This is a genomic window from Variovorax sp. P2_H12 (assembly GCF_056403395.1).
Genome location: NZ_JBFUFO010000022.1, coordinates 55,530 through 140,000 on the forward strand (window position 1 = coordinate 55,530; position 84,471 = coordinate 140,000).

79 protein-coding genes, 1 tRNA gene and 1 pseudogene (2 of these 81 running past the window's edge) are annotated in these 84,471 nt (G+C 68.0%); 42 read left to right on the forward strand and 39 right to left on the reverse strand.

Annotation, left to right across the window (positions count from 1 at the left end; translation table 11 throughout):
* Together AC1DYK_RS16990 and AC1DYK_RS16995 are read right to left on the reverse strand one after the other, a co-directional pair.
* Positions 1 to 691, reverse strand: partial view of an SPFH domain-containing protein gene (locus AC1DYK_RS16990; protein WP_478167395.1) — the 5' portion only. It extends 221 nt beyond the left edge of the window; only the first 691 of its 912 coding nucleotides appear in the window; it begins with the start codon at positions 689 to 691; its stop codon lies beyond the left edge, outside the window.
* 42 nt (positions 692 to 733) lie between these two features.
* Entirely contained in the window at positions 734 to 1,150 is a 417-nt protein-coding gene (locus AC1DYK_RS16995; protein WP_478167396.1) for an NfeD family protein, read from the reverse strand.
* Between the two features lie 306 nt (positions 1,151 to 1,456).
* On the opposite strand from AC1DYK_RS16995, the gene AC1DYK_RS17000 reads away from it, so the two are divergent.
* Entirely contained in the window at positions 1,457 to 1,837 is a 381-nt protein-coding gene (locus tag AC1DYK_RS17000; protein WP_478167529.1) for an HU family DNA-binding protein, read from the forward strand.
* Between the two features lie 143 nt (positions 1,838 to 1,980).
* Here the strand turns inward: AC1DYK_RS17000 and AC1DYK_RS17005 are convergent, their stop codons facing one another.
* From AC1DYK_RS17005 to AC1DYK_RS17045, 9 genes are all read right to left on the reverse strand, one after another.
* Positions 1,981 to 4,230, reverse strand: coding sequence for a heavy metal translocating P-type ATPase (locus AC1DYK_RS17005; protein WP_478167397.1), 2,250 nt, complete (start codon positions 4,228 to 4,230; stop codon positions 1,981 to 1,983).
* Between the two features lie 77 nt (positions 4,231 to 4,307).
* Complete coding sequence (locus AC1DYK_RS17010) at positions 4,308 to 4,610, reverse strand: hypothetical protein (RefSeq protein ID WP_478167398.1); 303 nt, start codon at positions 4,608 to 4,610, stop codon at positions 4,308 to 4,310.
* 136 nt (positions 4,611 to 4,746) lie between these two features.
* Positions 4,747 to 5,397 carry an urease accessory protein UreG gene (gene ureG / locus AC1DYK_RS17015; protein WP_478090278.1) on the reverse strand — a complete coding sequence of 217 codons (651 nt, stop codon included), beginning with the start codon at positions 5,395 to 5,397 and terminating at the stop codon, positions 4,747 to 4,749.
* Between the two features lie 37 nt (positions 5,398 to 5,434).
* Positions 5,435 to 6,124 carry an urease accessory protein UreF gene (locus tag AC1DYK_RS17020; protein ID WP_478167399.1) on the reverse strand — a complete coding sequence of 230 codons (690 nt, stop codon included), beginning with the start codon at positions 6,122 to 6,124 and terminating at the stop codon, positions 5,435 to 5,437.
* Positions 6,121 to 6,729, reverse strand: coding sequence for an urease accessory protein UreE (gene ureE / locus AC1DYK_RS17025; protein WP_478167400.1), 609 nt, complete (start codon positions 6,727 to 6,729; stop codon positions 6,121 to 6,123). Before ureE ends, AC1DYK_RS17020 begins: the two co-directional genes overlap by 4 nt.
* Positions 6,730 to 6,784: 55 nt before the next feature.
* Complete coding sequence (ureC, locus tag AC1DYK_RS17030; RefSeq protein ID WP_478167401.1) at positions 6,785 to 8,503, reverse strand: urease subunit alpha; 1,719 nt, start codon at positions 8,501 to 8,503, stop codon at positions 6,785 to 6,787.
* Between the two features lie 86 nt (positions 8,504 to 8,589).
* The gene (locus tag AC1DYK_RS17035) at positions 8,590 to 8,895 is read right to left on the reverse strand and encodes an urease subunit beta (protein WP_442285804.1); all 306 of its coding nucleotides are present in this window, start codon (positions 8,893 to 8,895) and stop codon (positions 8,590 to 8,592) included.
* Positions 8,896 to 8,905: 10 nt separating this feature from the next.
* A complete protein-coding gene (locus AC1DYK_RS17040) occupies positions 8,906 to 9,508 on the reverse strand; it encodes a HupE/UreJ family protein (protein ID WP_478167402.1) in 603 nt (200 codons plus the stop codon).
* Between the two features lie 116 nt (positions 9,509 to 9,624).
* The gene (locus AC1DYK_RS17045; RefSeq protein ID WP_478167403.1) at positions 9,625 to 9,927 is read right to left on the reverse strand and encodes an urease subunit gamma; all 303 of its coding nucleotides are present in this window, start codon (positions 9,925 to 9,927) and stop codon (positions 9,625 to 9,627) included.
* Between AC1DYK_RS17045 and AC1DYK_RS17050 the strand changes: the two genes are divergently transcribed.
* Genes AC1DYK_RS17050 through AC1DYK_RS17060 form a run of 3 tightly spaced genes read left to right on the forward strand, consistent with a single transcriptional unit; the run spans position 9,926 to position 15,293 of the window.
* The gene (locus tag AC1DYK_RS17050; protein WP_478167530.1) at positions 9,926 to 13,585 is read left to right on the forward strand and encodes a hybrid sensor histidine kinase/response regulator; all 3,660 of its coding nucleotides are present in this window, start codon (positions 9,926 to 9,928) and stop codon (positions 13,583 to 13,585) included. The genes AC1DYK_RS17045 and AC1DYK_RS17050 overlap by 2 nt on opposite strands.
* The gene (locus tag AC1DYK_RS17055; RefSeq protein WP_478167404.1) at positions 13,582 to 14,598 is read left to right on the forward strand and encodes a response regulator; all 1,017 of its coding nucleotides are present in this window, start codon (positions 13,582 to 13,584) and stop codon (positions 14,596 to 14,598) included. Before AC1DYK_RS17050 ends, AC1DYK_RS17055 begins: the two co-directional genes overlap by 4 nt.
* A gap of 29 nt (positions 14,599 to 14,627) precedes the next feature.
* Positions 14,628 to 15,293: a hypothetical protein gene (locus tag AC1DYK_RS17060; protein ID WP_478167405.1), complete on the forward strand. Its 666-nt coding sequence runs from the start codon at positions 14,628 to 14,630 to the stop codon at positions 15,291 to 15,293.
* A gap of 4 nt (positions 15,294 to 15,297) precedes the next feature.
* On the opposite strand, the gene AC1DYK_RS17065 is transcribed toward AC1DYK_RS17060, so the two are convergent.
* The 3 genes from AC1DYK_RS17065 to AC1DYK_RS17075 form a co-directional block, all read right to left on the reverse strand.
* The gene (locus AC1DYK_RS17065) at positions 15,298 to 15,648 is read right to left on the reverse strand and encodes an alpha/beta hydrolase (protein ID WP_478167406.1); all 351 of its coding nucleotides are present in this window, start codon (positions 15,646 to 15,648) and stop codon (positions 15,298 to 15,300) included.
* A 110-nt stretch (positions 15,649 to 15,758) separates the two neighbouring features.
* Positions 15,759 to 17,468 (reverse strand): single-stranded-DNA-specific exonuclease RecJ, encoded by a 1,710-nt coding sequence (recJ, locus tag AC1DYK_RS17070; RefSeq protein WP_478167407.1) that lies wholly within the window; start codon positions 17,466 to 17,468, stop codon positions 15,759 to 15,761.
* A 2-nt stretch (positions 17,469 to 17,470) separates the two neighbouring features.
* Complete coding sequence (locus AC1DYK_RS17075) at positions 17,471 to 18,436, reverse strand: hypothetical protein (RefSeq protein ID WP_478167408.1); 966 nt, start codon at positions 18,434 to 18,436, stop codon at positions 17,471 to 17,473.
* A gap of 106 nt (positions 18,437 to 18,542) precedes the next feature.
* Here AC1DYK_RS17075 and AC1DYK_RS17080 point away from each other — a divergent pair, with 106 nt between their 5' ends.
* The gene (locus tag AC1DYK_RS17080) at positions 18,543 to 19,799 is read left to right on the forward strand and encodes a lipoprotein-releasing ABC transporter permease subunit (protein ID WP_478167409.1); all 1,257 of its coding nucleotides are present in this window, start codon (positions 18,543 to 18,545) and stop codon (positions 19,797 to 19,799) included.
* Positions 19,792 to 20,481: a lipoprotein-releasing ABC transporter ATP-binding protein LolD gene (gene lolD, locus AC1DYK_RS17085; protein WP_478167410.1), complete on the forward strand. Its 690-nt coding sequence runs from the start codon at positions 19,792 to 19,794 to the stop codon at positions 20,479 to 20,481. Before AC1DYK_RS17080 ends, lolD begins: the two co-directional genes overlap by 8 nt.
* A 204-nt stretch (positions 20,482 to 20,685) precedes the next feature.
* Here lolD and AC1DYK_RS17090 read toward each other — a convergent pair whose 3' ends face one another.
* The 6 genes from AC1DYK_RS17090 to AC1DYK_RS17115 all read right to left on the reverse strand — a co-directional run bounded on the left by AC1DYK_RS17090 (position 20,686) and on the right by AC1DYK_RS17115 (position 26,399).
* The gene (locus AC1DYK_RS17090) at positions 20,686 to 21,321 is read right to left on the reverse strand and encodes a dioxygenase family protein (RefSeq protein WP_478090495.1); all 636 of its coding nucleotides are present in this window, start codon (positions 21,319 to 21,321) and stop codon (positions 20,686 to 20,688) included.
* 72 nt (positions 21,322 to 21,393) lie between these two features.
* Positions 21,394 to 22,152: an SDR family NAD(P)-dependent oxidoreductase gene (locus tag AC1DYK_RS17095; RefSeq protein ID WP_478167411.1), complete on the reverse strand. Its 759-nt coding sequence runs from the start codon at positions 22,150 to 22,152 to the stop codon at positions 21,394 to 21,396.
* 241 nt (positions 22,153 to 22,393) lie between these two features.
* A complete protein-coding gene (locus tag AC1DYK_RS17100; protein WP_478167412.1) occupies positions 22,394 to 23,434 on the reverse strand; it encodes a VWA domain-containing protein in 1,041 nt (346 codons plus the stop codon).
* Positions 23,431 to 24,417, reverse strand: coding sequence for a DUF58 domain-containing protein (locus tag AC1DYK_RS17105; protein WP_478167413.1), 987 nt, complete (start codon positions 24,415 to 24,417; stop codon positions 23,431 to 23,433). The genes AC1DYK_RS17100 and AC1DYK_RS17105 overlap by 4 nt, the downstream gene beginning before the upstream one ends.
* Positions 24,398 to 25,408: an AAA family ATPase gene (locus AC1DYK_RS17110; RefSeq protein ID WP_478167414.1), complete on the reverse strand. Its 1,011-nt coding sequence runs from the start codon at positions 25,406 to 25,408 to the stop codon at positions 24,398 to 24,400. The genes AC1DYK_RS17105 and AC1DYK_RS17110 overlap by 20 nt, the downstream gene beginning before the upstream one ends.
* 22 nt (positions 25,409 to 25,430) lie before the next feature.
* Positions 25,431 to 26,399, reverse strand: a complete 969-nt coding sequence (locus AC1DYK_RS17115) for a S1C family serine protease (protein ID WP_478167415.1) — start codon at positions 26,397 to 26,399, stop codon at positions 25,431 to 25,433.
* Between the two features lie 91 nt (positions 26,400 to 26,490).
* On the opposite strand from AC1DYK_RS17115, the gene AC1DYK_RS17120 reads away from it, so the two are divergent.
* Both AC1DYK_RS17120 and AC1DYK_RS17125 read left to right on the forward strand, forming a co-directional pair.
* Positions 26,491 to 27,351, forward strand: coding sequence for a TatD family hydrolase (locus AC1DYK_RS17120; RefSeq protein WP_478167416.1), 861 nt, complete (start codon positions 26,491 to 26,493; stop codon positions 27,349 to 27,351).
* Between the two features lie 123 nt (positions 27,352 to 27,474).
* Positions 27,475 to 27,822 carry a hypothetical protein gene (locus tag AC1DYK_RS17125; RefSeq protein WP_478167417.1) on the forward strand — a complete coding sequence of 116 codons (348 nt, stop codon included), beginning with the start codon at positions 27,475 to 27,477 and terminating at the stop codon, positions 27,820 to 27,822.
* A gap of 51 nt (positions 27,823 to 27,873) precedes the next feature.
* On the opposite strand, the gene AC1DYK_RS17130 is transcribed toward AC1DYK_RS17125, so the two are convergent.
* Entirely contained in the window at positions 27,874 to 28,704 is an 831-nt protein-coding gene (locus AC1DYK_RS17130; RefSeq protein ID WP_478167418.1) for a mechanosensitive ion channel family protein, read from the reverse strand.
* A 50-nt stretch (positions 28,705 to 28,754) separates the two neighbouring features.
* On the opposite strand from AC1DYK_RS17130, the gene AC1DYK_RS17135 reads away from it, so the two are divergent.
* The 5 genes from AC1DYK_RS17135 to AC1DYK_RS17155 all read left to right on the forward strand — a co-directional run bounded on the left by AC1DYK_RS17135 (position 28,755) and on the right by AC1DYK_RS17155 (position 33,938).
* The gene (locus tag AC1DYK_RS17135) at positions 28,755 to 29,288 is read left to right on the forward strand and encodes a DNA-deoxyinosine glycosylase (RefSeq protein ID WP_478167419.1); all 534 of its coding nucleotides are present in this window, start codon (positions 28,755 to 28,757) and stop codon (positions 29,286 to 29,288) included.
* Positions 29,285 to 30,028: a class I SAM-dependent methyltransferase gene (locus AC1DYK_RS17140; RefSeq protein ID WP_478167420.1), complete on the forward strand. Its 744-nt coding sequence runs from the start codon at positions 29,285 to 29,287 to the stop codon at positions 30,026 to 30,028. Before AC1DYK_RS17135 ends, AC1DYK_RS17140 begins: the two co-directional genes overlap by 4 nt.
* Before the next feature lie 7 nt (positions 30,029 to 30,035).
* Complete coding sequence (gene tfpB, locus AC1DYK_RS17145) at positions 30,036 to 31,823, forward strand: type IV pilus assembly ATPase TfpB (RefSeq protein ID WP_478167421.1); 1,788 nt, start codon at positions 30,036 to 30,038, stop codon at positions 31,821 to 31,823.
* Between the two features lie 104 nt (positions 31,824 to 31,927).
* Complete coding sequence (locus AC1DYK_RS17150) at positions 31,928 to 32,416, forward strand: tripartite tricarboxylate transporter TctB family protein (protein ID WP_478167422.1); 489 nt, start codon at positions 31,928 to 31,930, stop codon at positions 32,414 to 32,416.
* A 10-nt stretch (positions 32,417 to 32,426) separates the two neighbouring features.
* On the forward strand, positions 32,427 to 33,938 hold the full coding sequence (locus AC1DYK_RS17155) for a tripartite tricarboxylate transporter permease (RefSeq protein ID WP_478167423.1): 1,512 nt from the start codon (positions 32,427 to 32,429) through the stop codon (positions 33,936 to 33,938).
* Between the two features lie 51 nt (positions 33,939 to 33,989).
* Here the strand turns inward: AC1DYK_RS17155 and AC1DYK_RS17160 are convergent, their stop codons facing one another.
* Complete coding sequence (locus AC1DYK_RS17160; protein ID WP_478167424.1) at positions 33,990 to 34,916, reverse strand: LysR family transcriptional regulator; 927 nt, start codon at positions 34,914 to 34,916, stop codon at positions 33,990 to 33,992.
* Positions 34,917 to 35,014: 98 nt separating this feature from the next.
* On the opposite strand from AC1DYK_RS17160, the gene AC1DYK_RS17165 reads away from it, so the two are divergent.
* From AC1DYK_RS17165 to AC1DYK_RS17185, 5 genes are read left to right on the forward strand one after another with little or no spacing between them, the layout of a single operon-like run.
* A complete protein-coding gene (locus AC1DYK_RS17165; protein ID WP_478167425.1) occupies positions 35,015 to 35,986 on the forward strand; it encodes a Bug family tripartite tricarboxylate transporter substrate binding protein in 972 nt (323 codons plus the stop codon).
* Between the two features lies 1 nt (position 35,987).
* On the forward strand, positions 35,988 to 37,601 hold the full coding sequence (locus AC1DYK_RS17170) for a gamma-glutamyltransferase family protein (RefSeq protein WP_478091666.1): 1,614 nt from the start codon (positions 35,988 to 35,990) through the stop codon (positions 37,599 to 37,601).
* Between the two features lie 8 nt (positions 37,602 to 37,609).
* Positions 37,610 to 38,527: a DMT family transporter gene (locus AC1DYK_RS17175; RefSeq protein WP_478167426.1), complete on the forward strand. Its 918-nt coding sequence runs from the start codon at positions 37,610 to 37,612 to the stop codon at positions 38,525 to 38,527.
* A 16-nt stretch (positions 38,528 to 38,543) separates the two neighbouring features.
* A complete protein-coding gene (locus AC1DYK_RS17180) occupies positions 38,544 to 39,341 on the forward strand; it encodes an SDR family oxidoreductase (RefSeq protein WP_478167427.1) in 798 nt (265 codons plus the stop codon).
* A 23-nt stretch (positions 39,342 to 39,364) separates the two neighbouring features.
* The gene (locus AC1DYK_RS17185) at positions 39,365 to 40,348 is read left to right on the forward strand and encodes a quinone oxidoreductase family protein (protein WP_478167428.1); all 984 of its coding nucleotides are present in this window, start codon (positions 39,365 to 39,367) and stop codon (positions 40,346 to 40,348) included.
* Between the two features lie 271 nt (positions 40,349 to 40,619).
* Here AC1DYK_RS17185 and AC1DYK_RS17190 read toward each other — a convergent pair whose 3' ends face one another.
* From AC1DYK_RS17190 to AC1DYK_RS17205, 4 genes are all read right to left on the reverse strand, one after another.
* Complete coding sequence (locus AC1DYK_RS17190; RefSeq protein WP_478167429.1) at positions 40,620 to 42,275, reverse strand: Na/Pi cotransporter family protein; 1,656 nt, start codon at positions 42,273 to 42,275, stop codon at positions 40,620 to 40,622.
* A gap of 61 nt (positions 42,276 to 42,336) precedes the next feature.
* Positions 42,337 to 42,834 (reverse strand): signal peptidase II, encoded by a 498-nt coding sequence (gene lspA / locus AC1DYK_RS17195; protein ID WP_478167430.1) that lies wholly within the window; start codon positions 42,832 to 42,834, stop codon positions 42,337 to 42,339.
* Positions 42,834 to 45,677, reverse strand: coding sequence for an isoleucine--tRNA ligase (ileS, locus tag AC1DYK_RS17200; RefSeq protein ID WP_478167431.1), 2,844 nt, complete (start codon positions 45,675 to 45,677; stop codon positions 42,834 to 42,836). The genes lspA and ileS overlap by 1 nt, the downstream gene beginning before the upstream one ends.
* A gap of 108 nt (positions 45,678 to 45,785) precedes the next feature.
* On the reverse strand, positions 45,786 to 46,823 hold the full coding sequence (locus AC1DYK_RS17205; RefSeq protein ID WP_478167432.1) for a bifunctional riboflavin kinase/FAD synthetase: 1,038 nt from the start codon (positions 46,821 to 46,823) through the stop codon (positions 45,786 to 45,788).
* Between the two features lie 163 nt (positions 46,824 to 46,986).
* Here AC1DYK_RS17205 and AC1DYK_RS17210 point away from each other — a divergent pair, with 163 nt between their 5' ends.
* A complete protein-coding gene (locus tag AC1DYK_RS17210; RefSeq protein WP_478167433.1) occupies positions 46,987 to 47,544 on the forward strand; it encodes an HNH endonuclease in 558 nt (185 codons plus the stop codon).
* A 152-nt stretch (positions 47,545 to 47,696) separates the two neighbouring features.
* Here the strand turns inward: AC1DYK_RS17210 and AC1DYK_RS17215 are convergent, their stop codons facing one another.
* Both AC1DYK_RS17215 and AC1DYK_RS17220 read right to left on the reverse strand, forming a co-directional pair.
* Positions 47,697 to 48,812, reverse strand: a complete 1,116-nt coding sequence (locus tag AC1DYK_RS17215; protein WP_478167434.1) for an acyl-CoA dehydrogenase family protein — start codon at positions 48,810 to 48,812, stop codon at positions 47,697 to 47,699.
* Positions 48,813 to 48,907: 95 nt separating this feature from the next.
* Positions 48,908 to 50,089 carry an acyl-CoA dehydrogenase family protein gene (locus AC1DYK_RS17220; protein ID WP_478158553.1) on the reverse strand — a complete coding sequence of 394 codons (1,182 nt, stop codon included), beginning with the start codon at positions 50,087 to 50,089 and terminating at the stop codon, positions 48,908 to 48,910.
* Positions 50,090 to 50,232: 143 nt separating this feature from the next.
* Here AC1DYK_RS17220 and purN point away from each other — a divergent pair, with 143 nt between their 5' ends.
* Positions 50,233 to 50,817, forward strand: coding sequence for a phosphoribosylglycinamide formyltransferase (gene purN / locus AC1DYK_RS17225; protein ID WP_478167435.1), 585 nt, complete (start codon positions 50,233 to 50,235; stop codon positions 50,815 to 50,817).
* Between the two features lie 16 nt (positions 50,818 to 50,833).
* Here purN and AC1DYK_RS17230 read toward each other — a convergent pair whose 3' ends face one another.
* Positions 50,834 to 51,079 carry a DUF1653 domain-containing protein gene (locus AC1DYK_RS17230; RefSeq protein WP_478167436.1) on the reverse strand — a complete coding sequence of 82 codons (246 nt, stop codon included), beginning with the start codon at positions 51,077 to 51,079 and terminating at the stop codon, positions 50,834 to 50,836.
* A gap of 34 nt (positions 51,080 to 51,113) precedes the next feature.
* Here AC1DYK_RS17230 and AC1DYK_RS17235 point away from each other — a divergent pair, with 34 nt between their 5' ends.
* From AC1DYK_RS17235 to AC1DYK_RS17245, 3 genes are all read left to right on the forward strand, one after another.
* On the forward strand, positions 51,114 to 52,973 hold the full coding sequence (locus AC1DYK_RS17235) for a M48 family metallopeptidase (RefSeq protein WP_478167437.1): 1,860 nt from the start codon (positions 51,114 to 51,116) through the stop codon (positions 52,971 to 52,973).
* Between the two features lie 33 nt (positions 52,974 to 53,006).
* Positions 53,007 to 54,278 carry an RsmB/NOP family class I SAM-dependent RNA methyltransferase gene (locus AC1DYK_RS17240; RefSeq protein ID WP_478167438.1) on the forward strand — a complete coding sequence of 424 codons (1,272 nt, stop codon included), beginning with the start codon at positions 53,007 to 53,009 and terminating at the stop codon, positions 54,276 to 54,278.
* A gap of 131 nt (positions 54,279 to 54,409) precedes the next feature.
* Positions 54,410 to 55,624 (forward strand): DesA family fatty acid desaturase, encoded by a 1,215-nt coding sequence (locus tag AC1DYK_RS17245; protein WP_478167439.1) that lies wholly within the window; start codon positions 54,410 to 54,412, stop codon positions 55,622 to 55,624.
* Between the two features lie 190 nt (positions 55,625 to 55,814).
* On the opposite strand, the gene rpmG is transcribed toward AC1DYK_RS17245, so the two are convergent.
* The 3 genes from rpmG to trxB all read right to left on the reverse strand — a co-directional run bounded on the left by rpmG (position 55,815) and on the right by trxB (position 57,471).
* A complete protein-coding gene (gene rpmG, locus AC1DYK_RS17250; protein ID WP_007830291.1) occupies positions 55,815 to 55,988 on the reverse strand; it encodes a 50S ribosomal protein L33 in 174 nt (57 codons plus the stop codon).
* Between the two features lie 11 nt (positions 55,989 to 55,999).
* Positions 56,000 to 56,233: a 50S ribosomal protein L28 gene (gene rpmB / locus AC1DYK_RS17255; RefSeq protein ID WP_028251282.1), complete on the reverse strand. Its 234-nt coding sequence runs from the start codon at positions 56,231 to 56,233 to the stop codon at positions 56,000 to 56,002.
* Between the two features lie 290 nt (positions 56,234 to 56,523).
* Positions 56,524 to 57,471 carry a thioredoxin-disulfide reductase gene (gene trxB, locus AC1DYK_RS17260; protein WP_477650704.1) on the reverse strand — a complete coding sequence of 316 codons (948 nt, stop codon included), beginning with the start codon at positions 57,469 to 57,471 and terminating at the stop codon, positions 56,524 to 56,526.
* Between the two features lie 166 nt (positions 57,472 to 57,637).
* Here trxB and AC1DYK_RS17265 point away from each other — a divergent pair, with 166 nt between their 5' ends.
* The 8 genes from AC1DYK_RS17265 (at position 57,638) to AC1DYK_RS17300 (ending at position 66,793) form a co-directional block, all read left to right on the forward strand.
* Positions 57,638 to 58,312, forward strand: a complete 675-nt coding sequence (locus tag AC1DYK_RS17265) for a Crp/Fnr family transcriptional regulator (RefSeq protein WP_478158551.1) — start codon at positions 57,638 to 57,640, stop codon at positions 58,310 to 58,312.
* Between the two features lie 127 nt (positions 58,313 to 58,439).
* Positions 58,440 to 60,824, forward strand: a complete 2,385-nt coding sequence (locus AC1DYK_RS17270) for a DNA translocase FtsK (protein ID WP_478167440.1) — start codon at positions 58,440 to 58,442, stop codon at positions 60,822 to 60,824.
* Between the two features lie 168 nt (positions 60,825 to 60,992).
* On the forward strand, positions 60,993 to 61,625 hold the full coding sequence (lolA, locus tag AC1DYK_RS17275; RefSeq protein WP_478094163.1) for an outer membrane lipoprotein periplasmic chaperone LolA: 633 nt from the start codon (positions 60,993 to 60,995) through the stop codon (positions 61,623 to 61,625).
* A 12-nt stretch (positions 61,626 to 61,637) separates the two neighbouring features.
* Positions 61,638 to 62,930, forward strand: coding sequence for a replication-associated recombination protein A (locus tag AC1DYK_RS17280; protein WP_478094161.1), 1,293 nt, complete (start codon positions 61,638 to 61,640; stop codon positions 62,928 to 62,930).
* Between the two features lie 239 nt (positions 62,931 to 63,169).
* Positions 63,170 to 64,099: a branched-chain amino acid ABC transporter permease gene (locus AC1DYK_RS17285; protein WP_478167441.1), complete on the forward strand. Its 930-nt coding sequence runs from the start codon at positions 63,170 to 63,172 to the stop codon at positions 64,097 to 64,099.
* A gap of 10 nt (positions 64,100 to 64,109) precedes the next feature.
* Positions 64,110 to 65,291: a branched-chain amino acid ABC transporter permease gene (locus AC1DYK_RS17290; RefSeq protein ID WP_478167442.1), complete on the forward strand. Its 1,182-nt coding sequence runs from the start codon at positions 64,110 to 64,112 to the stop codon at positions 65,289 to 65,291.
* 14 nt (positions 65,292 to 65,305) lie between these two features.
* Entirely contained in the window at positions 65,306 to 66,076 is a 771-nt protein-coding gene (locus tag AC1DYK_RS17295; protein ID WP_478158549.1) for an ABC transporter ATP-binding protein, read from the forward strand.
* Positions 66,077 to 66,793 carry an ABC transporter ATP-binding protein gene (locus tag AC1DYK_RS17300; RefSeq protein WP_478095081.1) on the forward strand — a complete coding sequence of 239 codons (717 nt, stop codon included), beginning with the start codon at positions 66,077 to 66,079 and terminating at the stop codon, positions 66,791 to 66,793.
* Positions 66,794 to 66,928: 135 nt separating this feature from the next.
* On the opposite strand, the gene AC1DYK_RS17305 is transcribed toward AC1DYK_RS17300, so the two are convergent.
* On the reverse strand, positions 66,929 to 67,900 hold the full coding sequence (locus AC1DYK_RS17305; protein WP_478158559.1) for a Bug family tripartite tricarboxylate transporter substrate binding protein: 972 nt from the start codon (positions 67,898 to 67,900) through the stop codon (positions 66,929 to 66,931).
* Between the two features lie 19 nt (positions 67,901 to 67,919).
* A complete protein-coding gene (locus AC1DYK_RS17310; RefSeq protein WP_478167443.1) occupies positions 67,920 to 68,984 on the reverse strand; it encodes a CDP-6-deoxy-delta-3,4-glucoseen reductase in 1,065 nt (354 codons plus the stop codon).
* 39 nt (positions 68,985 to 69,023) lie between these two features.
* On the opposite strand from AC1DYK_RS17310, the gene AC1DYK_RS17315 reads away from it, so the two are divergent.
* Positions 69,024 to 69,956 carry an NAD-dependent epimerase/dehydratase family protein gene (locus tag AC1DYK_RS17315; RefSeq protein WP_478167444.1) on the forward strand — a complete coding sequence of 311 codons (933 nt, stop codon included), beginning with the start codon at positions 69,024 to 69,026 and terminating at the stop codon, positions 69,954 to 69,956.
* A gap of 47 nt (positions 69,957 to 70,003) precedes the next feature.
* A complete protein-coding gene (locus AC1DYK_RS17320) occupies positions 70,004 to 71,260 on the forward strand; it encodes a cation:proton antiporter (protein WP_478167445.1) in 1,257 nt (418 codons plus the stop codon).
* Between the two features lie 103 nt (positions 71,261 to 71,363).
* Here AC1DYK_RS17320 and AC1DYK_RS17325 read toward each other — a convergent pair whose 3' ends face one another.
* Positions 71,364 to 71,822 carry an Lrp/AsnC family transcriptional regulator gene (locus AC1DYK_RS17325; protein ID WP_478167446.1) on the reverse strand — a complete coding sequence of 153 codons (459 nt, stop codon included), beginning with the start codon at positions 71,820 to 71,822 and terminating at the stop codon, positions 71,364 to 71,366.
* A 137-nt stretch (positions 71,823 to 71,959) separates the two neighbouring features.
* Here AC1DYK_RS17325 and metC point away from each other — a divergent pair, with 137 nt between their 5' ends.
* Positions 71,960 to 73,177, forward strand: coding sequence for a cystathionine beta-lyase (gene metC / locus AC1DYK_RS17330; protein WP_478167531.1), 1,218 nt, complete (start codon positions 71,960 to 71,962; stop codon positions 73,175 to 73,177).
* Between the two features lie 101 nt (positions 73,178 to 73,278).
* Here metC and AC1DYK_RS17335 read toward each other — a convergent pair.
* Positions 73,279 to 73,363: transfer RNA gene (locus AC1DYK_RS17335), tRNA-Leu, on the reverse strand.
* A 40-nt stretch (positions 73,364 to 73,403) separates the two neighbouring features.
* Between AC1DYK_RS17335 and cysM the strand changes: the two genes are divergently transcribed.
* From cysM to AC1DYK_RS17355, 4 genes are read left to right on the forward strand one after another with little or no spacing between them, the layout of a single operon-like run.
* Positions 73,404 to 74,306: a cysteine synthase CysM gene (gene cysM / locus AC1DYK_RS17340; RefSeq protein ID WP_478167447.1), complete on the forward strand. Its 903-nt coding sequence runs from the start codon at positions 73,404 to 73,406 to the stop codon at positions 74,304 to 74,306.
* Between the two features lie 43 nt (positions 74,307 to 74,349).
* The gene (locus tag AC1DYK_RS17345; protein WP_442285750.1) at positions 74,350 to 74,880 is read left to right on the forward strand and encodes an NUDIX domain-containing protein; all 531 of its coding nucleotides are present in this window, start codon (positions 74,350 to 74,352) and stop codon (positions 74,878 to 74,880) included.
* Between the two features lie 26 nt (positions 74,881 to 74,906).
* Positions 74,907 to 75,134, forward strand: a complete 228-nt coding sequence (locus tag AC1DYK_RS17350) for a sulfurtransferase TusA family protein (RefSeq protein WP_442285749.1) — start codon at positions 74,907 to 74,909, stop codon at positions 75,132 to 75,134.
* 12 nt (positions 75,135 to 75,146) lie between these two features.
* A complete protein-coding gene (locus AC1DYK_RS17355; protein WP_478167448.1) occupies positions 75,147 to 76,256 on the forward strand; it encodes an SGNH/GDSL hydrolase family protein in 1,110 nt (369 codons plus the stop codon).
* Here AC1DYK_RS17355 and galU read toward each other — a convergent pair.
* The 3 genes from galU to AC1DYK_RS17370 form a co-directional block, all read right to left on the reverse strand.
* Entirely contained in the window at positions 76,237 to 77,127 is an 891-nt protein-coding gene (galU, locus tag AC1DYK_RS17360) for a UTP--glucose-1-phosphate uridylyltransferase GalU (RefSeq protein ID WP_478167449.1), read from the reverse strand. The genes AC1DYK_RS17355 and galU overlap by 20 nt on opposite strands.
* 91 nt (positions 77,128 to 77,218) lie before the next feature.
* Positions 77,219 to 80,089, reverse strand: a complete 2,871-nt coding sequence (locus AC1DYK_RS17365; protein ID WP_478167450.1) for a valine--tRNA ligase — start codon at positions 80,087 to 80,089, stop codon at positions 77,219 to 77,221.
* A gap of 88 nt (positions 80,090 to 80,177) precedes the next feature.
* Entirely contained in the window at positions 80,178 to 81,155 is a 978-nt protein-coding gene (locus tag AC1DYK_RS17370; protein WP_478167451.1) for an MBL fold metallo-hydrolase, read from the reverse strand.
* 88 nt (positions 81,156 to 81,243) lie between these two features.
* Here AC1DYK_RS17370 and yaaA point away from each other — a divergent pair, with 88 nt between their 5' ends.
* The 4 genes and pseudogenes from yaaA to queF form a co-directional block, all read left to right on the forward strand.
* Positions 81,244 to 82,053 carry a peroxide stress protein YaaA gene (gene yaaA, locus AC1DYK_RS17375; protein ID WP_478091691.1) on the forward strand — a complete coding sequence of 270 codons (810 nt, stop codon included), beginning with the start codon at positions 81,244 to 81,246 and terminating at the stop codon, positions 82,051 to 82,053.
* Positions 82,050 to 82,895 (forward strand): 2OG-Fe(II) oxygenase, encoded by an 846-nt coding sequence (locus tag AC1DYK_RS17380; protein WP_478167452.1) that lies wholly within the window; start codon positions 82,050 to 82,052, stop codon positions 82,893 to 82,895. Before yaaA ends, AC1DYK_RS17380 begins: the two co-directional genes overlap by 4 nt.
* 10 nt (positions 82,896 to 82,905) lie before the next feature.
* Positions 82,906 to 83,800, forward strand: a pseudogene (locus AC1DYK_RS17385) (alpha/beta fold hydrolase).
* Positions 83,797 to 84,471 carry the 5' portion of an NADPH-dependent 7-cyano-7-deazaguanine reductase QueF gene (gene queF, locus AC1DYK_RS17390; protein ID WP_478167453.1) on the forward strand. It continues 183 nt past the right edge of the window, so 675 of the gene's 858 nt are visible here — the first part of the coding sequence; its start codon is at positions 83,797 to 83,799; the stop codon falls past the right edge of the window. The pseudogene AC1DYK_RS17385 and the gene queF overlap by 4 nt, the downstream one beginning before the upstream one ends.

The following is an 84,471-nucleotide window of genomic DNA, read 5'->3' on the forward strand; positions in this document are numbered from 1 at the left end:
CGGCGCTGATCGCCGCGGCTTCGCCCTGCGCCTTGTTCACGACCGCCTGCTTCTCGCCTTCCGAGCGGGCAATGGCGGCTTCGCGCTCGCCGGTGGCGATGTTGATCTGCTCCTGGCGGCGCCCTTCGGAGGCTGCGATCAGGGCGCGCTTCTCGCGCTCGGCCGTGATCTGCGACTGCATCGCGTGCAGGATCTCGTTCGGCGGCGTCAGGTCCTTGATCTCGTAGCGCAGCACCTTCACGCCCCAGTTGAGCGCCGCCTCGTCGATCGCGGCCACCACCTGGGCGTTGATGATGTCGCGCTCCTCGAAGGTCTTGTCGAGCTCCAGCTTGCCGATCACGCTGCGCAGCGAGGTCTGGGCCAGCTGGGTGACGGCCACGATGTAGTTCGACGAGCCGTAGCTGGCGCGCATCGGGTCGGTGACCTGGAAGTACAGGATGCCGTCGACCGTGAGCTGGGTGTTGTCGCGCGTGATGCAGACCTGGCTCGGGACGTCGAGCGGCACCTCCTTGAGGCTGTGCCGGTAGGCCACCCGGTCGATGAAGGGCACCAGGAAGTTGGCGCCGGGCAGCAGCGTGGCGTTGTACTTGCCCATCCGCTCGACCACCCAGGCGTGCTGCTGCGGGACGAACTTGACGGCCCTCGCGACGAACAGGATCGCGACGACGAGGAGAACGAGCGAAATTTCCATGAAGGCTTTCAGTAGTGATGGGTAGAGTTTTTTCGCGGCGCGTCAGCCGATGAACTCGACGACGAGGACGTTGCCCTGCACGTCGACGATGCGATGGAGTCCGGGAACCGTGGGCGCGCCGGCCATGGGCTTGACCTGCCAGGTGGCGCCGCGGTAGCGGACCTCGGCCGTGCGGCCCTCGCTCCAGGCCGGGACCGTGACCTGTTCGCCGACGTCGATCTGCAGGTCGGACAGGCGCGCCTTCGGGCGGCGCGACGCGCGCAGGTACCAGCCGCCGACGAAGGCCATGCAGGCCACGGCGGCGCAGACGATCTGCGTCGGCATCGCGGCGCCGAGGTGCGCGGCGAGCGCGCCGACCGCGAAGCCGATGGCGATCAGCAGGGCATAGATGGTGCCGGTCACCAGTTCGAGGGCGACCAGCGCGAACGTCATCAACCACCAGAGCGTGGGGGCCGTCATATGCATCCTTTTCTGCGCCGGACAGCGGCGTGCCGCGAGGATAGCCCGTCGTTCGGTGCCCGCCTGCCGGGCAGGGCGATGCGAGCTGCTGACGAGACGCTTCTTGCGCTGGATCAGGGAAGTTCGGCAACGCGCGCGGAACGCGGATTGCACGACACCGAGTGCGGCCTCGCGGCCGCCTCGCCGAGGCCACCCGGGAAGGCGTCGGTCACAGCTACGTTACACTGCGCGCCGCTTGCAGCTTGCGTCGCAGGCTGCGCCGCCATAGGCAACATGGCGAAAAAAACCATCCATAGGAAATTTGAAGTGAACCGTATCGAACTGGTCGAGAAGATCGCCACCGCCCACAACGTCAGCAAGGCCGAAGCCGCGCGCATCCTGGAAACCGTCACCGGTTCCATCGTCGCTGCAGTGAAGAAGGGCGAGCCCGTCCAGCTGATCGGCTTCGGCACCTTCAAGCAAGTGGCACGCGCTGCTCGCACCGGCTTCAATCCCCAGGCGGGCGCCGCGATCAAGATCGCAGCCCAGAAGGTGCCGAAGTTCGTGGCAGGCGCAGCGTTCAAGGCTGCCGTCGACCCCAAGGCCGCCAAGCGCAAGGCCGACAAGGCTGCTGCGAAGCCGGTCGCCAAGAAGGCCGCCCCCGCCAAGAAGGCTGCCGCTGCTCCGGCCAAGAAGGCACGCAAGTAAGCCTGGCGTCCAGCAAGAAAGAACGGCCCCTCGGGGCCGTTTTTTTTCGCTGTGAACGATGCTCAGGCCGGCGCCGGGCCGCCCCAAGGCGGCCTGCGGCCCCCTCGGGGGGCAGCGACCACACGAAGTGGGGAGCGTGGGGGTCAGTCAATTCGGCGCAGCAGCCGCAGGCCGTTGGCCACCACCAGCAGGCTCGCGCCCATGTCCGCGAACACCGCCATCCACATGGTCGCCGCGCCGAACACGGCCAGCGCGAAGAACACGACCTTGATCGCCAGCGCCAGGCTGATGTTCTGCCACAGCACCGCGTGGGTGCGGCGCGACAGGCGGATCGTCTCGGCGATGCGGCCGAGGTTGTCGTTCATGATCACCACGTCGGCCGCCTCCATCGCGGTGTCGCTGCCCGCCCCGCCCATCGCGAAGCCGATGTCGGCCTGGGCCAGGGCCGGCGCGTCGTTGATGCCGTCGCCGGCCATCGCGGTCGGGCCGTAGCGCTGCCGCAGGTCCTCGATGGCGCGCAGCTTCTCGTCCGGCAGCAGGCCGCCGCGCGCATCGCCGATGCCGGCCTCGCGGGCCACGGCCTGCGCGGTCGCCTGGTTGTCGCCGCTCAGCATCACGGGGGCCACGCCCAGGCGCTTGAGCTGCGCGATGGCTTCGATCGAGCTGGGCTTGATCGTGTCGGCCACCGCGAAGAGGGCCAGCACGCCGTGCTCGTCGGCGAGCAGCGTGACCGTGCGGCCCTGCGCCTCGAGCGCGCCGAGTTCGGCCTCGAGCGCCGGGTCGGCCTGCTGGCGCTCCTTGATGAGCCGATGGTTGCCCAGCACCAGCCGCCGGCCGTCGACCACGCCTTCGACGCCGCGCCCCAGCAGCGCCTTGAAGTCGTCCGCCTCGAGGGCCGGCTCCGCCAGGCCGGCCGCGATGGCTTGCGACACCGGGTGATCGGAGCGCGCCGCCAGGCTCTTGGCCAGCCGGCGTGCCCGGGCGTCGTCGGTCTGGCCCCACGGCCGGAATGCCACCAGCTTCGGCTTGCCCTCGGTGAGGGTGCCGGTCTTGTCGAGCGCCACCGCCTTCAGCAGGCGCGCGTTCTCCAGGTAGGTGCCGCCCTTGATCAGGATGCCGCGCCGCGCGGCCGATGCGAGGCCGCTCACCACGCTGACCGGCGTCGAGATCACCAGCGCGCAGGGGCAGGCGATCACCAGCAGCACCAGCGCCTTGTAGAGCGCGGCCAGCCAGGGCCAGCCCAGCAGCAGCGGCGGCAGCAGCGCGACCGCCACGGCCAGCGCGAACACCGCCGGCGTGTAGATCGCCGCGAAGCGATCGACGAAACGCTGGGTCGGCGCCCGGGTGCCCTGGGCTTCCTCGACCGCATGGATGATGCGCGCCAGCGTGGTGTCGCTGGCGGCCGCGGTGACGCGGAACTCGATCTCGCCGGCCTGGTTGATGGTGCCCGCGAAGACCGGATCGCCCGGGCCCTTGTCGACCGGAATGCTCTCGCCGGTGACCGGCGACTGGTCGATGCTGCTGTTGCCCCGCGTGACGACGCCGTCCAGCGCCACCCGTTCGCCGGGCTTGACGCGGGCGATCCTGCCGAGGGCGATCTCGCCGGCCTTGACGCGCAGCCACGCACCGCCGTCCTGCCGCACCTCGGCCTCGGCCGGTGCCAGGTCGACCAGGCCCTGGATCGCGTTGCGGGCGCGGTCGACCGCCCGGGCCTCGATCAGCTCGGCGATCGCGTACAGCGCCATCACCATGGCGGCTTCGGGCCACTGGCCGATCAGGAAGGCGCCGGTCACGGCCACCGACATCAGCGCGTTGATGTTGAGCCGGGCATGACGCAGCGCCGCCAGGCCCTTGGCATAGGTCTCGAGGCCGGCGAGCGCGATGGCCAGCGCAGCGATGGCCATCCCGGCGACCGTCCAGGCCAGGGTGTCCGGCGCGAGATACGACACCGCTTCAGCCACGATCGCGAAGCCCAGGGCGGCGGCGAAGCGCAGGTAGCCGCTGCCGCCGTCGTGGCCGTGCGCGTGGCCGCGCCGCGGCGCGTCGGCTGCGGTGGGCGACGCGCCGGCGCCGACCCGCTCCGGCGCGAAACCGGCCTTGCGGATGGCCGCCAGCGCCTTCGGCAGCGCGTCGTCCGCGCCGTCGATCCTCAGGGTGCGCTGGCCGAGCTGGAAGTGCAGTCCGCGGATGCCCGCGATCGGCTCGACGGCGCGGCGGATCTCCGACTCCTCGGCGCTGCAGTCCATGGTCGGGATGCGGTAGGTGTTGGGCGCGCCCGGCCCGGGCGGCAGGGGCGCGGCGACCGCATGGTCGGCCGAACAGCAGGTCGCGGGAAGGGGAGGGGCCGCCGCGTGGCTGCCGACGATCGAGGTTTCAGGTGTTCTTCTTGCCATGAAGCCATTGGGAACCCTGAAGTAACTTCAAGGTCAAGCCGCACGCGAGGGCGCGGCTTCAAGCGGGTCGATGCGCCTCAGGCCGCGTTCGCTGCGACCCTGTGTTCCGGCACGCCCGCCCGCTGGAAGTCGTCGCTGTTCAGGCAGATCGCCGCCGCCGGATTCTCGCGATACCGGGCCGTGGCCATCGCGTCGATGGCGTCCGCATTGCGCGCATAGGCCAGCACCAGGTCGGCGTCGCGGTCCTCGGGCGCCTGGAAGCGCGCCTGCAGCGCCTCTTCGTCGATGCGGGCAATGATGCGGGCACCGTCGTGGCCGTCGGGATAGATGGCGAACTGCACGCTGCCGGTCGCTGGATGAAAGATCGCTTCTGAAGCCATGATGGCGCTGTTGACTCGTGACTTGTTGCGGCAGTATCGCGCGTTGAGCGACGTTGCGATACACGCCCTATGGCCTAGAGCAAGATGCGGACCAATTCACGGCCGCCGTCACAGATGGAGATGTTTGTTGTGAGCCTCAGGCCTCGCCAAGCATCCCGCGCTCTTCGATGAAGGCCACCACCTCGGCGAGGCCGGTGCGTGTCTTGAGATTGGTCATCACGAAGGGTCGCTGCTTGCGCATGCGCTTGGTGTCCGCCTCCATCACGCCGAGGTCGGCGCCGACGTAGGGTGCGAGGTCGGTCTTGTTGATCACGAACAGGTCGCTCTTGGTGATGCCGGGGCCGCCCTTGCGCGGGATCTTCTCGCCGGCCGCGACGTCGATCACGTAGATCGTCAGGTCGGAGAGCTCGGGGCTGAAGGTGGCCGCCAGATTGTCGCCGCCCGATTCCACGAACACCACGTCGGCATCGGGAAACTGGACCAGCATGCGGTCGATCGCCTCGAGGTTGATCGAGGCGTCCTCGCGGATCGCGGTGTGCGGGCAGCCGCCGGTCTCCACGCCCATGATGCGCTCGGCCGGCAGCGCGCCGGCGACCGTCAGCAGGCGCTGATCCTCCTTGGTGTAGATGTCGTTGGTGATCGCGATCAGGTCGTACTTGTCGCGCATCGCCTTGCACAGCATTTCGAGCAGGGTGGTCTTGCCGGAGCCGACCGGGCCGCCGATGCCGACGCGCAGGGGCGGCAGTTTCTTGGTGCGGTGGGGGATGTGGTGGAGGGCGGAGGACATGGGTTATGTCTCGCGAGCAACGTGGGGGTTCATGGTCTTAGCTTCGGAAGAGGCGCGAGTACTGGGTTTCGTGGCGGGCCGACAGCACGGCAAGCATCGGTGAGAAGGCCTGCCGCTCATCATCCGCCAGTGTGATCGCATGGTCGACGGCTGTGGGAATTTCCGCGGCGAGGCGGCCGAGAATGCGCTGGCCGGCGCTCTGGCCGAGGGGCACCGCCTTGACCGCGGCGCCGATCATATTCTCGGCCCAGCCGAAGGCGAAGGCCAGGCAGGCATCGCGCGCGGGCGCTTCGGTGCGGCTGGCGGCAAAGGCGAAGGCGATCGGATAGCTGGCAGGCAGCGTCTCGAAGATGCTCGCGATGTCGGCGTGGTGCAGTTTCAGCCACTCGACGAAGGAGCGGCCCATCTGCTCGGTCTGCAGCAGGAACTCGGCCGATTCGCGGGTCTGGAACACCCAGTCGTTGAGCGCGCGGATGCGGTCCGCATCCGCCAGCCGCCAGGCCGGCACCGCCTGCGCCACCACGGCGAGATCGGCGCGGGCCAGTGCCAGGTGCAGCTGGTCGGCCAGCCAGTCCGAGACGGCGGGCTCGGTCGTGATGCCCGCACCCTCGATCGCCGCTTCGAGCCCTTCGGAGTAGGAGAAGCCGCCGACCGGCAGGGCCGGCGAGGCCAGCCAGATCAGCTGCAACAGGCTGCTGGCGGGCAGGCCGGCCGGCGTGTCGTTCATCCGTGCGAGTGGCCGGGGGAACGATCGTGGCCGTGCGCGTGGCCATGGTCATGGTCGTGCTCGCCATGCCCCGCCGAGCCCGAATAGGCGTCGGGGTGCAGCACGGGTCCGACCGGCGCCGCGCCGTGCGCGTGCCCATGGCCGCCGCCGTGCGCCCCGTAGGCGCCGCCCTCGGGTTCGAAGGCTGCCTCGGCTTCGCGCACGATCAGGTGCATCGCGCGCAGCATGCCGGCCAGCACATGGTCGGGCTCGATCTTCAGATGGTCGGGCTTGAGTTCGATCGGCACGTGTCGGTTGCCCAGGTGGTAGGCGGCGCGCATCAGGTCGAAGGGCGTGCCGTGTTCGCTGCAGTGCGTGATCACCAGCACCGGCTGCGGCGCCGCGATGACCTTGACCAGCGAGCCATCCTCGGCGACCAGCACGTCGCCGCCGCGCACCACGGTGCCGCGCGGCAGGAACACGCCGAGCTGGCGGCCCTGCGAATCGGTGGTGTCGAAGCGGCTCTTCTGGCGCACGTCCCAGTCGAGTTCGACCGTGGCGGCGCGCTTGAGCAGGACGGCCGCGAGGCCGCCGCCCTGGGGCATGAGTTTGTTGGCGGTGAGCATGGAAAGGCAGGGTTGTTCGATGGAATGCGGATTGTCGATCCGCGCGCACATCGAACTAGAACAGAAAATACCGCTGCGTCATCGGCAGAGAAACCGCCGGATCGCACACCAGCAGCTGCCCGTCGGCGCGCACCGCGTAGGTCTGGGCATCGATCTCCATCGTCGGCGTATGGGCGTTGTGCACCATGTGCTGCTTGCGCACGCCGCGCACGTTCCTCACCGCGCTCAATGTCTTGGCAAGTCCGTAGCGATCGCCGATGCCGGCAGCCAGGCCGGCCTGCGAGACGAAGGTCAATGAACTCCTCGCGAGCGAGCCGCCGTAGGCGCCGAACATCGGCCGGTAGTGCACCGGCTGCGGCGTCGGGATCGATGCGCTGGGGTCACCCATCGCGGCCATCGCGATGGTGCCGCCCTTGATGATCGTGAACGGCTTGACGCCGAAGAAGGCCGGCTTCCAGACCACCAGGTCGGCCCACTTGCCGACCTCGATGCTGCCGACCTCGTGCGCGATGCCGTGCGCGAGCGCCGGGTTGATCGTGTACTTGGCGACGTAGCGCCTGGCGCGGAAGTTGTCGTTGCGCTCGGTATCCTCGGGCAGCTTGCCGCGCTGGCCTTTCATCTTGTGGGCGGTCTGCCAACAGCGGATGACGATCTCGCCGACCCGGCCCATGGCCTGGCTGTCGGAGCTGAACATGCTGATCGCGCCGAGGTCGTGCAGGATGTCCTCGGCCGCGATGGTCTCCTTGCGGATGCGGCTCTCGGCGAAGGCCAGGTCCTCGGGGATGCCGGCGTCGAGGTGATGGCAGACCATCAGCATGTCGACATGCTCGTCGAGCGTGTTCACCGTGTAGGGCATGGTCGGGTTGGTCGACGAGGGCAGGAAGTTGGCCTCGCCGACCACGCGCAGGATGTCCGGCGCATGGCCGCCGCCCGCGCCCTCGGTGTGGAAGGCGCAGATCCCGCGGCCCTTGACGGCCGCGATGGTGTTCTCGACGAAGCCCGATTCGTTGAGCGTGTCGCTGTGGATCGCGACCTGCGTGTCGGTGGCATCGGCGACGTCCAGGCAGTTGCTGATCGCGGCCGGCGTGGTGCCCCAGTCCTCGTGCAGCTTGAGGCCGATCACGCCGGCGTCGATCTGCTCGTGCAGCGCGGCCGGCAGGCTGGCGTTGCCCTTGCCCAGGAAGCCGAGGTTCATCGGGAAGGCGTCGGCCGCCTGCAGCATGCGCTCGATGTGCCAGGGGCCCGGCGTCGCGGTGGTCGCGAAGGTGCCGGTCGCCGGCCCCGTGCCGCCGCCGAGCATGGTGGTCACGCCGGAGGCCAGCGCCTCCTCGATCTGCTGCGGGCAGATGAAGTGGATGTGGCTGTCGATGCCGCCGGCGGTGACGATGTTGCCTTCGCAGCTGATGACCTCGGTGCCCGGGCCGATGACGATGTCCACGCCCGATTGCACGTCGGGATTGCCGGCCTTGCCGATGGCGACGATGCGGCCGCCCTTCAGGCCGATGTCGGCCTTCACGATGCCCCAGTGGTCGAGGATCAGCGCATTGGTCATCACCGTGTCGACCGCGCCTTCGGCGCGCGTGCGCTGGCCCTGCGCCATGCCGTCACGGATGGTCTTGCCGCCGCCGAACTTGACCTCTTCGCCGTAGCCGCCGGCATGCAGCGTGTAGTCCTCCTCGACCTCGATCACCAGGTCGGTGTCTGCGAGGCGGACGCGGTCGCCCACGGTGGGGCCGAAGATTTCCGCGTAGGCGCGGCGGCCGATGGTTGCCATTCAGAGGACTCCCGCCGGGCCGCCCCAAGGGAGGCCTGCGCCCCCTCGGGGGGCAGTGAATACACGAAGTGATGAACGTGGGGGCATCAGAGTTTTCCTTGAACGAGACCGCGGAAGCCGTAGATGACGCGGTCGCCCGAAAAATCCACCAGCTCGACCGTGCGCTGCTGGCCGGGCTCGAAGCGCACCGCGGTGCCCGACGCGATGTTCAGCCGCATGCCGCGCGCGGCCTCGCGGTCGAAGCCGAGTGCGCCGTTGGTTTCGGCGAAGTGATAGTGGGAGCCGACCTGGATCGGCCGGTCGGCGGTGTTCCGGACCACCAGCGTGATGGCGCGACGGCCGGGATTGAGGACGTGTTCGCCCTCGTCGGTAATGAGTTCGCCGGGGATCATCGAAGCCCCCTCAGGCCAGTGCGCTGAGCAGCGCGACGCCGAACAGCGCCACCGCGGCGCCCGCGATGCGCGCAAGCCAGCGATGACCGTGGCGCAGCGCCCAGCCGGCGGCGATGCCGGCTGCGTGCAGCAGCACGGTGGCGGCGAGCATGCCCGCCAGGGTCAGTGCGGCAGCCGATTCGCCGTGCAGCTCATGGCCGTGCGCGATGCCGTGGAAGACCGCGAAGACCCCGACCAGCGCGGCCGCCGCGAAGGCCGGCAGCCGCTTGCGCGTGGCGACCAGCAGGCCCAGCACCAGCAGCGAGGCCGCGATCATCGGCTCGACCGCCGGCAGCTGCAGGCCGCCCAGGCCGGCCAGCGCTCCCGTGAGCAGCATCAGCGCGAATCCCAGCGGCGCCCACAGCAGGTCGGGCCAGGCGCGGCGCGCGGCGAGCGCGCTCCAGAGGCCGACCGCGATCATCGCGGCCAGGTGGTCGGGACCGGTCAGCGGATGCATGAAGCCGGCGAGAAAGCCGTGATGCAGGCCGGCATCGGCGCCGGTGTGGGCGCTGGCGCCCAGGGGCAGCGCGGCAAGCAGCAGCGCGAGAACGGGTGCGGTACGGGTGAAGCGCATGGTGAGGATCCTTGTTGTGGTGAGAGGAGGGCTCAGGCCGGCGCCGGGCCGCCCCAAGGCGGCCTGCGGCCCCCTCGGGGGGCAGCGAGCCACACGCAGTGGGGGAGCGTGGGGGCTCATAAGATCGGCTGGTGCACCGTCACGAGCTTGGTGCCGTCCGGGAAGGTGGCCTCGACCTGGATGTCCGGGATCATCTCGGCGATGCCGTCCATCACGTCGGCACGGGTCAGCACCGCGCGGCCCTCGCTCATCAGGGCGGCCACGCTCTTGCCGTCGCGCGCGCCCTCCATCACGGCGGCGGAGATCAGCGCCACGGCCTCGGGGTAGTTGAGCTTGAGCCCGCGGGCCCGGCGCCGTTCGGCCAGCAGGGCTGCGGTGAAGATCAGCAGCTTGTCTTTTTCGCGCGGTGTGAGTTCCATGGGGGCGGAGGTGGCGTCGTGGTGCGGGGCATTATGGGCAGGCCATGCGCTTTGCAACGTTCGTGCCGTGGCACGAACGTTGCACCAATCACGTGTGGACCTCCCAGCCAATCCCCCCGCTCCGAGCGACGAAGCGCCGCAGCGCATCGTCAAGGTCCGGCGCGACTACAACAGCTGGGTCGCGAGCGAAACGCTGGAGGACTATGCGCTGCGCTACACGCCGCAGCGCTTCCGCCGGATGTCCGAATGGCGGGTGGCCAGCACGGCCTTCGGCGGCGCGGCCTCGTTCCTGATCCTGGAGGCGGTCGGCGCCACGCTGCTGGTGCAGTACGGCTTCGTCAATGCCTTCTGGGCCATCCTGGTCACCGGGCTGATCATCTTCCTGGCCGGCCTGCCGATCAGCGTCTATGCGGCGCGCTACGGCGTCGACATGGACCTCCTCACGCGCGGCGCCGGCTTCGGCTACATCGGCTCGACCCTGACCTCGCTGATCTACGCCTCCTTCACCTTCATCTTCTTCGCGCTGGAAGCCGCGGTGATGGCCTATGCGCTCGAACTCGCGCTCGGCATCCCGCCGGTCTGGGGCTACCTGGTCTGCGCGCTGGTGGTGATCCCGCTGGTCACGCACGGCATCTCGGCCATCAGCCGGCTGCAGGTGTGGACCCAGCCGGTCTGGCTGCTGATGCTGGTGGTGCCCTTCGTCTACGTGCTGGCGCGCGATCCTGGTGCGTTCGCGGGCATCGCGCACTACATCGGTGTCCGGTCGAAGACGGACGGCTTTGATCTGCACCTCTTCGGTGCCGCGCTGACCGTCGGCATCGCCTTGATCACGCAGATGGGCGAGCAGGCCGACTACCTGCGCTTCATGCCGGCGCGCACGACCGCCAACCGCGGCCGCTGGTGGGCCGGCGTGCTGGCGGGCGGACCCGGCTGGGTGGTGCTCGGGGTGCTCAAGATGCTGGGCGGCGCGCTGCTGGCCTACCTGGCGATCGGACACATGGTGCCGCCGGAGCGCGCCGTCGACCCCAACCAGATGTACCTGGCGGCCTACGAATACGTGTTCCCGAACTACGGCTGGGCGGTCGCGGCGACCGCGGTGTTCGTGGTCATCTCGCAGCTCAAGATCAACGTCACCAATGCCTACGCCGGCTCGCTGGCCTGGAGCAACTTCTTCTCGCGCGTCACGCACAGCCATCCGGGCCGTGTGGTGTGGGTGGTGTTCAACGCGCTGATCGCCTTCATGCTGATGGAGATGAACGTGTTCGAGGCCCTCGGCGACGTGCTGGGCCTCTACGCCAACATCGCGATCGCCTGGATGATGGCGGTGGTGGCCGACCTGGTCGTCAACAAGCCGCTGGGCCTGTCGCCGCCGGGCATCGAGTTCAAGCGCGCCCACCTGTGGGACATCAACCCGGTCGGCGTCGGCGCGATGGCGCTCGCCTCGGTGCTGTCGATCACCGCGCACCTCGGCGTCTTCGGGCCGCTGGCGCAGGCCTTCTCGGCACTGATCGCGCTCGGCACCGCCTTCGTCGCAGCACCGCTGATCGCCTGGGCGACCCGCGGCAAGTACTACATCGCGCGGGTCTCGGACGACGACGGTGATGCGCCCTTCGCGCCGTCTGCGCGCCGCTCGGCGGTCCGCTGGGCGCGGGTCGAGTCGGGTGCCGGCAGCTATCGCCGGCTGGTCACGCAGCGCTGCGTGATCTGCGAGCGCGAATACGAAGGCCCGGACATGGCGCACTGCCCCGCCTATCAAGGCGCGATCTGCTCGCTCTGCTGCACGCTGGATGCGCGCTGCGGCGACCTCTGCAAGCCGCAGGCGAGCCTGTCGGCGCAGTGGTCGGGCGCGTTGCGCTGGCTGCTGCCGCGCCGCGTCTGGCCCTACCTCGACACCGGGCTCGGCCACTTCCTGCTGCTGATGCTGATCGTCGTGCCCTTGCTGGCCGGCGTCTTCGGCGTGCTCTACCAGCAGGAACTGCGCGCGCTCGGCGACGCGGCATCGGGCGAGGGCGCACTGCTCGGCCTGCAGCCGGCGTCCTTGCGCTCCGGTTTCCTCAAGGCCTACATGGCGCTGCTGGTGATCGCCGGCATCGTCGCCTGGTGGCTGGTGCTCGCGCACCAGAGCCGCAAGGTGGCGCAGGAGGAGTCGAATCGCCAGACCCATCTGCTGGTGCGCGAGATCGAACTGCACCGCAAGACCGACCATGCGCTGCAGGCAGCCAAGCAGAGCGCCGACCAGGCGCGCAGCATCGCAGAGGAAGCCAAGCGCGCGGCCGACCAGGCCAACCAGGCCAAGAGCCGCTACATCAGCGCCATCAGCCACGAGTTGCGCACGCCGCTCAACAGCATCCTGGGCTATGCGCAGCTGATGGGCGAGGACGCCGCGGTGCCGCCGCATCGCCGGCAGGCGGTGGCGGTGATCAAGCGCGGCGGCGAGCACCTGCTGTCGCTGATCGAGGGCACGCTGGACATCGCCCACATCGAGGCCGGAAAGCTCACGCTCAACGCCCGGCCGATGGGGTTCGCGGAGCTGATGAGCGAGCTGGCCGACATGTTCGAGCTGGAGGCCGCCGAGAAGGGACTGGCTTTTCGCTTCGAGCCCAACGGCAGCCTGCCCGAGCTGGTGCGTGCGGACGAGAAGCGGGTGCGACAGATCCTCATCAATCTGCTGGGCAACGCGATCAAGTTCACCGCCGTCGGCCAGGTCACGCTGCGGCTGCGCTATGCGCGCGAGTTCGCCGCGATCGAGATCGAGGACACCGGGCCGGGGATGTCGGCGGAGGAGCTCGGACGCATCTTCGAGCCCTTCGCGCGCGGCGCCACGGCCGGACCGGCGGCGCCCGGCGCCGGACTGGGCCTCACCATCGCCAGGATGCTGATCGACCTCATGGGCGGCGAGATGAGCGTGCAGAGCACGCCCGGCGTCGGCTCGCAGTTCAGCGTGCGGCTGTTCCTGCCGCGCGTGCACGAGGCGCCCGCCGGCAGCGGCCGGCGCGTCCGGGCGCCCGCGGTGCGGCTGCGGCGCGGCTACGAGGGCCGCCGGCAGCGCCTGCTGGTGGTCGACAACGAGGAGGCCGATCGCGAACTGCTGGTGCAGGTGCTGGCGCCGCCGGGCTTCGAGTTGCGCACCGCGGCCAGCGGCCATGACGCGCTCGACCTGATTGCGGCCGGCTGGCGGCCCGATGCGATGTTCGTCGACCTCGCGATGCCGGGCATCGATGGCTGGGAGACGATCCGCCGTGCGCGCGCCCTGGGGCTGGCGCAGGCGGCGGTCGCGATCGTCTCGGCCAACGCCTTCGACAAGCGCCTGGAGAACGACGTCGGCATCACGCCCGATGATTTCTTCGTCAAGCCGGTGCGCCACAGCGAGCTGCTCGACTGGCTCGAGCGCCGCCTCGGCATCCGGTGGACCGAGAGCGCCGCCGTGCCGCCCGCCGCCGTCGAGGCCGCGCTGGTGCTGCCTTCGGCCGCGCGGCTGCGTGCGCTCGAGGAAGCGGTCGGCCTGGGTTATTTTCGGGGCATCATGAACCAGCTCGACGACATCGACGCGACCCAGCCCGAGTGCGCGGCGTGGACCGCCCTCCAGCGCGCGCTGGCGCGGCAGTTCCAGTTCGAGGCCATGAGCCGGGCGTTGAGCGCGGCGGCGGGGGCGTCATGAGCGGTGCCGACCATCCCCCGATGCTGGTCGACACGCTGCGCGGCAGCGGCGGCAACACCGACCTGGTGCTGATCGTCGACGACGTGCCCGACAACCTCGCGGTGCTGCACGATGCGCTCGACGAATCGGGCTACACGGTGCTGGTCGCGACCAGCGGCGAACAGGCGCTGCAGCGCGCGGCCCAGGCGCGGCCCGACATCATCCTGCTCGACGCGATGATGCCCGGCATCGACGGCTTCGAGGTCGCGCGCCGGCTCAAGGCCGATGCCGCGACCGCGCACATCCCGATCGTCTTCATGACCGGCCTGACCGAGACCGAGCACCTGGTGGCCGCGCTGGAGGCCGGCGGCGTCGACTACGTGACCAAGCCGATCAAGCCCAAGGAGGTGCTGGCGCGCATGAACGTCCACCTGCAGGGGGCGCGGCGCGCGCGGCAGGAAGCGCAGCAGGCCGGCCAGGCGCGCAACGCGCTCGATGCCTTCGGCTACGCCAGCATCACGGTGCGCATGCCCGAGGGCAAGCTGATCTGGCAGACCGCGCTGGCGCGCGAGATGCTGCTGCGCTACTGCGGCACCAGCGCGCCGGTGACGCCGCCCGCGGTGCTCGAATGGCTTCGGCGGCACTTGCCCGATGCCCAGCAGCGCCAGATCGAGCCGCCGGCACTCGCGATCGCGCACGGCGCAACCCGCCTGAGCCTGCGCCTGCACCAGCAGACCGGCCACGACGACGAGGGCGACGACTGGCTGATCATCATGCGCGAGCTGTCGGACACCGCGGTGATCGAGACCATGAGCCTGAGCCTCAAGCTCACGGCGCGCGAGGCCGAGGTTCTCTATTGGGTGGTCAAGGGCAAGACCAACAGGGACATCGGCGAAATCCTCGGCAGCAGCCCCGCGACCGCCAAGAAGCACCTGGAGCGGGTCTATGTGAAGCTGGGAGTCGAGACGCGTACGGCGGCAGCGGGCGTGGCGATGAAACGCATCCGCGAGCTGCAGCCCCAGTTCGAGATCTGAGTCACGGGTGGCTCCTAGAATGCGCGGCCATGGTCCGACGCTTTCTGCTTCCGCTGCTGTGCCTGCTGGCGTCGCCTGTCCACGCCGCCGGCCACTTCGACATCGACGATGCCGGCACGCTGGACCCGGGCCAGTGCCAGTACGAGGTCTGGGGGGGGCGCTTCGGCACGGGGCCGGTCACTGACTACCACTTGGGGCCTGCGTGCCGGGTCGGGCCGGTCGAGCTCGGTTTCAACGTCGACCGTGCATCGGTGCCCGGCGACAAGGCCTACGGCGCGGGGCCGCAGCTCAAGTGGACCTTCATGGGAGAGCAGGAGGATTCGCGACTGAGCGCGGCATTGTTCTTCAGCGCGGTGTGGGATGTCACGCACGGCGGTCGTGCCGGCGGCCAGTTCGTGGTGCCCGTGACCTGGCATCCGCTCGAGAGCCTGTATGTCAACCTCAATCTCGGCTACGACTGGACGCCCGGCAGCGGCGAGCGAACCGGGCGCGGCGGACTGCAGGGTGCCTGGGCCGTCAACGACAAGCTGTGGCTGGTCTTCGAGCGCTTCAAGGCGGCCGAGGCCTGGACCTCGCGCGCCGGTGTGCGCTTCAACCTGACGCCGACGATCAGCGTCGACCTGAGCGCCGCGCGCAGCGGTCCGGACGGGGTCCGGGGCTACGCGATCGGGCTCAACCAGGTCTTTCAGCGCTAGCGACCTACAGCACAGCCTGGCGCGCGAACGAGACCTTCGGCTTGCTGTAGGCGCTCGGCACCTGGTCGCGGTAGAACGCGCGGCGGTCGAGGCTGGCCAGCGGGTCATGCGACTTGGCGACCGCCTCGGCACGCACGGTGGCGCGGCTGGCGGTGGAGCTGAACGACTGCGCACCCGCGCTGGCACCGTCGGCGTAGACGTTGCCTTCGCGCGCCGCGGCGACCGCCTGGCCAGCGACTTCGGAGCGGCTCGCGGACGAGGTCAGGGCATGCACGCCCTCATAGGTTTCCGCGTTGGCGCCGGCGGCAGCCAGCAGGGACAGTGCAGCGGCGGCGATGATCTTCGAGGCATTCATTTCGGTTCCTTCACAAGGGTTTGTCGGTGAGGAGAAGTTTGGAGCCGAACGCCACCGCACAACCGCCGCAAACGGAACCGCGGCGTTAGCAGCCTGGAAACAATCGAAGCCTAGATTTCGGCGCCTTCGACCAGGAACCGGACCCGCCGCACGCCCTGCCATTCGTCGGCATCGAGCCGCCACGCGAGCACCACTTTCGGTGGCAGCGGCTCGGTGTGGCCGAACCAGATGCCGTCCACCGGCCTGCCGCGGTGCTTGAGCTTGAGCGCGAGGTGCTTCTCGCCGACCAGGCGCTGCGAGACCACCTCGACCTCCTCGCTGAAGGTCGGCGGCGCGAAGCCCTGGCCCCAGACCTCGCGGTGCAGCGTGTCGACCAGATCGACGCGCAGGTACTCGGGCGCCAGCGGCCCGTCGGTGTCGAGCCGGCGCGTCAGCGTGGCGGCGTCGAGCCACTCCTGCGCGACCTGGGCCAGCGCCTGCTCGAAGACCGGAAACTGCTCGCGCGCCACGGTGCAGCCGGCCGCCATCGCATGGCCGCCGAAACGCAGCAGTACGCCCGGGTGCCGCTTGGCGACCAGGTCGAGCGCATCGCGCAGATGGAAGCCGGGGATCGAGCGGCCGGAGCCCTTGAGCTCGTGCGCCTTGCCGTCGGCGCCGCTGGCCGCAAAGACGAAGGTCGGCCGGTGGAAGCGGTCCTTGATGCGCGAGGCCACGATGCCGACCACGCCTTCATGGAAGTCGGCGCCGAACACGCTGATCGCCGCCGGCGGCTCCTGGCTGTCGTCGAACAGCGTCTCGGCCAGCGCCAGCGCCTTGTCGCGCATGCCGCCCTCGATGTCGCGCCGTTCGCGGTTGATGCCGTCGAGCATGCGCGCGAGTTCGTCGGCGCGGTCGGCGTCGTCGGTCAGCAGGCACTCGATGCCGAGCGTCATGTCGGCCAGGCGGCCGGCGGCGTTGATGCGGGGCCCCAGCGCGAAACCGAAATCGAAGGTGGTGGCTGCCGCCGCGTTGCGGCCTGCCGCCTTGAACAGCGCGGCGATGCCGGCCTGCATCGCGCCGGCGCGGATGCGGCGCAGGCCCTGTGCCACCAGGCGCCGGTTGTTGGCGTCGAGGCGGACCACGTCAGCGACCGTGCCGAGCGCCACGAGGGGCAGCAGGACATCGAGCTTCGGTTGAGCGGCGACATCGAACACGCCGCGCGCCCGCAGCTCGGTGCGCAGCGCCAGCAGCACGTAGAACATCACGCCCACGCCCGCGATGCTCTTGCTGTCGAATTCGCAGCCGGGCTGGTTGGGGTTCACCAGCACGTCGGCCTCGGGCAGCACCGGGCCCGGCAGGTGGTGGTCGGTCACGAGCACCGCGAGGCCGCGCGCCTTGGCGGCGGCGACGCCTTCGACGCTCGCGATGCCGTTGTCGACCGTGATCAGCAGATCGGCCCCGCTCGCGGCGACGCGCTCGGCGATCGGCGGCGTCAGGCCGTAGCCGTCGACCACCCGGTCGGGCACCAGGTAGCCGACGTGGCGCGCGCCCAGCAGGCGCAGGCCGCGCACCGCCACGGCGCAGGCGGTGGCGCCATCGCAGTCGTAGTCGGCGACGACGCACAGGCGCTTGTCCTCGCGGATCGCATCGGCCAGCAGCGCCGCGGCCTCGCGGGCGCCGCGCAGCGTGTGCGGAGGCAGCAGCAGCGCGAGGCCGTCATCGAGCTCCGCTTTCGCGAGCACACCGCGCGCGGCATAGAGCTGTGCCAGCAGCGGATGCACGCCGGCCTGTTCGAGCGCCCAGGCGCTGCGCGGGGGGATGGCCCTGGGGAGGATCTTCATGCTCACAGCGCCTCGAGGACAGGGGTGGCGCCGGGGCGGCCGAACAGGCCCCGGGCCCAGCGCGCGAAACCGCGCGGCTGCACCCCGAAGCGATGGGCGCCGCGGTCGCCGCAGAGCGTCAGCGTGACGGCGTCGCCGCGCGTGCAATCGGCCAGCAGGTCGGCCACCGGCCCGGCGTCCAGTGTCTGCCAGGCCGCGGCCCAGCCGGCGCCGTCGTCGCGCAGGGCGGGGGGGCGCAGCGACTCGGCCACCGTGGGCGCGGCGGCCGGCACGAATGCGGCAGGGAGGTGGCCGGTGCCGCTGAGCCAGAAGGAATTGATCGGCGGTACGCCGCGCGCGGCGCGGGCGTCGTTCACGCGTTCGGTGTAGAGCAGCATCTGCATCTCGTTCTGCAGCCGACGCAGTGGCCGCCCGGCATCGGACAGCGGCGACCACTGCGAGATCGGGAAGCCGACGGCGCGGTCGATCGACGCGGTCGCCAGGCCGTCGAAGACCGGGCCGGATGCCAGCCAACGTCCGGGCGTGGCCGTGGCGTGCAGCGCGATGCCGTCCTCCTCGAAGAAGGGACGCGCCGCGGCCAGCAGCGCATCGGACTCGGTGGCGTCGATCTCGATGGCGCCCGGGTCGCCCAGCACCACGTCGTCGATGCCGACCTGCCAGTGGCACAGGGTGGCCACGCCCCAGGCCTGGCCGCCGTCGGTCGGGCCGAGGCCGGCCGTCCTGGCCTCCAGCGCGGCCCAGGGGATGCAGCCATCGGCCGCCGCGATGCCCAGGGCCTCGGCCAGGGCTCGCTCGTGCGGCGGCGAGCGAGTGCTGTCGTCCTGGGTGTCGGCATGCACCAGCGTGAGCCGGGCCAGCAGCGCCTCGAGCTTCGGCAGCCGGAGACCGGCCAGCGCCTCGCGGCAGGCCGGAGAACCCCGGCCGGCGAAAGGAATGAGCAGATGGCGGGCAGTGGGGGGAGCTGGCATGGGGCCTATTGTCCGGGATGCCACAATTCTCCAGATGAACTGCCCCCACGCTCTGTACTCCGAGTCATCGCCGCCCCTCCGTGGGGCGGCCCGGCGGGAGGCCTGAATGCGACTCCCCTACGAACTGCAACTCGGCTGGCGTTACACCCGTGCCGGCCGGGCCACGCGGCGCAACGGCTTCATCTCCTTCATTTCCGGGGTCTCGATGTTCGGCATCGCGCTGGGCGTGGCGGCACTGATCATCGTGCTGAGCGTGATGAACGGCTTCCAGAAGGAAGTGACCGACCGCATGCTCGGCGTGATCTCCCACATCGAGATCTTCTCGCGCGACGGCCAGGCGCTGGCCGACATCGACGCCATCATGGCCGGGGCGCGCAAGAACCCCGAGGTGATCGGCGTCGCGCCCTTCGTCGCCGCACAGGCGCTGCTGGCGCGCGGCGAGGACATGAAGGGCGCGCTGATCCGCGGCATCGACCCCAAGCTCGAGCCGCAGGTGACCGACATCTCGACCACCGCGCAGCAGGGCGCGCTCGACAAGCTGGTGCCGGGCGAGTTCGGCATCGTGCTCGGCATCGAACTGGCGCGCTCGATGTTCGTGCGCGTGGGCGACCAGGTCACGCTGGTGGCGCCGGGCGGCCAGGTCACGCCGGCCGGCGTGATGCCGCGTTTCAAGCCCTTCACCGTGGTCGGCACCTTCGATTCGGGCCACTACGAATACGACTCGGCGCTGGCCATGATCCACGAGCAGGACGCCGCCCGCGTCTTCCGGCTCGAGGGCCCGACCGGCGTGCGCCTCAAGCTCAAGGACCTGCACCAGGCGCGCGAAGTGGCCGACGAACTGGCGGCCACGCTGCCGGGCCAGTTCCTGATCCGCGACTGGACGCGCGCCAACAAGACCTGGTTCGCGGCCGTGCAGGTCGAGAAACGCATGATGTTCATCATCCTCACGCTGATCGTCGCGGTGGCGGCCTTCAACCTGGTCTCGACGCTGGTGATGACCGTGACCGACAAGCGCGCCGACATCGCGATCCTGCGCACACTGGGTTCCAGCCCGAAGAGCATCATGGGCATCTTCGTCGTCCAGGGCGCGATGGTGGGCGTCATCGGCACCCTCGGCGGGCTGCTGCTGGGTCTGGGCATCGCCTACAACATCGACGTCATCGTGCCGGCGCTCGAGCGGCTGTTCCACGCCAGCTTCCTGCCCAAGGACATCTACCTGATCAGCAAGATGCCGAGCGACCCGCAGCGCGGCGACATCCTGCCGATCACCGTGATCTCGCTGGTGCTGGCCTTTGCCGCCACCCTCTACCCGAGCTGGCGCGCGAGCCGGGTCAATCCCGCGGAGGCACTGCGCTATGAGTAAGGCGACGAACGACGTGGTGTTGAAGGTCCGCGGATTGACCAAGCGGTTCCACGAAGGCCGCATCGACCTCACGGTGCTGCACGGCGTCGACCTCGACGTCCGCGCGGGCGAGACGCTGGCGATCGTCGGCGCCTCGGGGTCGGGCAAGAGCACCCTGCTGCACCTGATGGGCGGCCTCGACGCGCCGACCGGCGGCAGCGTGGAACTCCATGGCGAGAACATCGCGCACGCCGACGCCGCCGAGCAGGGGCGCTTGCGCAACCGGCATCTCGGCTTTGTCTACCAGTTCCATCACCTGCTGCCGGAGTTCAGCGCGCTCGACAACGTGGCGATGCCGCTCAAGATCCGCCGCATGCCGCCGGCGCAGGCGAGCGCGGCGGCGGTCGCGATGCTGACCGCGGTGGGCCTCGGCGAGCGCGTCCAGCACCGGCCCGCCGAACTCTCGGGCGGCGAGCGCCAGCGCGTGGCGATCGCGCGCGCGCTGGTGACCGAGCCCGATTGCGTGCTGGCCGACGAGCCCACCGGCAACCTCGATCGCGCCACCGCCGACGGCGTGTTCGCGCTGATGCTGCGCCTCGCGCACGAGCGCAACACCGCCTTCGTGATGGTCACGCACGACGAGAGCCTGGCGGCGCGCTGTGACCGCGTGCTGCGGCTCACCGCGGGGCGGCTGGCGGACTGAACTCAGGCCGGTGCCGGGCCGCCCCAAGGCGGCCTGCGGCCCCCTCGGGGGGCAGCGACCACACGCAGTGAGGGAGCGTGGGGGCCAATCAGGCCGGTGCCGGGCCGCCAGCGCGGCGAAGTCCGCGCTTTGCGCAGACGGGCGGCCTGCTGACGCCCCCTCGGGGGGCAGCGACCACACGCAGTGAGGGAGCGTGGGGGCCAATCAGGCCGCGACGACGATCGGGAAGCTGGCCTTCCAGCCATCCGATGCGCGCTCGAACGGCACGGTGAGCGCCGCGCGCGCCTCCTCGGAAAGGCGGCGCCAGAGACCGTCGCGCGCGTTGCCCGGCGCCCCTTCCACGTAGAGCTGGGTGGTCAGCAGTTCGCGGCCGGCCAGCTTCACCTTGACATGGATGTGAGGCGTGCGGCCGGTGTAGGGCACCGGCCGGATGGTGCGGAAGCGATAGCGTCCCTGCGCATCGGCCAGCACGCGGCCGAAACCCTGGAACGCTCGATCGGCGCGGTCGCCGTCGCCCGGGTGGTGATAGTGGCCCGCTTCGTCGCATTGCCAGATCTCGACCTGCGCGCCACTCAGCGGGCGGCCATCGAGGTCGGTGACCGTGCCGTCGACCCAGGCCGGCTGGGTGGCGCCGTAGTTCAGTGCGCCGTTGCGCAACAGGTCGCCGTCGGAGTCGGCCGGCAGGGCCACCGGGTAGAACGGCCCTTCGGTCTGCGACGGTGTCGGGCGTCGCTGCGCCGCAGGCTGCGCGCGGGCGCCCAGCCAGAGTGCCGGCAAAGCAAGCGCTGCCGCTGCGACCGTGCGCCGGGGCAGGTTCCGGGGAGTGGGCGAGGTGCTCATCGCCCTTCGAGCGGTGGCGGGACCGGCGAGTTCCGTGAAGGCTGCCGGACGGTGGGGCGATCGCCCCGCTGTTCAGGCCGCGATCGAATAGCCGCCGTCGACCGGGATCGCCGTGCCGGTCACGAAGTCCGACGCCGCACTGGCGAGGAACACCGCGATGCCCGCCAGATCCTCGGGCTTGCCCCAGCGACCCGCCGCGGTGCGCGCGATCACGCGCTCGTTGAGCCCCGGCACCTGGGCCCTGGCGCCGTCGGTCAGGTCGGTCTGGATCCAGCCCGGCAGCACGGCGTTGACCTGGATCCCGTCGGCCGCCCAGGAGGCGGCCATCGCCCGGCTCAGCTGCACGATGCCGCCCTTGCTGGCACCGTAGGCCGGCGCGTACGGCGCACCGAAGATCGACATCATCGAGCCGATGTTGATGATCTTGCCGCCGCCGGTCGCCTTGAGGTGCGGATGGGCGGCGCGGCAGCAGAGAAAGGCGCTCGTGAGGTTGGTGTCCATCACCTGGTGCCACTCGGCCAGCGCGAGCTGGTCGACCGGCTTGCGCACCGTGGTGCCGGCGTTGTTGACCAGGATGTCGAGCCGGCCGCAGCGCGCCACGGCCTCGTCGAACAGGGCTTGCACCGAGTCCTCGTCGGTCACGTCCGCCGACAGCGCGAAGCTGTCGCTGCCCAGCGCCTTCAGCGCCGCCACCGCGTCGGCCGACTTCTGCGGATTGCGCGCCGCGATCACCACGCGCGCCCCGGCGCCGGCCAGCCCCTTGGCCATGCCGAGCCCGATGCCGCCGTTGCCGCCGGTCACGAGCGCGACCTTGCCCTTCAGATCGAACATGGGATCTCCTTGTGATGCCTGTGCGCTATTTTCTTGCCTTCCTCGCAGGGGTCGCAGGCTTCGCCTTGGCGGATTTCGCCGCGCCCCGGCCGGCCGCGCCTTCCTGCTCGAAGCGCGCGAAGTGCTCCGAGGCCATCCCGCGGATGGATTTCCCGATGTTGGCATAGTCGCACTCGGGGCCGGGCGTGGCCACCACGCCCATAACGCCAGCCGGTGGCGCCGAAGTACTTGGAGAACGCCGCTACAGGATGCGATTGAACCAGAGCAGCGACAGGCCGGCGGACAGCAGCGCCAGCGCGGCCGCGCCCATCGCGAACAACGCCGAGATCTCGGTCTCCTTCTTCTCGACCGTGAGCCGCGAGCTCAGCGTGTTGTAGACCTTCTTGAGGTCGTTCGCGGTGCCCGCATAGAAATATTCGGCCTGCGTCTTGTTGGCGATCGCCTTGAGCGTTTCCTCGTCGAGCCGCACCCGCATCGACCAGCCCTCGAAGCCGATGGTCTCGCCGTCGACCGTGCCGATGCCCACCGTGTACACGCGCACGCCGCGGTCGGCCGCCACCTTGGCGGCATCGAGCGGGTCGACGCCGGTGGTGCGCTGGCCGTCGGTCAGCATGATGATCGCGGCCGAGGTGTAGGAGCCCGGCGCGACCGGGGTGAACTCCTTCGGCGGCGGCTTGCCGGCACGCTCGATGGGGACGCCGGTCTGCCGGCTCTTCGGCGCGAAGTCGGAGATGTCGATGCCCGCGTCCGGGAACAGCGTGGCCAGCGACACCACGATCGCGTTGCCGGTGGCGGTCGCGCGCTGCAGCTGGAAGGAGTCGATCGCGGTGACCAGGTCCTCGCGATTGGTGGTCGGCAACTGCGCCACCTGCGCGCTGCCCGCGAAGGCGACGATGCCGACCTTCACGGTGCGCGGCAGTTCCTTCAGGAAGCTCTTGGCCGCCTCCTGCGCGGCGACCAGCCGGTTGGGCTGCACGTCGGCCGCGCGCATGCTGCCGGAGACGTCCATCGCGAGGATGATGGTCTGCTGGTTCGAGGGCAGCACCACCACCGCCATCGGCCGCGCGGCCGCGATCAGCATCGCGCCCAGCGCCAGCAGGAACAGCAGCGGCGGGATGTGGCGCCGCATGGTCTGGCCGGCGCTCATGGCTTCGCGCACGATCGACAGGCTGGCATAGCGCAGCGCCAGCTTCTTCTTGCGCCGGATCAGCCAGAGGTACAGCAGCACCAGCAAGGGCATGGCGAGCAGCAGCCAGAGGAATTGAGGCCAGAGGAAAGTCATGAAGCCACCATCCGGGACTGTCCGCTGCGCACGCGGCGCTTGCGCATGTCGGCGAAGCGCACGATGGCCTCCACCAGATCGTCAGCGGTCGAGAGTTCGAGCGCGTCGACGCCGATCTTGGCCAGCGCCTGGCGCAAGGTGGCTTCGCGTTCCGCGGCGATGCGGGCGAAGCGCTTGCGAAAACCCGCATCATGGGTGTCGACCCAGAGCTGTTCGCCGGTCTCGGCGTCGTGCAGCGGCACCAGGCCGAGGTCGGGAAGCTCGAGCTCGAGGGGATCGAACAGGCGCACCGCCACCACGTCGTGGCGCTGCACGAGGTGGGCGAGCGGCCGTTCCCAGCCGGGCTCGGTGACGAAGTCGGAGACCACAAACACGGTCGAGCGGCGCGGTATCAGCATCGCCGCCGACTTGAGCAGGTCGGCCAGGCGGGTCATGCCTGTCTGGTCGGGGGCGATCCTTGCTGCGCGGCGCTCCATCGCATACAGCAGGTGCAGCACATGGCGTCGGCCGGTGCGTGGCGGGATCACGGCTTCGATGTCGTTGCCGTAGACCATCGCACCGACACGGTTGCCGTGCCGGGTCAGCAACCGGGCGACGACGCCGACGAAGCCGGCCGAGATCTCGCGCTTGGCCTTGGCGCCCGAGCCGAAGTCGACCGAGCGGCTGAGGTCGAGCACGAACCAGGCCGCCATCTCGCGGTCTTCCGTGAACACGCGCACGTGCGGGGTCTGCAGCCGCGCCGTGACGTTCCAGTCGATGTGGCGCACGTCATCGTGGTGCTGGTACTCGCGCAGGTCGGCCAGGTCCAGGCCGGTGCCGCGCATCAGCGTGCGGTAGTCGCCCTGCAGCAGGCCGTCGAGCCGGCGGATCACGGTCCATTCGAGCCGGCGCAGCGCGCGCTCCACGCCGCCGGCCGCAGCGTCGATGGTTGCGAGCTGCTCGTCGTTGGCGGCTTGCGCGCGCTTAGGCCACCAGCTTTTCATGTTCGAGCGGCTTGGGCGGCGCGGGCACGGCCCGCATGATCCTGTCGATCAGGCTGTCGGGCGTGAGGCCTTCCGACAGGCCCTCGTACGACAGCGTGACGCGGTGGCGCAGCACGTCGGGCACCAGCGCAGTCATGTCCTCGGGCAGCGCATAGCTGCGGCCGCGCAGCAAGGCCAGTGCGCGCGCGCCCTGGGTCAGGTTGATGCTGGCGCGCGGGCTGGCACCGAAGGTGATGAAGCGCCGCATGTCCTTCAGGCCGTGCTTCTCGGGGGCGCGCGTGGCCGACACCAGCCGGACCGCGTACTGGATCAGCGAGGGATCGACATAGACACGCTGGGCCTCGGCCTGCAGGGTCGCGAGCTGGTCGGTGGTGGCGACCGGAATGGCTTCCACCGGCGGGCCGATCACGCGTTCGACGATCACGAACTCTTCCTCGTCGCTCGGATAGTCGACCAGCACCTTCATCATGAAGCGGTCGACCTGCGCCTCGGGCAGCGGGTAGGTGCCTTCGGTCTCGATCGGGTTCTGCGTCGCCATCACGAGAAAGGGGCGCGGCACCTTGTGCGTCTCGCCCGCGATCGTGACCTGCCGCTCCTGCATCACTTCGAGCAGCGCGCTCTGCACCTTGGCCGGCGCCCGGTTGATTTCGTCGGCCAGCAGCAGGTTGGCGAACACCGGGCCCAGCGAGGTGCTGAAGTCGCCGGTCTTCTGGTTGTAGATGCGGGTGCCGACCAGGTCGGCCGGCACCAGGTCGGGGGTGAACTGGATGCGCTTGAACCGGCCGCGCACGGTATCGGCCAGCGTCTTCACCGTCAGCGTCTTGGCCAGCCCGGGCACACCCTCGACCAGCAGGTGTCCACCGGCCAGCATCGCCACCATCACCCGTTCGAGGAAGCGGTCCTGGCCGACGACGACGCGCTTGACCTGATAGAGGATCTGCTCCATCAGCTCGGCCGTGACCGGGGCGGGCGATTCAGGCTCTGTGCTCATGCTGGGTGCTTTCGTCGGTGGGTCAGAAGGGGGGCGAGCCGGCGGCGGATGCTGCGTTCTCGATCGGCACGGCGAAGCCGATGCCGATGAAGGTGCGCTGCTGGGTCGGGTTCAGGATGGCGGTCACGATGCCGAGCACCTCGCCGTTCATGTTGACCAGCGGGCCGCCCGAGTTGCCGGGATTGGCGGCGGCGTCGAACTGGATCAGGTTGCTGAGTTCCTGCTTGCCTTCAGGCGAGCGGAAGGACCGATTGAGACCGGACACCACGCCGGCCGACACCGAGGGTCCGATGCCGAACGGGAAGCCGACCGCTGCCACCTGGTCGCCCGGCATCAGGTCGGCGGTCGATCGCATGGTGGCCGGGATCAGGTCATCGGGCAGCTTCTGGGCCTGCAGCACCGCCAGGTCGTTCTCGGGCTGCAGCGCAGTGATGGTGGCCGGCGCCTCGAGGCCGTCGGCGAAGGTCACCTTGATGGTCTCGGCGCCGGCGACCACGTGCAGGTTGGTCAGGATCACGCCCTTGTCGACGATCACCACGCCGGTGCCGACGCCGCGCTCGACCTGCTTGCCGGCCACTTCGTCGGTGACCTCCGGTGGCTTGGCCTTGGCGAGATTGCGGCCGCGTTTCTCGATCTTGGCTTCGGGCGTCGTCTTCTCGGTGCCGTAGCCCACCACGCGGACCACGGAGGGGCGGATGATCTCGGCGGCCCGGGCGGCAGGCGAGGGCAGCGGGGCGGTCTGCAGCGTGCGCAGCACCGCCGCGTCGATGTCCTTCTGGGTCAGCGCCTGAGCGCCCTGGTGCGGCCAGAAGTAGGCGCCGGTGGCGCCCATGCCGACCATCAATGCCAGCAGCAGGCCGAAGCTGCGACGCCCGGGCTGCCAGGCAGCGGCGGGAGCCTGCGCGATCGTCTGGGCTGCCTCGGGCGTAACGGCCTCGGCCGCATCCTGCGGCCCTCGGGGCGAGCGGCTGTAGAAAGCAGGCCTGCGCATCGGGGCACCTCCGCACAAAAGAGAGAGTCGCTGTAGGAGGCACGGTAGCACGCTTTCCGCGGCCGTGCATCCCTTCGGGCATCATCGCGCGATGTCCCGCTTCGTCGACACCCATTGCCACCTCGATGCGCCCGAGTTCGGCTCGGAAATGCCCCGGATCCGGGCCCGCGCCCGAGACGCCGGCGTCATGCTCTGCGTCATCCCCGCGGTGGCTGTCTCCAACTTCGCGACCGTGCGCGAACTTGCGCACCTGCAGGACGATGCCTATGCGCTCGGCATCCATCCGCTGTGCACCGGCGAAGCGCGCGACGAGGATCTGGGGTTGCTCGACGAGGAACTCGGCCGCCGGCGCGACGACCCGCGGCTGGTGGCGGTGGGCGAGATCGGCCTCGACTATTTCGTCGCCGGCCTGGACCCCGCGAAGCAGGAGCGCTTCTTTCACAGTCAGTTGCAACTGGCACGCAAGCACGGGCTGCCGGTCATCATCCATGTGCGCCGCTCGGTGGACAAGGTGCTGATGCATCTGCGCCAAGTGGCGCCGGGCCAGGGCTGGCAGGGCATCGCGCATGCCTTCAACGGCAGCGAGCAGCAGGCGCAGGCCTGCATCGACCTGGGCCTGAAGCTGGGCTTCGGCGGCGCCGTGACCTTCGAGCGTGCTCTGCAACTGCGCCGGCTCGCCGCCATGCTGCCGCTGGACGCGATCGTGATGGAGACCGACGCGCCGGACATCCAGCCCCACTGGCTCTATCGCACGCAGGCGCAGCGGGAGGCGGGCCAGCCGCAGGGGCGCAACGAGCCCGGCGAGCTGCCGCGCATCGCCGAGGTCGTGGCGGGCCTGCGCGGGATGGAGCGCTCGGCGCTGGCCGAAGCGACCACGCGCAACGCCGCCGCGGCCCTGCCACGTCTGGCTTCGCTGATCGGCCTGTCGGCCGACCACCCGCGCCCGGCGTAGGCGAAGCACCCGACTTGGGGCCGTTGCGGTGCGGCAGCGGATTTTGGTGTCATCCTTCGAACTCGTGCAGTCGTTGCATCACAGTGGCAAACCGTCACTCCAACTCATACAAGGAGCCATCCAATGAGCAAACCCATCGTTCGCACCCTGCCTGCCGCAGTGGCCCTGGCCTTCGCTTGCATCGGCGTGTCGGCAACCGCGCAAACCACGGCGCCCAGCACCACCCAGAAGGTGGAGAACGCCGGCGAGAAGGCCTGGGATGCCACCAAGAGCGGCACCGAGAAGGCTTGGGATGCGACCAAGAGCGGCACCAAGAAGGCCGTGACGGCCACCGAGAAGGGCGCCAAGGCAACCGGGAACGCGATCGGCAACGTGGCCACCGATGCCGCCGACGGTACCCGCAAGGTCGGCGACAAGATCGGCGAGAAGATTCCGGGCACCGTCCAGAACGAAGCCGCCAAGAAGCCCTGACTTCGCCGCGCTCGCCGCCCCAATGAAAAACCCGCCGTCGGCGGGTTTTTTTCAGGCGGTCGGCGGCGGTGCGACGGACCGGTGTACCAGCGGGGTCTCGGGCGTCGGATAGCCGGCGGCGCCGAAAGTGCGGACGATCGCCTTGTGGGTGTCGAAGTAGACCTGCCAGTAGTGGTCGGTGTGGGTGTACGGACGCACCGCGAGCAGGGGCCCCTCGGGCGTGAACTGCAGGATCTCGACGTCCGGCGGCTGCTCGGCCGAGACGTTGGCGATCTGGCTCACCGCGGCCTTGAGCAGCGCGATGGCCTGGTTCACGTCGACCCCGTTGGCGATCTTCGCGGTGACGTCGACCCGGCGAAAGGGCAACTGGCTGAAGTTCTGGACCGGATCCGACAGCACCTTGTTGTTGCCCACCGTCGTGACGACGTTGTCGGGCGTGATCAGCGTGGTGCCGAACAGGCCCAGTTCCTTGACTGTGCCGCTGATGCCGCCGCCGACGGTGACGTAGTCGCCGACCCGGTACGGACGCAGCACCTGCAGGAACACGCCGGCCGCAAAATGCGTGAGCAGGCCGCCCCAGGCCGTGCCGATCGCCAGCCCGGCGCCGGCCAGCAGCACCGCGAAGGAGGTGGTGCGGACGCCGAACATGTCGAGGATCGCGAGGATCAGGACGATGTTGAGCAGCACGCCGAGGATCGAGACCAGGTAGTGGTTCAAGGTCGGGTCCATGCTCTTGCCGCGCTCGAGGGCCTTGGCCACCAGGCGCTGCGCCAGGCCGATCAGCCAGCGGCCGATGGCCCAGGCGATCAGGGCGCCGATCACTTTCAGGCCAAAATCCACGCCTTGCGTCGTCAGGAAAATCCAGATCGCTTCCGTATTCATTTCTTCTCCTCGCAGGTGCCGATGCTTCGGCAAACCGTGCAGCGTTCGTCATGAATAAGCCGGTCTCGCGCCCAGGCGACGTCAAGGCCGTGCTCACGGGGCTCGCGCCAATCGTTTCCGAAAACACCGCCTTGTTGATCCTCGGCAGCTTTCCTGGGGCCCGGTCGATCGCGCAGCAGCAGTATTATGCGCACCCGCAGAATGGTTTTTGGAAGATTTTGCAGGCGCTGTGGCCCGGAAACCCGCTGCCAGTGGGTGAAGGCAGCTATAAAAAGCGTAGCGCCTGGTTGCTCGACCGGGGGCTCGGCGTGTGGGACGTCTATGCCAGCTGCGAGCGCGAAGGCAGCCTCGATTCGGCGATCCGCGAGCCCGTGGCGAACGATATCGCGAGCCTGCGCCTGCCCCGGCTCGCGGCCATCGCGCACAACGGCGGCGAAAGCTTCCGGCATGCGCGGCACACGCGGGCGCTCGGCGTCCCGGTCCATCGGCTGCCCTCGTCGAGTCCTGCCAACGCCTCCTGGAGCCTCGAGCGCAAGGTGCAGGCGTGGCGCGAGGTGTTTGAAAGGTATTTGGTCATTCCATGAAAGTCTCCCTTCCCGAAGTCAATTTTTCCGATTGGGGCGACGTGCGCTATCTGCACCTCGGCACCGAATGGGTGCAGGGTTCGATGAAGCTCGATGCGCCCTTCGAGATCGAGCTCGAATACGTCCAGCGCATGATGGCCTGGCTGCTGTTCGTCGATCCCGCCGGCGTCGGCAAACGGCATGCGATGCAGCTCGGCCTGGGCGCGGCCAGCCTGACCAAGTTCTGCCGCAAGACGCTGCGCATGCGCACCACGGCGATCGAGCTCAATCCGCAGGTCGTGGCCGCCTGCCGCGGCTGGTTCAAGCTGCCGGCCGACGACACCAAGCTCGAGATCGTGATCGCCGATGCCGCCGCCGAGATCCGCAAGCCGCGCTGGCTGGGGACGGTCGATGCGCTGCAGGTCGACCTGTACGACCACGAGGCGGCCGCGCCGGTGCTCGACAGCGAGGCCTTCTACGCCGACTGCCGCGCCTTGCTGACCGAGGACGGCGCCATGACCGTCAATCTGTTCGGCCGCTCGTCGAGCTACGAGCGCAGCCTCGAGAAGATCACCGCGGCCTTCGGCGCCGAGGCGGTCTGGGCCTTCAAGCCGACGCGCGAGGGCAACACCGTGGTGCTGGCCCAGCGCGAAGCCACCCGTCCCAAGCGGCCCCTTCTTGCCGAGCGCGCCCAAAGCATCCAGACTCGCTGGGGCCTGCCCGCTCCGAAGTGGCTGCGGGTCTTCAAACCCCAGAGCTGATCTCCCCATGAGCGCCGTCACCCCCGCCGCCACCGCCGCCCCGCGCCACGAGGGCCCGCTGGTCCTGCGCCACCTGATCGAATGGCTGGCCCAGGATGGCGTGATCTCGCCGGTCGAGGCCAAGCGCACGCAGGCGCGCTGCGCCCAGGCCGAGAGCCGCCAGGCACCGCTGGTACGCCTGGCCAATGTCGCGATGGTCCGCGAGAGCGACGGCAAGCCGCTCGATCTCGAAATGCTGGCCCAGTGGCTGGCCGGCCGCGCCGGGCTCTCGTACCTGCGGATCGACCCGCTCAAGGTCGATGTGGGCAAGGTCGCCGACACCATGAGCGCGGCCTATGCCGAGCGGCACAAGGTGCTGCCGGTGCAGGTGACGCCCAGCGAACTGGTGGTGGCCACCGCCGAGCCCTTCCTGACCGACTGGATCGCCGAAGTCGAGCGCCAGTCGCGCCGCACGGTGCGCCGGGTGGTCGCCAACCCGACCGACATCCAGCGCTACACGGCCGAGTTCTTTGCGCTGGCCAAGTCGGTGCGGGCGGCGCAGAAGGCCGGCGGCAACGCCGGCGGCGCGAGCTTCGAGCAGCTGGTCGAGCTCGGCAAGAGCAACAAGCAGCTCGACGCCAATGACCAGAGCGTGGTGCAGGTGGTCGACTGGCTGTGGCAGTACGCCTTCGACCAGCGCGCCAGCGACATCCACCTGGAGCCGCGGCGCGACCAGGGCATGATCCGCTTTCGCATCGACGGCGTGCTGCATCCGGCCTACCAGATGCCGATGGGCGTGATGAACGCAATGGTCGCGCGCATCAAGCTGCTCGGGCGGATGGACGTGGTCGAGAAGCGGCGTCCGCTCGATGGCCGCATCAAGACCCGCAACCTGCGCGGCGACGAGGTCGAGATGCGCCTGTCGACGCTGCCGACCGCCTTCGGCGAGAAGATGGTGATGCGGATCTTCGACCCCGACACGGCGGTCAAGGACCTCGACGCGCTCGGCTTCACCCCGCACGACGCGCAGCGCTGGGAGAAGCTCGTGACCCGGCCGCACGGCATCATCCTGGTGACCGGCCCGACCGGATCGGGCAAGACCACCACCCTCTACTCGACGCTCAAGCGCGTCGCGACCGAGCAGGTCAACGTCAGCACGGTGGAGGACCCGATCGAGATGATCGAGCCCTCCTTCAATCAGACGCAGGTGCAGGCACAGATCGATTTCGGCTTCACCGAAGGCCTGCGCGCACTGATGCGGCAGGACCCGGACATCATCATGGTCGGCGAGATCCGCGACCTCGCCACGGCCGAGATGGCGGTCCAGGCGGCGCTCACCGGCCACCTGGTCTTCAGCACCCTGCACACCAACGACGCGCCGAGCGCGATCACCCGGCTGATGGAGCTCGGCGTGCCGTCCTACCTGATCAACGCGGTGATGCTCGGCGTGCTGGCCCAGCGCCTGGTGCGCACGCTGTGCCCGCATTGCAAGCAGCCGGACGAGTCGGTGACGCGCGAGAAGCTGGCCGAGTTCGTCAAGCCGTGGCAGATCAGCGGCTCGGTGCGCGCCTACAAGCCGGTCGGCTGCGTCGACTGCCGCATGACGGGCTACATGGGGCGCATGGGGCTGTACGAGCTCCTGAGCATCAGCGAGGAATTCAAGGCCCTGGTCACGAAGGAGCCGAACGCGGTCGGGCTGCGGCGCCAGGCGGTGGTCGACGGCATGCGGCCGTTGCGCCTGGCCGGCGCGCTGCGGGTCGCGGAGGGTGTGACCACCATCGAGGAAGTGCTCAGCGCCACCCCCCCACTGGAATGAGGCAAGCAGGGATAACCCTGAAGAGCCGGTAGGTGGAATCCACATCGAGCTGACTTCAGCCTGACCACACAATCTCCGATCGAGTTTTTTCGTGGAGACTGTTCGTGAAAATCAAGAGTCAGAAAGACTTCTTCTCGGGGGTGATGTTCGCCGTCGTGGGAGTCGCTTTCGCCTGGGGGGCGACAACCTACAACGTCGGCAGTGGCGCCCGCATGGGTCCGGGCTACTTCCCGCTGATGCTCGGCATCCTGATGGCCGTCATCGGCCTCGTGATCATGTTCACCGGCCTCACGGTCGAGACCGAGGACGGCGAGAAGATCGGCAAGTGGGCCTGGAAGCAGGTGCTCTACATCCTCGGTGCCAACCTGGCGTTCGGCGTGTTGCTCGGCGGCCTGCCGAGCCTCGGCGTACCGGCCATGGGCCTGATCATCGCGATCTACGCCCTGGTGACCATCGCCAGCCTGGCTGGCGCCCACTTCGAGCTGCCCAAGGTGCTGATTCTCGCCACCGCGCTGGCTGTCGGCAGCTACATCGCCTTCATCTGGGCGCTCAAGCTTCAGATCCAGGTCTGGCCCACCTTCATCACGGGCTGAGGACCGGCAAATGGAACTTCTCAATAATCTCTCCCTCGGTTTCGGTGTCGCGTTCACCTTCACCAACCTGCTGTACTGCCTGGTCGGCTGCATCCTGGGCACCCTGATCGGCGTGCTGCCGGGCATCGGCCCGGTCGCCACCATCGCGATGCTGCTGCCCGCGACCTACGCGCTGCCGCCGGTGTCGGCCCTCATCATGCTGGCCGGCATCTACTACGGCGCCCAGTACGGCGGCTCCACCACCGCCATCCTGGTCAACCTGCCGGGCGAATCGTCCTCGGTGGTGACCGTGATCGACGGCTACCAGATGGCGCGCAAGGGGCGAGCGGGGCCTGCGCTCGCGGCCGCCGGCCTGGGCTCGTTCTTCGCCGGCTGCGTCGGCACGCTGATCCTGGCGGCCTTCGCGCCGCCGCTGACCGAGCTGGCCTTCAAGTTCGGCCCGGCCGAGTACTTCTCGCTGATGATCCTGGGCCTGATCGGCGCCGTGGTGCTGGCCTCGGGCTCGCTGCTCAAGGCGATCGCGATGATCGTGCTGGGCTTGCTGCTGGGCCTGGTCGGCACCGACGTCAATTCGGGCGTGGCGCGCTTCAGCTTCGACATTCCTGAGCTCACCGACGGCATCGGCTTCGTCGCCATCGCGATGGGCGTGTTCGGCTACGGCGAAATCATCGCCAACCTGTCGCGCCCCGAGGAAGACCGCGAGGTCTTCACCGCCAAGGTGTCCGGCCTGTTCCCGACCAAGGAAGACTTCAAGCGCATGCTGCCCGCGGTGCTGCGCGGCACGGCGCTCGGCGCGGCGCTCGGCATCCTGCCCGGCGGCGGCGCGCTGCTGGCGGCTTTCGCGGCCTACACGATCGAGAAGAAGACCAAGCTGCATCCGGGCGAAGTGCCCTTCGGCAAGGGCAACATCCGCGGCGTCGCGGCTCCCGAGTCGGCCAACAACGCCGGCGCGCAGACCTCCTTCATCCCGCTGCTGACGCTGGGCATTCCGCCCAACGCCGTGATGGCGCTGATGGTCGGCGCGATGACGATCCACAACATCCAGCCCGGCCCGCAGGTGATGACCAGCAACCCGGAGCTGTTCTGGGGCCTGATCGCCTCGATGTGGCTCGGCAACGCGATGCTGATCATCCTGAACCTGCCGCTGATCGGCATGTGGATCAAGCTGCTGTCGGTGCCCTACAAGTACCTGTTCCCGGCCATCGTGCTGTTCTGCGCCATCGGCGTGTACTCGACCAACAACAACACCTTCGACATCTGGATGGTGGCGATCTTCGGTTTCATCGGCTACGCCTTCTTCAAGCTCGGCTGCGAACCCGCACCGCTGCTGCTGGGCTTCATCCTGGGGCCGATGATGGAAGAGAACTTGCGCCGCGCCCTGCTGCTGTCGCGCGGCGACTGGATCGTCTTCGTCACGCGGCCGATCTCGGCCGGCCTGCTGGCGGCGGCGCTGCTGCTGCTGGTGATCGTGCTGCTGCCCGCGGTCAAGTCCAAGCGCCAGGAAGCCTTCGTCGAGGATTGAGCGCTGCGCTCCTTCCGGCTTCACGCAACGGCACCTTCGGGTGCCGTTTTTTTACGTCTTGTGCGCGCGCGGCGGCTTCATGTGCTGCCTGGCCATGGCGAGGAAGGCCATGGCGGCCGGGCTGAGCGGATGCTTGGCCAGCCGCACCGCGACGACCGGGTACTCCAGCGCCGGACGCGTCACGGCCACCGCGCGCAGGTTGCCCGGCATCAGGACTTCCACGTAGCGAGGCAGCAGCGCGACGCCGGCGCCGGCCTGGATGAGCCCGAACGCGGTCGACAGCATCGAGACATGGTGGACCACGCGCGGATACACATTGGCCACGCTCGACAGCTGGCGGCTGACGGATCGCCACACGTTGGCGTCCGGATTGACGTGGATGAAGGCCAGCGCATCCAGGTGCCGGGCATCGATCACCACCCGCTGGGCCAGCGGATGATCGTCGCGCACGAAGAGCGCCATGCGCTCGCTGAACAGCGGCTCGGTCGCGAGCTCGGAGTGCTGCTGGCCGATGTCCGAACCGAAGCCCAGGTCGGCCTCCTGCGAGAGGATCCGCGAGATCATCTGCTCGGCCGTGCTGTCCATCAGCACCGTCGCCAGCGCCGGGTGCTGCTGCGAAAAGCGGCCCAGAAGCGGCGGCAGCAGGGCGCCCGCCGTGAGATGGCCCACGGCCAGGACCACCCGCCCTTCGCGCAGCTGGGACTGCGACCGGCAGGCGCCGACGGATTCATCGATCAGCCGCAGCGCGCGCACGGCCGTGTCGACCATCATCTGGCCGGCATTGGTGATGCGGATGCGGCGGCCTCGAACCACCAGGGGCTGGCCGAGCTCGTGTTCCATTCGCTTGACCAGGTGGCTGATCGCGGGCTGCGTGAGCTGCAGGGTTTCCGCCGCGAGGGTGAAGCTGCCGGTTTCGGCGACCGCCGCCAGGGCCCTGAGCTGCTGCAGCGAGATCTCTTCCGCGGTGTTTCTTGCCATAAGCAGAATTCATAGTTCGATAAGCCGGATTATCTGGCTTGATGCTCTGGCGTTGCATAGCATCCGATTTCCTCTCCACAGGGACAGAATCCAGAACCATGAAGCGAATCCAGTTCATTCAGGCCTGTGCCGCCGTGCTTTGCGTGGGCGCAACGTCCGCCAGCCGGGCGCAGGGCTATCCGGCCAAGCCGATCCGCCTGATCGTGCCATTCCCGGCCGGTGGCGCCACCGACCTCTTCGCGCGCACCCTGTCGCAGAAGATGGGCGAGAAGCTCGGCACCACGCTGGTGATCGACAACAAGCCCGGCGCCGGCGGCGCGATCGGCTCCGATGCCGCGGCCAAGGCGACGCCCGATGGCTACACCCTGCTGCTGGCCACCACCAGCACGCACTCCATCGGCCCGGCGATCAACCCGAAGCTGCCCTACGATGCGGTGCAAGACTTCACCCCGATCGCGCACGTGGGCGATGCGCCCAGCATCATGCTGGTGCCCAACAACTCGCCGGCCAGGACGGTGCGCGAGTGGATAGCCTACGCACAGAAGAACCCGGGCAAGCTCAACTACGCGTCGAGCGGCAACGGCACCATCGTGCAGCTCACGGCCGAGCTCTTCAAGTCGCAGGCCGGCGTCTTCGTCACGCACATCCCGTACAAGGGCACCGCGCTCGCGATTCCCGACCTGATCACGGGCAAGGTCGACGTGCTGTTCGACTCGCTGCCGACCGGCATGCCGCACGTGCGCGACGGCCGGCTGCGGGCGCTGGGCGTGACGACGCTGAAGCGCAGCCCGCTGGCGCCGGAACTGCCACCGATCGCCGACGTGCTGCCGGGTTTCGAGTCCAATACCTGGTTCGGTCTCTACGGCCCCAAGGGCCTCCCGGCCGATCTCGTGACCCGCATCAACAGCGCCGCCAATCAGTCGCTCAGCGACCCGGAGACGCGCGACAAGCTGGCACGGCTCGGGATCGAACCCACCACCAGCACGCCGGCGCAGCTCGCGAGCATGGTGGCGCAGGACGCCGCCAAATGGAAAAAGATCATTACCGAACGCAAGATCACAGGGGACTGACATGAAATTCGACTACGCCAACCCCTACACCTCGACCCGCATCCCGGTCTTCGCGCGCAACGTGGTGTCGACCTCGCATCCGCTGGCGGCCCAGGCCGGGCTGCGCATCCTGCAGCAAGGCGGCAACGCGGTCGATGCCGCGGTCGCGACCGCAGCAGTCATGACGCTGGTGGAGCCGGTCAGCAACGGCCTGGGCAGCGATGCCTTCTGCATCCTGTGGGACGGCCGGAAGTTGCACGGCCTCAATGCCTCGGGCTGCGCGCCCGCGGCCTGGACGCCCGACTATTTCCGCAAGAAGCACGGCGCCGACGCCGCCACGCCGCCGATGCGCGGCATGGATTCGGTCACGGTGCCGGGCGCAGTGGGCGGCTGGGTCGCGTTGTCCGAGCGATTCGGCAAGCTGCCTTTCGCGGACCTCATGGCGCCGGCGATCGAGATCGCCGAGCGCGGGTACCTGATGCCGCCCGTGGTGCGGCAGAAATGGGCCGCGGCCACGCCCATCCTGCAGTCGCAGCCGGGCTTCGCGCAGAGCTTCCTGCCGTGGGGCCGGGCGCCTGAAGTGGGCGAGCTGTTCCGCTTCCCGGCGGCCGCGCGCGCCTTGAAGGCCATCGCGGCGACGCGGGGCGATGCCTTCTACAGCGGCGAGATCGCCGAAGCGCTGGAGAAGTTCTCGAACGAGAACGGCGGCAGCCTCAAGGTGCGCGACCTCGCCAACTGGAAGCCCGAGTGGGTCGAACCCATCGCCCAGAACTACCGCGGCCACACGCTGCACGAGATCCCGCCGAACGGGCAGGGCATCGCCGCCCTGATCGCCCTGGGCATCCTCGAGCATTTCGACATCGGCTCGATCCCGGTCGACTCGGTTCGCTCGCAGCACCTGCAGATCGAGGCCATGAAGCTCGCGTTCGCGGACACCTACCGCTACGTGTCGGAGCCATCGTCGATGGAGCTGACACCGCTGCAAATGCTCGATGGCGCCTACCTCGCCTCGCGTGCCAAACTCATCGATGTGAACAAGGCGCAGGACTTCAAGGCAGGCAACCCGGTCAAGGGCGGCACCATCTACCTCACGGCGGCCGACGAGAGCGGCATGATGGTGAGCTTCATCCAGAGCAACTACATGGGCTTCGGCTCGGGCTGCGTGGAGCCGGGCTTCGGCATCAGCCTGCAGAACCGCGGCCACGGCTTCAGCCTGAAGGACGCGAGCCCCAACCTGGTGGCGCCGGGCAAGCGCCCGTTCCACACCATCATCCCGGCCTTCCTCACGAAGGACGGCGCGCCGGTGATGAGCTTCGGTGTCATGGGCGGCAACATGCAGCCGCAGGGCCACATGCAGACGCTGGTTCGCATGCTGGACTACGGGCAGAACCCGCAGGCGGCCTGCGATGCGCCGCGCTGGCGCTTCAATTCGGGACTCGAAATCAATGCCGAGGCCGCGATGGCTCCCGCCACCGTGCAGGGCCTGTCCGCGCTCGGCCACAAGGTCGATGTCATCAACGACTCCTACCAGGACTTCGGCGCCGGCCAGTTCATCTGGCGCGCGGGCGACCCGGCGGTGGAAGGCTACGTGGCGGCCAGCGATGCGCGCCGCGACGGCTTGGCCGCGGGGTTCTAGTCCTCTCGATGCCCCAGGCCGCCTCGGCGCAAGCCGTTCGAAAAAGCCTTGCCCCGGGCCTGGCCCTCGCCACCTTCGGTGCGATCGCCTTCAGCGGCAAGGCGATCATCGTCAAGCTGGCCTACCGGCACGGCGTCGATGCGGTGACGCTGATCATGCTGCGCATGCTGTTCGCGCTGCCGCTGTTCGCGCTCATGGCATGGTGGGCCGGGCGGGGCAAGCCGGCGCTCACGCGGCGCGACTGGCTCGGCGTCGTCGGGCTCGGCTTCTCGGGCTACTACCTGTCGAGCTTCCTGGACTTCGCGGGGCTGGCCTACATCACGGCCAGCCTCGAGCGGCTGATCCTGTACCTCAACCCGACGCTGGTGCTGCTGTTCGGCTGGATCGTCTACCGGCGGCGCATCACGCGCTGGCAGTTCGCAGGCATGGCGATCAGCTATTCGGGCGTGCTGCTGGTGTTCGGCCATGAGCTCAGCCTGGGCCAGAGCGCGTCGGCCGCGTGGGGCGCCTTCCTGGTGTTCCTGAGCGCGGTGAGCTATGCGATCTACCTGGTCGCCAGCGGCGAGTTCGTCAAGCGGCTCGGCTCGCTGCGCCTGGTCGGTCTGGCGACCAGCGTGGCCTGCCTGCTGTGCATCGCCCAGTTCCTGCTGTTGCGGCCGATGGGCGCGGCCTTCGAGGTCGCGCCCGAGGTGATCTGGCTGTCGGTGCTCAACGCCACGCTGTGCACTGCCGTGCCCGTCCTCGCCGTCATGATGGCGATCGAGCGCATCGGGCCCGCGATGGCGGCGCAAACGGGTATGGTCGGGCCGATGTCGACGATCCTGATGGGGGTGCTGCTGCTCGGCGAGCCCTTCACCGCCTGGATCGCGGCCGGCACGGTGCTGGTCATCACCGGCATCTTTGTCTTCACACGAATGGGGCGCTGAGCCCGAAGGAATCAACATGGATCTGGGAATCGCGGGCAGGACGGCGCTGGTGTGCGGCGCGAGCAAGGGACTGGGCTACGGCTGTGCGCAAGCGCTGCTGCGCGAGGGCGTGAACCTGGTGATCGTGGCGCGCGGCGCCGAGGCGCTGGAGGCTGCGGCGGCGACCCTGCAGGCCACTGCTGCAGGCAGCGCTGCCAAGCCTTTCGTGAAGCACGTCGCGGCCGACATCACGACCCCCGAAGGCCGCGCCGCGGCGTTCGCGGCGCACGCCGACTTCGACATCGTGGTCACCAATGCCGGCGGCCCGCCGCCCGGCGATTTCCGCGACTGGGACCGCGAGGCATGGATGAAGGCGATCGACGCCAACATGCTGACGCCGATCGAACTGATCAAGGCCACGGTCGACGGCATGGCGGCGCGCGGCTTCGGGCGCATCGTCAACATCACCTCGAGTTCGGTGAAGGCGCCGATCGACATCCTCGGCCTCAGCAACGGCGCGCGCAGCGGGCTCACCGGCTTCGTTGCCGGCGTTGCGCGCACGGGTCTCGCGGCCAAGGGCGTGACGCTCAACAACCTGCTGCCGGGATCGTTCGACACCGATCGCCTGAAGGGCACCCTGGCCGGCGCGGCGAAGAAGTCCGGGCAGGACATCGACGCGATCCGCGCCAGCCGACAGAAGAACATTCCGGCCGGCCGCTTCGGCACGCCCGCGGAGTTCGGCGCGATCTGCGCCTTTCTCTGCAGCGTGCATGCCGCCTATGTCACGGGCCAGAACGTGCTGGCCGACGGCGGCGCCTATCCCGGAACCTATTGATCCACGTCGACCAGGAGACGCATATGAAGAGCAAGGCAGTGCGCATCGACCGCCACGGCGGTCCCGAGGAGCTCAAGTTCGTCGAGGTCGAGGTCGGCGACCCCGGTCCCGGCGAGATCCGGATCCGCCACAAGGCGGTGGGCCTCAACTTCATCGACACCTACCAGCGCAGCGGCCTCTATCCCTTCGCGATGCCGCTGCAGCTCGGCATGGAAGCTTCGGGCGTGGTCGAGGCGGTGGGCGAGGGCGTCACGCACCTCAAGGCCGGCGATCGCGCCGCCTACGCCAGCCAGCCTCCCGGCTCCTATTGCGAACTGCGCGTGATGCCGGCAAGGAGCGTCTGCAAGCTGCCCGACGCGATCTCCTTCGAGACCGGCGCGGCGATGATGCTCAAGGGCCTGACGACGCAGTACCTGCTGCGCAGGACGCTGCCGGCCGAGGGCCTGCAGCCCGGCGACTTCATCGTGTTCCATGCCGCGGCCGGCGGCGTCGGCCTGATCGCCTGCCAGTGGGCCAAGGCGCTCGGGCTCCAGCTCATCGGCACGGCCGGCACCGACGCCAAGTGCCAGCTCGCGCTGGCCCACGGTGCCGCGCATGCGATCAACTACGCCACCGAGAACTTCGCCGAGCGCGTGAAGGCAATCACCGGCGGCCAGGGCGTCAAGGTGGTCTACGACTCGGTCGGCAAGGACACCTTCGAAGGCTCGCTCGCCTGCCTGCGGCCCTTCGGGCTGCTCGCGGTCTTCGGCAACGGCTCGGGGCCGGTGCCGCCGTTCAGCCTCGGCCTGCTGGCCAAGGGCTCGTACTACGTCACGCGCCCGACCCTGTTCACGCACATCGCCACGCGCGAGAGCACGCAGGCGATGGCGGACGAGCTGTTCGCGGTGGTCGAGAGCGGCGCGGTGAAGATCCCGATCGACCAGCGCTACGCCCTGGCCGACGTGCAGCAGGCGCACCGCGACCTCGAGGCCCGCAAGACGACCGGCTGCACGATCCTTACCTTGTAGCTCCCCCCCAGGTTGCCCCGCACTTCGTGTCGGGGCGCCCACCCCCTGCCGGGGGCGCAGTCAGCGGCCCGGCAAAGCCGGTTCCGCGACTGCCCACCAACAGGCGTGCGCTGCGCGCCGCCGCAGAAAAGGCACGGCGCCTCTCTTCTATCGGCCGGCGCAGCCAGGCCCGTTGGTGAAACACCGCGGAACCGGCTTTGCCGGGCCGCTGGTGTTGCCCCCGGTAGGGGGTGGGCGGGCTACACGCAGTGAGCCCAACCTGGGGGCGAGCCTAGAGACTATTCAGGCGCGACTCGCGCATCCGGGTCGGCGCCAGTGCGCCGGCCGATTCGAGGATCGGGTAGGCGATCGAGCAGATGTGCGAGTTGATGCGCTTGAGGTCGCTGATCAGGTCGATGTGCAGCGAGCTGGTCTCGATGCTCAGCGCGGTCTGGTCCGACAGGCGCCCGAGGTGGGTGGTGGCGTAGGCGCGCTCCAGGTCGCGGAAGCGCGCCTTCTCCTCGAGCAGCTTCTGGGCATCGCGCACGCTGCCGTTCAGGAACACGCTCATGCTCAGGCGCAGGTTGGCCACCAGCCGCTCGTGCAGCTCGACGATCTCGCGCATGCCGGCGTCGGAGAAGTTGCGCTGCGGCTTGATCTTCTTGTCCTCGATGTCGATGATCACGCGCTCGATGATGTCGCCGATCTGCTCCATGTTGATCGTGAAGCTGATGATGTCGGTCCAGCGCCGGCTCTCCTCCTCGCCCAGGGCCTCGCGCGAGATCTTGGTCATGTAGTACTTGATGGCGGAGTACAGCTCGTCGACCGTGTCGTCGAGCTTGCGCAGCTCCTGGGCCAGCCGCAGGTCGTTGTTGCGGATCACGTTGAGCACGCCGATCAGCATCGTCTCGACCACGTCGGCCTGGTGCAGCGCCTCGCGCGCGGCGTTCGAGATGGCCAGCGTCGGCGTCGACAGGGCCGAGGGGTCCAGGTGCTGGGGCCGGCGCGTGGCCGCGGGCTCCTCCGGCACCGGCAGCACGCGCGTCACCAGCGCCGCCACCCAGTCGGTGAGGCCGATGAAGCCGACGCTCACGAGCACGTTGAAGGCCAGGTGGTACAGCACCACGAACTGCGTCGCGTCCGAGATGTAGGGCCTGACCTCGCGCAGCCAGAGACCGACGAAGGGCGCCGCGATCGCCACGCCGAGCAGCTTGAAGACCAGGTTGCCCACCGTGACCTGCCGGACCGAGACCGCCGACTTGGCGGTCGTCAGCACCGCCAGCAGCCCGCTGCCGAGATTGGCGCCGAGCACCAGGCCGAGCGCGACGTCGAGCGGCACCGCGTTCGAACTCGCCAGCGCGGCGACCAGCAGCACGACCGCCAGGCTCGAGTAGGCGACGATCGCGAGCGCGGCGCCGATGGTGATTTCCAGCAGTACGTCGCTGCCCAGCGTGCCCAGCAATTCACGCATCGCCTGGCCGGCGAACAGTGGCCCGGTGGCCGCCACCACCAGCTGCAGCGCGAGCAGCATCAGGCCGAGTCCGATCAGCACTCGTCCGACGCGGCCGGCCACGCTCGACGGGCGCGTGATGAACAGCACCACGCCGACGAAGATGAAGAGCGGCGACAGCCATGACAGGTCGGCCGAGAACAGCACCGACATCAGGGCGGTGCCGATGTCGGCCCCGCGCATCACCGCCAGCGCAGCCGGCAGCGTCACCAGGCCCTGGCCGACGAAGGAGGAGGTCATCAGCGAGGTCGCGGTGCTCGACTGGACCAGCGCCGTGACGCCGATGCCCGAGAGGGCCGCCGTGAAGCGGTTGCGCATGCTGTGAACCAGGATCTTGCGCAGGTTGGCGCCGAAGACGCGCAGCACGCCCGTGCGAACGAGATGGGTGCCCCATACCAGCAGCGCGATCGCCGCGAGTAAATTCAACAGATGCTTCATGGAAGCAAAGGACTATAGACCAACCCCCCTGGCTGGCTCGCCTTGCCTTCGCGCGGCCGGGCTACTTGCGCCGCACGCGCCTCAGTTCATCCAGGATCAGGCAGATCGCGCCGAGGGTGATGGCGCTGTCGGCCACGTTGAAGGCCGGGAAGTGCCGGCCGGCCATGTGGAAGTCCAGGAAGTCGACCACGTAGCCGTGCATCATGCGGTCGATCACGTTGCCGATGGCACCGCCCAGGATGGCGGCCATCGAGAACGAGAACAGCTTCTGGCCGGCATGCGACTTCAGCATCCAGACGATGAAGATCGCCGCCGCGACGCCGATGGCCGTGAAGAACCAGCGCTGCCAGCCGGCCGCATCGGCCAGGAAGGAAAACGCCGCGCCGGTGTTGTGGGCCCGGACCACGTTGAAGAAGCTGGTGACGTAGGTCACGTCGCCGTACTTGTAGTAGCCCAGGATCAGCGTCTTGGTGAACTGGTCGACGATCACGATCACCAGCGCGAGGCCGAGCCAGGGCCAGATGCCGAGGCCCGACGAGCCCGAAGATTTGCGAGCCATCAGGCGACGTTCCTTTGCTCTCCGGCGCCGTACAGGTTGCTGGTGCAGCGGCCGCACAGGCCCGGGTGGGCCGGGTCATGGCCGACGTCGTCGCGCCAGTGCCAGCAGCGCTCGCACTTGGCCGCGACACTCGCCATCACTTGTGCCGACAGCGCGTCGCCGGCGGCCAGCTCGACCGCCGAGGTGATCAGAACGAATTTCAGGTCGTCGCCCAGCGAAGCCAGCAGTGCATGGTCGTCGGCCGGTGCGGTGATCGTCACGTTGGCCTGCAGCGAGGAGCCGACCTGGCCGGCGGTGCGCACGGTCTCGATCTCCTTGTTGACCGCGTCGCGGATCTCGCGGATGCGGGTCCACTTCGCCAGCAGCGCTTCGTCGGGCGTGCCGAGGTCGCTGTAGGTCTGGACGAAGATCGACTGGCCGTCGCCGCAGAACTTCCACGCCTCTTCGGCCGTGAAGCTCAGGAACGGCGCCATCCAGCGCAGCATCGCCTGCGTGATGTGCCACAGCGCGGTCTGGGCGCTGCGGCGCGCGTGCGAGCCGGGGGCGGTCGTGTAGAGCCGGTCCTTGAGCACGTCCAGGTAGAAGGCGCCGAGGTCCTCGGAACAGTACACCTGCAGCTTGGCCACCACCGGATGGAACTCGTACACCTTGTAGTGCGCGAGGATCTCGGCCTGGAACTGCGCCGCACGGGCGAGCGCATAGCGGTCGATCTCGAGCAGCTCGGCCAGCGGCACCGCATCCTTCTTGATGTCGAAGTCGCTGGTGTTGGCGAGCAGGAAGCGCAGCGTGTTGCGGATGCGGCGGTAGGCGTCCACCACGCGCGCCAGGATCTTGTCGTCGCCCGCGATGTCGCCCGAGTAGTCGCTCGCGGCCACCCACAGGCGAGTGATCTCGGCGCCGAGCTTCTTGTTCACTTCCTGCGGGTCGATGCCGTTGCCGAGCGACTTGCTCATCTTGCGGCCCTGGCTGTCGACCGTGAAGCCGTGGGTCAGAAGGCCGCGGTAGGGCGCGCGGCCTTCGAGCGCGCTGGCGAGCAGCAGCGACGAGTGGAACCAGCCGCGATGCTGGTCATGGCCTTCGAGGTACAGGTCGGCCTCGGGACCGGTCTCGTGATGCACGTTCGGATGGGTGCCGCGCAGCACGTGATAGAAGGTCGAGCCCGAGTCGAACCAGACCTCGAGGATGTCGGTGCTCTTGGTGTAGAGCGGCGCGTCTTCGGCACCGAGGATCTCCTCGGTGGTCACGCGGCTCCAGGCCTCGATGCCGCCCTGCTCGACGATGGCCGCGGCCTGGTCGAGGATCTCCATCGTGCGCGGATGCAGCTCGCCCGAGTCCTTGTGCAGGAAGAACGGGATCGGCACGCCCCAGCTGCGTTGGCGGCTGATGCACCAGTCAGGCCGGTTGGCGATCATGTCGTGCAGCCGCGCCTTGCCATTCTCCGGATAGAAGCTGGTCTGCTCGATCGCGGCCAGCGCTGTCTGGCGCAGCGTCTGCGGCGCCTTGTCCTTGGTGAACACGCCTTCGCCCTCGTCCATGCGGATGAACCACTGGGCCGCGGCGCGGTAGATCACCGGCGTCTTGTGGCGCCAGCAGTGCGGGTAGCTGTGGGTGATGACCTCGGTCGTCAGCAGGCGGTCGGCATCGCGCAGCGCCTGGATGATGACGGGCACCGCCTTCCAGATGTTCTGGCCGCCGAACAGCGGGAAATCGGGCGCGTACGAGCCGTTGCCCTGCACCGGATTCAGGATGTCGTCGTACGCCACGCCGTGCGCGATGCAGGAGTTGAAGTCGTCCACGCCATAGGCCGGCGAGGAATGGACCAGGCCGGTGCCGTCTTCGGCGGTCGCGTAGTCGGCCAGGTAGACCGGCGACAGGCGCCGAAAGCCGGCATCGACGTCGTACAGCGGATGCTCGAACTCGAGGCCGCCGAGCTTCTCGCCCTTGACCGTGGCCAGCACGGTGCCGTCGAGCGCATAGCGGTTCATGCACATCTCGACCAGGGACGCCGCGAGAACCAGCAGGCCGCGCTCGGTGTCGACCAGCGCGTAGTCGAGCTCGGGGTTCAGGTTGATCGCCTGGTTGGCCGGAATGGTCCAGGCGGTGGTGGTCCAGATGACCGCGAAGGCGTCTTTCGTCAATGCCGGCAGGCCGAAGGCGGCCGCGAGCTTTGCGGGGTCATGCGCCTTGAAGGCGACGTCGAGGGTCTGCGACTTCTTGTCCGCGTACTCGATCTCGAACTCGGCCAGCGAGGAGCCGCAGTCGAAGCACCAGTACACCGGCTTGAGGCCGCGATAGACGAAGCCGCGCTCGATCACGCGCTTGAAGGCGCGGATCTCGCCCGCTTCGTTGGCGAAATCCATGGTCTTGTACGGATGGTCCCACTCGCCCAGCACGCCCAGGCGCTGGAAGTCGACCATCTGCTGGGCGATCTGCTCGGTCGCGTAGGCGCGGCTCTTGGCCTGCATCTCGTCGCGGCTCAGGTTGCGGCCGTACTTCTTCTCGATCGCGTTCTCGATCGGCAGGCCATGGCAGTCCCAGCCTGGTACGTAGAGCGCGTCGAAGCCCTCGAGCTGGCGCGCCTTGGTGATCATGTCCTTCAGGATCTTGTTCACCGCGTGGCCCATGTGGATCTGGCCATTGGCGTACGGCGGGCCGTCGTGCAGGATGAACTTGGGCGCGCCGTGGCGGGCGTCGCGCAGACGCTGGTAGAGGCCTTCCTCGTTCCACTCCTTGACCCAGCCCGGCTCGCGCTTGGGCAGGTCGCCGCGCATCGGGAACGGGGTGTCGGGCAGGTTCAGCGTGGCGCGGTAGTCGTTGGCGCCGTCGGTCTTGTTGTCAGCCATGGGGGTTCCAGAAATCTGCGCTGCCTGGCAGCGCTCGGGGATCGAGGGGGGCATGCGGCCCCTTGCATCCCAAGGCGGCCGAACGCGGCGGAAAGCGAGGGTTCCGCTCTAAATTCGGTCGCGCGTCGTCTGGCGATGGGTCTCTGCGTGCGTGGAGGCAAAGAAGGCGCGCGCGTCGCGGCCATCCTTCGCGATGCCCGCAGTCAGGGCCTCGAGGCTGGTGTAGCGCAATTCGTCGTGCAGTTTGTGCAGCAGTTCCACGCGCACGATTTTACCGTAGGCCCCTTCGCTGCCCAGATGGGCCGGCCAATCGAGGCAATGGGTCTCCAGCAGCACCCGGCCGGCGTTGACGTCGTTGGCGTCGAGCGAGGGCCTGACGCCGAGGTTGGCGACGCCCGGCAGCGGCGCCTCGGACAGCCCGTGGACGAGCACCGCGAAGATGCCGCTGGCGGCCGGCTTCCAGTGCTTGAAGCGCAGGTTGAGGGTGCGAAAGCCATCGTCGCGGCCCGGTGCCGAGGCGCCCAGCGCGCGGCCGAGCTTGCGTCCGTGGACCACGTGGCCGGAAATCGCGTAGGGCCGGCCGAGCAGCGCCTGGACATCGGCCATCCGACCTTCGGCCAGCGCCTCGCGCACGGCCGAGCTCGAGACCCGCAGGCCATGCACCTCGTAGCTGTTCATGCGCGCGACGTCGAAGCCGTGCTGGTCGCCGGCACGGTCGAGCATCGCGTAGTCGCCGGCGCGCCTGGCGCCGAAGCGGAAATCGTCGCCGACCAGCACGTAGCGCGCGCCCAGGCCCTCGATCAGCACGTGCCGGATGAATTCTTCCGGCGTCTGCGCGGCCAGCCGGGCGTCGAAGGGCAGCACGATGGTCTGCGCGACGCCGCCCGCGGCCAGTTCGGTGAGCTTGTCGCGCAGGGTGCCGATGCGCGCCGGCGCCAGTTCGGGGCGCCGGTTGAGCGCGGCGAAGTAGTCGCGCGGATGCGGCTCGAAGCTCAGCACGCAGCTGGGCAGTCCGCGCAGGCGCGCCTCGGTATTGAGCAGCCCCAGCATCGCCTGGTGACCACGGTGCACACCGTCGAAATTGCCAATGGTCAGGGCGCAGGCCGGAGCCACGCCCGGATGCCGAAATCCCCGGAAGACCTGCATCGTTTGGTATCTTTTTGATAGCACTTCGTGCCCATGGAATGGGCACGTCAGGGCCATTTGTCACAAAACCGGTATATTGTGACGCAGTGCGGTGCGCGCAAGTGCGCTGGCCGCGCGCCGGTGATCGGTCTTTCCGTGGTTTCTCTGATCAGAGGAGACGTGTGTGAAGGTCTTGAAGCTGTCGGCCCAAGGGCTGCCTCAATCGTGGATTTCGCTCGAGCAGGCGGTGATCCACTATGCCTCCGACGAGGTCCGCTGGGAGGTGGGCGCGCAGGTGGCGGTGTTCCGGGGCGGCCACAACGCGGTCACCGGCCAGCAGTCGCAGATCGCGATCAACAGCATCATCGGCACCAAGGGCGTGCCGCGCATCAATCCCTTCACGCAGCGCCCGGGCCTGACCAACGGCAAGCTGTTCGCGCGCGACCGCAACGTCTGCGCCTACTGCGGCGGCCACTTCGGCGAGGACGAACTCACGCGCGAGCACATCATCCCGTTCGCTCAAAAGGGAATCGACACCTGGATGAACGTGGTCACGGCCTGCCGGCCCTGCAACCACAGAAAGAGCAGCCGCACGCCCGAGCAAGCCGGCATGGCGCTGCTCTACGCACCCTACGTGCCCAGCCTGTGGGAAGACTTCATCCTGCGCAACCGCCGGATCCTGGCGGACCAGATGGAATTCCTGATGGCGCACCTGCCGCAAAGCTCCCGCCTGCACGGCTGACGGAGCCAAAGCAACGCTGCGGTCTGCGGCCGGCGAAGCCAGGCCCGTTGGTGAAACACCGCGGAACCGGCTTTGCCGGGCCGCTGGTGTTGCCCCCGGTAGGGGGTGGGCGGGCTACACGAAGTGAGCCCAACCTGGGGGCGAGCAACAGTTCAGGCGAAGACGCCCGCGGTATCTTGCATGCGGGCCGAGACTTCGCCCAGGTGGTGCATGCTGTCGCCGAAGCTCATCTCGAGCTGCGTGAGCTTTCTGAAGTAGTGGCTGCCGATGTATTCGTCGGTCACGCCGATGCCGCCGTGCAGTTGCACCGACTGCTGGCTCACGAAACGCATCGAGACGCCGAGCTGGTACTTGGCGCGGGCCATGGCCTGGCGGCGTTCGGCGGCCGGGGCATTGAGCTTCAGGCTCGCGTAGTAGCTCATCGAGCGGGCCAGCTCGAGCTGCATCTTCATGTCGGCGACGCGGTGGCGCAGCGCCTGGAAGGTAGCGATCGCGACGCCGAACTGCTTGCGTGTGTTCATGTAGTCGACCGTGACCGCGAGCGTCTGGTCCATCACGCCCACGGCTTCCGCGCAAGTCGAGGCGATGCCGATGTCGACTCCGTACTCGAGTGCGGCCAGGCCGTCACGGGTGACCAGCGTGGCGGCCGCACCGTCGAACACGACTTCGGCCGCGCGGCTGCCGTCCTGGGTGCCGTAGCCGCGTGCCGCCACGCCGTCGGCAGCGCGCTCGACCAGGAAGAGGGCCATCTTGCCGTCGAGTTGCGCGGGCACCAGGAAGGCATCGGCTTCGTCGCCGGCCGGCACCAGGCTCTTGGTGCCGTGCACGGTGAAGCCGTTGCCGGCCTTCTGCGCCTTGGCCTCGCAGACGTCGAGCCGGTAGCGCGCCTTGCGTTCCTGGTAGGCCAGCACTACCAGCGCCTGGCCGCCTGCGATGCGCGGCAGCCAGCTGTCCTTGGTGTCGGCGTCGGCATGGCCGGCGAGCAGGGCGCCGGCGATGAACGATTGCGCCAGCGGCTCGAGCACGATGCCGCGGCCCAGCTCTTCCATCACGACCATGCCTTCGACCGGGCCCATGCCCAGGCCGCCCTCGTCCTCGGGGATGTAGAGGCCGCCCAGGCCCAGTTCGGCCAGTTCGTCCCAAGCCTCGCGCGAGAAGCCGCCTGCGGCCTCGATGGCGCGGCGGCGCTCGAAGCCGTAGCCCTTTTCGACCCACTTGGCGACCGCGTCGCGAAGCTGCTGCTGGTCATCCGAAAAATTGAAGTCCATGTCAAATCCTTGCGTAAGCCTCGCTGGAGCCCCCTCCCGGAGGGGGTGCGGGGGAGTCAAACATTCAGCGCGTAGCGCGGGCCCGTTCTACGGCTTCAGCCGAGAACGGTCTGCGCGACGATGTTGCGTTGCACTTCGTTGCTGCCGCCGTAGATGGTGGTCTTGCGCATGTTGAAGTAGGTCGACGAAAGCGGTGCCAGCTGCGGATGGCCGCCCGGGAAGTCACCCTGCCAGCCGGCTTCCATCGCCTCGCGGATCAGCGGCAGCGAATAGGGGCCGCCGGCCAGCATCATCAGCTCGGAGTAGCGCTGCTGGATCTCGCTGCCCTTGATCTTGAGCAGGCCCGCGATGTCGAGCGAGTTCTTGCCCGAAGTGGCGGCCGACAGCACGCGCAGCACCAGCATCTCGAGCGCGACGACGTCGACCTCGAGCTTGGCGATCTCGTCGCGGAAGCGGGCGTCTTCCCAGACGCCTTCGCTCTTGGCCAGGCGCTTGACGCGTTCGAGCTCGCGCTTGGCGCGGTTGACGTCGGCGATGTTGGTGCGTTCGTGCGAGAGCAGGTGCTTGGCGTAGGTCCAGCCCTTGTTCTCCTCGCCGATCAGGTTTTCGGCCGGCACCTCGACGTTGTCGAAGAAGACTTCGTTGACCTCGTGGCCGCCGTCGAGCAGCTTGATCGGGCGGACCGTCACGCCCGGCGACTTCATGTCGATCAGCAGGAAGCTGATGCCGGTCTGCGGCTTGCCTTCATTGCTGGTGCGCACCAGGCAGAAGATCCATTCGCCGTACTGGCCCAGCGTGGTCCAGGTCTTCTGGCCGTTGACGATGTATTTATCGCCCTGCCGTTCGGCCTTGGTCTTGACCGAGGCCAGGTCCGAGCCGGAGCCCGGTTCGCTGTAGCCCTGGCTCCACCAGACTTCGCCGCTGGCAATGCCGGGCAGGAAGCGCTTGTGCTGCTCGGCATTGCCGTAGGCCATGATCACCGGCGCCACCATCACCGGGCCGAAGGGGATGATGCGCGGCGCACCGGCCAGCGCGGCCTCTTCCTCGAACAGGTGCTTCTCGACCGCGGTCCAGCCGGGGCCGCCGAATTCCTTCGGCCAGCCATAGCCGAGCCAGCCTTTCTTGCCGAGGATCTTCGCCCATCGCTGCAGGTCGTCACGCGTCAGTTCGAGCGCGTTGTGCACCTTGTGCGAGATGTCTTGGGGAAGGTTTTCTTTGACCCAGGCGCGAATATCTTCGCGGAACTTCTGTTCTTCGGGCGTGAAGCTCAAATCCATGCGTGCCTCGCTGTGTTGATCGAACCGCCGCGGGCGCGGCGTGTCTCCGGAACCGCCGGTTTTAGCACGGTCGTGCGCTTTCGGGGTGTCCGCGTCGTGACAACACGGACCACGAAAAGGCAGCACGGATAATCCCGCGTCCCATGAAGAACATTGTGATCCTTATCTCCGGCGGCGGGTCGAACATGGCGGCCATCGTGCGGGCCGCCGAGCAGGAGCGCTGGGCGGCCCGATTCGATGCCCGTGTCGCCGCCGTCATCAGCAACAAGGCGGACGCGCCGGGGCTGGCGCTCGCCCGTGCCAAGGGCATCTCGACCGCAGTCGTCTCGCACAAGGATTTCGCCAGCCGGGAGGACTTCGATGCCGCCCTGGCCCAGGCCATCGACATGCATGCGCCGACGCTGGTCGTGCTGGCGGGATTCATGCGCATCCTGACGCCCGGCTTCGTGACCCGCTATGCGCGCCGGCTGCTCAATATCCATCCGTCGCTGCTGCCGGCGTTCCCCGGCCTGCATACCCACCAGCGCGCGATCGAGGCCGGCTGCAAGGTCGCAGGGCTCACGGTGCACGAAGTGACGGTGGAGCTCGACCACGGACCGATCCTGGCGCAGGCGGTGGTGCCGGTGCTGCCCGACGACACCGCAGCGACGCTGGCGGAGCGTGTCTTGGTCCACGAACACCGGGTTTACCCGCAGGCAATTGCGGCTTGGCTCATGGAAACAAAATGACACAATCCGCCGGGGGTCATTTTTTCTGGTCGAGCTTCGTGAAGCGCAACTGTGACGCGCCGTCGATCTCCACGCGGCCGCCGAACATGGCGGCCGGGCGGACCCAGAGTCCGCGCTCGCCGTAGAGCGCGCGGTAAAGCGTCATCGGCTCCAGCGTCTCGCTGTGGCGCACCGTGCCCAGCACGTCGTACTCGCCGCCCTTGTAGTGGCGGTAGCGGCCGGGGGGCGTCTCGATCAGGGGTGGCAGGTCGTCGTCGTTCATGCGGTTGTTTCCTTCAAGGAACTGAAAGGTCGGGATGGAGAGGGCAGATTTTGTTCATCTCGTGCGCCTGAGCGAGCATGCCAGCGCGGACGACAGCCGCGGCTACCGGCGCGGGGTCGCGGTCTTCGCCGCCCTGGGCTATCTCTGGGTCATCGCCTGCCTGGCGCTCGCGATCGGCATCATCGCCTGGGTGGTCGGTGGCCTCGGACAGGGAGGGAGATTCGACTTCACGCGCGGCTGGCTGCTGCTGTTCGCGCTCGGTCTGATGTGGGCCACGCTGCGCGCGCTGTGGGTGCCCCTCGATGAGCCCGAGGGCGTGCCGCTGGAGCGAGCCGATGCGCCGGCACTGTTCGAGGCGCTGGACCGGATCCGCAAGCGCATCGACGGCCCGCCGGTGCACCGGGTCTTCCTCGACAGCGAATTCAACGCCAGCATCCGCCAGATACCGCGCTTCGGGCTCTTCGGCGGCGCGGTCAACCATCTCAGCATCGGCCTGCCGCTGCTGATGGCGCTGGATCGCAGGCGCCTGCTGTCGGTGCTGGGGCACGAGTACGGGCACCTGCGCGGCAACCACGGCAAGCTCAGCGCGTGGATCTATCGCACGCGGATGTCGTGGCTCAAGCTGGACGCCAGCTTGCAGCGCGACAACGGCGTGATGGCTTTCGCCTCGCAGGCCTTCTTCCGCTGGTATTTCCCGCGCTTCGCCGCCAAGACTTTCGCGCTGGCGCGCCAGGACGAATACGAGGCCGACCGCGTCGCGGCCCGGCTGCTGGGCACGCGGGTGGTGGCTGGCGCGCTCACCGAGATCGTGGTCAAGAGCGCCTGGTACGCCGAGCAATTCTGGCCCGCGCACTGGTCGCTGGCGGTCGACGAGCCGATCCCGGTCGGCCCGTTCTCGGCGCTGGCGCCGCAGTTGTGCGTGCCGGTCGCCCCGGACTTCGCGCGCTCGGCGCTGCGTGGCGCGCTGCGCAGCGTCAGCGATGTCGACGATACGCACCCGGTGCTGCGGGACCGCCTGGAAGCGCTCGACGAAAGGCCCGGCCTGCCGGCCTGGTCGGCCAAATCGGCGCTGGGCCTGCTTGCCGATGCGCCCAGGTGGATCGCGCATTTCGACGACGACTGGCGCCGCGCGCACGTCAATGACTGGAAGCAGCATCACGCCTATCTGGTGCGGGTGCGCGAGCGCGTTGCCGTCCTCGCGGCCAGCGCCGGCCGAAACAACGCCGACGAGATGGTCGAGTGGGCCGACTGCGCGCGCCGAATCGATGCCGCGGCCGACGTGCGTGGGCACTATGAGCGTGCTCTGCAGTTCACCGAGAACCACCCGGGGGCCTTGCGCGGCCTGGCGCAGTTGCTGCCGGCCCGCGATCGCGGCGCCCGGCTCGCGGTGCTCGAGCGGCTGCACGAATCGAGCGTGGCCAGCCGCTGGTGGGCCGCCAAGACCGCGGTCGCGCTGCTCGAGGACCCGGATGCGGGCGGCCACGACGAACGTGCGCTCAAGCTCTGGCGCGATCGGGCCAAGACGGCGGAGGAGGCCGAGCAGCGCGCCTGGGATGAAATCACTGCCACGCCTTTCTTCAGCCAGATCAGCCGCCACGACCTGAGCGAATTCGAACTCGGCGAACTGCGGGCCGACCTGGTGCGCTGCAGCCCGGTCTCGCGGGCCTGGCTGGTGCGCAAGAACCTGCGCGAATTCCCATGGCGACGCGCCTACGTGGTCTTTCTCGAGTTGCCGCTCCTGGGCGACGACGAGCGTTGGCAGCTGTGCCGACAGCTCGAGCAGACCCTGAGCCTGCCGGGCGCCGCGCTGGTGCTGTGGGCCGGCCATTCGCCGACGCTGGAGCAGATCGAGCGCCAGACCTTCGGCGCGATCTGGGCCCGCACCGTCGATTGAGACCCGATCGGCCACGACTGAGACAATGGGGTCATGCACCCCAAAGCCCTGCTTGACGCCACCGCCGACCTGGTCGGCCTGGTTCTGAAATTCGATCACCCGGCCGACCAGGTCGTTTCGCGCTTCTTCCGCGACCACCGCGAGTTCGGCCCGCGCGAGCGCGCCACCCTGGCGGAAACCGTCTACACGGTGCTGCGCAAGAAGCTTCTGTTCGATCATCTGTCGCCTTCCGGCAGCGGCCCCAAGGAGCGCCGGATGGCGATCCTGGGCTTTTACGGCCCGCGCGACTTCCTCAAGAGCGCACTCAACGACACCGAGAAGCGCTGGCTCGACAACTGCGACGCCGTCAAGCAGGACGACCTGCTCGAACGCCACCGACACAACCTGCCCGAATGGCTGGTGGCGCCACTCAAGGCGCAGCTCGGCGACCAGTTCTGGCCCCTGGTGGAAAGCCTGCAGCAGCCGGCGCCGCTGGACCTGCGGGTCAACGCGCTGACCGACAAGCGGCCCGAGGTGCAGAAGGAACTGGCCAAGGCGGCGATCCAGGCGGTCGCCACGCCGTTCTCGCCCTGGGGCCTGCGCATCGACGGCAAGCCGGCGCTCAACAAGCTCGACGCGTTCACGCGCGGCGCGGTCGAGGTCCAGGACGAGGGTTCGCAACTGCTGGCGCTGCTGCTGGATGCCAAGCGCGGCGAGATGGTGGTCGATTTCTGCGCCGGTGCCGGCGGCAAGACGCTGGCCATCGGCGCCACGATGCGGAACACCGGCCGGCTGTATGCTTTCGACACCTCGGCGCACCGGCTCGACGCCCTGAAGCCGCGGCTGGCGCGCAGCGGTCTGTCGAACGTGCATCCGGCAGCGATCGCCCATGAGCGCGACGACCGCATCAAGCGGCTGGCCGGCAAGATCGACCGGGTGCTGGTCGATGCGCCCTGTTCGGGCCTCGGCACCCTGCGGCGCAACCCGGACCTGAAATGGCGCCAGTCGCCGAAGTCGGTGCAGGAGCTGACGGCCAAGCAGACCGCGATCCTGCAGAGCGCGGCGCGGCTGGTGAAGCCGGGCGGCCGGCTGGTCTATGCGACCTGCAGCGTGCTGCCGGAGGAAAACGAGGCCATCGCCGAGGCTTTTGCTGCCGCCAATCCGGATTTCGAACCCCAGGATGCCGCGGAACTGCTGGCCGGCCTCAAGGTGGCGGGCGCCGAAGCCCTGTGCGCCGGCGGCGAGCGCGGGACGCGTTACCTGCGGCTCTGGCCCCATCGCCACGCCACCGACGGTTTTTTTGCCGCCGTGTGGAACCGGAAATAGGCAGAAGGCTCCAAAGAAAGGGCAAGACTTGCGGTGAATCAAGGATTTAAGCCCCTTTTCAGGCTCGAACCTTTAAAATCGCCGGTTACCTGAAGGCTGCACCTTCGTGCGGCCATGGAGTACTGAACTCAATGTTGCTTCCTGACTCTGCCGTACTGAGCGCGGCCATCGACTGGCTCGGAAACGGCTTGTGGGACCTCGCATGGTGGCAAGTCGTGCTGTACACGCTCGTCACCACGCACATCACGATCGCGGCGGTCACGATCTTCCTGCACCGGACGCAAACGCACCGGGCCATGGACCTGGGCCCGATTCCCTCGCATTTCTTCCGCTTCTGGCTCTGGCTGGGCACCGGCATGGTGACCAAGGAGTGGGTGGCCATCCACCGCAAGCACCACGCCAAGTGCGAAACGGTCGACGACCCGCACAGCCCGCAGGTGAAGGGCATCGACGAAGTCATGTGGCGCGGCGCCGAGCTGTATCGCAAGGAATCGAAGAACAAGGAAACGATGGAGCGTTTCGGCCACGGAACGCCCGACGACTGGATCGAGCGCAACCTGTACACGCGCTACAGCTGGCAGGGTGTCGGCCTGATGCTGATCTTCAACGTCGCGCTGTTCGGCATGCTCGGGTTGACGGTCTGGGCCGTCCAGATGCTCTGGATCCCGTTCTGGGCCGCCGGCATCGTCAACGGCATCGGCCACTATTGGGGCTATCGCAATTTCGAAGCTGCGGATGCCAGCACCAACCTGGTCCCGTGGGGCATCATCATCGGCGGCGAAGAGCTGCACAACAACCACCACACCTACCCGACCTCGGCCAAGTTCTCGGTCAAGAAGTACGAGTTCGACATCGGCTGGGTGTACATCAGCCTGATGCAGAAGATCGGCTGGGCCAAGGTCAAGAAGCTGCCGCCGAAGCTGCAGATGGGCGACGTCGTGCCGGTGGCCAACGAAAAGACCCTCGAGGCCGTGATCGCCAACCGCTACGAGGTCATGGCCGGCTATGCGCGCGAGATGCGTCGCGCCACCCGCGGCGAACTGGCCCAGCTCAAGGCCAAGGGTGCCGACCTGTCGGTACTGAAGGCGGCCAAGAACTGGCTGCACCGTGACGACGACAAGGTGCCGGCCGCCGTGCGTTCGGACCTGGTCCAGGCCCGTGCCGCTCATCCGGTGCTCGACAAGATGGTGACCATGCGCGAAGAGCTGCGCCAGCTGTGGCTCAACACGTCGCAGTCGCGCGAGCAGTTGGCGGCCGACCTGGCGGCCTGGTGCCACCGTGCAGAAGCCAGTGGCATTGCTGGCCTGCGCGAGTTCTCGACCCGCCTGCGTCGCGCTCGCGCCTGATTGTTGCTCGCCCCCAGGTTGGGCTCACTTCGTGTAGCCCGCCCACCCCCTGCCGGGGGCGACACCAGCGGCCTGGCGAAGCCAGTTCCGCGGTGTCTCACCAACGGGCCTGGCTGCGCGGCCGGGAAGTACTTCAAGGCACAAAAAAACCCGCTGGATCGCAGCGGGTTTTTTATTGGAAATCGCTGAATTACTTCAGCTTGATTTCCTTGTACTCGACGTGCTTGCGCGCCTTCGGGTCGAACTTCATGATCGACATCTTTTCAGGCATCGTCTTCTTGTTCTTGCTGGTCGTGTAGAAATGGCCGGTACCCGCGGTGGATTCCAGCTTGATCTTTTCGCGTCCGCCTTTGCTCGTTGCCATGATTCAGCTCCTTAAGCTTGGCCGCGTGCGCGCAGGTCTGCGAGCACGGCGTCGATGCCGTTCTTGTCGATCAGGCGCAGGGCAGCGCTCGAAACCCGCAGGCGAACCCAGCGGTTTTCCGTTTCGACCCAGAAACGACGGTATTGCAGGTTCGGCAGGAACCGGCGCTTGGTTTTGTTGTTGGCGTGGGAAACATTGTTTCCGACCATCGGGCCTTTGCCCGTGACTTCGCAGACGCGTGCCATGTGGACACTCTTTCTTGAACAGCTGGCACCAAAGCAACGCAGCAGGGTTGCGTGGGTGGTTTGCAGCTTGACCTCGCCAGAAACGGGTGGCGGTACCCCGATATCACCGACCGACACAAGGCGTCAAATTCGGCAAAGCCTTGGATTATATGCCAAAAGCATCCAAACAGGACGGCGCAGCCAGGCCCGTTGGTGAAACACCGCGGATCTGGCTTCGCCAGGCCGCTGGTGTTGCCCCCGGTAGGGGGTGGGCGCCCGGACACGAAGTGCCGGGCAACCTGGGGGCGAGCCTATTGCTCCAGGAACCGCTGAGCGTCCAGGGCTGCCATGCAGCCGGTGCCGGCACTGGTGATCGCCTGGCGGTAGACATGGTCCTGGACGTCGCCGGCGGCGAAAACGCCGGGCACGCTGGTCATGGTCGCGAAGCCCTGCAGCCCGGCGCGGGTGAGGATGTAGCCATCCTTCATCTCGAGTTGGCCCTGGAAGATGTCGGTGTTGGGATGGTGGCCGATCGCGATGAAGCAGCCCTTGAGCTGAAGGTCCTCGGTGGCGCCGGTCTGGGTGTTCTTCAGGCGGACGCCGGTGACGCCCGAGTCGTCGCCGAGCACCTGGTCCAGCGTGTTGTGCACCTTGAGCTCGATCTTGCCTTCGGCCACCTTGGCATGCAGCTTGTCGATCAGGATCGGCTCGGCGCGGAACTTGTCGCGGCGGTGCACCAGCGTGACCTTGCTCGCGATGTTCGACAGATAGAGCGCCTCCTCGACCGCCGTGTTGCCGCCGCCGATCACGCAGACTTCCTGCTCGCGGTAGAAGAAACCGTCGCAGGTGGCGCAGCCCGAGACGCCGCGGCCCATGAAATGCTGCTCGGAGTCGAGCCCGAGGTACTTGGCCGAGGCGCCGGTGGCGATGATCAGCGCGTCGCAGGTGTAGGTGCCACTGTCGCCGGTGAGGGTGAAGGGGCGCTTGCTGAAGTCGACCTTGTTGATGTGGTCGAAGACGATCTGGGTCTTGAAGCGCTCGGCGTGTTCCAGGAAGCGCTGCATGAGGTCGGGACCCTGCACGCCATGGACGTCGGCCGGCCAGTTGTCGACGTCGGTCGTCGTCATGAGCTGGCCGCCTTGTGCCATGCCGGTGATCAGCATGGGCTCCAGGTTGGCGCGGGCCGCGTAGACTGCGGCGGTGTAACCGGCCGGGCCGGAGCCGAGAATGAGAACCTTAGTGTGCAGTTGGGATGGCATGAGTAGAAAACCTAGGATTGACGCTGCAGCAGCGTGTACATTTTCAAGGTGGTTTATAGATATGGAGTATCACCGTTCGGTTCAAGCCCGTACGGCGACTCCTTTCAATGCGCGCGATTGTATTAATCCATCGGTTTTTGAGTCGCGCCGAATCGGGGATTGATGAATGTCGATGTTGTCCAATCTTGAATTGCTCCGTCGCGTGCCGTTGTTCGCAGCGCTGACGCCCGCCCAGTCCGCGAGCATCGCCGATGCGATCGTCAAGAAGCGCTTCAAGCGCGCCGAGGTCGTGGTCGAACAAGGCAAGAAGTCGGATGCCCTCTACATCATTCTGACCGGCCGGGCCCGTGTCATGAGCACCGACAGCCGCGGACGGGAGGTCATTCTCGCGACGCTGCAGCCGGGCGACTACGTCGGCGAGATGAGCATGATCGACGACGAGCCGCATTCGGCCACGGTGCGCACCGAGATCCAGACCGACGTGCTGATGCTCGACCGCGACGCCTTCGCGCGCTGCCTGCCCGAGAACTCCTCGATGTCCTACAACATCATGCGCGGCCTGGTGGCGCGCCTGCGCCACGCCGATCGCAAGATCGAGTCGCTGGCACTGATGGATGTCTATGGCCGCGTGGCGCGCTCGCTGCTCGAGTTCGCGGTCGACGACGGCGAGGGCAACCTCAAGGTGCGCGACAAGATCTCGCGCCAGGACCTGGCCAAGATGGTCGGCGCCTCGCGCGAGATGGTGAGCCGCGTCATGAAGGATCTGGAGGAGCGTGGCTTCGTCCAGACCCAGCCCGACGGCTCGATGATCGTCAAGGAACGACTCTCATCGCTCACCTGACCGTCAGGCCGGCGGCGCCGCAGCGCGCCGGCCACCACGTCGCCGGCCCTGACAACGCGGCCGCGGGCGTTTTCGTTGTAGTTTTTCCGAGCCTGCCCGCCATCGCGGGCTGGACGGCGTGCCTTTCATGACTTATTCGCTCAATACCCTTCAAAATGCCTCGGCCGGCGAGGCGCAGCCGGTGCGGCTGCGCGCGATGCGTTTCGCGCACGAGATCACCCTGATCGCGGGTTTCGTGGTGCTCTTGTTCTGGCTGCTCGCGATGCTGAGCTTCACGCCCTCGGACGCCGCCTGGTCGACGTCGGGCACCGGTGGCGAGGTCAAGAACTGGGGCGGCCGCATCGGCGCCTGGCTGGCCGACGCGAGCTACTTCCTGGCCGGCTACTCGGTCTGGTGGTGCCTGGCGGCCGGGCTGCGCGTCTGGCTGTCCTCCCTGGCCGGCTGGATGCGTGGCGGCGAGGAAGCCCCGGGCGAGCAGCCGCCGCGCGGCCCCTTCAACCGCAGCCGTCTCGCCTTCTGGTTCGGCCTGATCCTGCTGCTTTGCGCGAGCGCGATGCTCGAATGGTCGCGCCTCTACCGGCTCGAGTTCCGCCTGCCGGGGCACGGCGGCGGCGTGCTCGGCTACCTGGTCGGGCCGGCGAGCGTCAAGTGGATGGGCTTCACCGGCTCGGCGCTGATCGCGATCGCCGCTGGCGTGATCGGCTCGGCGCTGGTGTTTCGCTTCTCCTGGGGCCAGATCGCCGAGCGCATCGGAACGCGCCTGTATTCGCTGTTCGAGTCGCGGCGCGAAAAGCGCGAGATCGCCCAGGACATCGCGATGGGCAAGCAGGCGGTGCGCGAGCGCGAAGAGCTGTCCGCCGTCGACCCGGGTCTCGAGCCCGAGGCGCCCGACGAGGAACTGCGCATCATTCCGCGGCTCAAGCGCCGCGCGCCCTCGCCGCCGGTGCAGATCGAGCCGGCGCTGGCCGAAGTGCCCAAGAGCGACCGGGTGGCCAAGGAGCGCCAGAAGCCGCTGTTCCGCGAGCTGCCCGACAGCAAGCTGCCGCAAGTCGATCTGCTCGACGCCGCGCAGGCACGCCAGGAAACCGTCTCGCCCGACACGCTCGAGATGACCTCGCGCATGATCGAGAAGAAGCTCAAGGACTTCGGCGTCGAGGTGCGCGTGGTGCTGGCCTCGCCGGGCCCGGTGATCACCCGCTACGAGATCGAGCCGGCCACCGGCGTCAAGGGCTCGCAGATCGTCGGCCTCGCGAAGGACCTGGCGCGCTCGCTCTCCCTGGTGTCGATCCGCGTGGTCGAGACCATTCCCGGCAAGAACTTCATGGCGCTCGAGTTGCCGAACGCGAAGCGGCAGTCGATCAGGCTCAGCGAAATCCTGGGCTCGCAGGTCTACAACGAGGGCAAGTCGATGCTCACGATGGGCCTGGGCAAGGACATCATCGGCAATCCGGTGGTGGCCGACCTCGCCAAGATGCCGCACGTGCTGGTGGCCGGAACCACCGGTTCGGGCAAGTCGGTCGGCATCAACGCGATGATCCTGAGCCTGTTGTACAAGGCCGAGGCGCGCGATGTGCGCCTGCTGATGATCGACCCGAAGATGCTCGAGATGTCGGTCTACGAAGGCATTCCGCACCTGCTGGCGCCGGTCGTGACCGACATGCGGCAGGCGGCCCACGGCCTCAACTGGTGCGTGGCCGAGATGGAGCGCCGCTACAAGCTCATGAGCAAGCTGGGGGTGCGCAACCTGGCCGGCTACAACGTCAAGATCGACGAGGCGAAGGCGCGCGAGGAGTTCATCTACAACCCCTTCAGCCTGACACCCGACAGCCCCGAGCCGCTCGCGCGCGAACCGCACATCGTGGTCGTGATCGACGAGCTGGCCGACCTGATGATGGTGGTCGGCAAGAAGATCGAGGAACTGATCGCCCGGCTGGCGCAGAAGGCGCGCGCAGCCGGCATCCACCTGATCCTGGCGACGCAGCGGCCCAGCGTGGACGTGATCACCGGCCTGATCAAGGCCAATATCCCGACCCGCATCGCCTTCCAGGTGTCGAGCAAGATCGACTCGCGCACCATCCTCGACCAGATGGGCGCCGAGGCGTTGCTGGGCATGGGCGACATGCTCTACATGCCGAGCGGCACCGGCCTGCCGGTGCGCGTGCACGGTGCCTTCGTGAGCGATGAGGAAGTCCACCGCGTCGTGGCCTACCTGAAGTCGCAGGGTGAACCGGACTACATCGAGGGCGTGCTCGAAGGCGGCACGGTCGACGGCGACGGCGATGTGCTGGGAGAGGGCGGCAGCGACGGCGGCGAGAAGGACCCGATGTACGACCAGGCGGTCGAAGTCGTGCTCAAGCACCGCAAGGCCAGCATCTCGCTGGTGCAGCGCCATTTGAAGATCGGCTACAACCGCGCCGCCCGGCTGGTCGAGGACATGGAGAACGCCGGCCTGGTGAGCGCGATGAGCGGCAGCGGCCAGCGCGAGATCCTGGTGCCCGCAAGGACGGAATAAGCTCGCCCCCAGGTTGCCCGCACTGCGTGTCGGGCGCCCACCCCCTACCGGGGGCAACACCAGCGGCCTGGCAAAGCCAGTTCCGCGGTGTTTCACCCACGGGCCTGGCTTCGCCGGCCGGGCCCCTGACCGGCCCGGTTTTGTCGGCCTTGAAGGAACTGAATGTTGATGAAGAAATTGATTGCAGGCGCCTTGCTGGCGGCGGTGGCGGGCGGTACCTGGGCCGGTGGCATGGAAAGCCTCGAGGCTTTCGTGAAGACGGTCAAGTCCGGCCGCGCGGAATTCACGCAGACCGTGACGGCGCCGCCCAAGGAGGGCCAGGAATCGCGCCCCAAGGTCTCGACCGGCAGCTTCGAGTTCCAGCGGCCGGGCAAATTCAGGTTCGACTACAAGAAGCCCTTTGTCCAGAGCATCGTCGCCGACGGCGACACGCTGTGGCTCTATGACGCCGACCTGAACCAGGTCACGCAGCGCAAGCAGGCGCAGGCGCTCGGGTCCACGCCCGCCGCCCTGATCGCCGCCGCGCCCGACCTGCGCGCGCTGCAGGCCGATTTCGCGCTCGAGGCCGCCCCCGAGCGCGACGGGCTGCAATGGGTCAAGGCGACGCCGAAGAGCAAGGACGGCCAGCTGCAGAGCGTGCAGATCGGCTTCCAGGGCGACGCGCTGTCCGCGCTCGAGATCCTGGACAGCTTCGGTCAGCGCTCGGCGCTGAAGTTCGGCAAGGTCGAGGTCAATCCGCCGCTGCCGGCCGGGACCTTCCAGTTCAAGGTGCCGAGCGGCGCCGACGTGATCCGCCAGTAGTGCCGGCCGCGGATGGCCACCTCCACCCACCAACCTCTCGCTGAACGACTTCGCCCGCGCACCCTGGGCGAGGTGATCGGCCAGCAGCACCTGCTGGGCCCAGGCATGCCGTTGCGCATCGCCTTCGAATCCGGCCAGCCGCATTCGTGCATCCTCTGGGGCCCGCCCGGCACCGGAAAGACGACCATCGCGCGACTGATGGCCGATGCCTTCGATGCCCAGTTCCTGAGCATCAGCGCGGTGCTCGGCGGCGTGAAGGACATCCGCGACGCGGTCGAACGCGCCACCTCGGCACGCGACGGACTCGAGCAGCGCCGAACCATCGTCTTCGTCGACGAGGTGCACCGCTTCAACAAGAGCCAGCAGGATGCCTTCCTGCCGCACGTGGAGTCGGGCCTGTTCACCTTCATCGGCGCGACCACCGAGAACCCGTCCTTCGAGGTCAATTCGGCGCTGCTGTCGCGGGCCGCGGTGTATGTGCTGCAGCCGCTGGGCGAGGCCGATCTCAAGAAGATCGTGGAGCGGGCGCAGGGCATCCAGGCGGTGCCGGCGATCGACGCCGAGGCCGTCGATCGCCTGGTGGCCTATGCCGATGGCGACGCCAGGCGCCTGCTCAATACGCTCGAGACGCTGGCGGTGGCGGCCCGCGCCGAGAAGCTCGACACCCTCACGGACGAATGGCTGCTGCGGGTGCTCGGCGAGCGGCTGCGGCGCTACGACAAGGGCGGCGAGCAGTTCTACGACACCATCTCCGCCCTGCACAAGTCGGTGCGCGGCAGCGATCCGGATGCGGCGCTCTACTGGTTCGTCCGAATGCTCGACGGCGGCGCCGATCCGCGCTACATGGCGCGCCGGCTGGTGCGCATGGCGAGCGAGGACATCGGCCTGGCCGATCCGCGTGCGCTGCGCCTGGCGCTCGATGCCGCCGAGGTCTATGAGCGGCTCGGGACACCCGAAGGCGAGCTGGCGCTGGCCCAATGCGTGGTCTATCTCGCGGTGGCGCCGAAGTCCAACGCGGTCTACAAGGCCTACAACGAGGTCAAGGCCTTCATCCAGTCGGACGGCACGCGGCCGGTCCCGATGCACCTGCGCAATGCGCCGACCAAGCTCATGAAGCAGCTCGACTACGGCAAGGGCTACCGCTACGCGCACGACGAGGAGGGCGGTTTCGCGGCCGGCGAGAGCTACCTGCCCGAGGGCGTCGATCCGCCTGCGTTCTACCGTCCGGTGGAGCGCGGCCTCGAAATCCGCATTGCGGAAAAACTTCGCGAATTGCGAAAACGCAACCAGGACGCCAGCCGCTGATACGCAGCTGCAGCCGCATCGGTACTCCCTTGCACGGCCCACCTGCTTGGCGATCCGCCAGCGGGAAAACCCCGTCGAATACGCGCTGGAACGGCGATCTGGCGTCACTACAATCCCGCCACAAACCCGCCGTCGTCACATGTTGGCGGGTTTTTTGCTAAGGGAGCCCCAGCGCTTGATCAGTGCGCAGGGCCGGCCGGGCGCCTCTCGAGGGCGTCGATATAAAAAGGGAATTTCGTATGGACATCTTGCTGCAGCAGATCATCAACGGTCTGGTTCTCGGCAGCATGTACGCCTTGATAGCCTTGGGCTACACCATGGTGTACGGCATCATCAATCTCATCAATTTCGCGCACGGGGAAGTGCTGATGGTCGGGGCACTGACCAGCTGGAGCATCATCGGACTCATGCAGGAGTCGATGCCCGGCACGCCGGGCTGGCTGATCCTGCTGATCGCCCTGCTGATCGCCTGCGTGGTCGCCGCCACGCTCAACTTCGTGATCGAGAAGGTGGCCTACCGGCCGCTGCGCAACAGCCCCAAGCTGGCGCCGCTGATCACGGCGATCGGCATGTCGATCCTGCTGCAGACGCTGGCGATGATCATCTGGAAGCCGACCAACAAGGCGTATCCGAACCTGCTGTCGACCACCCCGATCCACATCGGCGACGCGGTGATCTCGCCGACCCAGGTGATGATCCTCAGCGTGACGGCGATCTGCCTCGCGATCCTCACCTGGCTGGTCAACTACACCAAGCTGGGCCGCGCGATGCGCGCCACCGCCGAGAACCCGCGGGTCGCCGCGCTGATGGGCATCCGCCCTGACATGGTGATCTCGGCCACGTTCATCATCGGCGCCGTGCTGGCGGCGGTGGCCGGCGTGATGTATGCCTCCAACTACGGCATCGCGCAGCATGCGATGGGCTTCATTCCCGGCCTCAAGGCCTTCACGGCGGCGGTGTTCGGCGGCATCGGCAATCTTGCCGGGGCGGTGGTCGGCGGCATCCTGCTGGGGCTGATCGAGGCCATCGGCTCGGGCTACATCGGCGCGCTCACGGGCGATGTGCTGGGCAGCCACTACAGCGACATCTTCGCCTTCATCGTGCTGATCATCATGCTCACGCTGCGGCCCTCCGGCCTGCTCGGCGAGCGCGTGGCGGACCGGGCCTGAGGAGGACGCCATGAAGAACAGCAAGAACCTCTTCCTGTACGTGGTCGGCGCGGTGCTGGTGCTCGCGCTGCCGCTGTTGCTGCAGACCCAGGGCAATGCCTGGGTGCGGATCGCCGACATCGCGCTGCTCTACGTGATGCTGGCGCTCGGCCTCAACATCGTGGTGGGCTATGCCGGCCTGCTCGACCTGGGCTACGTGGCCTTCTTCGCCATCGGCGCCTACCTGTTCGCGCTGCTGGGATCGCCGCACCTCACCGACACCTTCCCGGCCATCAAGGCGATGTTCCCGAACGGGCTGCACGTGTCGCTGGTGGTGGTGGTGCCGCTGGCGCTGCTCGTGGCCGGCCTGTTCGGCGCGCTGCTGGGCGCGCCGACGCTCAAGCTGCGCGGCGACTATCTCGCGATCGTGACGCTCGGCTTCGGCGAGATCATCCGCGTGTTCCTGAACAACCTGGACCATCCGGTCAACATCACCAACGGTCCCAAGGGCATCACGGCGATCGATCCGGTGCACTTCTGGGGCCTCAACCTGGGCAAGGCGCTCAAGTTCGACGGCTTCACGATCTCGTCGGTCACGCTGTACTACTACCTGTTCCTGATGTTCGTGATCTTCACCATCATCATTTCGCACCGACTGCAGCTCTCGCGCATCGGCCGGGCCTGGATGGCGATCCGCGAGGACGAGATCGCCGCCAAGGCGATGGGCATCAACACCCGCAACATGAAGCTGCTGGCCTTCGCCATGGGTGCCAGCTTCGGCGGTGTGTCCGGCGCGATGTTCGCGTCGTTCCAGGGTTTCGTGTCGCCCGAGTCCTTCAGCCTGATGGAGTCGGTGATGATCGTCTCGATGGTGGTGCTGGGCGGCATCGGGCACCTGCCGGGCGTGATCCTGGGGGCGATCCTGCTGTCCGCGCTGCCCGAGGTGTTGCGCTACGTCGCCGCTCCGCTGCAGTCGATGACCGGCGGCCGGCTCGACGCCTCGATCCTGCGCCAGCTCTTCATCGCGCTGGCGATGATCATCATCATGCTGGTCCGTCCGCGCGGCCTCTGGCCGTCGCCGGAGCATGGCAAGTCGCTGGCACGCAGGGGCGTGCCGCCGGCCTCGGGCATGCCGGCGGCAGCGCCCGGCATCGAGACGCCGGCCGATGAAGTGCCCGGCGCCGCCTCGCGCCCGATGTCGATCAATCCGTGAGTCAGGGGCGCAACATGACTGAAACCATCCTCGACGTCCGCGGCATTTCCAAGCGCTTCGGCGGCCTGCAGGCCCTCTCCGATGTCGGCATCAAGATCCTGCGCGGCCAGGTCTACGGGCTGATCGGCCCCAACGGCGCCGGCAAGACCACCTTCTTCAACGTCATCACCGGGCTCTACTCGCCCGACAGCGGCAGCTTCGAACTGGCCGGCAAGCCCTATCAGCCGACCGCGGTCCACGAAGTCGCCAAGGCGGGCATCGCGCGCACCTTCCAGAACATCCGCCTCTTCGCCGAAATGACTGCGCTCGAGAACGTGATGGTCGGGCGGCACGTGCGCACGCACTCGGGCGTCTTCGGCGCGATCTTCCGCCCCCCGGGGTTCAAGGCCGAGGAGGCCGCGATCGCCGAGCGCGCGCACGAGCTGCTCGAGTACGTCGGCATCGGCAAGTTCGCCGACTACAAGGCTCGCACGCTGTCGTACGGCGACCAGCGGCGGCTGGAGATCGCCCGCGCGCTTGCGACCGATCCGCAGCTGATCGCGCTCGACGAGCCGGCCGCCGGCATGAATGCGACCGAGAAGGTGATGCTGCGCGAGCTGATCGACCGCATCCGCAAGGACAACCGCACCATCTTGCTGATCGAGCACGACGTGAAGCTGGTGATGGGCCTGTGCGATCGCGTGACCGTGCTCGACTACGGCAAGCAGATCGCCGAGGGCACGCCGGCGGACGTGCAGAGAAATGAAAAAGTGATCGAGGCCTACCTCGGCACGGGAGGGCACTAGATGGCACAGACTCTACTTAAAGTGAGCGGCGTGAAGGTCGCGTACGGCGGCATCCAGGCCGTCAAGGGCATCGACTTCGAGGTCCGCGAGGGCGAGCTGGTGTCGCTGATCGGCTCCAACGGCGCGGGCAAGACGACCACGATGAAGGCCATCACGGGAACGCTGCCTTTCCTCGGCGGCGAGATCGAGTTTCTCGGCAAGAGCATCAAGGGGCGCGGCGCCTGGGACCTGGTCGGCGAAGGCCTGGTGATGGTTCCCGAGGGCCGCGGCGTGTTCACCCGCATGACGATCACCGAGAACCTGCAGATCGGCGCCTATATCCGCAAGGACAAGGCCGAGATCGCGAAGGACATCGACCGCGTCTTCGCGACCTTCCCGCGCCTGAAGGAGCGGGCCACGCAACTGGCCGGCACGATGTCGGGCGGCGAGCAGCAGATGCTCGCGATGGGCCGCGCGCTGATGGCGCGCCCCAAGGTGCTGCTGCTGGACGAGCCGTCGATGGGCCTGTCGCCGATCATGGTCGACAAGATCTTCGAGGTCGTGAAGCAGGTCTACGACCAGGGCGTCACCGTGCTGCTGGTCGAGCAGAACGCCAGCCGCGCGCTGCAGCTGGCCGATCGCGGCTACGTGATGGAGTCGGGCCTGATCACCATGAGCGGCGACGCCAAGATCATGCTCAGCGACCCCAAGGTACGCGCTGCGTACCTTGGGGAATAGTTGCTCGCCCCCAGGTTGCCCGGCACTTCGTGTCCGGGCGCCCACCCCCTACCGGGGGCAACACCGGTGGCCCGGCAAAGCCGGTTCCACGGTGTTTCACCAACGGGCCTGGCTGCGCCGGCCGCGGGCGGCTGATCAGTCGACCTTTGCGCCGGTGGCCTTGACGACCTTTTCGTACTTGGCCAGTTCGCTCTTCATGAAGGCGCCGAACTGATCGGGCGTGCTGGCCACCGGTTCGGCCAGCAGTGATGCGAAGCGGGTCTTGGTCTCCGGCGATTCGAGTGCGGCGACGAAGGCGTGGTTGAGCTTGGCGACCACCTCGGGCGGCGTGCCGGCCGGTGCCACCAGACCCCACCAGGTGTCGATCGAGAAGCCCTTCAGCGTGGCGGCCACCGTCGGTACCTCCGGCAGCGCGCTGCTGCGCTGCGCGGTCGTGACCGCGATCGCCTTCAGCTTGCCGGAGCGGATGTTCGGCGCTGCGGTCGCCAGGTTGTCGAAGTTGAAGTCGACCTGACCCGACAGCAGCGCAAGCTGCGCCGGGTTGCCGCCGTTGTAGGGAATGTGCACCGCGAAGATGCCCGCTTCCTTCTTGAACAATTCGCCCGCCAGGTGGCCGGCGCTGCCGTTGCCGCCGCTGCCGTAGTTGAGCTTGGCCGGATTGGCCTTGGCGTAGGCGATCAGGTCGGCCAGCGTGTTGATCTTCAGGCGCTGCGCGGTCTCGGCATTCATGACCAGCACGTTGGGCACCCGCACCATCTGCGTCACCGGCGCGAAGTCGGTGGCGGCGTTGAAGGGCATCCTGGCGTAGAGCCAGGGATTGACCGCGTTGGTGGCGGTGGCCGCGATGCCGATCGTCAGGCCGTCGGGAGCGGCCTTGGCCACCGCGTCGGCACCGATGTTGCCGCCGGCGCCGGGCTTGTTGTCGATGATGACGGTGCCCAGCGAGTCCTTGACGCGCTCGGCCAGCACCCGCGCCGTGACGTCGATCGGCCCTCCCGCGGCATAGGGCACGATCAGCCGGATCGGCCGCTGTTGGGCGCTCGCCTGGCCGGTGGCCAGCAGGGTGGCGGCCGACAGGAGGGTCAGCAGGAAGTGTCTGGCTTTCATGGATTCCATCGCGTGTGTCTCAGGGCAGGGCCTTGTCGGCCTCGGTGGTGAATGCGTCGGCATAGAACTCGTCTTCCGGCAGGCCGCGCTGCGCGACATAGTCGTGCTTCGCGGCATCGACCACCACCGGCGCGCCGCAGGCATAGACCTGGTAGCCCGACAGGTCGTCGAAGTCCTCCAGGACTGCGCAGTGCACGAATCCGGTTCGGCCGCGCCAGTCGTCCTCGGGCACCGCGTTGGAGACCACGGGCACGTAGCGCAGGTTGGGCATCTGCTGCAGTTGCGTGCGCACCCAGTCGTCCATGTACAGATCCTCCGGCCGCCGGCCGCCCCAGTACAGGGTCGCCGGACGTTCGATGCCCTTGAATTTCATGTGCTCCAGCAGCGCCTTGATCGGCGCGAAGCCGGTGCCCGACGCCAGCAGCACCAGCGGTTTGTCGGAATCCTCGCGCAGGAAGAAGCTGCCGTAGGGGCCCTCGATGCGCAGGATTTCCTTTTCCTTCATGTCGCCGAAGACGTGGTCGGTGAACTTGCCGCCCGGCAGGTGCCGGATGTGCAGCTCGAGCCCGGTGCCTGCCTGCTGCAGCGTGTGCGGCGCATTGGCCATCGAGTAGCTGCGCCGTGTGCCGTCGCGCAGGATGAACTCCACGTACTGTCCGGCATGGAACTGCAGTGGCTCCCCGGCGGGCAGCTGCAGGCGCAGCAGGACCACGTCGTGCGACTGTTTCGAGAGCGCCAGCACCCGCACCGGCATCTTGCGGATCGGGAAGGCGCCGGCCTCGCTGACCTGGCGCGATTCGAGCACCACGTCGCTTTCCGCCCGTGCGCAGCAGGTCAGCACGTAGCCGGCCAGCTGTTCCTCGGCGCTCAGCGCCTTGCTCTGGTGCGGGCCCAGGGTGACCTTGCCCGACAGCTTCTTGCACTTGCAGGAGCCGCAGGCGCCGTCCTTGCAGCCATAGGGAAGGCCAATGCCCTGGCGGATGCCGGCGGCGAGGATGGTCTCGTCGGCCAGGGCCGTGAAATGGCGCCCGCTGGGTTCGACCGTGATCTGAAAGCCCGCTTCGCTCGGCGCTGCGCTGGTCATGGGTATTCTTCGTTCTCTGCTCAAAAGGGAGAACGGATTTTGCCCTCAATCAACAGCCCCCTCGGTGCGAGGCCCTCGCGCTTCCGGCGCGAACGCGTGCTCGTGGTCGGTTGCGGCGACGTCGGGCTGCGGGCGGCCCGGCTGCTGCGGGGCCGCGTGCAGCTGATCGCGCTGACCTCTTCGCTCGCCCGGGTGCCCCTGCTGCGGCAGGCCGGCATCACGCCGATCGTCGCGGATCTGGACCGGCCGGCGTCGCTGCGGCGGCTTTCGGGCCTCGCTACCCGGGTGCTCCATCTGGCCCCGCCGGCCCGCGTGGAGGAGGGCGCACGATGGTGGCGCGATGCGCGCAGCCTGGCGCTGGCGCGTGCCTTGCGGCTGCGCTCGCTGCCCTCGGCCCTCGTCTACGGCTCGACCAGCGGAGTCTACGGCGATTGCGGCGGCGCCCTGATCGCAGAGACGCGTGCGGTGCGGCCCGATACGCCGCGCGCGCACCGCCGCGTCGATGCCGAGCGCACGGTGCGTTGGCTCGGACGTGCCGGCGTCGCCACGCGCATCCTGCGCATTCCCGGCATCTATGCGCCCGACCGCGAGGGTGGCACGCCGCGCGAGCGCTTGCGGCGGGGCACGCCGGTGCTGCGCGCCGAGGACGATGTCTATACCAACCACATCCACGCCGACGACCTGGCCCGCGCCTGCGTGGCGGCGCTGTGGCGCGGCGGCTCGCAGCGCGTGTTCCACGCCAGCGACGACAGCGAGATCAAGATGGGCGACTACATCGAGCTCGCGGCCAGGCTGTACGGCCTGCCGCTGCCGCCGCGCATCGCGCGCCACGAGGCGCAGGCGCAACTGCCTTTGTCGCTCCTGAGCTTCATGGGCGAATCGCGGCGGCTCGACAACACGCGATTGAAGCGCGAGCTGCGCGTGCGGCTGCGCTATCCGACGGTGGCCGCGGGGCTGCTGTCGGGCGGCTGAAATATCCGGCAGCCGTTGCGCGAAACGCGGGCCGGCAAAATCGGCGCATGCCAGTTACCCAGCTCTCCGTCTATTTCTTCCTGCAGGTCGCGCTCATCATCGCGGTCTGTCAACTCGTCGGCCGCCTGGCGCGCCGGATTGGACAGCCCCAGGTCGTGGGCGAGATGATCGCCGGCGTGATGCTCGGCCCTTCGCTGTTCGGACTTTTCCTGCCCGAGTTGCAGCGCGCCCTGTTTCCCAAGGAGACCCTGGGCATGCTCTACGTCGGGGGCCAGCTCGGGGTGGGCTTGTACATGTTCCTGGTCGGCACCGAGTTCCGCGCCGACCATTTCAAGAGCCGTTTTCGAAGCGCCGCCTCGGTGTCCGCAGCCGGCATCCTGGTGCCGTTCGTGCTCGCCTTTGCGCTGACGCCATGGCTGCACGAGATTCCGGGCCTGTTCTCGGCCCGCGCCAAGCCGCTGGAGGCGGCGCTGTTCCTCGGGGCGGCCATCGCCATCACCGCCTTTCCGATGCTGGCGCGCATCATCCACGAGCGGGGTCTCGCAGGCACCTCGCTCGGCACACTGGCATTGACGGCGGGCGCGGTCGACGATGCGGCCGCCTGGTGCATCCTGGCGGTCGTGCTGGCGAGCTTCGGCGGCTCGTGGGGCGGTGCCTATGCCGCGATCGGTGGCGGGGTGGGCTACGCGCTCTTCATGGTGTTCATCGGTTCCCGGCTGCTCAAGCGGCTGGCGCGGCACGTCCGACCGGACGCGCCCCTGAGCAGCTCGCTGCTGGCGGTCGTGCTGGTGCTGTTCTGCCTGAGCGCCTTCGCGATGGATGCGATCGGCATCCATGCGGTCTTCGGCGGCTTCCTGCTCGGCGCGGTGCTGCCGCGCGGCGCCCTGACCGAGAAGCTGCGCGAGCAGCTCCAGCCCTTCGTCGTCATCTTCCTGCTGCCGATGTTCTTCACCTATTCGGGCCTCAACACCCGGCTGGCGGTGCTGTTCGAGCCCGGCATCCTGCTTGGCGCCATGGCCATCCTGGCAGCCTCGTTCTGCGGCAAGGGCATCGCCTGCTGGGCCGCGGCCCGGGTGGCCGGGGAAAACCAGCGCGATGCGCTCGCGATCGGCTCGCTGATGAATGCGCGCGGCCTGATGGAGCTCATCATCATCAACATCGGCCTGCAGGCCGGCGTGATCCTGCCGGGCCTGTTTTCGATCCTGGTGCTGATGGCGATCTTCACGACGCTGATGGCGACGCCGCTCTTCAACTGGGTGACGCGCGATCGCAGCGCGGGCGCGCGCATCGAGGCGCCGGCCTGATGCCTCCCGCCGCCAGGCCGGGTCACGCTCGATCCTGTGCTTGCTCCGGAGCTTGGCCGAAGGCGTGCGAACTCGGTCTGCTTCGGTGCGAACTGCGCTGAGCCTAGATGTAGTCCAGCGGCAGGGCGGTCGTGCACTTGATCTGCTCCATGGCGAAGCTGGATGAGACGCCTGAAAGCTCGATGGCTCCCACCAGCCGCTTGTACACCGCGTCATAGCCGCTGACGTCGGGCACCACGACGCGCAACAGGTAGTCGATGTCGCCGCTCATGCGGTAGAACTCCACGATCTCCGGGATGCCGGCCACGACCTTGCAGAGCTTCTGCATCCATCGGTCATCGTGCTGCGTGGTGCGAATGGAGACGAAAACGGTCACCCCGACATTGAGCTTCTGTGGGGAAAGCAAGGTGACCTTGCGCAGGATGTAGCCCTCCCGTTCGAGCCGTTGCACGCGCCGCCAGCATGGCGTGGTGGAGAGGTGCACCGCCTCGCTGAGCTGCTGCAGGGAGATGGTGGCATCCCGCTGCAGGTGTTCCAGAATCTGCTTGTCAATGCGATCCATGGGAAAATCATTCTCATAATCTAACGTTTAGTAGTTTGATCCTTCTCCAGGGATCCCGATTTCTTGGAAAAATTGTATGCTTTTTTCGGGTCGTCTTTTCTAAACTGGATAGCAACTCAACGCTTCCTTGCTGGCCCATGCCTCACGCGCTTCAACCGTCCACCCTTCTGGCCCACACGGCCCGCCGGCCCTCCTTGCACTACGGCATGGTCAATACGCCGGTCTATCGGGGCTCGACCATCGTCTCTTCGACCTTGCAGGAATGGGAGAGCCGCAAGACACCGGAGAACGCCTACGCTTCCTACGGCCGTTTCGGCACGCCGACCACGGCGGCGCTCGAAGAACTGGTCGCGCACGCAGAAGGAGGCTACCGCTCCATCGTGCTGCCGTCGGGGCTGGCCGCGTGCACCCACGCCATCCTGGCGCTGGTGCGCACCGGCGACCACGTGCTGGTATGCGACAGTGTCTACGGGCCCACGCGCGCCTTTGCCGAGAAGGTGCTGAGCCGCTTCGGCATCACCGCCGAGTTCTACGATCCCCTGATCGGTGCGGGCATCGCCGACCTGCTGCGCCCCAACACGCGAGTCGTGTTTGTCGAGGCGCCCGGTTCTGGCACCTTCGAGATGCAGGACGTACCCGCCATCGCTGCCCAGGCGCACAAGGTCGGGGCCTATGTGGTCATGGACAACACCTGGGCAACGCCGCTGTTCTTCAAGCCCTTCGGGCATGGCGTGGACGTGTCCGTGCAGGCCGGCACCAAGTACATGGTGGGCCATTCGGATGCGATCCTGGGTGTGGCCACTGCGAACGAGCGCGCCTGGCCCCTGCTGCAAAGGGGGGTGCAGGACTTCGGCCAGACCATCGGGCCGGATGACATCTTCCTGGCGCTGCGCGGCTTTCGCACCTTGGCCCTGCGCATGCAGCAACACGGGGCCACGGGCCTGCGGCTGGCACAATTTCTGGCCCAGCATCCGCTGGTGGAGCAGGTCATGCACCCGGCCTTGCCGAGCGACCCGGGCCATGCCTTGTGGAAGCGCGATTTCACCGGCGCCAGCGGCCTGTTCTCCATTGCGCTGCGTCCCATGGATCGCACTGCCCTGGCTGCCTTCTTTGACGCTTTGCAGCTGTTCGGTATCGGTCTGTCGTGGGGGGGCTATGAAAGCCTGGCGCTTCCGATGGATCGCCCCCGCCGGAATGCCCGTCCCTGGCATTTGCAGGGGCCACTGGTCCGCATCCATGCCGGGCTCGAAGACGTTGACGACTTGACCGCCGACTTGACCCAGGCTCTGGCGGCCGCGACGACAGCGATCTCCGCCCAGCCGGCCGCCGTGGTGCACCTTGAGCCGGCCTGCTGAGTATGGTGCGCGTCCTGCATGTGCATGGCGGGCCCGTCGCTGCCTGGCTTGCCGCCTCGGGTTGAGGGCATCACGCGGAGCACTGCTTCGCTGGAAAGCGATGGTGCCCGGGGCCGGAATCGAACCGGCACGCCTTGCGGCGGGGGATTTTGAGTCCCCTGCGTCTACCAATTTCACCACCCGGGCACGGGAGGAAGGAAGCCCAAAATTATGGCACAGTGGGCCCATGCAATATCCGACGATTGAAGACGCGATTGGGAAGACGCCGCTGGTCGCGCTGCAGCGCATCGATGCGGCAGCCAACGCGCAGCGCGGCAATGTGATCCTTGGCAAGCTCGAAGGCAACAATCCCGCCGGTTCGGTCAAGGACCGGCCCGCCCTGTCGATGATCAAGCGCGCCGAGGAGCGCGGCGAGATCAAGCCCGGCGACACCCTGATCGAAGCGACCTCCGGCAACACCGGCATCGCCCTCGCGATGGCCGCGGCCATCAAGGGCTACCGCATGGTGCTGATCATGCCGGAGGACCTGTCGGTCGAGCGGGCCCAGACCATGAAGGCCTTCGGCGCCGAATTGATGCTGACTCCGAAGAGCGGCGGCATGGAGTACGCGCGCGACCTGGCCGAGCAGATGGTGCAGCAAGGCAAGGGGCGGGTGCTCGACCAGTTCGCCAATCCGGACAATCCACGCATCCACTACGAGACCACCGGCCCCGAGATCTGGGCCGACACGGGCGGACGCATCACTCACTTCGTGAGCGCGATGGGCACCACCGGCACCATCACCGGCGTCTCGCAGTTCCTGAAGGAAAAGAATCCGGCGGTGCGCATCATCGGTGCGCAGCCCGACGAAGGTTCGCGCATCCCGGGCATCCGCAAGTGGCCGCAGGAATACCTGCCCAAGATCTACGACCCGAGCCGGGTCGACCAGGTGGTCAACGTGAGCCAGGACAACGCCGAGGAGATGTGCCGCCGGCTGGCCCGCGAGGAGGGCATCTTCGGCGGCATCTCGGCCGCCGGCGCGCTGTGGGTGGCCCTCGAGATCGCCAGGACGGTCGAGAACGCGACCATCGTCTTCGTCGTGTGCGACCGCGGCGACCGCTACCTGTCGACCGGCGTCTTTCCGGCGTGATATGCGCGCTGCGCGATCGCGCGGCGAAAACCTGAGAAGAAACATGCCCGAACCCAAGTTCTGTCCCGACTGCGCCACGCCGCTGGCCCACATCGAACTCGCCGAGGATGGAGGCCCGAAGTCGCGCTTGCGTTGTCCGGCATGCGGCTGGACGCACTGGAACAACCCGACGCCGGTGCTGGCCGCCATCATCGAGTACCGCGGGCAGGTGCTGCTGGCACGCAATGCCGCCTGGCCGCACAAGATGTATGCGCTGATCACCGGGTTCATGGAGGCCGGCGAGACGCCGCAAGAGGGCATCGCGCGCGAGATCAAGGAAGAGACCAACCTCGACGCGAGCGAGCTGAATCTGGTCGGGGCCTATGACTTCAAGCGCATGAACCAGGTCATCATCGCCTATCACGCGGTCGCCGATGGCGAGGTCCGGCTCTCGCCCGAGCTGGTGGACTATCGTCTCTACGACCTGCCCGCGCTCAGGTGCTGGCCCGCAGGTACCGGCTACGCGCTCGCCGACTGGCTGCGTACGCGGGGGCATGAGCCCGAATTCATCGAGTGGCCGAGGCCAGCCTCCTAAAATCGTCGCAGTTTCAAGGAACGGCCATGCACATCCACAAAGAGCTCGACACCCGCGGCCTCAATTGCCCCTTGCCCATCCTGAAGGCCAAGAAGTCGCTCAACGAAATGCACAGCGGCGAGTTGCTGCAGGTGGTGTCCACGGATCCGGGTTCGGTGCGCGATTTCCAGGCGTTCGCCCGCCAGACGGGCAACGACCTGGTCGACCAGCAGACGGTCGGCAGCGATTTCATCCACGTGCTGCGCCGCCGCTGAAGCGCAGTCGCCATGAAGCCGGGATTTCGCATCGCCGTCGTGGCGGTTGCGTTGGTGGGACTGGCCGCCGCGTGGGCCTTGATGGAGTGGAGCGATGGAGTGGCTTTGAACGTCGACAGCACCACCGCATCTGCTGGCACCGTCTCCCTCGCGGTCCTCGGCGATTCCAACAGCCACGCCTACCAAGATCGCGTTGGCTTTCCTGCCTCTTCCCCCGACCGAGGCGGTGAGTTGCGCCCGAGCACTTTCCAGTGGACCGAGGTGCTGGGGCGATTGCGCATGCAGGAGCTGGACCAGGGGCCATGGGGTGTCTGGGGGCGGCACTCCACGGTGGCGAAGTTGCGCGAATGGCTGGGCCTGGAGCGTGGCCGGTGGCCGAGGAAGGAAGACTATCGCTACAACTTCGCGTACTCAGGTTCAGTCTGCGCCGATCTTCTGACTGGCCGCCAGCGACAGGCCAGGCGCCTGGTCGAGTTGATGGATCAGGAGCCGGAGCGCTGGAGGCACGGCGTGGTGGTGGTCCGGATGGGGCTCGGCGACTGGATCGGGCAGCTCGATCTCCAGGCGCGCGATCCGGCGGCGCCCGAGGTGCGTGCAACGGCGGCTTACTGTGCCGAGGAGTTCGGTCGGACCGTGGCGCTGATTCATGCGTCGCATCCGACGACGCGCATCCTGCTGGTCGGGCTCGTGAATGAGGCCGACGATCCGGCCTATGCCGACCGATGGCAGTCGGCGGCCGAAAGCGCGAACATCAACGCTGCGCTCGAAGGGTTCAACGCGGCGGTCCGCCGCCTGGCGGCCGACGCTCCGGGGGTCGCATATTTCGACGACCTCGAATGGTTCAAGGCGAACTGGGGAGCGCGCGACGACTCAGGAAAACCCGCCTACAAGACAGTTGCGATCGGGCCGAGTCTGCGCGTGACCAACACGTCGGGAAACGAAGCGCACCATGCCCTGCTCGCGGACGCCCACGCAGGCATCGTGTGGAATACCCTGTGGGCGCAGGCCCTGGTCGCACGTCTGAACGAGGCGTTCGACCTGAACCTGACCCCGATCAGCGATGCGGAGGTCGTCCGCTTCCTGGAGCCCCTGATCGGTTCGCCTAAAGTGCCAGGCTCTTGAGGTAGTCGCGGAACGCTCCGCCCACCTCGGGGTGCGCCAGGGCCAGTTCGACCGTTGCCTGCAGGAATCCTTCCTTGCTGCCGCAGTCGTAGCGCGTGCCCGCGTAGGCATAGGCGTACACCGATTCCTTCTTGAGCAGCGCGGCGATGCCGTCGGTCAGCTGGATCTCGCCGCCCGCGCCCTTCGGCTGGTTGCGGATCTCGGCGAACACGCCCGGCGTGAGGATGTAGCGGCCGGCGACGCCCAGGCGCGAAGGCGCATCCTCGGGCTTCGGCTTCTCCACCATGCGACTGATCTTGACCAGACCGTTGTCGATCGTCTCGCCGGCGACGACGCCGTAGCGCCTGACGTGTTCCAGGGGCACTTCCTGCACGGCCAGCAGGGAGCCGCCCAGTTGGCCGAAGACCCGCGTCATTTGCGCCAGCACCGGCTCGCCGCCGGCCGGGCCGACCATCAGGTCATCGGCCAGCAGCACCGCGAAGGGTTCGTTGCCCACCAGGTGCTCGGCGCATAGCACGGCATGGCCCAGGCCCAGCATGCGCGGCTGGCGCACATAGGAGCAGGTCATGTCGTCGGGCATCACCGAGCGTGCGATGTTGAGCAATTCCGTCTTGCCGCTGGCCTCGAGCTGCGATTCGAGCTCGTAGGCGGTGTCGTAGTGATCCTCGATCGCACGCTTGTTGCGCCCGGTGACGAAGATCATGTCGCGGATGCCCGCGGCATAGGCTTCTTCGACCGCGTACTGGATCAGGGGTTTGTCCACCACGGGCAGCATTTCCTTGGGCTGCGCCTTGGTGGCCGGCAGGAATCGGGTGCCAAAGCCTGCTACGGGAAACACGGCCTTGCGAATGCGCGTCGAGGTGTGGGACATGGGCTTTCGTCAGATCAGAAGGAAGAAAGGGGATGGCCGGCGCCGCGAGGCGCCGACCCGAATACTAAAGGCCGTTGCAGCCACCCGTCTGTCAGCCGAGGCGCACAAGCTGGTCGCGCAGCCGATCGAGCGTGGCACTGAAGTCCGCGAGCCGTTTGCGCTCCTGCTCGATCACAGCGGGAGGCGCCTTGGCGACGAAGGCCTCGTTGCCGAGTTTGGCATTCACCTTGACGATTTCGCCTTCGATGCGCGCAAGCTCCTTGCCGATCCGGATCTTTTCCGCGGCCTTGTCGATTTCCATATGCAGGCAGATGCGCACGTCGCCGACCACTGCCACCGGTGCTGCCTCGGCCGCGGCCGACCAGGCCGCCGCGTCGTCGAACACCTTCACTTCCTTGAGCTTGGCCAAGGCCTGGAGTACCGGCGCCGCGTCGCGCAGGAAGACGCCGCTCGCGGCGTCGTCAGCGACCGCGTAGAGCGGCATGCGGGTGGCGGGCGAGACGTTCATTTCGCCGCGCAGCGTGCGGCAGGCGTCGACCAGCGACTTGAGCCGGGCCACGTGGGCCTCGGCCGCCTCGTCGATCTTCTCGGGCTGGCTCTTCGGGTAGGCGGCGATCATCACCGACTCGCCCTCGCGGCCGGCGACCGGCGCCACCTTCTGCCAGAGTTCCTCGGTGATGAAGGGGATCACCGGATGCGCCAGGCGCAGCAGGGTCTCCAGCGTGCGGATCAGCGTGCGGCGCGTGGCGCGCTTGTGCGCGTCGTCGCCCTGCTGGATCTGGACCTTGGCGATCTCCAGGTACCAGTCGCAGAACTCGTCCCAGGCGAACTGGTAGATCGCATTGGCGACGTTGTCGAGCCGGTACTCCTCGAAGCCCTTGGTCACCTCGGCCTCGACGCGCTGCAGCTTCGAGCTGATCCAGCGATCGGCCTGGCTGAACTTCAGGTAGCCGTGCGCCGGGCCGCCGACCGCGCATTCTTCCTTGGTGTGCTCCCTCAAGCCGCAGTCCTGGCCTTCGCAGTTCATCAGCACGAAGCGGGTGGCATTCCAGAGCTTGTTGCAGAAGTTGCGGTAGCCCTCGCAGCGCTTGGCGTCGAAGTTGATGCTGCGGCCCAGCGATGCCAGCGAGGCGAAGGTGAAGCGCAGGGCGTCGGCGCCGAAGGCCGGGATGCCGTCCGGGAATTCCTTCTGCGTGTTCTTGCGCACGGCCGGCGCCGTCTCGGGCTTGCGCAGGCCCTGCGTGCGCTTGTCGAGCAGCTCGGGCAGCGCGATGCCGTCGATCAGGTCGACCGGGTCGAGCACATTGCCTTCCGACTTGCTCATCTTCTTGCCGTGCGAATCGCGCACCAGGCCGTGGATGTAGACGTGCTTGAACGGCACGCGGCCGGTGAAGTGCTTGGTCATCATGATCATCCGGGCGACCCAGAAGAAGATGATGTCGTAGCCGGTGACCAGCACGCTCGAGGGCAGGTAGAGATCGAGGTCCTGGGTCTTCTCGGGCCAGCCCAGCGACGAGAAGGGGATCAGGGCCGACGAATACCAGGTGTCGAGCACGTCTTCGTCGCGCACCAGGGTCTTGCCGGGCGCCTGGGCCTGCGCTTCCTCTTCGCTGCGCGCCACGTAGACCTTGCCGTCGGCGTCGTACCAGGCCGGGATCTGGTGACCCCACCAGAGCTGGCGCGAGATGGTCCAGTCCTGGATGTTCTCCATCCAGTGGTTGTAGGTGTTGACCCAGTTCTCGGGCACGAAGCTCACCTCGCCCGAGCGCACCGCGTCGATCGCCTTCTGGGCGATCGACTGGCCGCTGGCATCGGGCTTGGTCATGGCGACGAACCACTGGTCGGTCAGCATCGGCTCGACGACGGCGCCGGTGCGGGCGCAGCGCGGCACCATCAGCTTGTGCTTCTTGGTTTCGACCAGGAGGCCCAGCGCCTCGAGATCGGCCACCACCGCCTTGCGCGCCACGAAGCGATCGAGCCCGCGGTACTTCTCGGGCGCGTTGTCGTTGATCGTGGCGTCCAGCGTCAGTACGCCGATGCGCGGCAGGTCGTGGCGCAGGCCCACGGCATAGTCGTTCGGGTCGTGCGCCGGCGTCACCTTGACCACGCCGGTGCCGAACTCGCGGTCGACGTAGTCGTCGGCAATCACCGGGATCAGCCGGTCGACCAGCGGCAGCTTCACGTGCTGGCCGATCAGGTGCTTGTAGCGCTCGTCCTCGGGGTGGACCATCACCGCGGTGTCGCCCAGCATGGTCTCGGGCCGCGTGGTCGCGACCGTGAGCGTGCCCGAGCCGTCTTCCAGCGGATAGGCGATGTGCCAGAGAAAGCCGTCCTCCTCCTCGCTCTCGACTTCGAGGTCGCTGACCGCGGTCTTGAGCACCGGGTCCCAGTTCACGAGCCGCTTGCCGCGGTAGATCAGCCCTTCTTCATACAGTTGCACGAAGGTCTGGGTCACGACCTTGGACAGGTTCTCGTCCATCGTGAAGTACTCGCGGCTCCAGTCCACCGTGTCGCCCATGCGGCGCATCTGGTTGGTGATGGTGTTGCCCGACTGCTGCTTCCATTCCCAGACCCGGGCCACGAAGTTCTTGCGTCCCAGGTCGTGGCGGCTGATCTTCTGCTCCTGCAGCTGGCGCTCGACGACGATCTGGGTCGCGATGCCTGCGTGGTCGGTGCCCGGCACCCACAGCGTGTTGTCGCCCGCCATGCGGTGATAGCGCGCCAGGCTGTCCATGATGGTCTGATTGAACGCATGGCCCATGTGCAGCGTGCCGGTGACGTTCGGCGGCGGCAGCTGGATCGCGAACGAGGCGGCGCCTTCCTTGGCCTGCTGCGTGCCGCGGAAACCGGCGGCCGCGTAGCCGCGCCGCTCCCATTCGGGCCCCCAGTGCGCCTCGATGGCAACGGGTTCGAAGGATTTGGAAAGGCTCTCGAGGCCGGGTTGGGGCAGGGTGTCGCTCATGGCGTTGCAAAGACGAGCGGCATCCCGCAGGATGCCGCTCGTGGGGTGAAGGTGGGGGGGATTTTATTCGACTGCGCGAGCGTCGTGCTTACTGGGGCGGCGCGTAGTTGACCGGCACCCAGACGTAGCCCGAGCCCTGGGCCCGCAGGCGGCCGATGCCGGGGAACGACAGGTGCGCCCCTGCCACCAGGTAGCCCTGCCGGGCGGCGTCCGCGTAGGCCTTGCGGCGCTGGATGGCGGCGGCCTTGGAGTCGGAGTCGAACTGGATCGTCACCGAGGGGTTCTCGAACTGCACCGCCGCCACGTGCATCAGATCGCCCCAGAACACGATCTTCTGGCCCTTGCTCTCGGCGACGAAGACGGTGTGTCCGGCGGTGTGGCCCCGGGCCGCCTGGGCCCGGACGCCGGGAACCAGCTCGGTGTTGCCGTCGAAGGGCTTGAACTTGCCGGCCGCGATGTACGGATTGAGCGACGCCATCGCGCCCTGGAAGAAGCCTTTGGCGTCGGCCGGCGCCTTGTCCATGTTGGCCTGGCTGAGCCAGAAGTCGGCATCGTGCTGGTCGGCGCGCACCGTCGCATTCGGGAACGCCGGCTTGTCTCCGGCCACCAGGCCGCCCACGTGGTCCGGGTGAAGGTGGGTGATGTAGACCTCGTCGACCTGCTCGGGCTGGTAGCCGGCCGCCTTCAGGTTCGCCACCAGCTTGCCCAGGGTCGGGCCGAAGAGGCTTGCGGCACCGGTGTCCACCAGCACCAGCTTGCTGCCGGTGTTGATCAGGTAGCCGTTGACCGAGGTGTCCAGCGGGCTTTCCAGATGGGAGCGGGCCAGGATCTTCTTCACCTGGGCAGGCGTCGTGCGGGTCAGCAACTGGTGCACCGGCAACGCGACCGTGCCGTCCGACAGCGCCGTGACCTGGAAGTCGCCGACCATCAGCCGGTAGAAACCGGGCGCCTGTTCCTTGGCCAGCGGTGCCGCGGCGAGGGCCGGGGTCGGGCTCCAGAATGAAGCGCCGGCACAGGCCGCGGCGAGCGCGAAGGCACCGGTTCGGAAGAGGGAAGCAGCCTTCATCGAGGGTCTCCAGACGAATGAGGTTGGGAATGCAGGCGCACTCTATACCGGGCCGCGGCCTTTCGCGCGGGCGGCCGATAATTCGGCGATGCTGTTCCTGCTTTCCCCCGCCAAATCGCTCGACTACGAGACACCGGTGCCCGATGCGGTGCCCGCCACGCAAGCCCGATTCGAAGGGCCGAGGAGTCCCGCGGCCGAACTCATCGGGATCCTGCGCGAGAAATCGCCGCAACAGATCGCCGAGCTCATGCACCTGTCGGACAAACTGTCGGCGCTCAACGTCGCACGTTACGCGGCGTGGGCCTCCAAGGGCAGCGCGAAGAATGCGAAGCAGGCTGCGCTGGCCTTCGACGGCGACGTCTACGGCGGCCTCGATGCCAGGTCCCTCAGCGAGAAACAGCTCGCCTGGGCGCAGGAGCACATCTGCATCCTGAGCGGGCTCTACGGCGTGCTGCGCCCGCTCGACCTGCTGCAGCCCTACCGGCTCGAGATGGGAACGCAGCTCGCCAACCGCCAGGGCAAGGACCTCTACGCGTTCTGGGGCCCGCGCATCGCGCCGCATCTCAACGAACGGCTGGCGGCCGACCGCACGCCGGTGGTCATCAACCTGGCTTCCCAGGAATACTTCAAGTCGGTCGACAAGGACGTTCTCAAGGCCCGCGTGGTCGAATGCGTGTTCGAGGAGTGGAAGGCAGGCAGCGGCGCCAAGGGCGATCCGGGACGCTACAAGATCATCAGCTTCTTCGCCAAGCGGGCCCGTGGCCTGATGGCGCGCTGGGCCGTGCTGCACAAGGCGGCCACGCCCGGAGCGCTGGAAAAATTCGACCTCGAGGGCTATGGCTTCGACGCCGTTGCTTCGAAGCCGGATCGGATGGTGTTCCGGAGGAAATCCCCATGAAATCGGGCCAGGCGGTCAGCCCCGAATTGCGCGAGTGGGTCGCGGCCCAGCTCGCGGCCGGTCATTCGGTGCCGAGCCTGCGCGCCTCGATGCGGGCTGCGGGGTGGCACGACGACGCAGCCGATGTCGCCCTGCAGGGCATCGAGATGCAAGCCGCGGGTGGCGGCGCAGTCGAGCCTCCGCCCACCCGCATGCCCGGCCCCGACCTGTCGGTCTCTCCGCTCTATGTCGACGCTGGCGATCGCCGCGTCCAGGTGCTCCAGACGATGCGGCTGCCCCGGGTGATCGTCTTCGGCGACCTGCTTTCCGACGATGAATGCGAGAGCCTGATCGCCGCCGCGCGCCAGCGCCTCGCGCGGTCGCTCACGGTCGAGACGCAGACCGGCGGCGAAGCCCTCAATGTCGATCGAACCAGCGACGGCATGTTCTTCGAACGGGGCGAGAACGCGATCGTCGCGCGGCTCGAGCTGCGCATCGCGGCGCTGCTGCGATGGCCGGTCGAGTTCGGCGAGGGCTTGCAGATCCTGCGCTATTCGCCGGGTGCCCAGTACCGCCCTCACTACGACTATTTCGACCCGGGCGAGCCCGGCACGCCAACCATCCTGCGGCGCGGCGGCCAGCGCGTGGCCACTCTCGTGATGTATTTGCACGAGCCCGAGCAGGGCGGCGCCACCACCTTCCCCGACGTCGGTCTCGAGGTCGCGCCCAAACGTGGCACCGGCGTCTTCTTCAGCTACGACCGGCCGGACCCGGCCACCCGCACCCTGCACGGCGGCTCGCCTGTGCTCGCCGGCGAGAAGTGGGTCGCGACCAAGTGGCTGCGCGAACGCGAATTCATCTGACACTCGAGCGATGAAGATCACAGCCAACGGCATCCAGATCGAAGTCGAAGACAGCGGTGGGGAAGGGCGGCCGGTGGCGCTGCTCGTCATGGGGCTCGGCATGCAGCTGATCGGCCTGGCCCGACGAGTTCGTGCAGGCGCTGGTCGACGCCGGCTACCGGGTCGTGCGCCACGACAACCGCGACATTGGGCTGAGCCAGGGCTTCGACGAGGCCGGCGCCGGCAACCTGCTCTGGCAGAGCGCGCGCCAGCGCATCGGCTTGCCGGTGCGTTCGGCGTACAGCCTGCAGGACATGGCCGATGACTCGCTCGGCGTGCTCGACGCGCTCGGCATCGCGCGCGCCCACGTGGTCGGCGCGTCGATGGGCGGAATGATCGCCCAGAGGCTGGCGGCCAGCGCGCCGCAGCGCACCGCCAGCCTGGTGAGCATCATGAGCTCGAGCGGCGCCCGCAAGTTGCCGGGCCCGCGTCCCGACGTCGCCGCGGCCTTGATGCGGCGTCCGGCGAGCCGCACCGAGGCGGCGCTGGTGGCGCACAGCCTGGGCATGCTGCGCCTGATCCAGAGCCCCGCCTATCCGCAGGACGACCAGGTCGTGGCCGAACGGATCCGGCGCGCCCTGCACCGCGCCTACCGACCGGCCGGCGTGGTGAGGCAGATGCTCGCGATCGTCGCCGACAGCGGTCGTGCCGAGCTGCTGCCGCGCATCGCCAGTCCGGCACTGGTGCTGCATGGCGAAGCCGATCCGCTGGTGCCGATCGCCTGTGGCCGGGACTCGGCACAACGCATTCCGGGCGCGCGCTTCGTCGCGGTTCCTGGCATGGGCCACGACCTGCCACCCCCGGTGAACGAGATCCTCATGCAGCACATCCTCCCTTTTCTTGAGAACGCAAAGAGCCGCCCATGAGCCTAGACAACACCCCGGAGCAGTCGCAATTGGGCCGCGTGTCGGCCTATGTCGACCAGTACGACGCCAGCCTGCTGTTCCCGATCGCGCGCGCCACGCAGCGCGAAGCCATGGGGATCGCGAGCGACAAACTGCCCTTCTTCGGCGCCGATCTCTGGACCGCGTTCGAATTGAGCTGGCTCAATGCGCGCGGCAAGCCGCAACTGGCGATCGCCCATTTCACGATTCCCTGCGAGACGCCCAACATCATCGAGAGCAAGTCCTTCAAGCTCTATCTGAACAGCTTCAACAGCACCGTATTCGCGAATGCGCAGGCGGTCCGGGAGCGCCTGCGCACCGACTTGGGCGAGGCCGTATGGCGCGGCAGCGGCCGCTCGGCCGGTATCGGCGTGAAGCTGCTGGCACCCGATGCCTTCGACCAGGAGCCTGTGCATGAGCTCGACGGCCTCGATCTGGACCGCCTCGACATCGAATGCGCGCAGTACCAGCCGGCGCCCGAGCTGCTGACCAGCGACCTGACGCAGCCGCCCGTGACCGAGACGCTCACCAGCCGGCTGCTCAAGAGCAATTGCCTGGTGACCGGCCAGCCCGACTGGGGGAGCGTGCAGATCCGCTACAACGGCCGCCCGATCGACCAGGCGGGCCTGCTCGCCTATATAGTGAGCTTTCGC

Excerpts from the sequence above, each read along its gene's own strand:
- AC1DYK_RS16995 (WP_478167396.1), bottom strand. The coding sequence starts at position 1,150 with ATGACGGCCCCCACGCTCTGGTGGTTGATGACGTTCGCGCTGGTCGCC.
- AC1DYK_RS17005 (WP_478167397.1), bottom strand. The coding sequence starts at position 4,230 with ATGGCAAGAAGAACACCTGAAACCTCGATCGTCGGCAGCCACGCGGCG.
- AC1DYK_RS17010 (WP_478167398.1), bottom strand. The coding sequence starts at position 4,610 with ATGGCTTCAGAAGCGATCTTTCATCCAGCGACCGGCAGCGTGCAGTTC.
- ureG (WP_478090278.1), bottom strand. The coding sequence starts at position 5,397 with ATGTCCTCCGCCCTCCACCACATCCCCCACCGCACCAAGAAACTGCCG.
- AC1DYK_RS17020 (WP_478167399.1), bottom strand. The coding sequence starts at position 6,124 with ATGAACGACACGCCGGCCGGCCTGCCCGCCAGCAGCCTGTTGCAGCTG.
- ureE (WP_478167400.1), bottom strand. The coding sequence starts at position 6,729 with ATGCTCACCGCCAACAAACTCATGCCCCAGGGCGGCGGCCTCGCGGCC.
- ureC (WP_478167401.1), bottom strand. The coding sequence starts at position 8,503 with ATGGCAACCATCGGCCGCCGCGCCTACGCGGAAATCTTCGGCCCCACC.
- AC1DYK_RS17035 (WP_442285804.1), bottom strand. The coding sequence starts at position 8,895 with ATGATCCCCGGCGAACTCATTACCGACGAGGGCGAACACGTCCTCAAT.
- AC1DYK_RS17040 (WP_478167402.1), bottom strand. The coding sequence starts at position 9,508 with ATGCGCTTCACCCGTACCGCACCCGTTCTCGCGCTGCTGCTTGCCGCG.
- AC1DYK_RS17050 (WP_478167530.1), top strand. The coding sequence starts at position 9,926 with ATGGGGGCGGAGGTGGCGTCGTGGTGCGGGGCATTATGGGCAGGCCAT.
- AC1DYK_RS17045 (WP_478167403.1), bottom strand. The coding sequence starts at position 9,927 with ATGGAACTCACACCGCGCGAAAAAGACAAGCTGCTGATCTTCACCGCA.
- AC1DYK_RS17055 (WP_478167404.1), top strand. The coding sequence starts at position 13,582 with ATGAGCGGTGCCGACCATCCCCCGATGCTGGTCGACACGCTGCGCGGC.
- AC1DYK_RS17060 (WP_478167405.1), top strand. The coding sequence starts at position 14,628 with ATGGTCCGACGCTTTCTGCTTCCGCTGCTGTGCCTGCTGGCGTCGCCT.
- AC1DYK_RS17065 (WP_478167406.1), bottom strand. The coding sequence starts at position 15,648 with ATGAATGCCTCGAAGATCATCGCCGCCGCTGCACTGTCCCTGCTGGCT.
- recJ (WP_478167407.1), bottom strand. The coding sequence starts at position 17,468 with ATGAAGATCCTCCCCAGGGCCATCCCCCCGCGCAGCGCCTGGGCGCTC.
- AC1DYK_RS17075 (WP_478167408.1), bottom strand. The coding sequence starts at position 18,436 with ATGCCAGCTCCCCCCACTGCCCGCCATCTGCTCATTCCTTTCGCCGGC.
- AC1DYK_RS17080 (WP_478167409.1), top strand. The coding sequence starts at position 18,543 with ATGCGACTCCCCTACGAACTGCAACTCGGCTGGCGTTACACCCGTGCC.
- lolD (WP_478167410.1), top strand. The coding sequence starts at position 19,792 with ATGAGTAAGGCGACGAACGACGTGGTGTTGAAGGTCCGCGGATTGACC.
- AC1DYK_RS17090 (WP_478090495.1), bottom strand. The coding sequence starts at position 21,321 with ATGAGCACCTCGCCCACTCCCCGGAACCTGCCCCGGCGCACGGTCGCA.
- AC1DYK_RS17095 (WP_478167411.1), bottom strand. The coding sequence starts at position 22,152 with ATGTTCGATCTGAAGGGCAAGGTCGCGCTCGTGACCGGCGGCAACGGC.
- AC1DYK_RS17100 (WP_478167412.1), bottom strand. The coding sequence starts at position 23,434 with ATGACTTTCCTCTGGCCTCAATTCCTCTGGCTGCTGCTCGCCATGCCC.
- AC1DYK_RS17105 (WP_478167413.1), bottom strand. The coding sequence starts at position 24,417 with ATGAAAAGCTGGTGGCCTAAGCGCGCGCAAGCCGCCAACGACGAGCAG.
- AC1DYK_RS17110 (WP_478167414.1), bottom strand. The coding sequence starts at position 25,408 with ATGAGCACAGAGCCTGAATCGCCCGCCCCGGTCACGGCCGAGCTGATG.
- AC1DYK_RS17115 (WP_478167415.1), bottom strand. The coding sequence starts at position 26,399 with ATGCGCAGGCCTGCTTTCTACAGCCGCTCGCCCCGAGGGCCGCAGGAT.
- AC1DYK_RS17120 (WP_478167416.1), top strand. The coding sequence starts at position 26,491 with ATGTCCCGCTTCGTCGACACCCATTGCCACCTCGATGCGCCCGAGTTC.
- AC1DYK_RS17125 (WP_478167417.1), top strand. The coding sequence starts at position 27,475 with ATGAGCAAACCCATCGTTCGCACCCTGCCTGCCGCAGTGGCCCTGGCC.
- AC1DYK_RS17130 (WP_478167418.1), bottom strand. The coding sequence starts at position 28,704 with ATGAATACGGAAGCGATCTGGATTTTCCTGACGACGCAAGGCGTGGAT.
- AC1DYK_RS17135 (WP_478167419.1), top strand. The coding sequence starts at position 28,755 with ATGAATAAGCCGGTCTCGCGCCCAGGCGACGTCAAGGCCGTGCTCACG.
- AC1DYK_RS17140 (WP_478167420.1), top strand. The coding sequence starts at position 29,285 with ATGAAAGTCTCCCTTCCCGAAGTCAATTTTTCCGATTGGGGCGACGTG.
- tfpB (WP_478167421.1), top strand. The coding sequence starts at position 30,036 with ATGAGCGCCGTCACCCCCGCCGCCACCGCCGCCCCGCGCCACGAGGGC.
- AC1DYK_RS17155 (WP_478167423.1), top strand. The coding sequence starts at position 32,427 with ATGGAACTTCTCAATAATCTCTCCCTCGGTTTCGGTGTCGCGTTCACC.
- AC1DYK_RS17160 (WP_478167424.1), bottom strand. The coding sequence starts at position 34,916 with ATGGCAAGAAACACCGCGGAAGAGATCTCGCTGCAGCAGCTCAGGGCC.
- AC1DYK_RS17165 (WP_478167425.1), top strand. The coding sequence starts at position 35,015 with ATGAAGCGAATCCAGTTCATTCAGGCCTGTGCCGCCGTGCTTTGCGTG.
- AC1DYK_RS17170 (WP_478091666.1), top strand. The coding sequence starts at position 35,988 with ATGAAATTCGACTACGCCAACCCCTACACCTCGACCCGCATCCCGGTC.
- AC1DYK_RS17175 (WP_478167426.1), top strand. The coding sequence starts at position 37,610 with ATGCCCCAGGCCGCCTCGGCGCAAGCCGTTCGAAAAAGCCTTGCCCCG.
- AC1DYK_RS17180 (WP_478167427.1), top strand. The coding sequence starts at position 38,544 with ATGGATCTGGGAATCGCGGGCAGGACGGCGCTGGTGTGCGGCGCGAGC.
- AC1DYK_RS17185 (WP_478167428.1), top strand. The coding sequence starts at position 39,365 with ATGAAGAGCAAGGCAGTGCGCATCGACCGCCACGGCGGTCCCGAGGAG.
- AC1DYK_RS17190 (WP_478167429.1), bottom strand. The coding sequence starts at position 42,275 with ATGAAGCATCTGTTGAATTTACTCGCGGCGATCGCGCTGCTGGTATGG.
- lspA (WP_478167430.1), bottom strand. The coding sequence starts at position 42,834 with ATGGCTCGCAAATCTTCGGGCTCGTCGGGCCTCGGCATCTGGCCCTGG.
- ileS (WP_478167431.1), bottom strand. The coding sequence starts at position 45,677 with ATGGCTGACAACAAGACCGACGGCGCCAACGACTACCGCGCCACGCTG.
- AC1DYK_RS17205 (WP_478167432.1), bottom strand. The coding sequence starts at position 46,823 with ATGCAGGTCTTCCGGGGATTTCGGCATCCGGGCGTGGCTCCGGCCTGC.
- AC1DYK_RS17215 (WP_478167434.1), bottom strand. The coding sequence starts at position 48,812 with ATGGACTTCAATTTTTCGGATGACCAGCAGCAGCTTCGCGACGCGGTC.
- AC1DYK_RS17220 (WP_478158553.1), bottom strand. The coding sequence starts at position 50,089 with ATGGATTTGAGCTTCACGCCCGAAGAACAGAAGTTCCGCGAAGATATT.
- purN (WP_478167435.1), top strand. The coding sequence starts at position 50,233 with ATGAAGAACATTGTGATCCTTATCTCCGGCGGCGGGTCGAACATGGCG.
- AC1DYK_RS17230 (WP_478167436.1), bottom strand. The coding sequence starts at position 51,079 with ATGAACGACGACGACCTGCCACCCCTGATCGAGACGCCCCCCGGCCGC.
- AC1DYK_RS17235 (WP_478167437.1), top strand. The coding sequence starts at position 51,114 with ATGGAGAGGGCAGATTTTGTTCATCTCGTGCGCCTGAGCGAGCATGCC.
- AC1DYK_RS17240 (WP_478167438.1), top strand. The coding sequence starts at position 53,007 with ATGCACCCCAAAGCCCTGCTTGACGCCACCGCCGACCTGGTCGGCCTG.
- AC1DYK_RS17245 (WP_478167439.1), top strand. The coding sequence starts at position 54,410 with ATGTTGCTTCCTGACTCTGCCGTACTGAGCGCGGCCATCGACTGGCTC.
- rpmG (WP_007830291.1), bottom strand. The coding sequence starts at position 55,988 with ATGGCAACGAGCAAAGGCGGACGCGAAAAGATCAAGCTGGAATCCACC.
- rpmB (WP_028251282.1), bottom strand. The coding sequence starts at position 56,233 with ATGGCACGCGTCTGCGAAGTCACGGGCAAAGGCCCGATGGTCGGAAAC.
- trxB (WP_477650704.1), bottom strand. The coding sequence starts at position 57,471 with ATGCCATCCCAACTGCACACTAAGGTTCTCATTCTCGGCTCCGGCCCG.
- AC1DYK_RS17265 (WP_478158551.1), top strand. The coding sequence starts at position 57,638 with ATGTCGATGTTGTCCAATCTTGAATTGCTCCGTCGCGTGCCGTTGTTC.
- AC1DYK_RS17270 (WP_478167440.1), top strand. The coding sequence starts at position 58,440 with ATGACTTATTCGCTCAATACCCTTCAAAATGCCTCGGCCGGCGAGGCG.
- lolA (WP_478094163.1), top strand. The coding sequence starts at position 60,993 with ATGAAGAAATTGATTGCAGGCGCCTTGCTGGCGGCGGTGGCGGGCGGT.
- AC1DYK_RS17280 (WP_478094161.1), top strand. The coding sequence starts at position 61,638 with ATGGCCACCTCCACCCACCAACCTCTCGCTGAACGACTTCGCCCGCGC.
- AC1DYK_RS17285 (WP_478167441.1), top strand. The coding sequence starts at position 63,170 with ATGGACATCTTGCTGCAGCAGATCATCAACGGTCTGGTTCTCGGCAGC.
- AC1DYK_RS17290 (WP_478167442.1), top strand. The coding sequence starts at position 64,110 with ATGAAGAACAGCAAGAACCTCTTCCTGTACGTGGTCGGCGCGGTGCTG.
- AC1DYK_RS17295 (WP_478158549.1), top strand. The coding sequence starts at position 65,306 with ATGACTGAAACCATCCTCGACGTCCGCGGCATTTCCAAGCGCTTCGGC.
- AC1DYK_RS17300 (WP_478095081.1), top strand. The coding sequence starts at position 66,077 with ATGGCACAGACTCTACTTAAAGTGAGCGGCGTGAAGGTCGCGTACGGC.
- AC1DYK_RS17305 (WP_478158559.1), bottom strand. The coding sequence starts at position 67,900 with ATGAAAGCCAGACACTTCCTGCTGACCCTCCTGTCGGCCGCCACCCTG.
- AC1DYK_RS17310 (WP_478167443.1), bottom strand. The coding sequence starts at position 68,984 with ATGACCAGCGCAGCGCCGAGCGAAGCGGGCTTTCAGATCACGGTCGAA.
- AC1DYK_RS17320 (WP_478167445.1), top strand. The coding sequence starts at position 70,004 with ATGCCAGTTACCCAGCTCTCCGTCTATTTCTTCCTGCAGGTCGCGCTC.
- AC1DYK_RS17325 (WP_478167446.1), bottom strand. The coding sequence starts at position 71,822 with ATGGATCGCATTGACAAGCAGATTCTGGAACACCTGCAGCGGGATGCC.
- metC (WP_478167531.1), top strand. The coding sequence starts at position 71,960 with ATGCCTCACGCGCTTCAACCGTCCACCCTTCTGGCCCACACGGCCCGC.
- cysM (WP_478167447.1), top strand. The coding sequence starts at position 73,404 with ATGCAATATCCGACGATTGAAGACGCGATTGGGAAGACGCCGCTGGTC.
- AC1DYK_RS17345 (WP_442285750.1), top strand. The coding sequence starts at position 74,350 with ATGCCCGAACCCAAGTTCTGTCCCGACTGCGCCACGCCGCTGGCCCAC.
- AC1DYK_RS17350 (WP_442285749.1), top strand. The coding sequence starts at position 74,907 with ATGCACATCCACAAAGAGCTCGACACCCGCGGCCTCAATTGCCCCTTG.
- AC1DYK_RS17355 (WP_478167448.1), top strand. The coding sequence starts at position 75,147 with ATGAAGCCGGGATTTCGCATCGCCGTCGTGGCGGTTGCGTTGGTGGGA.
- galU (WP_478167449.1), bottom strand. The coding sequence starts at position 77,127 with ATGTCCCACACCTCGACGCGCATTCGCAAGGCCGTGTTTCCCGTAGCA.
- AC1DYK_RS17365 (WP_478167450.1), bottom strand. The coding sequence starts at position 80,089 with ATGAGCGACACCCTGCCCCAACCCGGCCTCGAGAGCCTTTCCAAATCC.
- AC1DYK_RS17370 (WP_478167451.1), bottom strand. The coding sequence starts at position 81,155 with ATGAAGGCTGCTTCCCTCTTCCGAACCGGTGCCTTCGCGCTCGCCGCG.
- yaaA (WP_478091691.1), top strand. The coding sequence starts at position 81,244 with ATGCTGTTCCTGCTTTCCCCCGCCAAATCGCTCGACTACGAGACACCG.
- AC1DYK_RS17380 (WP_478167452.1), top strand. The coding sequence starts at position 82,050 with ATGAAATCGGGCCAGGCGGTCAGCCCCGAATTGCGCGAGTGGGTCGCG.